This window comes from Pseudomonas sp. DCB_AW (genome assembly GCF_026240895.1).
Taxonomy (GTDB): Bacteria; Pseudomonadota; Gammaproteobacteria; order Pseudomonadales; family Pseudomonadaceae; genus Aquipseudomonas; species Aquipseudomonas kermanshahensis.
Genome location: NZ_JAPFCE010000008.1, coordinates 1 through 115,343, shown reverse-complemented (window position 1 = coordinate 115,343; position 115,343 = coordinate 1). Strand labels below are relative to the sequence as shown.

General features: G+C 62.9%; 89 protein-coding genes and 2 tRNA genes (1 of these 91 running past the window's edge). 51 read left to right on the top strand and 40 right to left on the bottom strand.

All coding sequences use genetic code 11. The annotated features are described in order from the left end of the window. From OO306_RS07965 to OO306_RS07910, 11 genes are all read left to right on the top strand, one after another. On the top strand, positions 1–1,300 hold the final stretch of the coding sequence (locus OO306_RS07965; RefSeq protein WP_323055825.1) for a LuxR C-terminal-related transcriptional regulator. It extends 1,358 nt beyond the left edge of the window; the window shows 1,300 of its 2,658 coding nt (coding positions 1,359–2,658); its start codon lies beyond the left edge, outside the window; the stop codon is at positions 1,298–1,300. Positions 1,301–1,412: 112 nt separating this feature from the next. Next, on the top strand, positions 1,413–3,200 hold the full coding sequence (locus tag OO306_RS07955) for an acyl-CoA dehydrogenase C-terminal domain-containing protein (protein ID WP_265968274.1): 1,788 nt from the start codon (positions 1,413–1,415) through the stop codon (positions 3,198–3,200). A 113-nt stretch (positions 3,201–3,313) separates the two neighbouring features. Further along, complete coding sequence (locus tag OO306_RS07950) at positions 3,314–5,407, top strand: 3-hydroxyacyl-CoA dehydrogenase NAD-binding domain-containing protein (protein WP_265968273.1); 2,094 nt, start codon at positions 3,314–3,316, stop codon at positions 5,405–5,407. A gap of 34 nt (positions 5,408–5,441) precedes the next feature. After that, entirely contained in the window at positions 5,442–6,626 is a 1,185-nt protein-coding gene (locus OO306_RS07945; protein ID WP_265968272.1) for an acetyl-CoA C-acyltransferase, read from the top strand. Between the two features lie 66 nt (positions 6,627–6,692). Further along, positions 6,693–7,466 carry an SDR family NAD(P)-dependent oxidoreductase gene (locus OO306_RS07940; protein WP_265968270.1) on the top strand — a complete coding sequence of 258 codons (774 nt, stop codon included), beginning with the start codon at positions 6,693–6,695 and terminating at the stop codon, positions 7,464–7,466. A gap of 12 nt (positions 7,467–7,478) precedes the next feature. Then, a complete protein-coding gene (gene prpR, locus OO306_RS07935; RefSeq protein ID WP_265968269.1) occupies positions 7,479–9,068 on the top strand; it encodes a propionate catabolism operon regulatory protein PrpR in 1,590 nt (529 codons plus the stop codon). A gap of 83 nt (positions 9,069–9,151) precedes the next feature. After that, positions 9,152–10,657: a PLP-dependent aminotransferase family protein gene (locus tag OO306_RS07930; RefSeq protein WP_265968268.1), complete on the top strand. Its 1,506-nt coding sequence runs from the start codon at positions 9,152–9,154 to the stop codon at positions 10,655–10,657. A gap of 113 nt (positions 10,658–10,770) precedes the next feature. After that, positions 10,771–11,832 (top strand): sugar phosphate isomerase/epimerase, encoded by a 1,062-nt coding sequence (locus tag OO306_RS07925; RefSeq protein ID WP_027596376.1) that lies wholly within the window; start codon positions 10,771–10,773, stop codon positions 11,830–11,832. 33 nt (positions 11,833–11,865) lie between these two features. Then, the gene (locus OO306_RS07920; protein WP_265968265.1) at positions 11,866–13,131 is read left to right on the top strand and encodes an MFS transporter; all 1,266 of its coding nucleotides are present in this window, start codon (positions 11,866–11,868) and stop codon (positions 13,129–13,131) included. A 126-nt stretch (positions 13,132–13,257) separates the two neighbouring features. After that, positions 13,258–15,111 (top strand): ABC transporter ATP-binding protein, encoded by a 1,854-nt coding sequence (locus OO306_RS07915; protein WP_265968264.1) that lies wholly within the window; start codon positions 13,258–13,260, stop codon positions 15,109–15,111. A 119-nt stretch (positions 15,112–15,230) separates the two neighbouring features. Beyond that, on the top strand, positions 15,231–15,695 hold the full coding sequence (locus tag OO306_RS07910; protein WP_050580787.1) for a MarR family winged helix-turn-helix transcriptional regulator: 465 nt from the start codon (positions 15,231–15,233) through the stop codon (positions 15,693–15,695). 18 nt (positions 15,696–15,713) lie between these two features. Here OO306_RS07910 and OO306_RS07905 read toward each other — a convergent pair whose 3' ends face one another. The 16 genes from OO306_RS07905 to OO306_RS07830 all read right to left on the bottom strand — a co-directional run bounded on the left by OO306_RS07905 (position 15,714) and on the right by OO306_RS07830 (position 41,264). Beyond that, positions 15,714–15,980: a DUF3077 domain-containing protein gene (locus OO306_RS07905; RefSeq protein WP_265968263.1), complete on the bottom strand. Its 267-nt coding sequence runs from the start codon at positions 15,978–15,980 to the stop codon at positions 15,714–15,716. A gap of 231 nt (positions 15,981–16,211) precedes the next feature. Beyond that, positions 16,212–16,457, bottom strand: a complete 246-nt coding sequence (locus OO306_RS07900) for a hypothetical protein (RefSeq protein ID WP_099429651.1) — start codon at positions 16,455–16,457, stop codon at positions 16,212–16,214. Between the two features lie 572 nt (positions 16,458–17,029). Continuing rightward, positions 17,030–17,239 carry a cold shock domain-containing protein gene (locus tag OO306_RS07895; RefSeq protein WP_265968261.1) on the bottom strand — a complete coding sequence of 70 codons (210 nt, stop codon included), beginning with the start codon at positions 17,237–17,239 and terminating at the stop codon, positions 17,030–17,032. Between the two features lie 141 nt (positions 17,240–17,380). Next, positions 17,381–26,110, bottom strand: coding sequence for an RHS repeat-associated core domain-containing protein (locus tag OO306_RS07890; RefSeq protein WP_265968260.1), 8,730 nt, complete (start codon positions 26,108–26,110; stop codon positions 17,381–17,383). A gap of 286 nt (positions 26,111–26,396) precedes the next feature. Further along, the gene (locus OO306_RS07885) at positions 26,397–26,666 is read right to left on the bottom strand and encodes a DUF3077 domain-containing protein (protein WP_265968259.1); all 270 of its coding nucleotides are present in this window, start codon (positions 26,664–26,666) and stop codon (positions 26,397–26,399) included. Between the two features lie 231 nt (positions 26,667–26,897). Then, positions 26,898–27,143, bottom strand: a complete 246-nt coding sequence (locus OO306_RS07880; protein WP_265968258.1) for a hypothetical protein — start codon at positions 27,141–27,143, stop codon at positions 26,898–26,900. Between the two features lie 604 nt (positions 27,144–27,747). Next, positions 27,748–29,253, bottom strand: a complete 1,506-nt coding sequence (locus OO306_RS07875; RefSeq protein WP_265968257.1) for a hypothetical protein — start codon at positions 29,251–29,253, stop codon at positions 27,748–27,750. Positions 29,254–29,359: 106 nt separating this feature from the next. Then, complete coding sequence (locus tag OO306_RS07870) at positions 29,360–30,379, bottom strand: hypothetical protein (protein WP_265968256.1); 1,020 nt, start codon at positions 30,377–30,379, stop codon at positions 29,360–29,362. Positions 30,380–30,709: 330 nt separating this feature from the next. Next, positions 30,710–32,458 carry an acyl-CoA dehydrogenase gene (locus OO306_RS07865; RefSeq protein ID WP_265968255.1) on the bottom strand — a complete coding sequence of 583 codons (1,749 nt, stop codon included), beginning with the start codon at positions 32,456–32,458 and terminating at the stop codon, positions 30,710–30,712. A 13-nt stretch (positions 32,459–32,471) separates the two neighbouring features. Further along, positions 32,472–33,719 carry a thiolase family protein gene (locus tag OO306_RS07860; RefSeq protein ID WP_265968254.1) on the bottom strand — a complete coding sequence of 416 codons (1,248 nt, stop codon included), beginning with the start codon at positions 33,717–33,719 and terminating at the stop codon, positions 32,472–32,474. Next, complete coding sequence (locus OO306_RS07855) at positions 33,716–35,575, bottom strand: feruloyl-CoA synthase (protein WP_265968252.1); 1,860 nt, start codon at positions 35,573–35,575, stop codon at positions 33,716–33,718. The genes OO306_RS07860 and OO306_RS07855 overlap by 4 nt, the downstream gene beginning before the upstream one ends. An 80-nt stretch (positions 35,576–35,655) precedes the next feature. Further along, on the bottom strand, positions 35,656–37,104 hold the full coding sequence (locus tag OO306_RS07850; protein ID WP_265968251.1) for an aldehyde dehydrogenase: 1,449 nt from the start codon (positions 37,102–37,104) through the stop codon (positions 35,656–35,658). Positions 37,105–37,151: 47 nt separating this feature from the next. Then, positions 37,152–37,982: a p-hydroxycinnamoyl CoA hydratase/lyase gene (locus tag OO306_RS07845; RefSeq protein WP_033698578.1), complete on the bottom strand. Its 831-nt coding sequence runs from the start codon at positions 37,980–37,982 to the stop codon at positions 37,152–37,154. A gap of 89 nt (positions 37,983–38,071) precedes the next feature. Then, positions 38,072–38,611, bottom strand: a complete 540-nt coding sequence (locus tag OO306_RS07840) for a DUF3237 domain-containing protein (RefSeq protein WP_033694340.1) — start codon at positions 38,609–38,611, stop codon at positions 38,072–38,074. Then, positions 38,608–39,840: a 3-(3-hydroxy-phenyl)propionate transporter MhpT gene (mhpT, locus tag OO306_RS07835; protein ID WP_099429657.1), complete on the bottom strand. Its 1,233-nt coding sequence runs from the start codon at positions 39,838–39,840 to the stop codon at positions 38,608–38,610. Before mhpT ends, OO306_RS07840 begins: the two co-directional genes overlap by 4 nt. Positions 39,841–39,872: 32 nt before the next feature. Then, positions 39,873–41,264 (bottom strand): alginate export family protein, encoded by a 1,392-nt coding sequence (locus OO306_RS07830; protein ID WP_265968250.1) that lies wholly within the window; start codon positions 41,262–41,264, stop codon positions 39,873–39,875. Between the two features lie 283 nt (positions 41,265–41,547). On the opposite strand from OO306_RS07830, the gene OO306_RS07825 reads away from it, so the two are divergent. Both OO306_RS07825 and OO306_RS07820 read left to right on the top strand, forming a co-directional pair. Beyond that, positions 41,548–43,212: an arylsulfatase gene (locus OO306_RS07825; protein ID WP_265968249.1), complete on the top strand. Its 1,665-nt coding sequence runs from the start codon at positions 41,548–41,550 to the stop codon at positions 43,210–43,212. After that, the gene (locus OO306_RS07820) at positions 43,209–44,246 is read left to right on the top strand and encodes a formylglycine-generating enzyme family protein (RefSeq protein WP_265968248.1); all 1,038 of its coding nucleotides are present in this window, start codon (positions 43,209–43,211) and stop codon (positions 44,244–44,246) included. The genes OO306_RS07825 and OO306_RS07820 overlap by 4 nt, the downstream gene beginning before the upstream one ends. 6 nt (positions 44,247–44,252) lie before the next feature. Here the strand turns inward: OO306_RS07820 and OO306_RS07815 are convergent, their stop codons facing one another. Then, positions 44,253–45,734 (bottom strand): PLP-dependent aminotransferase family protein, encoded by a 1,482-nt coding sequence (locus OO306_RS07815; RefSeq protein ID WP_265968247.1) that lies wholly within the window; start codon positions 45,732–45,734, stop codon positions 44,253–44,255. Between the two features lie 91 nt (positions 45,735–45,825). Here OO306_RS07815 and OO306_RS07810 point away from each other — a divergent pair, with 91 nt between their 5' ends. Beyond that, positions 45,826–47,517, top strand: a complete 1,692-nt coding sequence (locus tag OO306_RS07810) for an NAD(P)H dependent flavin oxidoreductase family protein (RefSeq protein WP_265968246.1) — start codon at positions 45,826–45,828, stop codon at positions 47,515–47,517. 41 nt (positions 47,518–47,558) lie between these two features. On the opposite strand, the gene OO306_RS07805 is transcribed toward OO306_RS07810, so the two are convergent. Continuing rightward, entirely contained in the window at positions 47,559–48,320 is a 762-nt protein-coding gene (locus tag OO306_RS07805; protein WP_265968245.1) for a LuxR C-terminal-related transcriptional regulator, read from the bottom strand. A 174-nt stretch (positions 48,321–48,494) separates the two neighbouring features. On the opposite strand from OO306_RS07805, the gene OO306_RS07800 reads away from it, so the two are divergent. From OO306_RS07800 to OO306_RS07785, 4 genes are read left to right on the top strand one after another with little or no spacing between them, the layout of a single operon-like run. Then, the gene (locus OO306_RS07800) at positions 48,495–49,445 is read left to right on the top strand and encodes a PDR/VanB family oxidoreductase (protein ID WP_265968244.1); all 951 of its coding nucleotides are present in this window, start codon (positions 48,495–48,497) and stop codon (positions 49,443–49,445) included. A 31-nt stretch (positions 49,446–49,476) separates the two neighbouring features. Next, a complete protein-coding gene (locus OO306_RS07795; RefSeq protein ID WP_238211427.1) occupies positions 49,477–50,586 on the top strand; it encodes an aromatic ring-hydroxylating dioxygenase subunit alpha in 1,110 nt (369 codons plus the stop codon). Positions 50,587–50,632: 46 nt separating this feature from the next. Continuing rightward, the gene (locus OO306_RS07790; protein WP_265968243.1) at positions 50,633–51,883 is read left to right on the top strand and encodes an OprD family porin; all 1,251 of its coding nucleotides are present in this window, start codon (positions 50,633–50,635) and stop codon (positions 51,881–51,883) included. Positions 51,884–51,915: 32 nt separating this feature from the next. Then, on the top strand, positions 51,916–53,217 hold the full coding sequence (locus OO306_RS07785) for an MFS transporter (protein ID WP_186682436.1): 1,302 nt from the start codon (positions 51,916–51,918) through the stop codon (positions 53,215–53,217). Between the two features lie 57 nt (positions 53,218–53,274). On the opposite strand, the gene OO306_RS07780 is transcribed toward OO306_RS07785, so the two are convergent. Beyond that, the gene (locus OO306_RS07780; protein ID WP_033694339.1) at positions 53,275–53,772 is read right to left on the bottom strand and encodes a RidA family protein; all 498 of its coding nucleotides are present in this window, start codon (positions 53,770–53,772) and stop codon (positions 53,275–53,277) included. A gap of 81 nt (positions 53,773–53,853) precedes the next feature. Then, positions 53,854–55,245, bottom strand: a complete 1,392-nt coding sequence (locus OO306_RS07775) for an FAD-binding oxidoreductase (RefSeq protein WP_202883856.1) — start codon at positions 55,243–55,245, stop codon at positions 53,854–53,856. Positions 55,246–55,638: 393 nt separating this feature from the next. On the opposite strand from OO306_RS07775, the gene OO306_RS07770 reads away from it, so the two are divergent. Beyond that, positions 55,639–55,887, top strand: coding sequence for a CsbD family protein (locus OO306_RS07770; protein ID WP_027596354.1), 249 nt, complete (start codon positions 55,639–55,641; stop codon positions 55,885–55,887). A gap of 254 nt (positions 55,888–56,141) precedes the next feature. Continuing rightward, positions 56,142–56,549: a cytochrome c gene (locus OO306_RS07765; protein ID WP_265968300.1), complete on the top strand. Its 408-nt coding sequence runs from the start codon at positions 56,142–56,144 to the stop codon at positions 56,547–56,549. Positions 56,550–56,573: 24 nt separating this feature from the next. On the opposite strand, the gene OO306_RS07760 is transcribed toward OO306_RS07765, so the two are convergent. From OO306_RS07760 to OO306_RS07720, 9 genes are all read right to left on the bottom strand, one after another. Further along, positions 56,574–57,353 carry a MetQ/NlpA family ABC transporter substrate-binding protein gene (locus OO306_RS07760; RefSeq protein WP_186682440.1) on the bottom strand — a complete coding sequence of 260 codons (780 nt, stop codon included), beginning with the start codon at positions 57,351–57,353 and terminating at the stop codon, positions 56,574–56,576. Next, positions 57,350–58,525: an N-methyl-L-tryptophan oxidase gene (solA, locus tag OO306_RS07755; RefSeq protein ID WP_265968242.1), complete on the bottom strand. Its 1,176-nt coding sequence runs from the start codon at positions 58,523–58,525 to the stop codon at positions 57,350–57,352. Before solA ends, OO306_RS07760 begins: the two co-directional genes overlap by 4 nt. 360 nt (positions 58,526–58,885) lie before the next feature. Next, a complete protein-coding gene (locus OO306_RS07750; RefSeq protein WP_265968240.1) occupies positions 58,886–60,304 on the bottom strand; it encodes an aldehyde dehydrogenase family protein in 1,419 nt (472 codons plus the stop codon). 10 nt (positions 60,305–60,314) lie between these two features. Next, positions 60,315–61,355 carry a homoserine dehydrogenase gene (locus tag OO306_RS07745; protein ID WP_265968238.1) on the bottom strand — a complete coding sequence of 347 codons (1,041 nt, stop codon included), beginning with the start codon at positions 61,353–61,355 and terminating at the stop codon, positions 60,315–60,317. A 201-nt stretch (positions 61,356–61,556) separates the two neighbouring features. Next, on the bottom strand, positions 61,557–61,994 hold the full coding sequence (locus OO306_RS07740; protein ID WP_027596349.1) for an Lrp/AsnC family transcriptional regulator: 438 nt from the start codon (positions 61,992–61,994) through the stop codon (positions 61,557–61,559). Next, the gene (gene thrC / locus OO306_RS07735; protein ID WP_265968237.1) at positions 61,991–63,379 is read right to left on the bottom strand and encodes a threonine synthase; all 1,389 of its coding nucleotides are present in this window, start codon (positions 63,377–63,379) and stop codon (positions 61,991–61,993) included. Before thrC ends, OO306_RS07740 begins: the two co-directional genes overlap by 4 nt. A 15-nt stretch (positions 63,380–63,394) precedes the next feature. Next, entirely contained in the window at positions 63,395–64,285 is an 891-nt protein-coding gene (locus OO306_RS07730; protein WP_027596347.1) for a LysR substrate-binding domain-containing protein, read from the bottom strand. A gap of 49 nt (positions 64,286–64,334) precedes the next feature. After that, a complete protein-coding gene (locus tag OO306_RS07725; RefSeq protein ID WP_027596346.1) occupies positions 64,335–65,774 on the bottom strand; it encodes an amino acid permease in 1,440 nt (479 codons plus the stop codon). 124 nt (positions 65,775–65,898) lie between these two features. Further along, positions 65,899–67,164 (bottom strand): cystathionine gamma-synthase family protein, encoded by a 1,266-nt coding sequence (locus OO306_RS07720; RefSeq protein ID WP_265968236.1) that lies wholly within the window; start codon positions 67,162–67,164, stop codon positions 65,899–65,901. 511 nt (positions 67,165–67,675) lie between these two features. Between OO306_RS07720 and OO306_RS07715 the strand changes: the two genes are divergently transcribed. From OO306_RS07715 to OO306_RS07690, 6 genes are all read left to right on the top strand, one after another. Then, positions 67,676–68,284: a YqiA/YcfP family alpha/beta fold hydrolase gene (locus tag OO306_RS07715; protein WP_265968235.1), complete on the top strand. Its 609-nt coding sequence runs from the start codon at positions 67,676–67,678 to the stop codon at positions 68,282–68,284. 48 nt (positions 68,285–68,332) lie between these two features. Then, on the top strand, positions 68,333–70,237 hold the full coding sequence (gene parE / locus OO306_RS07710) for a DNA topoisomerase IV subunit B (RefSeq protein WP_027592509.1): 1,905 nt from the start codon (positions 68,333–68,335) through the stop codon (positions 70,235–70,237). Continuing rightward, on the top strand, positions 70,234–71,220 hold the full coding sequence (locus tag OO306_RS07705) for an esterase-like activity of phytase family protein (protein ID WP_099430590.1): 987 nt from the start codon (positions 70,234–70,236) through the stop codon (positions 71,218–71,220). The genes parE and OO306_RS07705 overlap by 4 nt, the downstream gene beginning before the upstream one ends. Next, the gene (locus OO306_RS07700) at positions 71,217–71,735 is read left to right on the top strand and encodes a TIGR02281 family clan AA aspartic protease (protein WP_085272298.1); all 519 of its coding nucleotides are present in this window, start codon (positions 71,217–71,219) and stop codon (positions 71,733–71,735) included. The genes OO306_RS07705 and OO306_RS07700 overlap by 4 nt, the downstream gene beginning before the upstream one ends. A gap of 10 nt (positions 71,736–71,745) precedes the next feature. Next, the gene (parC, locus tag OO306_RS07695) at positions 71,746–74,004 is read left to right on the top strand and encodes a DNA topoisomerase IV subunit A (protein WP_027592512.1); all 2,259 of its coding nucleotides are present in this window, start codon (positions 71,746–71,748) and stop codon (positions 74,002–74,004) included. 173 nt (positions 74,005–74,177) lie between these two features. After that, positions 74,178–74,888 carry a membrane integrity-associated transporter subunit PqiC gene (locus OO306_RS07690; protein ID WP_027592513.1) on the top strand — a complete coding sequence of 237 codons (711 nt, stop codon included), beginning with the start codon at positions 74,178–74,180 and terminating at the stop codon, positions 74,886–74,888. Between the two features lie 296 nt (positions 74,889–75,184). Here the strand turns inward: OO306_RS07690 and OO306_RS07685 are convergent, their stop codons facing one another. Then, complete coding sequence (locus OO306_RS07685) at positions 75,185–76,654, bottom strand: AhpA/YtjB family protein (RefSeq protein WP_265968234.1); 1,470 nt, start codon at positions 76,652–76,654, stop codon at positions 75,185–75,187. A gap of 135 nt (positions 76,655–76,789) precedes the next feature. Here OO306_RS07685 and serB point away from each other — a divergent pair, with 135 nt between their 5' ends. Then, entirely contained in the window at positions 76,790–78,004 is a 1,215-nt protein-coding gene (gene serB / locus OO306_RS07680) for a phosphoserine phosphatase SerB (RefSeq protein ID WP_027592515.1), read from the top strand. Between the two features lie 152 nt (positions 78,005–78,156). Here serB and asd read toward each other — a convergent pair whose 3' ends face one another. From asd to OO306_RS07665, 3 genes are read right to left on the bottom strand one after another with little or no spacing between them, the layout of a single operon-like run. Next, positions 78,157–79,020, bottom strand: a complete 864-nt coding sequence (asd, locus tag OO306_RS07675; protein WP_099430587.1) for an archaetidylserine decarboxylase — start codon at positions 79,018–79,020, stop codon at positions 78,157–78,159. A gap of 9 nt (positions 79,021–79,029) precedes the next feature. Continuing rightward, positions 79,030–79,839 carry a rhodanese-like domain-containing protein gene (locus tag OO306_RS07670; protein ID WP_027592517.1) on the bottom strand — a complete coding sequence of 270 codons (810 nt, stop codon included), beginning with the start codon at positions 79,837–79,839 and terminating at the stop codon, positions 79,030–79,032. Between the two features lie 44 nt (positions 79,840–79,883). Further along, positions 79,884–81,419 carry an HDOD domain-containing protein gene (locus OO306_RS07665; protein ID WP_027592518.1) on the bottom strand — a complete coding sequence of 512 codons (1,536 nt, stop codon included), beginning with the start codon at positions 81,417–81,419 and terminating at the stop codon, positions 79,884–79,886. A 131-nt stretch (positions 81,420–81,550) separates the two neighbouring features. On the opposite strand from OO306_RS07665, the gene motA reads away from it, so the two are divergent. Together motA and motB are read left to right on the top strand one after the other, a co-directional pair. After that, positions 81,551–82,402, top strand: a complete 852-nt coding sequence (motA, locus tag OO306_RS07660) for a flagellar motor stator protein MotA (RefSeq protein WP_027592519.1) — start codon at positions 81,551–81,553, stop codon at positions 82,400–82,402. A 3-nt stretch (positions 82,403–82,405) separates the two neighbouring features. After that, a complete protein-coding gene (motB, locus tag OO306_RS07655) occupies positions 82,406–83,434 on the top strand; it encodes a flagellar motor protein MotB (RefSeq protein WP_238215749.1) in 1,029 nt (342 codons plus the stop codon). A 32-nt stretch (positions 83,435–83,466) separates the two neighbouring features. Here the strand turns inward: motB and OO306_RS07650 are convergent, their stop codons facing one another. Together OO306_RS07650 and rsgA are read right to left on the bottom strand one after the other, a co-directional pair. Beyond that, positions 83,467–83,946, bottom strand: a complete 480-nt coding sequence (locus tag OO306_RS07650) for a hypothetical protein (RefSeq protein WP_027592521.1) — start codon at positions 83,944–83,946, stop codon at positions 83,467–83,469. A 122-nt stretch (positions 83,947–84,068) separates the two neighbouring features. Beyond that, complete coding sequence (gene rsgA, locus OO306_RS07645; RefSeq protein WP_265968233.1) at positions 84,069–85,100, bottom strand: small ribosomal subunit biogenesis GTPase RsgA; 1,032 nt, start codon at positions 85,098–85,100, stop codon at positions 84,069–84,071. Between the two features lie 148 nt (positions 85,101–85,248). Here rsgA and orn point away from each other — a divergent pair, with 148 nt between their 5' ends. Both orn and OO306_RS07635 read left to right on the top strand, forming a co-directional pair. Continuing rightward, entirely contained in the window at positions 85,249–85,791 is a 543-nt protein-coding gene (gene orn / locus OO306_RS07640; RefSeq protein ID WP_265968232.1) for an oligoribonuclease, read from the top strand. A 91-nt stretch (positions 85,792–85,882) separates the two neighbouring features. Further along, a complete protein-coding gene (locus OO306_RS07635; protein WP_027592524.1) occupies positions 85,883–86,494 on the top strand; it encodes a trimeric intracellular cation channel family protein in 612 nt (203 codons plus the stop codon). A gap of 124 nt (positions 86,495–86,618) precedes the next feature. On the opposite strand, the gene queG is transcribed toward OO306_RS07635, so the two are convergent. Then, the gene (gene queG, locus OO306_RS07630) at positions 86,619–87,683 is read right to left on the bottom strand and encodes a tRNA epoxyqueuosine(34) reductase QueG (RefSeq protein ID WP_265968231.1); all 1,065 of its coding nucleotides are present in this window, start codon (positions 87,681–87,683) and stop codon (positions 86,619–86,621) included. 64 nt (positions 87,684–87,747) lie between these two features. Here queG and OO306_RS07625 point away from each other — a divergent pair, with 64 nt between their 5' ends. From OO306_RS07625 to OO306_RS07570, 12 genes are all read left to right on the top strand, one after another. Next, positions 87,748–88,608: an NAD(P)H-hydrate dehydratase gene (locus tag OO306_RS07625; protein ID WP_027592526.1), complete on the top strand. Its 861-nt coding sequence runs from the start codon at positions 87,748–87,750 to the stop codon at positions 88,606–88,608. Further along, positions 88,596–89,060, top strand: coding sequence for a tRNA (adenosine(37)-N6)-threonylcarbamoyltransferase complex ATPase subunit type 1 TsaE (gene tsaE, locus OO306_RS07620; RefSeq protein WP_265968230.1), 465 nt, complete (start codon positions 88,596–88,598; stop codon positions 89,058–89,060). The genes OO306_RS07625 and tsaE overlap by 13 nt, the downstream gene beginning before the upstream one ends. Positions 89,061–89,079: 19 nt before the next feature. After that, complete coding sequence (locus OO306_RS07615) at positions 89,080–90,513, top strand: N-acetylmuramoyl-L-alanine amidase (RefSeq protein ID WP_027592528.1); 1,434 nt, start codon at positions 89,080–89,082, stop codon at positions 90,511–90,513. Continuing rightward, entirely contained in the window at positions 90,510–92,408 is a 1,899-nt protein-coding gene (gene mutL / locus OO306_RS07610) for a DNA mismatch repair endonuclease MutL (RefSeq protein ID WP_265968229.1), read from the top strand. The genes OO306_RS07615 and mutL overlap by 4 nt, the downstream gene beginning before the upstream one ends. 1 nt (position 92,409) lies before the next feature. Further along, complete coding sequence (miaA, locus tag OO306_RS07605; RefSeq protein WP_238215759.1) at positions 92,410–93,381, top strand: tRNA (adenosine(37)-N6)-dimethylallyltransferase MiaA; 972 nt, start codon at positions 92,410–92,412, stop codon at positions 93,379–93,381. Between the two features lie 94 nt (positions 93,382–93,475). Next, complete coding sequence (hfq, locus tag OO306_RS07600; protein WP_003258160.1) at positions 93,476–93,736, top strand: RNA chaperone Hfq; 261 nt, start codon at positions 93,476–93,478, stop codon at positions 93,734–93,736. Positions 93,737–93,748: 12 nt separating this feature from the next. Next, positions 93,749–95,050, top strand: coding sequence for a ribosome rescue GTPase HflX (hflX, locus tag OO306_RS07595; protein ID WP_265968228.1), 1,302 nt, complete (start codon positions 93,749–93,751; stop codon positions 95,048–95,050). Between the two features lie 96 nt (positions 95,051–95,146). Further along, entirely contained in the window at positions 95,147–96,328 is a 1,182-nt protein-coding gene (gene hflK, locus OO306_RS07590) for an FtsH protease activity modulator HflK (protein ID WP_085272307.1), read from the top strand. After that, positions 96,328–97,197 carry a protease modulator HflC gene (gene hflC, locus OO306_RS07585; protein WP_265968227.1) on the top strand — a complete coding sequence of 290 codons (870 nt, stop codon included), beginning with the start codon at positions 96,328–96,330 and terminating at the stop codon, positions 97,195–97,197. Before hflK ends, hflC begins: the two co-directional genes overlap by 1 nt. 300 nt (positions 97,198–97,497) lie before the next feature. Continuing rightward, positions 97,498–98,685: an ATP phosphoribosyltransferase regulatory subunit gene (locus tag OO306_RS07580; RefSeq protein WP_027592534.1), complete on the top strand. Its 1,188-nt coding sequence runs from the start codon at positions 97,498–97,500 to the stop codon at positions 98,683–98,685. Positions 98,686–98,741: 56 nt separating this feature from the next. Then, positions 98,742–100,034, top strand: coding sequence for an adenylosuccinate synthase (locus OO306_RS07575; RefSeq protein ID WP_027592535.1), 1,293 nt, complete (start codon positions 98,742–98,744; stop codon positions 100,032–100,034). A gap of 291 nt (positions 100,035–100,325) precedes the next feature. Further along, complete coding sequence (locus OO306_RS07570; protein ID WP_099430578.1) at positions 100,326–102,260, top strand: methyl-accepting chemotaxis protein; 1,935 nt, start codon at positions 100,326–100,328, stop codon at positions 102,258–102,260. A 33-nt stretch (positions 102,261–102,293) separates the two neighbouring features. Here OO306_RS07570 and OO306_RS07565 read toward each other — a convergent pair whose 3' ends face one another. The 4 genes from OO306_RS07565 to OO306_RS07550 all read right to left on the bottom strand — a co-directional run bounded on the left by OO306_RS07565 (position 102,294) and on the right by OO306_RS07550 (position 105,333). Continuing rightward, on the bottom strand, positions 102,294–103,859 hold the full coding sequence (locus tag OO306_RS07565) for an iron ABC transporter permease (protein ID WP_027592537.1): 1,566 nt from the start codon (positions 103,857–103,859) through the stop codon (positions 102,294–102,296). Beyond that, entirely contained in the window at positions 103,859–104,872 is a 1,014-nt protein-coding gene (locus tag OO306_RS07560) for an extracellular solute-binding protein (protein WP_085272310.1), read from the bottom strand. Before OO306_RS07560 ends, OO306_RS07565 begins: the two co-directional genes overlap by 1 nt. 199 nt (positions 104,873–105,071) lie before the next feature. Continuing rightward, positions 105,072–105,158 (bottom strand) — tRNA-Leu (locus tag OO306_RS07555). An 88-nt stretch (positions 105,159–105,246) separates the two neighbouring features. Beyond that, a tRNA-Leu gene (locus OO306_RS07550) sits at positions 105,247–105,333 on the bottom strand. A 275-nt stretch (positions 105,334–105,608) separates the two neighbouring features. On the opposite strand from OO306_RS07550, the gene rnr reads away from it, so the two are divergent. The 8 genes from rnr (at position 105,609) to OO306_RS07510 (ending at position 115,192) form a co-directional block, all read left to right on the top strand. Next, on the top strand, positions 105,609–108,188 hold the full coding sequence (gene rnr, locus OO306_RS07545; protein WP_085272311.1) for a ribonuclease R: 2,580 nt from the start codon (positions 105,609–105,611) through the stop codon (positions 108,186–108,188). Next, positions 108,185–108,931 carry a 23S rRNA (guanosine(2251)-2'-O)-methyltransferase RlmB gene (rlmB, locus tag OO306_RS07540; protein WP_027592540.1) on the top strand — a complete coding sequence of 249 codons (747 nt, stop codon included), beginning with the start codon at positions 108,185–108,187 and terminating at the stop codon, positions 108,929–108,931. Before rnr ends, rlmB begins: the two co-directional genes overlap by 4 nt. A gap of 288 nt (positions 108,932–109,219) precedes the next feature. Then, the gene (rpsF, locus tag OO306_RS07535) at positions 109,220–109,645 is read left to right on the top strand and encodes a 30S ribosomal protein S6 (RefSeq protein WP_003249557.1); all 426 of its coding nucleotides are present in this window, start codon (positions 109,220–109,222) and stop codon (positions 109,643–109,645) included. 28 nt (positions 109,646–109,673) lie between these two features. Next, complete coding sequence (rpsR, locus tag OO306_RS07530; protein WP_003249563.1) at positions 109,674–109,904, top strand: 30S ribosomal protein S18; 231 nt, start codon at positions 109,674–109,676, stop codon at positions 109,902–109,904. Between the two features lie 33 nt (positions 109,905–109,937). Then, complete coding sequence (locus tag OO306_RS07525; RefSeq protein WP_027592541.1) at positions 109,938–110,801, top strand: hypothetical protein; 864 nt, start codon at positions 109,938–109,940, stop codon at positions 110,799–110,801. Positions 110,802–110,821: 20 nt separating this feature from the next. After that, positions 110,822–111,268: a 50S ribosomal protein L9 gene (gene rplI, locus OO306_RS07520; protein ID WP_012316464.1), complete on the top strand. Its 447-nt coding sequence runs from the start codon at positions 110,822–110,824 to the stop codon at positions 111,266–111,268. 113 nt (positions 111,269–111,381) lie between these two features. Further along, positions 111,382–112,779, top strand: a complete 1,398-nt coding sequence (gene dnaB, locus OO306_RS07515) for a replicative DNA helicase (protein ID WP_027592542.1) — start codon at positions 111,382–111,384, stop codon at positions 112,777–112,779. Positions 112,780–112,891: 112 nt separating this feature from the next. Next, positions 112,892–115,192, top strand: coding sequence for a YgiQ family radical SAM protein (locus OO306_RS07510; RefSeq protein WP_265968226.1), 2,301 nt, complete (start codon positions 112,892–112,894; stop codon positions 115,190–115,192). The last annotated feature ends 151 nt before the right edge of the window (positions 115,193–115,343 follow it).

The following is a 115,343-nucleotide window of genomic DNA, read 5'->3' as shown; positions in this document are numbered from 1 at the left end:
GTTCCTGCGTAGCCGCCTGGCCTACCTGGGCGGCAACTTGGCGCACGGCTTGGCCTTGGCTGCGCGTGCATTGCAGCAATTTGGGCAGCATAACGCCGCGCGCTCGGTACTGTATTTCGACCGGGCCAACTGCCTGGCGGCCTTGGGTGAACTGCAACCGGCCCACGCCGAAGCCAGCCGCGCCCTAGTCGAACTGCAAGGCTTCGGGCTGAGCGGCTACACCAACTTGCTGCAACTGCTGCTGGGCCAGATCGAGCTGGCCCAAGGCGCCAGCGAAGCGGCCTGGGAACGCCTGCAAGGCATGGCCGAGCAGCCTGCTGCCGGCAGTTCGGGGCGCTTTTACGAGCTGTTCCGCCACTTGGGCAAAGGTCTGGCCCTGCTGCAAGCCAACCAGCTAAGCCAGGCGCGCCACGCCCTGGCCCAGGCCGAAGTACTGGCGCTAGGCTTCCCGCACAGCGCCGCGCTGCCCTGGGTGTTCCACCACCAGGCCTGCCTGCACTGGGCGCTGGGCGAGACCTCCCAGGCTAAGGCGCGCTGGCAAGAAGTGCGCCGGCTGGCCTTGCAGTTCCGCCTGTTCACCCTGTACCGCCAGGCCGGCGCCTGGCTGGCGCGCCTGGTGCTGCGTGACAACGACACCGACTACCTGCCCGGCTGGCTTGACCAGTGGCACTGGTGCAGCCGCCAGTATGACCAGCAGTTGCTGCCTGAAGAGTGGCTGGCCTATGCCTGGGTGCAGCGCCACCTGGGGCAGCGCGACAAGGCGCGGCAGATCCAGGCGACACTGCACACCCATGCCGAGGCGAACACCAACCGCCGCCTGTTGCTCGACACCCTGTTGCTCGACGCAGCCCTGCACCAGGACCGTGGCGCCCACGACCAGGCCCTGCACAGCCTCGAACAGGCCTTGCAACTGGCGTGTGAATACGGCTTCGGGCAATTGTTGCGATACGAAGGCGAAGCGTGCCTTGAACCCTTGCGCGAGTTGCTGCTGCCACAGGCTCGCGAGCGCCTGGCCCTGGCGGCCCCGCCACCGTCACGCGAGCGCCTCAATGCCCTGTTCCGCCCACTGCTGGCAGGGCGAGACAGCACCGACAACGCGTTGATCGTGCCGCTGTCGCGTCGTGAACTGGAGGTGCTGCAACGCATGGCACGCGGGCAGAGCAACGGGCAGATTGCCGAGGCGATGTTCATCAGCCTGAGCACGGTCAAGACCCACATCAACAACCTGTTCCGCAAACTCGACGTGGCTGACCGCGACAGCGCCTTGTGCTCAGCGCGCGAATTGCAATTGCTGAACTGACCTCCACCCGCACGCCACGCCGATTCCACCCCCGATTCCACCGGGGGGGTGGACGCGGCGCGCGGGGCCTGCCTGCTACAACATGCCGAATCCACCCAGCCAGGAGTCCGGCATGCCCAGCTACACCGCCCCGTTGCGCGATATCACCTTCGTTGCCCAGGAGCTGCTCGACCTGAGCGGCCACTATCAACAACTGTCTGGCTGCGAAGCCCCCGACGCGGACACCTTCGCCGCCATCGTCGAGGAAGGCGCCAAGTTCGCCGAGCAGGAACTGGCACCGCTCAACGCCGTGGGCGACCAGCACGGGTGCCAATGGCAGGATGGCAAGGTCAGTACCCCGCCGGGCTTCGCCGAGGCCTTCAAGCGCTTCGCCGCCAACGGCTGGCTGGGCCTGGACAAAGACCCAGCCTACGGCGGCCAGGGTTTGCCGCCCTCGCTGGGCTTCGTCAACCACGAGATGATCTGCAGCGCCAACCACGCCTGGGGCATGTACGGCAACCTCACCGGCGGCGCTATCAGCACCCTCAGCGAGCATGCCGACGAGGCCCTGCGCCAGCGTTTTCTGCCGCCAATGATCGCCGGCCGCTGGAGCGGCACCATGTGCCTGACCGAGGCCCATTGCGGCTCGGACCTCGGCCTGCTGCGTACCAGCGCTCGGCCCCAGGCCGACGGCAGCTACCGCATCAACGGCAGCAAGATCTTCATCTCGGCCGGTGAGCACGACCTGACAGAAAACATCGTGCACCTGGTGCTGGCGCGCATCGAAGGCGCACCGGCCGGGGTCAAGGGCATTTCGCTGTTTGCCGTGCCAAAGGTCCAGGTCGATGCCGACGGCAGCCTGGGTGCCCCCAACGGCGTCAGCTGCGGGTCTATCGAACACAAGATGGGCATCCACGGCAACGCCACCTGCGTGCTCAACTTCGACGGCGCCACAGGCTACCTGCTGGGCGAAGCCAACCGTGGCCTGAACGCCATGTTCACCTACATCAACGAATCGCGCCTGGCAGTTTCACAGCAGGCTCAGGCCCACGCCGAAGCCTCGTTCCAGGGGGCCTTGGCCTATGCCCGCGACCGCGTGCAGATGCGTGCCACACCGCGCCTGCGCGCCGACCAGCCCGCCGACCCGATCATCGGCCATGCCGATGTCCGGCGCATGCTGCTGACCCAAAAGGCCTATGCCGAAGGCGGTCGCATGCTCGCCTACACCTGCGCCAAGGGCGTCGACCTGCTGCACCACGGCGCCACCCCAGGTGTGCGCCAGGCCGCGGCACGCCGGCTGGCCTTGCTCACGCCAATTGCCAAGGGGTTTTTGACCGAAACCGGCAACGAGGCCGCGCAGTTGGGCATCCAGGTCTTCGGCGGCCACGGTTTCATCCGCGAATGGGGCATGGAGCAGATCGCCCGCGATGTACGCATCACCGCGATTTACGAAGGCACCAACACCATCCAGGGTATCGACCTGCTGACCCGCAAAGTGCTGGCCGATGGCGGTGAGGCCCTGGACGAACTGCTCGGCGAAATCGAAGTATTCATTCAAAAAACCTCGGCCTCGGCCGACCTCGCCCAGGCCTTGCAACAGCGCGTCAGCGCCTGGCGCGACGTCAGCGAATGGCTGCGCGACGCCAGCAGCACCGACGCCAACCTGATCGGCGCCAGCGCCTTCGACTACCTGATGCTCTGCGGCTACACCCTGATCGGCTACCTGTGGCTGCGCGCCGCCTGCGTCGCTGAACAGGCACTGGCGGCCGGCAGCGACGACGTCGCGTTCTACCGGGGCAAGCGCGAGACCGCGCGTTTCTACCTGCAGCGCCTGCTGCCGCGGGCCAGCCTGCACGAGACGCTGATCCGCACGGGCAGTGACAACCTGATGAACATCAGCGACGCCGCCTTCGCCCGCTGACCCTGCCTGGCAGGCTCCGCTGCCGAGTCCCCCAGGGCAGCGGTTTTTTCGGCGGTGGCCAACGCTCCGGGCCGCCGCCTCGTTTTTTTCAGGACACCAACAGGAAGGTTCCCATGCCGCTGATCGACTATCGCCGCGATAACCAACTGGCCTTGATCGGCCTGTGCCACGCCCCCGTCAATGCCCTGGGCCACGACCTGCGCCAGGCACTGCTACAGGCCTGCACCCAGGCCGCCAGCGACCCTGAGGTCAAGGCAGTCATCCTGCATGGGCGCTCACTGCCGTTCAGTGCCGGCGCCGACATCAGCGAGTTCGGCAGCCCACGCACCTGGCAAGCACCCGCCCTGCCCGAATTGCTAGAAACGCTGACCTCCCTTGCCAAGCCACTGATCGCCGCCATCGATGGCGTGGCGCTGGGCGGCGGGCTGGAACTGGCCCTGGCCTGCAGCCATCGCGTTGCCAGCGCCACTGCCCGCCTGGGCCTGCCGGAGGTACGCCTGGGCCTGCTGCCCGGTGCCGGCGGTACCCAGCGCCTGCCACGGCTGATCGGCGTGGCGCCCGCGCTGGAGCTGATGCTCGGCGGCGAACCGATCGATGCCCGCCAAGGCCTGGCACTGGGGCTGGTAGACCGCTTGGTCGAACCCGGCCAGGACCTGCTCGACCAAGCGTGCGCCTTTGCCCACGAGCAGCTCGCCCACCCCGCCCCGCCAAGGGTTACACCCGCGCTCCCAGCCGAGGGCCTGTTCGCCACGCACGAGGCCCAGCTGGCAGCCCGCAAACCCGGCCAACGGGCGCCACTACGGGTACTGGCGGCCGTGCGCGCGGCCTACGAACTGCCGTTGGCCGAAGGCCTGGCCCGCGAACAGGCGCTGTTCCGCGAAGCGCTGCAAGACCCCCAGGCCACTGCACTGCGCCATCTGTTTTTTGCTGAGCGCGAGGCGCTGCGCATTCCCGGTATCGACGCGGCCACCGCGCTGCGCCACATCGCCCAGGTTGCCGTGATCGGCGCCGGTACCATGGGCGCCGGCATCGCCATGAACTTCATCAACGCCGGCCTCCCCGTGCGCTTGCTGGAGCTCAAGCCCGAGGCCCTGGACCGCGGCTTGGCGCAGATCCGCAAACACTACGAAAGCGCCATCAAGCGCGGCAAGCTCACCGCCGAGCAACTCGAACAGCGCATGAGCCTGCTGCAAGGCACCCTCGATTACGCCGACCTGGCTGACGCTGACCTGGTGATCGAAGCAGTGTTCGAAGACCTGTCGATCAAACAGTCGGTGTTCCGCACCCTCGACCGGGTGTGCAAGCCCGGCGCTATCCTGGCCAGCAACACCTCGACCCTGGATGTCGACCGCATCGCCGCCTGCACCCGCCGCCCGCAGGACGTGGTCGGCCTGCACTTCTTCAGCCCGGCCCATGTCATGCGCCTGCTCGAAGTGGTGCGCGGCCGGGCCACGGCGCCAGACGTGCTGGCCACCACGCTGAAAATCGCCAAGCGCATCGGCAAACTGCCGGTGGTGTCTGGCGTGTGTTTCGGCTTCATTGGCAACCGCATGCTCGAACCTTATGCCCGCGAGGCCCACCGCCTGGTCCTCGAAGGCGCCTCGCCGGCCCAGGTGGACAAGGTGCTGACCGACCTCGGCCTGGCCATGGGCGTCTTCGCCATGTACGACCTGGCCGGCATCGACGTCGGTTACCTGGTGCGCCAGGCGCGGCGCAGCGAGATCGCCCACGACCCGAGCTACTTCCGCCTGGCCGACGAACTCTACACGCTGGGCCGCCACGGGCAGAAGAGCGGGCGCGGCTTCTACCGCTACGAGGGCCGCGAACGCATCGAAGACCCCGAGGTGGTGCAGCTAGCGGCGCAACTGGCCGCCAAGCTGGGCATCACCCGGCGCACCATCAGCGACGCGGAAATCCACGACCGCTGCCTGTTCATGCTGATCAACGAAGGCCTGCAATTGCTCGACGAAGGCATCGCCCTGCGCAGTGGTGACATCGACCTGGTGTGGGTCAACGGCTACGGCTTCCCGGGCTGGCGTGGTGGGCCGCTGCATTATGCCCGCGACATCGGCCTGGACACCGTGCTGGCTGGCATCGAGCAACTGCGCGATCGCCTGGGTGCCTACGGCCACCTGTGGTTGCAGCCAGCCCCCTTGCTGCGGCGCCTGGCGAGCAGCACCGGCAAGCTCCGCGCGCAACACCGTTGAGCTGCCCTCTTCTGGCCATCAAGGAACCCCGTTCATGAAAGACGCCGTTATTCTCTCTACCGCCCGCACCCCGATCGGCAAGGCCTTTCGCGGTGCCCTCAACAACCTGCGCTCGCCCAGCCTGGCCGCCCATGCCATCCAGGCGGCCGTTGCACGGGCCGGCATCGCTGCCGACGAAATCGAAGACCTGGTGATGGGCACCGCCATGCCCTCTGGCACCGCAGGCTGGAACCTGGGGCGTATGAGCGCGCTGGCGGCCGGGCTGCCCGTGTCGGTCAGCGGCCAGACCCTCGACCGCCAGTGCGCCTCCGGATTGATGGCGATCGCCACCGCCGCCAAGCAAATCATCGTCGATGGCATGCACGTCACCGTTGGCGCCGGCCACGAAAACATCAGCGCGGTACAAGTGCGCAACCTCGAATGGGCGCTGGGCGAGCAGGACAACGCGGTTATCCAGCAGGTGCCGCACGCCTACATGCCGATGCTGCACACCGCCGAGCACGTCGCCCGGCGCTACGGCATCAGCCGTGACGCGCAAGATGCCTATGCGCTGCAATCGCAGCTGCGCACTGCCGCCGCCCAGCAGGCTGGGTTGTTCGAGGCCGAGATCGTGCCGGTAACCGCGCAGCAAAGGGTCAAGGACAAGCACACCGGCGAAATCAGCTACCGCCAGGTAACCCTGGCGCAGGACGAGGGCAATCGCCCGCAAACCCGCCTGGACGACCTGGCGCGCTTGCAGCCGGTGCTCGACGGTGGCTGCATCACCGCCGGCAACGCCAGCCAGCTGTCCGACGGTGCCAGCGCCTGCGTGCTGATGGACGCGCGCCTGGCCGAGCAGCGCAACCTCAGGCCGCTGGGCCTGTACCGGGGCATCGCCGTGGCCGGCCTGGCGCCGGAAGAGATGGGCATCGGGCCGGTGTACGCCGTGCCGCGCCTGCTCAGGCAGCACGGGCTGAAAGTCGACGATATCGGCCTGTGGGAGCTTAACGAAGCGTTCGCCTGCCAGGTGTTGTATTGCCGCGACACCTTGGGCATCGACCCTGAGCGCCTGAACGTCAACGGCGGCGCCATCGCCATTGGCCACCCCTATGGCATGAGCGGCGCGCGGATGGTCGGGCATGCGCTGCTCGAAGGTAAACGGCGCCGGGTGCGCTATGTGGTGGTGACCATGTGCGTGGGCGGTGGCATGGGGGCGGCGGGCCTGTTTGAAGTGCTGTGAACACAACCGGACCGCAAGGGCTTCCACACCGCCCCTGCCCACTCACTGAATGATGAGGAACGCTCCATGCTAGCAACCCCTTTTTCCCTGGTCGGCAAGACCGTTTTGGTAACCGGCGCTTCCAGCGGCCTGGGTGCCCACTTCGCACGCTTGGCCCAGGCCGCTGGCGCCCGTGTGGTGCTGGCGGCGCGGCGGGTCGAGCGCTTGCAGGCGCTGGTCGAGCAACTTGAAACCCAAGGCGGCGAAGCGTTGGCCGTGGCGCTCGACGTCACTCAACGCGACAGTGTCGAACAGGCCTTCGACCAGGCCGAGGCCCGCTTCGGTGTGGTCGATGTGGTCATCAACAACGCCGGCATCGGCGACCCTGGGCGCTTTCTCGAACTGAGCGGGCAGGACTGGCAGCGCATGCTCTCGACCAACCTCGATGGCGTGTTCCATGTCGCCCAATGCGCTGGCCAGCGCCTGGTCAAGGCCGGCCGCGCCGGGAGCATCGTCAACATCGCCTCGATCCTGGGCCTGCGCGTAGGGGCCGGGCTGAGCCACTACTGCACGGCCAAGGCCGGTGTGGTGCAGTTGACCAAGGCCATGGCGCTGGAGCTGGCCCGCTACCGGATCCGCGTCAATGCCATCGCCCCCGGTTACTTCAAGACCGAGATGAACGAGGCCTACTTCGACAGCGAGACCGGCCAGGGGTACATCAAGGACCACGTGCCGATGCGCCGCCTGGGCCAATTGAGCGAGCTCGACGGCCCCTTGCTGTTGCTGGCCAGTGACGCCGGTGCGTTCATGACTGGCAGCGTCCTCGCCGTGGATGGCGGGCACTTGGTCAACCCGTTGTAACAAGGAGCCTGCATGCCCACCGCCGCTTACCGGCCCCGCGTGGTCGCGCTGGTCACCCACTTGCGCTGCCCTGGAGCACCCAGCCCCATGGCCCGGCTGATCGAGCAGGTCAGCGCCGACTACCGGCAGCAGGCCCATGTCGAGGTGATTGAAACCACCCTCGGCAAGCTGCTGCCGCTGGCGCGCGAGCTGGAGAGGCGCCAGCAGGCTGACGTCATCCTGTGTTCCGGGGCCGCCGCCGACTACTTGCGCCAGCACCTGTCGACCTCGGTGCAGGCCCTGCACCTGGGCGAGCACGACCTGATCCGCGCCCTCGCCCTGGCCCACACGCGCACCCGGCGCGTCGGCGTGCTCAGCTTTGGCCAGCCCCACCCCGGGCTGGCGGCGATGCAAGCGTTGCTCAACCTCAAGGTGCACGAGCACACCTACACCCACCTGGAACAGGCCCGGGCGCAGGTCGCGCAGCTGGTCGCAGACGGTGTCCAGGTCATCATCGGGTCGCCGACGGTGTGCCAGCTGGCCGACGCGGCCGGTGCCCAGGGCGTGCTGGCGCTGGACAGCGACAGCCTGCGCCATGCGTTCGACAACCTGCGCATTCAGCCCCGGCGCAGCCGCAAGCCGCCTGCCGCGCAGCCGTTCATGACGCGCTATCGTTTCGATCAGTTGCTGGGTGATGCCCCGGCGTTCCGCGCGACCGTGCAGCTGGCGCAGCGCTACGCCGCGACCGACGCGACGGTACTGATCACCGGCGAAAGCGGCACGGGCAAGGAGTTGCTCGCACAAAGCCTGCACCACGCCAGCGCCCGCCAGCAGGGGCCGTTCGTGGCGATCAACTGCGCGGCCCTGCCGGAGTCGCTGCTCGAGAGCGAGCTGTTTGGCTTTGAAGACGGCGCGTTCACCGGCTCGCGCAAGGGGGGCAAACCCGGCCTGATCGAGCTGGCGCACGGTGGCACATTGTTCCTCGACGAAGTCGGCGACATGCCCGCGCCGCTGCAAACCCGTTTACTGCGTGTGTTGCAGGAGCGCGAGGTGCTGCGCCTGGGTGGCTGCGCGCCGACACCGGTGGACATACGCGTGATTGCCGCCACCCATTGCGACTTGCCAGCACGCATCGCCAACGGGCAGTTTCGCGCCGACCTGTTCTACCGCCTGAACATCCTGCGCCTTGCCGTGCCGCCCCTGCGCGATCGGCTCCAAGACATCCTGCCCCTGTTCGAGGCGCTGCTCGCACGGCACGGTGCAACACCGCTCGCCACACCGCAGTTGCAACCCCTGCTGCCCCTGCTGCTGCGCCACCGCTGGCCAGGGAACATCCGCGAGCTCGACAACATCGCCGAGCGCGCCGCGCTGTGCGCCCAAGCCTTGGTGGGCGCCGATGGCATCGACCTGGCCACGCTCTTCCCGGAATTTTTCGAGCATGTGCAGCCCCCCGCACAGCCGCTGCCCGCTAGCGACAACCTGCGCAGCCTGGGCAAGGCCGCCGAGGCGGCGCACGCCCGGCGCATGCTCGACACCTGCGACGGCAACATGGACCAGGCTGCGCGTTGCCTGGGTGTCAGCCGCAGCACCCTGTGGCGGCGTTTGCGCGCATCCTGCGGATGACTTATCGCGAGGCGCCCGATACCCTTGGCCTCTGGTGGCCTGACGGTTTCGGGCCCAATCCTTTTTGCGCAGACGAGCATGTCATGAAAACCGCCGCAGGTTTGCTGCTGTCGGCCATCGAGCTGGACCGTGCCAGTGCCATCCCCCTGTACCGCCAGCTGTACCTGCAGATTCGCAAGCAGATACTCAATGGCAGGATCCAAGGTGGCGTGCGCCTGCCCTCGACCCGCACCTTGAGCAACGAGTTGGGGTTGTCGCGGATCACCATTCTCAATGCGTTCGATCAGCTGATTGCCGAAGGCTTCCTGGCCTCGCGCACCGGCGCCGGCACCTATGTCGGCACGGAATGGGAAAGCCGCGGCAGCGAGCCCGAGCAGCCCCAGCCGCCGCCGCGCCTGTCCGACCTGAGCCAGTCGATGCTGTCGCTGCGCAGCGATCATTTTCGCGGCGTCTCGTACACCGACTGGGACCCGGCCACCCCGACCTCGTTCCTGCCCAGCCACAGCACCTACGAAGCCTTCCCCCAGGCGATATGGCGGCGGCTGATGAACCAGCACCTGCTGAAGCCCACCAAGGCGATGCTGGGCTACGGTGAGCTGCAAGGTTTGCAGGCCTTGCGCAGCGCCATTGCCGAGTATGTGTTCGATGCCCGTGGCATCGACTGCGATGCCGGGCAGGTGGTGATCGTGTCTGGTGCCCAGCAAGCGTTCAACTTGCTGGGCATGTTGCTGCTCAACCCCCAAGACAGTGTATGGATGGAAGACCCGGGGCACATCGCCGCGCGCATTGCCTTGCAGGCGCAAGGGGCGCGGGTGACCGCGTTGCGTGTCGATGAACACGGGATCGACGTGGAGCAAGGCCTGCGCGAATGCCCTGAGGCCCGGTTGGTGTTCTGCACCCCCTCGCGCCAGCACCCGTTGGGCGTCACCTTGAGTTACGCGCGGCGCCAGGCCTTGATCGACTGGGCCGCGCAACAACAAAGCTGGGTCATCGAAGACGATTGCGACAGCGAGTTCCGCTACAGTGGCCGCCTGCTGCCCGCCCTGTATGCCCTGGACCAGATGGCCCGGGTGATCTATGTCGGCACCTTCAGCAAAGTGCTGTTTCCGTCACTCCGGCTGGGCTACGTGATCCTGCCGCCGGCGTTGGTCGAACCCTTCTGCACCCTGCGTGCGGTCATGGACCGCAGCCCGCCCACGCTGCTGCAGGCCACCACCGCTGACTTCATGGCGCAAGGCCATTTCATTGGCCACATCCGCCGCATGCGCGCGTTGTACAAGGCACGCCAGCAGGCCTTGATCGCACAGCTCGAACAGCACATGGGCGGCTTCTTCACCCTCACCCCGGCCGATGCGGGCATGCACCTGATCGCCTGGCTGCCCCCTGCGCTCAACGATGCCGACATCGCCCGGCAACTGGCTGAGCACGGCATCCACACCTACCCCTTGAGCGACTACAGCATCCAGCATGCGCAACCGCCTGCGCTGCTGATCGGCTTTGCCGGCACGCCGGAAAACCAGGCCGCAGCACGCGTCCAGGCACTGGCCCAGGCCTTGCGCACACTGGGGTACCTGCCCGCAAACACCTGAGGCCAGGCAAGTGGTCCTATCGATTGGCGGATAATGGATCTATCGAACGTTCCTCACTGGCGCGATAAAGGTTGCGCCGGTAGACCCCGGCGTCTGAACCAGGAACGACGCTAATGAACAATAAGATCCAGGAACGTTTCAACGCCTTGCTGAGCCACAACGTGGTGGAACAGGCGCCAGCCCCCGTGCTGACCCAGGCACTGGCCCAGCGCTTGCTCGAACGCCTCGGGCAACTGCGCCTTTTTGCCCATGCCTACCCGCTGCTGACCAACCTCACCCACGGCCGGGTCACCCCCGCCGACCTGCTCGACTTCGCCTATCGCCACGAGCTGCAAGGCCTGAGCCTGCACGTGCTCGACGGCGAGCAGAACAGCCTGAGCCAGATGACACCCGCCCAGCTTCAGGCATTTGCCGACAAGGCCAAGGCGCTGGGGCTGGACGTGCATGTGGAAATCAGCAGCACGCTGAAAAAAGACGTCGACCAGGTAATCGCCATCGCCAAGGCCCTGGGGGTGCGCAACATCCGCGTCTACTCGCGTTACGAGGGCACACTGTCGCGGGTCATGGACATCATCGAGAGCGACCTGCACTACCTGGCGCAGCAGGCCGACGCCCACGACCTGTACTTTGACTTCGAGCAACACGAAGAGCTCAAGAGCGACGAGATCGCCCAGTTGCTCAAACGCCTCGACCACCCTCGCCTGCATGCCCTGTTCGACTTTGGCAACATGATCAATGCCTGCGAACAGCCCCTGCAGGCCCTGCGCAACCTGGCGCCGCACATCCGCCAAAGCCACCTCAAGGGTGTGCGCATCGTGGCCGAACACAACGGCTTCGGCCATTACGGCGTGCTGCAAGGCAGCGCCGATGACGACCTGCCCAGTGCCCGCATGCTGTTCGAGCTACTGATGCTGGGCGACACCGCCCCGCAGGTGATCGCCTTCATCCTCGAGCAGGAAAACCACTACGTGGCCCCGGCCTTCCGCCAACAGCAAGAAGCGGCCGACCCCTTCATCGCGTATCGGGAAATGAGCGACACCCCCCTGCCGGCCGGCTTCACCCTGGAGCGCATGCTGGCTGACGAACACCGTTGGGCGAACAACCAGGTGGCCTACGTGCGCGGCCTGCTGAACGAGTTTCGCACCCTGGCCGAGCTGACCTTGGCCAACGCTTGAACCTGGCGACCCGACTACCTGCGGAGAACAACAATGACAGCCCAGAACAAAGCCAAATGGCTCCGATTCCTGATCCTCGTCCTTGGCGGCGGTACCGTCTACAAGCTGGCGAACCTCAAGGATGCCTTCTACGTTCCCATGCAGGAATTCATGGGCCTGAGCCACACTGAAATCGGCCTGCTACTCAGCGCCAACGCGATCATCGCCACCGCACTGTTCGTGGTCGGCGGCATGCTCGCCGACCGCTTCGAGACGCGCAGGCTGATCCCCCTAGGCCTAATCGGCACCGGCTGCCTGGGTGTGTACCTGGCCACCTTCCCGCCGTTCAGCAGCTTGCTGATCGTGTTCAGCCTGCTGGCCGTGTGTGCCGACTGCCTGTTCTGGCCATCGCTGCTCAAGGCCATCCGCAACCTGGGTAACGACCAGGAACAAGGGCGCCTGTTCGGCCTGCTCGAAGGCGGGCGCGGCGTGGTCGATACGCTGGTCGCGTTTGCCGCACTGGGGGTGTTCGTGGCCATGGGCTCGGGCGAAAGCGGCCTGAAGTCAGCAATCCTGTTCTACTCGGTCATCGACCTGCTGGCCGGCACGCTCACCTGGTTCCTGCTCAAGGGTGACAGTGCACCGTCGCTGGCCAAGCCGAAAAATGGCCTGGCCAACCTGATGGAGGCGATCAAGGTGCCGGGTATCTGGCTGGTCAGCCTGAACGTGTTCATGGTCTACATCGTCTATTGCGGCCTGACCTACTTCATCCCCTACCTCAAGGAGATGTACGGCTTGCCCGTGGCGCTGGTGGGTGCCTATGGGATCATCAACCAGTACTTCCTGAAGATTCTGGGCGGGCCTGCCGGTGGGTTCATTGCCGACAAGCAGTTCAAGAGCACCAGCCGCTACCTGAAGTGGGCCTTTCTGGCACTGTTGCCGCTGATGGCGGTGATCATGTTGATTCCGAAAAACCCGACCTTCATCTATGCCGGCATGGCCGCCACCCTGTCCTTTGCGTTGATCGTGTTCTCCATGCGCGGCGTGTTCTGGGCGCCGATGGGCGAAGTCGGTATTCCCCAGCACATCACCGGTTCCGCCTTCGGTATCGGCTGCCTGATCGGTTACGCGCCGGGCATGTTTGCCTACGTCATCTACGGTGCGATCCTCGACCACTTCCCCGGCCAGCAGGGGTACAACTGGGTCTTCACTTTGATGAGTATCCTGGCCGTTGCAGGGTTCATGGTGTCCAGCCTGCTGTACCGGGCCGTTAGAAAAAATGCCCTGGCTGCAGGCGGAATGAGTGCGGCGCAAGCGTGAAGCATGAACACCTCGGCCAGCTTCGACGGTGGAGGCTGGCCTAGGGTTCCTTAGGGTTAAGGTTTGCATGTCGGTCTGGCGCCTGACGCCAGCACGGGGTACAACTGGACCTTTTAGGAGGCCACCATGCTCCGTGTGTTTGAACGACGGCTAGACCCCTTCCCACCCGACGAGGCCCCGCCGCCACCGGTGGGCCTGCTGCGTTTTCTGTGGGCCTGCACGCGCGGCGCGCGTGGTTACGTACTGGCGCTGGCGCTGCTCAGCGCCGGTGTGTCGATCTACGAAGCCTGGCTTTTTTCCTTTCTCGGCCAGGTCGTCGACCTGCTCTCGACCTGGCAAACGGGCGGCGCTGAAGCGGCGCAGGAAAGCCGCGTGCTGTGGGGCATTGGCATCGTACTGCTGACCAGCATCGGGCTGGTGGCGCTGCGCACGATGGTGCAGCACCAGGTACTGGCAATCAATTTGCCACTGCGGCTGCGCTGGGACTTCCATCGGCTGATGCTGCGGCAAAGCCTTTCTTTCTTTTCTGACGAGTTTTCCGGCCGTGTCACCACCAAGGTGATGCAGACCGCACTGGCCGTGCGCGAAGTGCTGTTCACCCTGATCGAAATCGCCCCCGGCATTGGCGTGTACTTCATCGCCATCATCGCGCTGGCGGGCGGTTTTGCCTTGAAGCTGATGCTGCCGTTCATTGCCTGGGTTGCGCTGTTTGGGCTGGCCTTGCTGTACTTCGTGCCGCGCCTGGGCAAAGTCGGCCAGGAACAGGCCCATGCGCGCTCATCGATGACCGGGCGCATCTCAGACGCCTACACCAACATCACCACCGTGAAGCTGTTTTCGCATTCCAAACGCGAAGCGCACTTTGCGCGGGCGGCGATGGAGGACTTCAAACAGACCGGTTTTCGCCAGATGCGCCTGGTCAGCCAGTTCGAAATCGTCAATCAGGCATTGGTGGTCGGGTTGATCATCGGCGCTGGCGGCTATGCCCTGTGGCTGTGGCACCAAGGCGAAGTCGGCACCGGTGCGGTGGCAGCGATTACCGCCATGGCCTTGCGCATCAACGGCATGTCGCACTGGATCATGTGGCAGATGACCTCACTGTTCGAGAACATCGGCACCGTGCAGGACGGCATGGCAACCTTGACCCGCGGCCCCAAGGTACAAGATGCGCCGAATGCCGGGGTGTTGGTGACGTCGGGCGGCGCGGTGAGCTTCGACAATGTCAGCTTCAACTACAACGGTGAGCGGCAGGTGCTCGATGGCCTGAGCCTGAACATTCGCGCCGGTGAGAAAGTCGGCCTGGTGGGGCGGTCCGGTGCGGGCAAGTCGACGCTGATCAACCTGCTGCTGCGCTTTTACGACGTGGACCACGGCGCCATTCGCATCGATGGGCAAAACATTGCCCAGGTGACCCAGGACAGCCTGCGCAGCGCCATCGGCATGGTCACGCAAGACACCTCACTGCTGCACCGCTCGATTCGCGACAACATCGCCTACGGCCGCCCCGACGCGAGCGACGCGCAAATCCGCGAGGCCGCCGCCAATGCCCAGGCTGACGGGTTCATCAACCAGCTGAGCGACCGCCAAGGCCACAGCGGCTACGACACGCTGGTGGGTGAGCGCGGCATCAAGCTGTCCGGTGGCCAACGTCAGCGCATTGCCATCGCCCGGGTAATGCTCAAGAACGCCCCGATCCTGCTGCTCGATGAGGCGACCAGCGCACTGGACTCCGAGGTCGAAGTCGCTATCCAGGAAAGCCTCAATGAGATGATGCACGGCAAGACCGTCATCGCCATCGCCCATCGGCTGTCCACAATCGCTGCCATGGACCGGCTGATCGTGATGGATGAAGGGCGGATCATCGAACAAGGCACCCACGCCGAACTGCTGGCCCGCAACGGCACCTATGCACGGCTTTGGCAGCACCAGAGTGGCGGCTTCTTGGGTGAAGACCAAGGCGTAGCGGAGGCCATGGAGTGAGCCTGCGGGGTGGCAGCCGGTTGCGGCTGCCACCTGCCCTGCGCTGTTTGCATCGGGTCAGCATCGGTTATACTTCTTAATCATTTTTTACCCTTACCGTCGCTGACACACGAGATCGCATGAACACATCCCCTGCACTGCAACCGGGCGCCGACAGCAGCGAGGCCACTGCGCCGACCGACCTGAATGATCTGGTTGGCTACGCCTTGCGCCGCGTGCAGATGAAGGTGTTTCAGCACCTTGTCGAGTGCCTGACGCCCTACGACCTGCGGCCTGCACAGTTTTCTGCGTTGGCCATCATCGCGCAAAACCCAGGCCCTACGCAGGCCGAGCTGGCCAAGGCGTTGAACATCGAGCCGCCCCAAGTGGTGCCGCTGCTCAACAAGCTCGAAGAAGCGGGCCTGGCCCTGCGCGTGCGCAGCAAGGCAGACAAGCGCTCTTATGGTCTGTACCTGAGCAAAGCGGGTGAGAAGCTGCTGAAAACGCTGTATGGGGTAGCTGAAGAAAGCGACCGTGCCGCTACGGCCAATCTGGATGATGACGAGCGGCGGCAGTTGCTTGCCCTGCTGCGCAAGGTCTACTAGGCCCTGTACGCCTGCGCCTTAACGCATCCCCAATTCGGCATCATCCATCAGCGCCTTGGCCAAGGCGCTTAGATAATGTGAGGCCCAGATCAGTTGGGGGTTGTCGTCCATTACGCCGGCGATGGTCAGGTCTCGCACAACGCCCATCAGTTCTGAGGCTTGCTCACGGGCGTCTTGGCAAGGGATGCCGGGTTCGATGCAGAACAGCGGCTGGGTCTTTTTTTCGCCCTGGTAGAACTTGGTCTTGCCGACCGTGGTTTTGGTTTTTGTCGTATCCGTGGTCATTGTTCACTCTCTTCGAAGTTTTACAGCCGGGCCTCTTCGCAGTGCAAGCCCACTCCCCCTGCCTCACCCTCCGGTCATGCGCGTTTCAGTGTAGGAGCAGCCTTGTGCTGCGAAGAGGCCGGTGGCAGCCCTGAAGATTCCCGGTTTGGTCACCGGCCTCTTCGCAGCACAAGGCTGCTCCTACACTGGAAGGCGTAAGCCGGGAGGATCAAACAACGCGTTAGCTGTACTTTAGTGCTGAGTCCGTGGCTGATGCGCCGGCATCTGCACCTGGATCAACGCCGATTCAAGCAGCACACGCAGTGCCTCCAGCTCATGCATCGTCGCCATCATCAAGATCGACACGGGTGATTTGGGCTGTAGGAGAATGGCCTGATTTGCCACGGACTGTGCGCACAGGGCGTAGTCCGCTGCCTGGATGAGGGTGTCTTCGAGGGAATGGTGGTTGTGGGGTGGATCGGGGACAAGTTTTAACATGATGATTCTTCCGTTAACGATGCCGCCACCTGCCTGCTGTCAAACAGTAGGGTGGCAGCTGTACGTGGGTTGACAGACCGGCGGAAAAATCGCAAAAGTTCCGGCGCACGCAAGCGTGCCCGCACGTACAGCCGCCATAGAGGCTGACCGCATGCAATTTTTAACCGTTACAGCCTGTCAAAGCTGTGTCGTTGATGTGCAACGACAGGCCGAGACTAGAGCGGTACCCGAGGGGCCGCAACGGAAAAAAGGCGGCAGGAGTATGTTTGGGAAATGCCCTACAAGGAAGGGGGTAAATCTGATTTTCTCTCACAGGTCATCGACGAACCAAGTGGTGCCGCGGCTCAACAAACTTAAAGAAGCACGGCTGGGCCTGCGCGTGCGCAGCAATAGAAACGCCCCTATGGTCCGCACCTGAGCAAGACGGGGGAGAAACTGCTGAAAACGCTGTATGGGGTGGCGTAGGAAAGCGATCGTGCGGCCACGGCCAATCTGGATGAATGCGGCTTTGAACTGAATATAAGGTTACCGCGCTCCATTCTTGCAACGGGGCGCGGTAACGCGTGCCAGGACTACTTGCGCTTCACGTTTGTGGCGTGAGGCTCGTCATCCTTCATCTCGATATCGAACGTGACCTTGTTGCCATCCTCTAGGTCCTTTCCATTTGCCTGCTCGAACGGCAGGTATACCTGTCTACCCAAATGTTTGTAGTCGATGTATGCGTCATTTCTGTCTTCATCGTAATCCACCACTTTGCCTTCCTTTCCGCTTTCTACGATCATGATTTGTATCCTCGATGTCACTGCCTGTGGTTGCTTTTTCCCGCTCCCGAGTGCGGGTGTGGGAAAATCTAATGCGCCGAACACGGTCCCGATATTGGCATTTTCATCAGTTACTCCATGGCCAGGTCTGGGACCCGCTCACTACCAGAACGTCGGCCGGTGCCCTACCGGTGGCAGCCTGTGTTGTTTCACGGCGGCCAAAATCGGAACGGTGACCAGCTGCTTAATTGAATAACTGCCCGAGTTCCTCACACTGGGCGTAGGACGTTGCGCTAACTGTCCTGAATTAGGCTCCAATGCCGCCAGTCGACTCGCCTCCAGGTCAATGCTGGACCCGACTGTTCCTCTCAGGACGTTGCCGTCGAGCATCGTGCCGACAAAGTTGGCTGCGTACGAAACGCCGCGCGACATGCGCACTTGTATGAGGGGCTGGAAATGTCTACTGACCTGCAGTTGTTCGCCAATTTTCCCTAACCAACCCGAATTCGCAAAGTTGGTCATTGAGGAGGAGTCATCAAATCCACCAAGATGGTTTCTGACGCTCCGCCAAATGCCACGCAGACTGCCTATTGGGCGACTAACTCTATCGAGTGCTGCCCCCGTAGGACGACTAAGGCTCCCTAGCACATCATCCGCAACCCGGCTTATCGGACCCGCACCCACCGGTGTCACGCGCCCCGTACGTCCGACGCGCGCCAACCCCTTAACAACCATGTCCTTCATGCTTTTGGCGCCGTTCCACGCGACTTTAAGGCCACTGCCGAGCGCTTTAGCACCCTTCCACAAGAGTTGCAGCCCTTTAAAGCCAAGCTTGAACAGCCCGACGAAACCCAGGGTACTCAACACCCCCGTCGCGACCGAGGCGATACTCAGCGCTCTGGACAATTCAGGATAGGAGTCCTCCGTGAACACCGCTGCCACTTCGAAAGCGAACGAAAGCACGCTCATCACCATGACGAACGCCAGCAAGGGCGCCGCCAGCCCCCCCGTGACAACGGTCAGTACCGCGCCAACCACGGCCACCAACGCTGAAAACAGCAGGCCGCGCCAGCGGCCACCGACTTGCGTCTTCTCAGTGTCTGCCACCGCCTTATCGTAAGTAGCCCGTTGGTGGTCCTGGCCCCAGCGGCTGAGCATGATCGCCCCACTGGGGTCGTGCAGGTTGACCGGGTCCGGGCAGTGGGCATAGTCGTTGAGCCCACCCTCACCGAACGGGCTTAGCCAGTCCGGCTGGGCATAACGGCGCAGCGCTGGGTCATAACTGCGGTAGCCATTACCGGCATGATAGTGCCCAGTGAGTGGGTCGCGGCGCATGCCGTTGTAGCCGTTGACAAGCCCCTCCAGTGCCGTGCCCTCACCAAACGGCAGCAGCGGTGCCAGTTCCAGCGAGCCGTTCTTGACTTGCCCGGCAACGCCCACCTGCGGGTCGTCAATCAGCCAGCGCACCTCGTTTCCATCGTACTGGGCCAGCCCGCTGGACAGGCTGGTGGTTCTGCTGACTTTGTCATCCTTGTCATAGTGGATCTCGCCGATCAATTCATCGCCGTCGTAACGCAGCTCACAGGTGCTCTCGTCGCACTTGAGGTACTGCGCCGCCAAACGCTGACTACCGTCGTACTCGTAGCGGGCTAGGACATTGCCGTCGCTGTCGCAGACCTTGTCGAGCTGGCCGGCGCCGTTGTAGCTGAAGCGGTGTTGCCCGGCGGCATCGGTCAGGTAGCCGTTGGTGTTCCAAGTCAACTCGCGCTTGTCCTGGCCGCGGCTGATCCCCGTCAGCCGGGTCGGATCGCTGGTCGTGCCATAGGCCAGTTCCTCGGTCTGTGTTTTGCCATCGAAGCCGGTGGTGACGCAGCGGGTCAGGTTACTCAGCGCATCCCAGGTAAATTCCTGGGCTTTGACTGCATTGCCCTGAGCGTCCTTCGGGCAATGTTCGGCCGCGAGTGCCTCGCAGTCATATCGCTGCAGACGGTCAAGCATGTCGTAGGTGAAGCGCTCAATGCGTACCTGCCTCCCGTGCTCGTAGCTCGTCTTGCTGGCCAAACGACCGTCGCCACGCCAAGTCAGGCACTGCTTGAAGCACTCGCTGCCGTTGCGCAGGAAACGCCGAGTGACTTCCTGGCCGAAGCTGTCATGCTCGCTGAGCACCTGCCACTGCCCACCGGCCTTGAGCGCCTGGGCCTGGCGCGACTGCAGACGCCCCAGTGCGTCGTAGCGATGCACCACCTCCTCGTGGTCCTGGCAGGTGCGCAGCACCCGGCCCTGCTCGTCGGTGAACACGCGCTGCCAGTGACCGTCGGCGCGCAGCGTGGCCAGCGGCCGGCCACGCAGGCTCAGCCAGCGGTGGCCCTGACGCTTGGCACGCGGTGAGGTTTGCTTGACCCACTGCCGACCGGGCAGGGCCGTGCTCCCTTGGACCTGCGCCCAGCCGACCTCCATCTTGGCGTCACCGACGGGGGAGGCCAAGGTCTGTGTGCCGTCGTGCTCGGTAAAGCTGGAGAGAGCCTGGTCTTTCGCCTTGAAGCTCTGACCCTCGGCACTTCGAAGGGTGGTGAGCAGAGTCTTGTCGGGTAACGTCACGGTATCGTCCGTGATGCTGTACGCGCGGCTGCCTACCGTGCGCGAGGTCAAGGTGCTGGCGTTCTTCACCTTCTGCGTCGCCACCACCTGGCCGTTCACCTTGAGTTCCGTGGCGTGGTTGCTCAGGCCATGGTAACTGTGCTCTACGGTGGAGTTATCGGGCCGGGTGATCCTGGTCACCCGGCCCAGGGCGTCGCGCTCCAGGCTGTACTGACAGGTCTCCTTATCCACGGTGCGCTCATAGCCGATGACATCGCCTGAGTTGTCGAAGCGCTTGAGCACCTGCAGATAGGCTTTGCCTGCACTGTCGGTCACACGCTCGACCTGATCGAAGGTGCCGTCCTTTCGGTAGGTGTAATCGGAGGTGCGTTTAAGCACGCATTGCTCATCGATGCCTTCTTCAACCAGGCGTTGGCTCGACAGGTCCTGCGTCGCATACGGTTCAAACGCGAACGGATCGAACGCCGCGCCTCCTTCGTCGTCAACCTTTTCCTCGCTTTGGGCTTGCAGCAGGCTACGTATACCTGGCCCATCCAGGCCCCCTTGCTCCCTGACCCACGCTTGTGGTCCCACGGCGATCGGCATCGGAGTCATCGCCACCACGGCCTGCCCACCCGGCAAATAGTCCCACTCGCAACTGGCCAGCAACTTCCGCGCTATCGGCCCTTGCAGGCTGTATTGATCCAGCGGCACAAAGTGCTGACTGCCGGCTCTGCGCCACTCATGCCGCCAGACCCGTCGCAAGCCGTCCAGGTAGCTGCGGGCGACGTTGTTGTTTGCATAGGTATGCGTTGCCTGCTTGCCGTCATCCGAATACGTGGTGTCGGTCCGCTCGTCGGGTTTCTGGCCCTTGACCTTGCTCATGTACAGGCCGTTGCTGCCCTTCTTGAGCGCGTAGTATGTCTTTCGGGTCACCCGCTCCAGCGCATCGTACTGCCAGTGCACCTCCTCCCCCTGCTTCACCTGTTCCAGAAGACGCCGGCCATGCCGCGAGCGCACCTCCTTGCTGAACTGTTTGCTACCGGCCTCGGTGGTGCAGGTGATGCGCACCACGATGCCTTCATTGTTCGGGTTGTCCTCAAAGGACTGCAGGTTCTCCAGTTTGAATTGCTTCTCGCCCAGGTGGGTAATCTGGGTGTCCTTGACCGACCATTTATCGACGGTGCTTCCTTCCTTCCTGCTAACCAGCGAGATCTCAGTGCTGCGCTGGCGCCACAGCAGCTTGGCGGGCGAGTTAGCCAACGTCCAAGTGGCTTTGGCGTTGAGCCAGTCGCCTACAAGCGTGCCCTTGACCCCCTCGACTTCCACCACCTCGGCAAGCTCCAGCAAGTCCCTGCTGCCCCGCGTCACCTTGCGATAACCGAACAAGCGCAGGCCTTTGAGATTGCCGAAGAGGTCACACTGGTACTCAGCCATGACAGGGGCAGAGGCATGCTCCGGGATGAAAGGGCACTGCAAAGTCGGCAGCCCTTCGAGCCCCGGCACACTTTTCAGCTCACCGGACAGCCCGCGCTCATCAAATTCCACCGTGAACGGATTGTCCCCTGGCTTGGTGTAGTAACAGCGGTAAAGCGAATCCTCACCAGTCTTGTGCAGGCGCTGCACGTTGCCTGCCATGTCCTCTTCCTGCGTCGCCACCGCCACCGTGCGCCCCAACGCTTCTCGCTCGGAGTGGGGTGCGCTTGCCACCAGCCGAGTGATGCAGGCGGCGATTTTCGGTCGGTGGTGATCGTCGGTTTTACTGAAGAACCATTCGAGCAGTTCGCGCTGCCTTTCGACCAGCTCTGCCCCATCCTTTACCTTAATGTCTTCGCTTCCGGCACCGGCTTCGATGGCATAGAGCAATTTGGCATACTCATCGCCCGCCCCCGTGTAGCGGTAGCCCTTGGTTACCCTTTGTTTGCTGCTTTTCTTTTCGTTTTGCCGGGTAGCGAAGGCCAGCCAATGACCATGCTTCGAGGCAACCGCGCGCAACAGTTCGAAACGCTCTACGTAGCCGCTATGCTTGACGTTACCTTGCACCAGCAAGTGTTGCTCCCTTGCCCCATGCGGGCCGTATTCGTACTCGACGGTAACGATCCTCTGGTCGGTCCGTAGGAAGTCCCCCTCGTAGCGATAGGTCGCCACCTGGTTCTGTTGCCCATCGCCTGGCACCAAGGTGTGTATCGCCACCCGAGGCAGGCCAGGGCGTCCGTTTTTCTGCTCTTCATTCTTTGGTTGCCACGGTTGGTACCTTACGCATTCCACCGAGCCGTCAAGTTCCCGCAGGCCACACAGCACTCGGTCCAGGGTATAGTCGTCGTCATAATCGCAATCGACCTGCTGCAGCACGACGTCCTTGTCCTTGTTTTTCACGACGCGCTTGAGCGTGCGAAGCAGGTAATCCTTGAGCTCCAGCCTGACCTCGTATTTCTCGGAGTTGCTCTGCGGCCAGACCTGCATGTTCACCTTCGCAGCCTTGCCCTGAGGCGTCTCGTACTCGGCCATGAACAGGGCCTCTTCCCCGCTTTTGACCGTCAACAGCAGGAACTGGCCTTTTTCGCGCTTCCACTCCAACGTCAACTTTTCGCCGTAGGGCGATTCGATGCTAGACGGCACCAGCAACACGAACGGCTCCAGGCGTGCGAGTTCGAGTTCGAGATCGGCAATGCGCTTTTTCAGCTCAATAATGGCTTTCTCGCCTTCCCATGCGTTAACCGCTCGGTCGTAATCGAGATCCGCAGCGACGTAGTAGCAACGGGGCACGGCCGCCCATGCGATCCACTGCTGCCACTTATCCGGTAGCACGGGAAAACCCGGCCTGGACTTGTCCCGAATGGCTTTCAACGTTTTCAGTAGCAGGCCATGGAGTTCCTTGTTCGGTTCTTCCTCGTCACTGCCCTTGACTGCAGGTTTTTCCAGAATTTCCTGACGGCCGCTAGGCAGGTCAAGGGTGAACTTACTGTAATCCGCATCGCTGCGTACCACGCATGAGGCCAGCTTGATCGCCTTTTCCGCGCCCAGGTCCTTCCATTGCGCTTCGTTGAACTTGATCTGGGCGCCATCAGCCAGGGTCAGTCGCCGGTCGCGCACGTCCACGCTGGAAAAACGCCAGGCCCAGCCATCGCCAAGCCCCGCCTCATTGGCGCGCAGCGCCGAGTAATGCAAGGTCAGATCGACCGCCGGCCCCTGGCCTTGCAGCCCTTGCAAGCTGGCCACCAGGTAATGGGCGTGGAACAGCCCCGTGCGTGGGTCTACCCCGGCTTCACCGTGGCCGGTGGTGTCAAACAGTTCGGAGCGGCTGGTGTTGCCGTAGTCTTCGCAGAGGTAGCTGATATCCGTCTGCACCTTGAGTGCTTTGGGTGGGGTGAAGGTGACGGGCTTGGGGTCGTGCCAGAATTGGGTGGTTCCCAAGGCGCCGATATGGCCTACGGTCAGGGCTTCTTTGCCGCGCTCGGACTCGGGGCAGTCCAGGTAGAGGTCATACGCCTGGTTGGTCAGCGGGCCTTGCCAGGTGATGGTGTCGCCGGTGACCGATACGGGCCACATCGGAGAGAGTTCCTTACTGGCGACGACAATTGCGTATGCAAGCTTGGCGGCGACGAGTTTGAGGGCGCCTTCGGCGGCGACGAAAGCTGCGTCTCTGTAAAAGCGGTCGTCTTTAGCGGCTCCGGCGGCAGAAACGGAAGCGTGGAAGGCAACATCGGATTTGGCTCTGGCCAGTTCGTAGGTGTAGATATGCGCGGCGTTGGCGATGGCGGTGGTGTAAACGCCGCCGGTTTCTTGAGCACCCTTGATTGCGGCCTTTATAGCGGCATTCAGATTGTCCTCGTAGGCTGCCTGTCCAACAGCCTTCAGGTTGTCGTCATAGACAGCCTCGTAGACAACCTTAAGTACGACAGCTTTCAAGTCGGGGTTCAAGCAGATCTCGTTGCCATAGCCCATGTCCGTGATGCAGTTGTCGGCAAGCTTGGCAGCGGCAGCTAAGGTACTGGTTTCGGCGAACGTAACGGCGACAGGTTTTTTAGCAGCGATAACAGTCTCTACATAGGTAATGTAAGCCTCTCTGAGTTGTTTGGCCGCTGCCTGCCTCGGCACACACGCCATCACTCGGTAGCCTTTGTCGCGTGCCGCTTTATCCAGGCGAAACTCCAGCTCTGCGTCCAGCGAGCTGATGGTCACCCCCGTCATACCCTCACCGGGCTCGATGGTGAACGCCACCGGGTCTGCGGCCTCCTCGTATGGCCATTCATCAGCGTTCAGCAGTTCCCGCCGATAGTCCTCGGTCGCCCATTCGCTGCCATCGCCGACGTTATCCAGTGCGACAAGCAGCTCGGCGTGACGCGACAGCCACAGCTGCCTGCCGTCCTTGACATACAGTTCTGGCCAATGCTGCGTTTCGATAAAGCGGGCCAACGCCTGTAACCAGGCTTGCTCGTTACTGGGCACCGGAACGCAGGCCTGGGGCCTGAACAGTGCGTGGTGCAGCAAGGCTTGGTTACCGGGATGGCGCACGGTCACCAGCACGGCATCTTCCAGCGCCTTGAATGCCGGCGCCAGCAGCGGGCCTTCGACGTCGTAGTCATCGTCCGGCAACCTGGCGAAGATGCGCAACGCGTCGCCGCGCTGTTCGAGCACCGCCGCGGTCGTGTTAACGCGCAGGTAAGGCGCCACTGCCGACGTGGCCAGCGCCTCGGCCCAGGCCTTCAGCCATTTGCCGCTGGCGCGCTGGGAGCTGCTCGGGGCCCATTCGTGGTGGCCGAGCAGACGCTGGGAAAACGTATCATAGACCCAGGCATGCAGCACGCCGCCGTCGGGCACCGCCTTCGTGCCATCGAACATACGGCTGGCCCACCAGTTCACCTCGGTTACTGTCACACACAACTCGGCACACTGCGGCCCCCAGAACGCGTTGTTCACCTCGCCCGGTACCACCGTGCAGCCTGCGCCCTTCACCCCCGCCCGCAGCAGGCGGCTGTCACGGTTGACCTGTTCGCACAAGGCCTTGGCCCAGCCGCTGGCGGCCTTGGCGGTAAACAGGTGCTGCTCGTGCAGGGCCTGAGTCTTGAGGTCGCGCACCTGCAGGCTCAGGGTCTGCCCGCGGGCCAGTGGAAAGTCATCGTGACAGGCCAATACCTGGACCAGGTTGTTGTCGAACGGTGCGGTGCTGAACGCCCGGTAGTCGGCCTGGCACCACAGGCGCGGATCTTCGTGGCTACTGGAAAACGCATTGTTGTCGCTCCAGCCCCCGGCCGTGATGGGCTTGCCGGCCTCGGCGACATACTTGGTAAAGTCCTTGAGCCACTGCTTGGTGCCCAGCTTGCTGGCCTGTGCGGTGTAGTCGACATGGGTCAGCTCGCCGGTGCGGCGGTGCACCAGGCAGGCACTGACGGTTTCGCCCGCAGCCAGGGCGCGGTCTGCCTTGATCGGGCACAGGCTGTACCAGCCACCTTCGGCACTGCCCACCCGCTCCAGGCCGAAGCCCTGCATGTCGGGCATGGTGCCGTCGGTTTGGTTGGTGATCTTGTAGGGCACCGGGAAGGTCTGTTTGGCGTCGATTATCGGAAGCGCCGTCGGGGCCTCGGCTTTTGAAGCGCTTAACGCCTCCATCAGAGGCGCGAGCTTGGCGACGTCCGAAAGTGAGTAGACTGCACGGACGTGCTGCATATTTACCTGAATCGGTGTATCAGACGGTGGGCTTAGAAAATGGTCCACAAAAGAGTATTCCGACGCAAGGTCATTGCGTAGTTCTCCAAACGCGTCATCCATTGAAATGATGAGGCTTTCCACGGACGCTGGATGCGGCTCAACGGCATCCAGGTAGCAGAGCAGACCATAGGTATCTGTGCAGGCGTCTGAACCAAACGTAGTTACAAAATCTTTGACTGATGCAGGATGGAGTTCAATCAGAACTGGTAATGAAGAGGCAGACAAGAGCGCCGGATCGTCAAAGATAATGCGATAAGCGCCAGATGAAAGCATAGCGAACAGCTTACGCTTGAACTGCTGCTCCAATCCTCGATACTTCGGCTCATTCTGACTGTATCGACTTACCTTCTCACGTTCAACACCACTTATGGTATTAATAACATTGAGTCCAACCTCCGAATTATCGTAGTTAAGGATAACGCAACAATCCTGCGCCGCTGATTCCGAGAAATCATCACGGTACAAAACTTCAATGTGCGTATCGTGTGCCGCGATAAACCAGCATTTGTCGCCATTGACGCATATCGGGTCACCTCTTTTAAGGTCTGACCCGTCTATAACACTTTTATTGTAGCCATTAACAAAAATCTCCGAAAAACGAGTCATGCCTCATCCCCTGTGCGTAGTCAGTGTCGAGTTCGATGAGTCGCCCGCCATGAACCGACTGGGTTTCAGGAATCTGAATACACTTACTGATCCTGGGTGACTCGTGGGAACACTGTCCTCCTATTCCGAAAACCCGTCACCTGACAAAAATGCCAGGTGCGGCCTAGGGAAGTCACACTGGGGAGGTCTTAACGGTTCTATTGTTATCGACCGCATTGCCCGGTCGTGATGCGCTGGAAGCCCGCCTATCAGCTGTCGTGACGGCTTAAACGTTCGCCAAGGCCAACTAGCGCGTCATCCCCAATTCGGCATCATCCATCAGCGCCTTGGCCAAGGCGCTTAGATAATGTGAGGCCCAGATCAGCTGGGGGTTGTCGTCCATTACGCCGGCGATGGTCAGGTCTCGCACAACGCCCATCAGTTCTGAGGCTTGCTCACGGGCGTCTTGGCAAGGGATGCCGGGCTCGATGCAGAACAGCGGCTGGGTCTTTTTTTCGCCCTGGTAGAACTTGGTCTTGCCGACCGTGGTTTTGGTTTTTGTCGTATCCGTGGTCATTGTTCACTCTCTTCGAAGTTTTACAGCCGGGCCTCTTCGCAGTGCAAGCCCACTCCCCCTGCCTCACCCTCCGGTCATGCGCGTTTCAGTGTAGGAGCAGCCTTGTGCTGCGAAGAGGCCGGTGGCAGCCCTGAAGATTCCCGGTTTGGTCACCGGCCTCTTCGCAGCACAAGGCTGCTCCTACACTGGAAGGCGTAAGACGCGAGGATCAAACAACGCGTTAGCTGTACTTTAGTGCTGAGTCCGTGGCTGATGCGCTGGCACCTGCACCTGGATCAACGCCGACTCCAGCAGCACACGCAGTGACTCCAGCTCATGCATCGTCGCCATCATCAAGATCGACACGGGTGATTTGGGCTGTAGGAGAATGGCCTGATTTGCCACGGACTGTGCGCACAGGGCGTAGTCCGCTGCCTGGATGAGGGTGTCTTCGAGGGAATGGTGGTTGTGGGGTGGATCGGGGACTATCTTCAACATCCTATGATTCCTTCTAAGTGGCAACCACCCGCCTGCTGTCAAACAGAAGGGTGGCAGCTGTACGTGGGTTGACAGACCGGCGGAATCACGAAGCTCCGGCGCACGCAAGCGTGCCCACACGTACAGCTGCCATAAAGGACGAACCGTATGCATGATTACCGTCGCGGCCTGTCAAAGCCGTGTCGTTGATGTGCAACGACACGCCGAGACTAGAGCGCTGCCTGAACAGCCGCAACGGAAAAAAGGCGGCAGGAGTATGTTTGGGAAATGCCCTACAAGGAAGGGGTTAAATCTGATGATCTCTCTCCGAGTTTTACAGCTGGGCCTCTTCGCAGCGGTCATGCGCGGTCTGGGTAGGAGCAGCCTTGTGCTGCGAAGAGGCCGGTGGCAGCACTGAAGATTCCCGGTTGGGTCACGGGCCTCTTCGCAGCACAAGGCTGCTCCTACACTGGAATGCGTATGCCGCGAGAATCAAACAACTTTGTGGGAGCGGGTTAACCCGCGATGAGGCCAGACCAGGCAACGCAGTAGCTGTGCTTTAGTGCTGGGGCCGCAGCCACCTGTACCGCGCTGTCGCTTGATCACTCGGAGTGGATGTTCAACTTTAGCTCGTCGGCGCCTGCTTCGGCTCATTCACCGGGTCGCCGTTGCAGTACACGTACGGCGAGCCATTTTGAGTAGCAAGCAAACCTGCACCCGCAGGCACCTGATAGCGGTGCAGCTGCCCATCGTACAAACGATCGCCATTGCCCAAGTGGTAAAAGCTCAAAGGGTTAAGCGGTTCGCCTTTAAAACCCAGCCAGGTGGTTGATGCTAAGTCGCGAACACGAAACCCATAGGGCAGGTAGCTGAAATAGACCGGGGCGGTAGATTGGCCGTGCTTGAGGCTGGCGAACACGGTGCCCGCAGCATCACGCAGTTCGAACGTGCAGGTCGTTGAGTCCCACACGTCATCAGTGGCCTCTGTGATTTGCTGCAAAAAGCACGAGGGGCTGTTATTGAGCAGCACCATCCGCCGTTTCGCTGCCTGGCCGGTAAAGTGCTCGCCCAATTGTTGAACGGCGTAGATCGACCCTTCCCGGTAGTGATACACCTCCCGCTGCTCACCTAGCACCACTTCCCTGATCCGCCCCTGAATGTCATAGGCAAACTGGTAATCCGCGCCCTCCCCCCCAGCCTGGCTGCTGTATGACTTGATCTGTCCATTCGCGTGATAGCCGAGCTTGCGATTGCTGCGTTTCAAGGTGCGGCCGCGTTGATCGTTGACTTGCGGGTCGCCGTTCGATGAGATCAGTGCACCTGGGCGGTCTGGGTCATAGCCGTACGTAGAAACACCTGGCCCCTTGCTCGACTTGTGGCTGCGCGACACAACGTTGCCATCGGTGTCGTACGTAAATATCTGCTCGGTATAGGCTTTGTTGCTGCTGCTGACAGGCGCATTCTCGCCCGTGCAGTACCATTTATGCAGACGCTCATCGCTGTCGTACGTGTAATGGTCGCTGCGGTACTCCTTGTCATCGACCTTTAGCACAGACTGCTTCAGCCGCCCATCACTAAGCAACGTTCGCTCAAGGCTCAGCGTAGGAAAGCCGTCGCCACTGAAGGTGCGCGTAGTTTCATTGCCTGACGGGTCATAGGCGTAACTCACCGTGATCAAGGCGCCGCTGCAGACATCCTTGATGGTTTCCTGAGTGAGTTGGCCTTCGTCGTTGTAGGTGCTGGTTGTCTGGCATGCCGAACTGGCTGAACCGACGACGCGGTGATTGGTGTCGTACGTGAACGTTGTGGTAGTACCCGTAATGTCGTCGAAGCTGAGCAACTGGCCGGCCGCCGAGTAGATGTGCAGGGAGGTGGCCGTTTGCTTCGTACCCTTGAAGGTGGGCGCGCAGGCTTCACTGAATTGGCGCTTGGCAAGGTCCAGCGTGCCACTGTAGCCAGCAGCAAGGTAATCTGGCATGTCCTTAGGCTCAGCGTCTTGAAACAGCGTGGTGAGCGGCCCATCGCTGCCAACGGCGAGTGATTGTTGGCTCGCAAACTCCAAGCGCACGTTACCTACTGCACTATTAAAAAGAAGGAAGCGCGGGTTATTTTCTGCAGATTGATTGTCCATATTAAGCTATCACCTTTGGCACAAGAAGGATTTCGCCACCTAAGAAACAGTCACCACCTAAACTTTTTACGAGCAGCTCCACTGCGTTCACAGCGTCAGCACACCGTCAACCCGCTGCAGCACTCAGCACCTCGCTGCAGCGCTGATCATCTACTTGATCTTCCGAATAGTAAGAAAAGGAATTATACGCCGTTAAACCTTCAGCCCTAGGCGCGATGCTTTTGACTGCCGCCCTCAACGTGCCATGTTCATAGGCCATGTTCTTAAGCGCTGGGTACACTTCAGCCAACAGTGGGTTAACCTTTTCGATCCTGTCCTCGAAGGGCTCGAGATTTACCTGGAGTATCATCCTACGCAGAATAGGAACCTTACGCCCCGTCACGCGGTTGAATCGGCACTGATTAAATTGTGCAATGGGCAGCCCAATTGCCCTATCCTTCACATTATAGAAAAAAGCTTCAACGGGAAGCGCTGCGGCTGTTTGAGCCGTCCACGAGGTCACCTTGAAGTCATTAGGCACGGTGGTCTTTTCGGACGCCCGCTCAACGACCGCCAGTGCCGTCATGAACGCCTCCGTTACATTTGGCCCCTTAAGGGAAAATGCGCACCGCTTGTCGTAGGCCTTATCTTCAATGGGCGAATGAGCCTCAAACCAGGCCTTGGCATCTTTAACAATGTCACTCGACACCACACATGGCGCACTGCTGTCTTTCTTGTCCTCATACGCTCCACAACCCTTGTCTGAGCGTTTGTCCGAGGCACCATCAACGGGATAGACGCAGGTTGGCTGTAACTTCAATTGACCCGGTTGTTCTTGACCTGGCGGTGAGACAATATAACCATTGGTGTATGCAAACGCTAACCGTTCAAAGGATATACCGATGCGCACGTAACTAAACGAGGTATCGTGCGTTGCTCCCTTTCGGGCGGGATCCCACGCGTTAAAATGCTTTCCACGCGGATCGCCCACACCTCTTATCAATAAACCGGAGCATTCGTAAGCCGGGCGATTATTCGGACAGGACTCTACATAAGCTTGATAGCGCAATGTAACTTTTTTCTCTATTTCCTTACCGTATCTATTGAGCTCAGGCCATGCCTGTACAGGCCCGATCATCGCCAGCATTATCAACCCTACACAATGTACACGCATCTATTAACCTCCATTTCTCAAGAGATAATGCACTCCACTGTGCGCTTCGCACGCCCTTGAATGACACACTGGATAGTGATGATCGTCTACTGGTAAAAATGATAGGTTGACGCGAATCGACTATGAGCTGCGCTCCTTATAAAGCACCGAGAAACTCGCTCACCCTGCCTCACCCTCCAGTCATGCGGGGTCCTGGTAGGAGCAGCCTTGTGCTGCGAAGAGGCCGGTAGCAGCCCTGAAGATTCCCGGTTTGGTCACGGGCCTCTTCGCAGCACAAGGCTGCTCCTACAATGCGTAAGCCTGTTACAGCTCATCCACAAACGGCAGCGGTAGTTCGGCCATTTGTAGGCACTGCAAACGGTACTCAAAACGCAACCACAGGTGGTCAAAGAAGTACGCCGCCGTTTGGCGTTTGCGCCGGTAGAACGGTTGCTCCTCTTGCATCAACGCCAAGCGTGCCGCCCGGGCCCAGGCATGGCCGAGCAACACCATCGCTAACGCTTTTAGGAAGTCACCCGCTGCCCGGTAGGCATATTCCCTGTCATCATGCCGCACAAGCCCACGCACCCAAGCGCGCAATCCGTCACTGGCTACGTGCAACTGCTGCGCCCAACGCCTGCCTTCGGCGTCACTCGCCAAGTCCGCATCTTCCAGCACGTAGTCGAGCAGCGCTTCCAGCGCCTCGCCACGGTCGCCCAACACCTTGCGCACGAGCAGGTCGTTGGCCTGGATCTCGTTGGTGCCCTCGTAGATCATGGCCACGCGGCTGTCGCGCACGGTCTGCTCAATGCCCGATTCGGTGACGTAGCCGTAACCGCCAAACACCTGCAACGCGTCACTGGCCAGCTGGAACCCTTGCTCGGTGAAAAAGGCTTTGACCACGGGCGTGAGCAAGCCGATGCGGGCCTCCAGGGTGTGACGGGCCGCCCCTTGCGACTGCTCGGCAAGGTCGAGCAGATGGGCACTCCAATAGCCGATGGCGCGCATGCCTTCGGTCAGCGCCCGAGACTGCCACAACACCTGACGCACGGCCGGGTGGAAGGCCACCGGGTCCGCTGCGGCAGCTTGAGCACCTTCAGGGCGCACCACCGCACGCATTTGCACACGCGCCTGTGCATAGGCCATGGCACGCTGCCCGGCGCTTTCGGCGTGGGCCAAGCCCTGCAGCCCAACGTAGGTACGGGCACTGTTCATCATCACGAACAACGCAGCCAAGCCGCAATGGGGCTCGCCGATGAGCCAGCCTTGAGCCTGGTCAAAGCTGAGGCTGCAAGTGGCGCTGGCGTGAATGCCCATCTTGTGTTCGATGCCAGTGCAATGAACGCCGTTGGGCTGGCCGTGCTCAGTCAATTTGGGGACCAGGAACAACGACAGCCCGCGGCTGCCCGCAGGCGCATCGGGCAGCCGGGCCAGCACCAGATGCACGACATTGTCGGTGAGGTCGTGCTCGCCCCCCGAAATGAACACTTTGTTGCCCGTCAGCCGATAAGCCCCCGCTTCATCCAACCGCGCCTGCGTGCGTAGCAGCCCCACATCGCTGCCGGCCTGGGGTTCGGTCAGGCACATGGTGGGCAGGCATTCACCGCTGACGATCTTGCCCAGCCAGGCCTGGCGCAGCTCGGCAGAGCCAAACGTGCGCAGGCACTCGTAGGCGCCATGGGCGATGCCGCTGTACATGGCCCAGCCATGGTTACAGGCGTAGATCACTTCGTGCAGCGCCGCGCCGAGCAGCAGCGGCAGGCCCTGGCCGCCGTGCTCCACTGCGCAGGTCAACCCTGGCCAGCCGCCCTCCACGTAACGCTGGTAGGCCTGGCGGAAACCTTTCGGGGTGGTCACTTTGCCGGCGTGGAAGCTACAGCCTTCGCGGTCGCCACTCATGTTCAACGGCAGCAACTGGTGTTCTGCAAAGCGCGCGCCCTCCTCCAACAGTTGGTGAGCCAACGCGCTGTCGACGCCGGGGAACCGCTCGGATTCAGCCCAGGCCGCCGGCGCTTGCAGCCAGTGATCGATCACGAAACGGATGTCTTGCAGCGGAGCGCGATAGGTAGACACGTGAACCTCCTTTTCAGGTCTTGGCCAGTGGGTTTTCCAACAGCAAGGCCATGCCCTGGCCACCGCCGACGCAGGCCGATACCACGCCATAGCGCTGGCCACTGGCGCGCAATTGCCGCGCAACGCTGATCACCAGGCGCAGGCCGGTTGCGGCCAGCGGGTGGCCAAGGGCGATAGCGCCGCCACAGGTATTAAGCCGTTCCGGCGCGATGCCCAACGATTGCTGCACCGCTACAATCTGCGCGCCCTGGGCTTCGTTGATTTCAAAGCAGGCGATGGCGTCCAGCGCCAGGCCTGCACGCTCCAGCAGCAAACGGATGGCCGGCACCGGGCCCAGCCCCATCACCTCAGGCGCCACGCCCACCACACTGCTGGCCCGCAACCAGGCCATCGGCATGCGCCCAGCCAGCTGGTCTGCCGAACACATCAGCACCGCCGCTGCGCCATCCACCACCGCACAGCTATTGCCCGCGGTTTGCACCCCCTGCGGGTAAATCGGGGGCAGTTGCTGCAAACGCTCGAACGCGGTCGCGCGCGGGTGGCTGTCTTCGGAGACGGCTTCAACGCCACGCGGCAGGCGAATGCCGCGTGGCAGCAAGCCGGGCGCTTCGAACACTTCATTGCCAACACTGACGCACTCGTCGGCAAACCACCCTCGCGCCCGCGCAGCCATGGCCCGCGCGAAGCTCTGGGCCGCCCAGGCGTCTACGGCAGCCCGGGGGATGTGACAGTGCCGGGCGATGTTCTCAGCGGTCTGGATCATGCTGATGCCAACAGCGGGGTCGAACAGGGCTTCCCAGAGAAAGTCCTTGAAGCCGACTTCGCCGCCCAAGCGAAAACCGCCACGGTGGGTGTAGGCCACGATCGGATTGCGCGACATCGACTCGGCCGCCACACACAACACCGTGCCCGCCTCCCCCGCCTGGATTTGCTCACCCGCCTGGCGCAGCAGTTCAAAACCGGTCGCGCAGATGCGTTGCACCATCAGCGCGGGTACTGCCTGGTCGACGCCACAGTACAGCCCGATATGCCGGGGCAGCATGTAGGCGTCGAAGTCAGCCTGGGCCATGGAGCCGGCCAGTACGCTGTCGACGTCGCGCCCCTCCAGCCCAGCGCGCTGCAACACTGCGCGGCCGGCCTTGATGCCCAGGTCGGTCGGCGAGACCAACCCGAATGCACCATTGAGATCGACCCACGGCGTGCGGATACCATCGAGCAACGCGGTCGCCGCAAACGCGCGGAATTGCCCCCGGGCCGTCATGGCGCGTCTACACGTAACGGCCCCTGCCCGGCGTACAAGCTGTCGATCAGGCCCTGGCGCAGTTGCAGGACCGCACGCTGGTTGATCGAGCCTTTGTCGGTGATCTCGCCGCGGTCGATGGACGGCGCTTCGTCGGCCAGGCCCGCGAACTGGATAAAGCTGGCGTTGCCCGTGGCGCCTCGGTTGAGGCTAGCCAACAGGCTCGACAGCCAGTCCCGCACGGCAGGCGATGCCAGCACTTGGGCGTCACTGGCCTGGTCGCCAAGCCCGGCCAACTGCCGGCACTCTGGCAACCGCGGGAAGATCAGCAAGCCCAGGCATTCGCGGTCAGGGCCCAGTACCACGACGTCCAGCACATAAGGGGCACCCTGCAGGATCACCTGGGTGCGCATGGGCCCGACGCTGACGAACACCCCGGAGGACAACTTGAAGTCCTCGGCAATACGCCCGTCGAACATCAGCCCAAGCTGCGGGTTGTCGGGGTCGCACAGGCGCACGGCATCACCGCTGCGGTAGAACCCTTCGTCGTCGAACGCCGCTTCGGTTTGCTGGGATGAGCGCCAGTACCCCGGCATCACATGCGGCCCGCGAAACCTCGCTTCGAGTTTGCCGTCCACCGGCACCAGCTTGACCTCGCAGCCCGGGGCCGGCAGGCCGATGTAGCCGGCGACCGACAGCGGCCCCGTGGTGAACGTGCACGACGGCGAGGTCTCGGTCATGCCCAACCCCGCCATCATGCGGATGCGTTCGCCACAATGGGCCACGGCCACCGCGTCAAGCCGGTCCCAGATGGCCTGTGACAACCCGGCGCCGGCAAAAAAGAACAGCTTCATGCGTTGGAAAAAACGTTCGCACAGGCTGCTGTCCTGCTCCAGCGCCTTGACCAGTTCTTCCCAGCCCTTGGGCACGGTCAGGTACGCCGTGGGGGAAATGTCCTTGAGGTTGTGCAGCGTCTGGGCAAAGCCTTGCGGCGTCGGCTTGCCATCGTCGATATACAGCGTGCCGCCGTTGTACAGCACGATGCCCACATTATGGCTGCCGCCAAAGGTGTGGTTCCACGGCAGCCAGTCGACCAGCACCGGTGGCACTTCGGCGAACTCCGGAAAGGTCTGCAACAGCATCTGCTGGTTGGCGCAGAGCATGCCTTGAGTGGTGACCACAGCCTTGGGCAGCTTGGTGGAGCCGGACGTGAACAGGAACTTGGCCAGGCTGTGTGGGCGCAACGCGGCAAACGCTTGGTCGGCGCAAGGGTGTGCGGCGGTGGCCAGCACCTCGGCGAACGGCGTGCTCGCCCGGCCTGGCAGTTCGCCCTCGCCCAGCACCAGTGTCACCGAGGGCTCGAACACCGCATCAATGGCTCTGCCATAGGCGGCGTCGGCCGCGAACACCAGGCCCGGTTGCAGGGTCTGGACGATATGGCGCAGCTTGCCAAAATCTTGGGACAGCAGTGAATAGGCCGGCGATACCGGGCAATACGGGATGCCGGCATACAGCGCGGCCGAGGCCAGTTGCACATGCTCAAGGTCGTTGCCCGAGAGGATCACCAGCGGGCGTTCGGCGCTCAGGCCTTGATCCAGCAACCAGGTGGCGATGCATCGAACACGCTGCAACATGGCGGCGTAAGTAATGTGCTGCCACTCGCCATCGGCACCACGGCGGGCGACGAACGTTTGCTCGCCACGCTGTTCGGCCCAATGCAGCAAGCGCTCCATCAGCCGTGCCGGGTAAGCAGCAAGGGGTTCCACAGGGTCCAGGTAGAGGATGTCGCCTTGCTGGCGCACCTGTACCTGAGGCTGCCCGATCTTGACGGCGCGCAAGGGCGCACGCTGGGCAACGGAGAGGGTTTCGCAGACCATGAAGGCTACCTCTGCCTTAGTGCGCCCGAGGGCCGAGAGGCCCGCGGGTGCATTCGCTATTGTTGTTGTGAGTGCGTGGGTTAGATCGGGTAGTGCCGGGCGCCTTGCTGCACGGTAACCCAGCGCAGCTGGGTAAAGGCGTCGATCGCCGCCGTGCTGCCGAAGCTGCCGTAACCACTGGCCTTGACCCCGCCAAAAGGCATCTGCGCCTCGTCATGCACGGTCGGGCCATTGATATGGCAGATGCCCGACTCCAGGCGCTGGGCAAGGGCCAGGGCGCGCTGGGTGTCACGGCTGAAAATCGCCGCGCTCAGGCCAAACTCGGAGTCGTTGGCCAGGGCCAGCAGCGCTTCGTCACCGCTGGCGCGCAGCACCACCGCGACGGGGCCGAACGACTCTTCGCGGTACAGCTTCATGTCGGCATTGACCTGGTCGAGCAGCACCGGCTGCATAACGCTGCCCGTGCGCTCACCGCCCGCCACCAGGGTCGCGCCCTTGCTGACAGCGTCATCAACCAGCACCTGTATGCGCTCACCGGCCCCGGCATCGATCAATGAACCCAGCGGCGCATCGGTTTGTGCAGGGTCCGCTGCGCGCAAGCTGCGGACTTTTTCACCGAGCTTGGCGACGAATGCATCGGCCACGGCCTGGTCGACGATCAGCCGCTCGGTGGACATGCAGATCTGGCCCTGGTTGAAGTAGGCGCCAAACGCTGCGGCATCGACCGCGGCATCCAGGTCGGCATCGGCCAGCACCAGGAACGGCGCCTTGCCGCCCAGTTCGAGCACTGCAGGCTTCAAGTGACGCGCCGCCAATTGCCCAACGATGCGCCCTACATGGGTAGACCCGGTGAAATTCACCCGGCGCACCGCTGGGTGCGCGATCAGCCGCTCGACCACCGCCGGCGCATCGTGCGGGGCGTTGCTGATCACGTTGACCACGCCATCCCCCAAACCGGCCGCCTGCAACACCTGGCCGATCAGGCCATGTACCGCCGGGCTGGCTTCGGAGGCCTTGAGTACCACGGTGTTACCGCACGCCAAGGGCATGGCGATGGCGCGTGTGGCCAGAATCACCGGTGCATTCCACGGCGCGATGCCCAGCACCACGCCGCAAGGTTGACGCAGGGCCATGGCAAAGCTGCCGGGCACGTCGGAGGGGATGACGCTGCCCTGGATCTGGGTGGTCATCGACGCTGCTTCACGCAGGATGTTGGCCGCCAGCATCACGTTGAAGCCGTACCAATTGGCCTTCGCCCCCGTTTCCCCGGCCATGGCCAGGAATTCGTCACGCCGGGCGTCCAGCGCATCGGCCGCCTTCAGCAAGCGCGCGCGGCGCTCGCCTGGCCCCAGCGCAGCCCACGCGGGGAACGCCGCCTGGGCCGCTTCGACCGCCGCATCGGCGTCGGCCAGGGTGGCCGCAGCCACCACCGACACCACCTCGCCGCTGACCGGATGGCGACGCTCGAACGTGCCGCCGTCGCTGGCCGCACGGGCCTTACCGCCAATTAACAATGGCACCTCGAACATCGGGCATTCCTCTTTTCTGATTATTCGGGAATGAACGCCAAGATCACTCAGCGCTTGTAGGCTTGCAGGCCAGGCTTGATGCTCTTGTCGTCAAGGAACTGCTTCAAGCCCTGCGCACGCCCGTGCTCGGGGTCACGCAGTTGCGCCTGGTCGAGCTTGGCGTACAGGTAGTCTTCGTTCTGCTCCCAGGTCAACTCGCGGCAGCGCTTGAAGCCGTTTTTGGCGGCGCGCAGCACCACCGGGTTCTTGTCCAGCAGGTCCTGGGCCAGCAGTACCACTTCATCGCGCAGTTGCGCCAACGGCACGCTTTTGTTGACCAGGCCCATTTGCGCGGCTTTCTGCCCGTCGAAGGTCTTGCCGGTCATGATGTAGTACAGCGATTCACGGTGGCCCACGGTGTCGGCCATGGCTTTGCTGACCAGGTTGCCCGGTGGGATGCCCCAGTTGATTTCAGACAGGCCGAAGGTGGCCTCATCGGCGCAGATGGCCAAGTCGCAGGCGACCAGCGGGCTGAAGCCGCCGCCGAAGCACCAGCCGTTGACCATGGCGATGGTTGGCTTGCTGTAGAAGCGCAGCAGCTTCCACTGCCATTCCGAGGCATCGCGGCGGATGCGCTCTTGAAGAATCTCCGGGCCGGCGTCCACCTCGCGGAAGTACTCCTTGAGGTCCATGCCGGCGGTCCAGGCGCTGCCTTCGCCGGTCAATACCAGCACACGGGCGTCGGCGTCCTGCTCGACGGTTTCCAGCACATCGCGCATTTCACGGTTGAGCGTAGGGCTCATGGCATTGCGCTTTTCAGGACGGTTGAAGCTGACCCAGGCGATGCCTTGCTCGACGGTGACTTTCACGGTCTGCCAGCGGTTGTCGTATTGGCCCATCACACACCTCTTGTACTGATTGTTCGTTGTGGTTGGCCGAACATTAGCCCGGCCATTTAGTTAAGTCAATTAACCATTAACAAAATTATCTATTTAACTTCGAAGGCGTCGTAGACGACGGCATTGCCCAGGCGCATGGCACTGCCGACGCCCACCGTGCGGTTGAGCCAGGCGTACTGAGGGGCCGAGGTTTCAAAGTGCATCGTGATGCGGAACTGGTACAGGCTGGGGTCGACATCCTCGCCGGCAGCGACTTTTTTCATCACCTCGGGCGGGCCGAAGCGATAGCCCTCGGTACGCAGGTAGATCAACGCGCCGTCGTCGGTCTGCAGCAGGTAACGGGTGTCTATGATGGCGACGCCCTCGGGGGTAACCACCTGCCAGTCCGCGCCATTGTTGAGGATGGTGCCCTTGAGCCGGGGGCCTTCGAAATGCCCACCCGTGATGGGGATGATTCGCCGTTTGCCTTGTCCGCTGGTGGCGCCCAATTCCCAGATTGGTGCCACCAGGTCAACGCTGAAGCGCGCCAGCGGCTCGAGCTTGAGCGGCGGCGGTTCATAGCTCGCGGCCTGGGCCAGTGCGGCGCAGCTGCTCAAGCACAGGGCGATAAGCCCTTTACGCAGGCTCATGGCGCCACCCCTTGCGAAGCCGCAGCCTCGGTGGGCGGTGCACGCCGCCCCAGCAGCGCCATCGCCGCCACAGCCGCTACCACCAGGCCCGGCGAGGCCGCCAGCAACAAGCCCCCTACCCCGGCGCCAGCGGCGAGAATCTGCCCTGCCGCCAAGGGCCCGGCCATCGACCCCAGCCGGCCCACGGCCACCGACGCGCCCACCCCCGTGGCACGCACGTGTGTCGGGTACAGCGTGGGGGCCAGTGCATACAGCACCAACTGGCCGCCGATGGCGCAATAGCCGGCGGTAAAACCGGCCAACAGGATCAAACCGAAGGTGGTGGACAGGCCCAGCCCCGCCAGGGAGGCGAGCATGCCGGCGTAGGCGATCAACACCGCACGCCCAGCGTGCCCACGGTCCATCATGCGCCCGGTCAGGAATGACCCCGCCGCGCCGCCCAGGTTGAACAGGATTTGCACCGCGCCGGCCTGCGGCCGCGAATAGCCCTGGCCGATCAGCAGCGAGGGCAGCCAGTTCAGCAGCATGTACAGCACGGTCAGGGTGAAGAAGCATGCCAGCCACAGCAACAGCGTGCGGCTCGCCCGGCCGGGGCCGAACAGTTGCGCAGCCAGCCCGTTCTGCGTGCCGCTGGCGGCGGCCTGGGCGCGAAACGCTTGGGACTCCGGCAGCCAGACCATCAGCACAAAGGCAATCGCAATGGGCGCAAAACCGCCCACGTAGAACACCGTGCGCCAGCCCTCGCCCAGGCCCGCCATGCCAATCACCGACGCGATGGCGCCACCCAGCGGCACGCCGCAGTAAGTCAGGCTGACCGCCGTGCTGCGCAGGCGCTCGTGGGCGGCTTCACTGGCCATGGCGATAAGGATCGGCAGCGCCGCGCCCAGCCCCAGCCCGGTCATCAGCCGCGCCACCAGCAGCGATGGGTAGTCCCAGGCATGCGCGGTGGCCAACGAGAACCCCCCGAACAGCAACACGGCCAGGATCAGGATGCGTTTACGCCCCATGCGGTCCGCCAGCCAGCCGCCGACGAAGGCGCCTGGCAACAGGCCGAGCAAGCCGGCACTGAACACCCAACCCAGCATGGCGGGGGTCAAGGCGAATTCCTTGGCCATGTGGGGCGCGGCAATGCCGGTGGCTTGCAGGTCGAGCCCTTCGAGCAGCGCGACGAGAAAACACAGGCCGATCGTCAGTACCGGCCGGTGCGATTGTGCGATTGAACCACTCATGTGCAGCCCTCTTGTTGTTATGCGAATAGGAGTCAGAGCCTGAAGGTCGCACGTACCGACACCAGCGAGGCGTCGTCGCCCCCGGCATCGCGGATGGCGGCGCCGATGTCGTAGTACTTCAGGTCCAGGTCGAGCGTCAGGTTAGGCGTCGCCAACCAGCGGGTATTGACGCGGTAAATGGTGCCCACGTGTCGGCCGGTGTCGCGGGTGTTGGCGAGGATGCTCATGCCGGGCATGTATACGCCGTCATGGGTGTTCTGCTTCCACACCTCGAAGATACCGGGTTCGAAACGCAGGGTGCGCCAGGGTGAAAAGCCAAAGGTCGGGCCAATGACGAGGATGTTGCTCAAGGTGGTCAGGCTGGCCTCGCCGTACACGCCGTTGCGCGGGTACAACGGGTCGAAGGTACCGACTTTGCCATCGCCCAGGTCGCCGTCACCGCTGGCCGCATCCAGGCGCATGGCCAGGCGTGGGGCCCAGGGGTGGTTGAAGGTGTAGCCGGTGTCGCTGGACACCGCCCAGGCACGAATGGAGGCGTTGCCCAAGTGCCCATTTTGGCCGGCCAAGTCCCAACTCCAGTCCAGGGCTTGGTAGCGGCCGAACAGGCGGGTGCCGAACGTGTAGCGCTGTTCATCACCGGTTTCACCCGCCAGGGCGCGGTCGTCGGTTTCCAGGCCAAAGGCGAACAGGTCAATGTTCCAGGCCTGGGTCAACGGCAGGGTGCCGTACAGGCCATAGAACTTGACCCCGTTGTTACTGCCGTCATCCCAGCTGTCCTCGCCGGTCTTCACCGGCCGTACCGCAAAGGCATCGAGCTTGCGCCCGTCCTTGAGGTTGAGGCTGGTGCGCAGGCCGTCGAAGGTCTGGCGGATGTTGGGGGAGTCGCGGTAGGTGACGAACACCTGGTTGCCGAACGCCATCTCCTGGCGGCCGACACGGGCCGTGTAACGCCCGCCGTCAATGTCATGGTTCAGGTCGATAAAGGCCTGGCGCACTTCGTTGCGGCTTTCGTCGTTGGGTGAGTACAGGTCCTTGCCGAACGCGCGGGTGTTCTCGACTTGCACAAAGGCACGCAGCGCATCGTCGAACAGGTGCAGGTCGGCATGGGCTTGCAGGCGCTGCATCAGGTAGGAGTCGTCTTTGATCCCGCGCAGGCCGAAGAAGGGTTTGTCCAGTGAATCGGCGCGATAGCGCGCTTCCGCGCCCAGTTGCAGCCATGCGCTTTCGGACAGGCGATGGTAACGCAGGCCATCGAAAGGATCGCGGGCTTTACCTGGGTCATCCAGAAAGCGGTAATCCTCGACCCAGCGCGGCGCGCCAGGCCGCCCTGGGCGGCTGTCTTCCAGGGGGCTCGCCGCTTGTGAAAGCTGGGCGATTGATAACAGCGCCAGGGACAGACATGCCCCCGTCAGCGGCTTCGTCATCAGAATATCCTTTCTTGTTGTTGTGAAAATGGATAACTCTGTTAACGATTATTTTGTTTAACGATGATGGCGTCAATAGCCGTCAGCGCTTATCGCATACAACGGGGCGCGATCACTGTTCGCTGATCGAACAGTTTTTAAACCCGCTATTTAGGCGGATTGCCTGAATGAACCCGGACAGAAGCGTTTCAGCCAGGGTCGTCGCCGGCCTTCATTACTTGACAAGATAATTAAATAAAAAAATCATGTAGTGCACCCAACCCACAATAATAAAGAGAAAACCATGATCCCCTCCAAGCCCTTGCTCGCTTTCAGCCTGCTGCTGCTCGGCGCCAGCCAAGCGTTCGCCGCGCCAACCGTTAAACAACCCAACATTTTGCTCGTGGTCGCGGATGACCTGGGGTTTTCCGACCTGTCTGCGCTGGGCAGCGAGATTGCGACCCCGCACCTGGACAAGCTGCTGGCCGACGGGCGCCTGATGCTCGACTTCCATGCCTCACCCAGCTGCTCGCCCACCCGCGCCATGCTGATGTCCGGCAACGACCCGCACCTGTCCGGGGTCGGCATGATGGCCGAGTCGCGTGGGCGCCTGCCGGCGGGCAGCGAGGTGCAACCGGGGTATGAAGGGGTGCTGGGCGCCAATGTGGCCACGCTCGCCGAGTTGTTGCGCGATGCCGGTTATCGCACCTACATCGCTGGCAAATGGCACCTGGGCATGACGCCCGCGCAGCAGCCGCAAAACCGCGGCTTCGACCAGGCGTACGTGTTGCTGGAAGGCGGTGCGGCGCACTTCAAGCAAACCAACATGGGCCTGCTGCCCAACTACAGCTGGAGCTTCCGCCACAACGGCGAGCCGGTGGAACTGCCCAACGACTTCTACTCGACCCGCTGGTTCACTGACCGCCTGATCGACGTCATCGACCAGGGCAAGGCAAGCCAAAAGCCCTTCTTCGCGTTCGCCGCCTACACCGCACCGCACTGGCCGCTGCAAGCGCCCGACGCGTACCTGGCGCAGTACCGTGGCCGCTATGACCAAGGCTACGAACAGATCGCGCGCGAGCGGCTGCAGCGCCAGCGCAAGGCCGGGCTGGTGCCTGCGGACTTCCCGATGGAGCCACAACTCGAAGGTGTGCCCAGCTGGGCGTCGCTGACCCCGGAGCAACGGCAACAGTCAGCACGCACCATGGAGGTGTATGCCGCGATGGTGGCAGCACTGGACGCCGAGGTGGGCCGCCTGGTGGACCACCTGCGTGAAACCGGCGAGCTGGACAACACCCTGGTGTTGTTCATGTCTGACAATGGCCCGGAAAACGCCAACCGCGTCGATCCGGAATGGATCAAACGCAATTTCGATAACCGCCTGGACAACTACGGCCGGCCTGATTCGTTCCTGATGATCGGCTCGGCATGGGCCCAGGTCAGCGCCCTGCCCAGCCGCCGCTACAAGATGACCACCTACCAGGGTGGCATCCGCGTACCGGCCTTCGTCCACTACCCGGCCACGATAAAACCCGGGCGCAGCGAAGAACTGGCCAGCGTGCGCGACATCATGCCGACCTTGCTGCAACTGGCCGGTGCTTCACTGCCTGGCATCAAGTACCGCGACCGTGACATCGTGCCACCGCAAGGCACCTCGGCCCTGGCTTACCTTGAAGGCCGGGACACGCAGATCCACCCCCGCGACGAGGCCATGGGCTGGGAAATCAACGGGAACGCCTCACTGCGCAAGGGCAACCTCAAACTGCTGTTCGACACCACCGACGCTGCACCGGCGTGGCGCTTGTTCGATTTGAGCAAGGACCCAGGCGAGCACCATGACCTGGGCGCACAACAGCCCCAGCAAGTGGCCGAACTGCTGCGCGACTGGAAAAGCTACGCCCAGCGCAACAACATCGTTATCACGACCGAGGGCCAGCCTGTTTCCCCCGCGCTGGTCAGCAAGCCATGACACCCCGGCTGCTCGGGGGCGCGGCACTCGCCCTCGGCGTGCTTGCCGCCGCCTATGCGGCATGGCCCGCAGCCCCTGCACCGGCGCTGCTGTGCAGCGGTTACAGCGGTGTACCCGCGCCCCGCGAGGGGCCGTGGCGCGACGGCATGGTGCGGCTGCCCGGTGGCACCTTCAGCTTCGGCTCAAGCCGCTTTTACAGTGAAGAAGGCCCACCGCACCCGGCCAAGGTTTCGGCCTTCTGGATCGACGTGCACCCGGTCACCAATGCCCAGTTCGCCCGCTTCGTGCAGGCCACCGGCTACGTGACCCAGGCTGAACAGGGCATCGACGCGCAAGCGGCCCCTGACCTGCCCGGCACGCTGCGGGTGCCGGGGGGGATGGTGTTCAAACAGGGTGCCGAGGTATTACGGCCGGGCTGGCAGTTCGTTGCCGGGGCGAGCTGGCGCCACCCCCTGGGGCCCGATAGCCATTGGCGTGAGCGGGCAAACCACCCGGTCGTGCAAGTGACCCTGCGCGATGCCCAGGCTTACGCCCAATGGGCCGGCCGCACACTGCCCACCGAGGCCCAGCTGGAATACGCCATGCGCGGTGGCCTGCAGGATGCGGATTTCAGTTGGGGCGCTACCGAGCAGCCCACAGGCAAACCCATGGCCAATACCTGGCAGGGCCAGTTCCCCTATCACAATCAAGCGCTTGATGGTTTCACGGGCACCTCCCCCGTCGGCTGCTTCGTGGCCAATGGCTTTGGCGTGTTCGACGCGGGGGGCAATGTCTGGGAGTTGACCCGCAGCGGCTATCGCCCTGGGCATGATCAGGCCCGCGATGCCACACTCGACCCACAAGGCCCGGCGCTGGACGACAGCTACGACCCTGCCCAACCCGGCACACCAGTGGCGGTGATCAAAGGCGGGTCACACCTGTGCTCGGCGGATGCGTGCATGCGCTATCGGCCTTCGGCACGGCAACCGCAGACGGTGTACCTGGCCACGTCTCATGTCGGGTTTCGGACGGTGCGGCAAGCAGAGGGCGAGTGAAGCTGCCTATAGCGCTGCAGCCTGCGCCAGCCGCTGGGTGGCAAGGCGGATTTCATCCACATCCAACGAGGCAAACCCCAGCCGCAAGGCGTTCTCGCGGTGGCCAAACGGTGAAAACTGGCCGCCGCCACGCACCACCAGGTCCAGCTCCAGCGCGTTGGCCGCTAACTGGTCGACGTCGAGGGTGTCGGCAAACTTCACCCAAAGCGCCAACCCGCCTTCCGGCTCCTGCACCGTTATCTGCTCGCCAAAGGCATCGCGCAGGCCACTCAACAAGGTTTCCCGTCGCCGCCGATACTCCGTGGACACCCGGCGTAGGTGCTTTTTCAGTTCGCCGTCATTGATCAGGTCGGCCAACATCCGTTGCATCACCGCATCGCCCTGCCCCAGGGTCAGCACCGCTGTGCGCTCAAGCACCTCGATCACATTCGGTGGCGCCACGATAAAGCTGCAACGGAAGGTACTGCCCAACGACTTGGACAACGAGCCGATGTAGATCACGTGGCGTTGCGAACGGTCACTGGCCAGCGGCAGATAAGGGCGCCCGGCAAAGTGGTACTCATGGTCGTAGTCTTCTTCGATCACGCAAAAATCATGCAGCCGCGCCAACTCCAGCAGTTGCTGCCGGCGTGCCGCATGCAGGCTGACCGTGGTTGGGAACTGGTGATGAGGGGTGAGGTACATCATGCGCACGTCGTGCACCCGGCACAGCGCGTCGATCTGATCGACCCGGCAGCCTTCCTCGTCCAGGTCAACGGTGACCAACCGCGCGCCCAGCTGGCGGAAAATCTCCCACGCCGGCGGGTAGCTCAGGCGCTCGACCAGCACCACGTCACCCGGCTTGAGCAAAGCGCTGGCCGTGAGGTACAGCGACATCTGCACGCCTTGGGTCAGGCAAATATGCTCGGCCCCCACGTTCAGGCTGCGGTTGTGGCGCAGCATGTCGGCCAATGCACTGCGCAGGTACTGGCTGCTGCTTTCGCAGTCATGGCGCACGGTGTTGGTGGTGAAACTGTTGCGCAAGGCCTTGCGGTAATACCGATGCAGCACGGCCTGGGGCAACAGGCGATGGTCACAGGCGCCGTTATCGAAAAACAGCGCGCCAGGCCGATGTTGCAGCGCCGTCACCTGCTCGCTGTTGGTGAAGTAGGGAACGGCAGGCGCCTCGTGCAGCGCCAGGGCAAATGACGGCGGCGTGCTGTGGGCGGCCAGCGTGCCGGCAGCGAGCCGGGTGCTGACGAAGGTGCCACGGCGTTGCACGCTCTCCAGCCAGCCTTTGGTAACCGCCTCTTCGTAAGCGAGGATCACCGTCTTGCGGTTGACATCAAGCAGTTGCGCCATTTCCCGCGTGCCGGGCAACAGCGTGCCGGGGCGCAGGCGGCCCTCGACGATCGCGGTCACCAGGCCCTCGACGATCTTTCTGTACGAAGCCTGCGGCTGAGCCCCGTCGAGCTTGAGCAGCGGCCGCCATTTGCGAAGCTGGACCATGTGAATTATCCAGAACTGGAGGTTCTTATGGTCCTAGTCTAACGCAACAATCAGGCCTCTCTCGCCCCCAATTCAGCCCTGAGGTGTGTGTATGCAGCAACGCCATGTCATTGAACTGTCGCCCTCGGGCAAACGCTTCGAAGCCGCAGAAGGCTTGCTGCTCGACGCCATGCTCGCCAGCGGCCTGTCGGTGCCCTTCTCGTGCCGCCGCGGGGCCTGCGGGTCGTGCAAGGTCCAGGTGGTGTCGGGCCAGTACCGGGACAAGCAGCGCAGCGCAGACATGCCCGCGCCCTGCTACCCCCTGGCCGCCAACGAGATGCTGCTGTGCCAGAGCCATGCCTGCAGTGACATGCGCCTGGAAATCCCCGGCTGGTCGCTGGACACGCCAACGCTGGCCATCACTGCCCATGTGCTGAGCCAGCGCGCCCTGAGTGTCGACATCAGCGAACTGGTGCTGCAGCCCACCCAGCCTCTCGAAGTGCGCGCCGGCCAATACGTCAGGTTCTGCCTCGACAATGGCGACAGCCGCTGTTTCTCCATCGCCAACCTGCCAGCGCAGGACCAGGGGCGCTTGGTGTTTCATATGCGCAAGGTCAGCGGCGGGCTGTTTACCGAACGCGTGCTGCCCACGCTGCAGGTGGGCGATACATTGAAGTTGGAAGGGCCGGTGGGCGCCTGCACCTGGCAGCACGAAGAACAACGCCCGGTCGTGCTGTTCGCCACCGGCACGGGCTATGCCGGCATCAAGCCGTTGTTGCTGACGGCGCTTGCGGGCCATGCCCCGGTTACGCTGTATTGGGGCGCTTCATCGCTGGCCGACTTCTATGACGGCGCGTTCCTCGACCAGGCAAGCCTTGCCCACCCACACTTTCGCTGGCACCGCGTGCTATCGGCCCAAGCCCGCGTGCAGCAGGTCGCGCTGACCCATGCCCACCGGTGGGCCGATACCCAGGTCTATGCCTGCGGCAACAGCGCGATGATCACCAAGGCCCGCGAACAGTGCCTGGCAGCGGGCGTGCAGGCTCACCGTTTTGTCGCCGAGGCTTTCGTTGCCAGCGGCGCATCGGCGCCGGCGGCTGCGTCGCTGAACACGCTGGACCCGGTGCTGGAAAAAGTCGGCCCACGTTACTCGTTGGACGGCATGCTCGCAGCCCGCGAGCAATCGGTGCGGGCCCTGGCAGCCATCGTCAGCCAACTGAAAGTCGGCATGACCACTGCCGAGGCGTTGCAGATGGCGGCCGAGACGTTGCAGGCGATGGGCGCGTCGCACACCTGGCACCCGACCTATATCCGCTTTGGCGACGACACCGTGCGCACACCCCGCCAAGGCATCGACCCACAGCGCCAACTGCGCGCCAGCGACATCGCCGTGGTCGACCTCGGCCCGGTGTGGGATGGCTACGAAGGCGACTACGGCGACACCTTCGTGTTTGGCGAGCACCCGCTGTATCACGCCTGCGTCAAGGCCCTGCACGACGTGTTCGAAGAAACGCGCCAAGCCTGGTGCGCGGGGCTGACCGGCCGTGAGCTGTACGACTTCGCCGAACGCAGCGCCCTCGCCAAAGGCTGGCAGCTGGAGCGCAACCTGGCCGGGCATCGCATTGCCGACTTCCCACATGCCCTGTTCGGGCAGGACAAACTGGCCGAGTTGGACATCGTGCCGAGTGAGATGGTGTGGGTGCTGGAGATTCAGCTGTGCCACCCCACCGAGCCGGTTGGGGCGTTTTTCGAGGACATTCTGGTTGGCCAAAACAGCCCACTTATCAATGAACAAAGGTCATAAGTACATGCCGATTCAGCTTGCCCGATTAGCCTGACCCAACATCATGAAAACAAGGCAAACAACTGACTGCGAAAGTGAATGCCAAGCCGGTCAAACGCCCGGTTGCGGTAGGTTTTCACCGTGCTCTCCTTGATGCCCAGGTCGGCGGCGATGCCGGCGTGGGTCATGCCCTGAAGCAGGCGGATGCAGATGTTCAACTCTTGCGTTGTCAGGTCGGGGCAGCGCTGGAGCAGCTGCTGCCGAGGGTCCTTGACGGGGTTCAGGGCTTTCAGCGCCAGGTGCCCACGCAAGAGCTGCAACAACGCCGGGCTGAGCGCTTCGCACATCTGCAGTTCACGGTCGTTGAAATAGCCTTGGTCGTGGTGGCGGTAGAGGTTGAACTGCACCGGGCGCGCCTGCTCGTCCAGGTACACACTGGACAACCGTTCGATCATGCCGTTGCGCTGGTAGATCGCCTCGCGGTAGGGCCCGTGGCGGATGTCCTGTGCGACCAGGTGGCCGACTTGCCCAGGGGCCGCCTTCAAGGGTTCGAACAGCGGGTCGTAGCGATGGTAGTGCTCGATGTACGCCTGGCCGCACCGCAGCACCAGGTTGGTGTCCGGGTGGCGGGTGCCGGCCGCCAGTAGCTGCGGCCGCGCGCCGTCCATGCGCAGCACGGAAAAATGCTGGCAAGCCGCCCATTGGCCCAGGCAGTCCAGCAACGCACCGGGAAAATCGGGCGTCCCCAGCGTACGGGTCAAGTCGCTAAATGGGCGTATTTCCGCGGGCACGGTCGATGCCTGTGGGGTGCTGAGACGAATCATGGCGGCACTCGGCTATTTATTGTTTTTGGATCGAGCGAACAGGGCCCGATAAATAGTTAACCTATTAACTATCAGTCTGCCGCCAATCATTGTCCTTGTCCACCTCACGGGTGACAGCCCTGCCAGACGCTCGTCCGTAAGCTGCCCCGACAACGACAATGAGCGCAAACACCCATGGACCTCCACCCCCTCGACCTGCGCGTCACGCGCTACGCAGCCGAAGCCAAGGACGTCGTTCTGATCGAACTGCGCGCCGCCGATGGCCGAGCGCTTCCGCCCTTCAGCGCGGGTGCACACCTGGAAATCCGCGTCGCCGGCGACCTGCCACGCCACTACTCACTGCTCAATGCACCCCATGAACGCGACCGCTACCTGATCGCTGTCGGCCTGGCGCCTGACAGCCGCGGCGGCTCGCGCTTCCTGCATCAGCAACTGCGCCTGGGCGACACCCTCGCCTGCAGCCTGCCCCGCAACCATTTCCCGCTGGACGAGCACCTGCAACGTTACTGCCTGGTAGCAGGCGGCATCGGCATCACCCCGATACTGGCGATGCTGCGTTGGTGCCAGGCGCACGACAAAGACTGGCGGTTGGTGTACTGCGCCCGCAACCGGCAACGCGCCGCGTTCTATGAAACGTTGCGCGAACTGGACCCTGCGCGGGTGCACCTGCACTTCAACGACGAAGCGGGCGGCCATCTGGATACCGCTGGGCTGCTCGACACCCTGCGCGACGACGAGCACCTGTACGCCTGCGGGCCGGCGCCAATGCTCGATGCCCTGCAAGCCGCTGCGGGGCCGCGCGCCGAACGCCTGCACATCGAACGCTTCAACGCCGCGCCGGCCAGCACCGAGGGTGACAGCGGCTTCACCGTGCACATGAGCCGTAGCGACCGCAGCCTCTGGGTCGCGCCCCAGCAAACGATCCTCGAAGCCCTCGAGCACCATGGCATCGAGTTGCCGTTTTCGTGCCGCGCCGGCCTCTGCGGCAGTTGCGAAACCCGCGTCTGCGCAGGCGTGCCAGACCACCGTGACCTGATCCTCTCGGACGCCGACAAGGCCGAAGGCCGCAGCCTGATGATCTGCGTGTCGCGTGCCCTCGGCGACAGCCTGGTGCTGGACCTCTGAACCGCCCCACCCTTCTTGAAGGAGCAAGCCCATGTCACTGCCAAGCAGCAACCTCATCGCGCATGCGCGCAAGGCCAGCGAACCGATGGCCAACCGCGAAACCCCATTCATCTACAACGAGTGGTACGTTGCCGCCTTCGACGATGAAGTCGGCCGGCATTTGTTGGCCCGGCGCCTGCTCGGCCGCCGCGTGGTGATGTACCGCACAGAAGCGGGTGAACCGGTGGCCCTGGAAGACCGCTGCGCGCACCGCTCGTTCCCACTCTCGCGCAGTCACCTGCAAGGCGACACCATCGTCTGTGGCTACCACGGTTTTCGCTACGACGCCGCCGGCGACCTGACCGAAGTGCCGTCCCAGAAAAACTGCCCGCGCGGCATTGGCGTACGCCGCTACCCGCTGGTGCGCCAGGGGCCGCTGCTGTGGATATGGCTGGGCGAGCAAGCCCTCGCCGACCCGGCGCTAATCCCCCATCAGGCGTGGATCGACGACCCGGCCTGGGCCTGCACCTCCGGGTATTTCCATCACCCGGGCAACTACGTCAGCCTGCATGAGAACCTCATGGACCTGACCCACCTGAGCTTCCTGCATGCCAACACTATCGGCACCCCGGACTACGCCAGTGCCCCGTACAAACTGGACCTCAAGGAAGGCCATTACACCCTGATCCGCGAAGTGGTACCGACCACCCTGTCACCGGTCTGGGGCAAGACCACAGGCCTGGAAGGCTGTGCCAGTGCAGCCCGCATTGCCACCTCGGAGTTTCTCTCCCCGGCCCTGCACCGGGTCAGCGTGACCTTCTACGACAGCGCGCAACCGGCCGAGCAACGCCAGCAGTTTCACATTCGTACCGCGCACATCCTGACCCCGGAAACCGCCAACAGCCTGCACTACTTCATCGTCCATGGCCGCGACTTTGCGCAACACGACGAAGCCTTGGGCGACTACATGCACGAGCAGCTGTTCGCCGCCTTCAACGAAGACGTCGAAGGGCTCGGGGCACTGGAAGCCGCGCTCGACGACCGTGACGACCACCACTACGAGATTTCCGTGGCCAGTGACGCGCCGGCGGTCGCCACCCGCATGTACCTTAAGAAACGTGCCGATGCCGAACGCCTGCACACCAGCCGCAAGGTCGGCTGAAGGCAGCGCAAGCCGCCGTCCATAACAACAATAAAAGGGACAACACATGTTCAAGCCTGAACGGGGTATCACCTGCCTGCGCCTGGCCCTGCTGGCAGCACTGGGTTTGCCAATGCATGCCCGCGCCGACTTCGTCGCCGACAGCCAGGGCAGCCTGGAGCTGCGCAACTTCTACCAGAATCGCGATTTTCGCCAGAGCGGTGCCAAGGCCTCGCAAGTCGGCAACTGGTCGCAAGCCTTCATGCTCCGAATGCAGTCGGGTTTCACCGACGGGCCTGTCGGGTTCGGGCTGGATTATCTCGGCCTGCTGGGGGTCAAGCTCGACTCAGGGCGTGGCCGCAGCGGCGACGGCACGCTGCCTTTTGGCTCGCAATCAGGCCGGCCGGTGGACGACTTCAGCCACATGGGGGTTACCGGCAAGCTGCGCGTGGCCAAGACCCGACTCGACGTCGGCATCCTCACCCCGACCTTGCCCGTGGTCTTCCGTGATGACATGCGCCTGATGCCCCAGACGTTCGATGGCGCGCTGCTGCAGTCGCAGGACGTCGAACGGCTGACCCTCACCGCCGGGCAACTCTGGCGCTCACGCACCCGCGAATCGTCAGGCAGCGACCGCATGTACCTGGCCGGGCGCAGCGCCGACTTCGACAGCGGCGCCTTCGATGTACTCGGCGCCAGCTATGACGTGGGCCACGGTTTGATCGCCAGCGTCTTTCGCGGCGAACTGCACGACGTCTACCGGCAAGACTACTACGGCCTGGTGCACACGCTGCCACTGGGGCCAGGGATGTCGCTGCTCACCGACCTGCGCTACTTCGACAGCAACAGCGCCGGCACTGCCAAGGCCGGCAGCGTCGACAACCGCAACTTCAACATGATGAGCACCTTCAGTGTTGGCGCGCACAAGGTTGGCGTGGGCTACCAGCGCATGTACGGCAATGACGCCTTCCCCACCCTGAACGGCTACACCCCGCCGTACACCGCCAACCTGGTCACGATCGGCACCTTCACCAGTGCCGGCGAGGTCTCCTGGCAGGCCCGCTATGACTACAACTTCGTCGCCCTTGGGCTACCCGGGCTGAGCTTCATGACCCGCTACGTGCGGGGCGACGAGATCCGCACCAGCGCTGCCGACGGCCATGAGTGGGAACGCGACACCGACCTCGCCTACGTGATTCAGGCCGGCTACTTCCAGGGCCTGAGCCTGCGTTGGCGCAACGCGGCCTATCGCTCCAGTTACGCCAGCGACATGGACGAGAACCGGCTGATCCTCAGCTACACCCTGAAACTCTGGTGAATCCCCCTACACCTGCCCTTCGAGGTACTTCCATGAGCCAGACCTTCGAGACCCTGCAACACACGCAGAGCACTGCCAGCACCCACCGCCAGGTCAGCTGGCGGATCATGCCGCTGCTGCTGATCAGCTACGTGTTCGCCCACCTGGACCGCATCAACATCGGCTTCGCCAAACTGCAGATGAGCAACGACCTGCAATTCTCCGACACCGTGTACGGCCTGGGGGCCGGGCTGTTCTTCGTCGCCTATGCGATGTTTGGCGTGCCGGCCAATCTGGTGCTCGACAAACTCGGCCCGCGGCGCTGGATCGCCCTGATGATGGTGACCTGGGGGCTGCTCTCCAGTGCCATGCTGCTGATTGAAAGCGCCCAGGGTTTCTATGCCCTGCGTTTCGGCCTCGGGGTGGCCGAAGCCGGTTTCTTTCCGGGCATTCTGGTCTACCTGTACCGCTGGTTCCCGGCTGGGCGCAGGGCGTCGATCACGGCCCTGTTCACCCTGGCGGTGCCCATGGCCGGCGTAGTCGGCGGCCCGGTATCGGGCTGGATCCTCGAACACATGCAAGACACCGCCGGGCTGCGCGGCTGGCAGTGGATGTTCCTGATCGAAGGCCTGCCAGTCGTGGCGCTGGGCCTGGTGATACTGGCGCGGCTCGACGACCGCATCGAAGACGCACGCTGGCTCAGCGACGCGCAGAAGCAGGCGTTGCAGCAAACGCTGGCCGGCGAAGAAGCGCGCAAACAGATCAGTTCCTGGCGCGGCATCTTTGCCAATGGCCAGGTCTGGCTGCTGGTGGCGATCTATTTCGCGGTCATGCTGGCGGTCAACACCCTGGCCTTCTGGATGCCTGCGCTGATCCACGGCTCGGGGATTGCACACGACAGCCAGGTTGGCCTGCTCAGTGCCCTGCCCTATCTGGCGGGCTGCTTCTTCATGATTGCCGTGGGGCGTTCTTCAGACCACCACAAAGAGCGGCGCTGGCACTTGTGCGTGCCGATTCTGATGTGCGCGTTGGGCTTGACCCTGACCGGCCTGCAGCCGCAGTCACCGCTATGGGTCATGGCCGGCCTGGCCATTGCCGGCATGGGCGCCAGCAGCGCACTGCCGATGTTCTGGCAGTTGCCACCCGCTTATCTGGCCGGCCCGATACTGGCGCCGGGGCTGGCGCTGATCAGCTCGCTGGGCAGTGTCGCCGCTTTCGTGGCGCCTTACCTGATCGGCTGGATGCGCGACAACACGCAAAGTGCCAGCCTGGCGCTGTACCTGTTGTCGCTGGTGATCGCCTTGGGGGCGCTGCTGGTGCTGCGTACCTCGGCTGCGGTGGTCAACCCACGCTGAGGCGAGGTACGCAGGCAGGCGTGGCTAGGCCGCGCCAGCCTTCAGCAACTATCCCTCTCAGGGACGAACTGCAGTCACTTCGATCTCAACACGCCAGGCTGGGTGAGCCAAGCCTGCAATCTGGAACGCGGAACGTGCAGGCAGGACTGGCTGCTTGGCGTCTGGGCCGAAGAACTGGGTGTAGCCGGCCATAAAGCCGTCGAAGTCCATCTTGCCGCCGTTCTCCGGGCCGCCTACCAGGAATACCTGCATCTTCACCACATCCTTCAGGCCCAGACCGAGGTCTTTGAGCTGCTTCTGGATGTTCTCGAGCACATTGATGGTTTGTGCTTTGGTATCACCGAAGGATTCCAGCGAATCCTTGGCTGCCTCTGGGTGAATAGCCGACGGAACAGAGCCGCTCAGGTAAACGACGGTCTTGCCTGCGGGTACTTCGACAGCTGCCGAAATGGGGAAACTGCCTGCGCTGTGGCGCACGACATCCTGTGCATGAACGCTCCCGGCACCAGCAATTGTCAGGGCCAATGCAGCAACGGTCTTGAAAGCGACCTTCATGTGTTTCTCCTAGTTGATTACCACGGGTGATGTGCACGCCTCGACGAGGCATGCACGGTCATTCCATTGTCGTAGCGGGGTTTAGAATCGATACAGGCTAAACGGTGTTGGGTCCAGCACTGGGGCTTTGCCCAGCAGCAGGTCGGCCGTCAACTCGGAAGACACCGGGCTTTCTGTCATGCCCCAACCGGTCGCGGTGTTGATGACCAGGCCAGAGTACTCTTTGACGGTCGAGATGATCGGGTTTTCGTCCGGGGCGATCGCCATGGCGCCGCTCCACTGATCGATCAGTTTCGACTCGGCGAAGGCTGGGAATTCGACCTTCAGTTTTGCCAGCGAGGCATTGAGCTCTGGAAGATCAGGGGCCGCCGTCATCAGCCTGTTTTTCTCGAACGGCGACACTTCATCCAGCTTCCAGCTGGTTGGCTGAAGGAACGAATCGATCAACTGCTTGTTGAGCGAGACGTGAACCGGGAAGTCCGGGATGGCCAGCAGTGGCAGGTACTTGTAGCCATACATGAAGGACTCTTTGACCACCGGCGCAACCACGACGCGCGGCGAGGTGGCGTAGGTGCCGTCAGCCTGCTCGCGGAAGTAGATGTTCCCTGGCAACGCAACGTTACCGCCCGGTGCACGAGGTGCCGCGCTGATGATCTGCTGGGACTGGTAGGCAGGCAAGGTCGGTACATCGACGCCCAGGTTCTGCATGAACAGCCTGGACCAGGCACCGCCGGCCACGACGACGCGAGAGGTCTTGATGGCGCCCTTCTCGGTCACCACGTCGGAGATGGCACCTGCTTGGGTTTCCAGCCCACGCGCGGCGCAGTGGGTGTAGATGCGCACGCCCATTTTCTTGGCGTACTCGGCCATAACGTACGAGGCACGCTCGGCGTCCAGGCTGCCCGAGTCTTCCTCGAAGCCTGCGATCTTCCAGCTGGACGAGGCACCGCGCAGGCGCTGCTCAAGTTCAGTGCCTTGAATGATGCGGGTCTTGAAGGGGATGTCGGAGCCGACCTCACGGGTTTTGAGGTCGATCCACTTTCTGACGCCTTCCAGGTCTTCTTCATCGAAAGGCACTTCGACACGGCCTTGAGTGCGGTAGCTGGTGTCAGCACCAACCTTGGCATTCATTTCGCGCCAGCGTTGCTTGGCAAGGTGGTGCAACTGGAAGGTCGCATCCGGCATCTTGTAGGTCATGACCTGGCCATAGAACCGGCAGGACTGCTCGCCAGCAATATCACCTTTCTCAACGATGACGACCGACAGGCCACGCTCGACCAGGTTGATCGCGGTGGTAAGACCGAGAATGCCCGCGCCGATGACGACCACGTCTGCTTGCTTGGGCAGCACACCCTCGGTGCCTTCGACAAAACCGAACCGCGGTTTGCCGGGGATCAACCGACCCTCGCGCGTCAGCATAGGGGTAAGAATCCCCGCACCTGCCGCAGCTGCCACAACGCCGCCGCCAATCAAAAACTTACGCCTGGTCATTCCCATGACACTTTCCTTTCCTAGCATTCAGTATCGGTTACATCAGCCCGAACAACGGGCGCATGCAAGGCCGACAGCCCACCTGGCCAACTATGCGGCCATTGTGTGAGGCTGACGGTTCAAATTGAGGGCGGCTATTCTGGTGATGCTGCACTGCGGGAGGAATCGCTGGGGGCAAATACTTACTTCATGTATTTCGTAACTTTCACACAAAGGACATAAATAGTTGATATGGCGACGTGGCGACTGCGTAAGTGGCGCTGTCCACGCGTTGGCAATTAGCCGGCCACAGCTTCTTTGAACTAATTGGTTAACCCTGCACCCTAAGCCTGAGCAGCAAGACCATTGCCACTCACTAGAAAGGTTCGATCATTTATGAAACGTGAACAGATTGAAGGTGTTGCAGAGCAGGTAACCGGTAAAGCACAAAGCGCGGTGGGTCGGCTGATTGACGACCCTGCCCTGGAAGCTGAGGGTGATGGGCGCCAGGTCGCTGGCCAACTCACTAAAAGCTACGGTGACGCATTGAACAACGTTTCTACTTTTGTGAAAGAGAAGCCCATCGCAGCGCTGGCCATTGGCGCAGCCATCACGTTAGTTCTGAGCCGCCTGTTGCGGCGTTGAGGTTCAAGCGCGTGATGTTCAGCTTCCTGGGTTGATGAAGTATCCACGGCAACTAAGCCCCTAATCAAAAGGCCCGCCATTTCAGCAATGCGCGGGCGCTCTATCGTGGTAACCGGCATTGCCGCAGAATGGGGGTACTGAAACATGACAGCGTCATCGGCTGTAATTGGGGCTGCTGTGCAGCCCATCGCAGCGGCCCCCTAGGCCCTAACTGACTGACACCCAAGGAAGAAAGAATGTCGGACCACTGTGGGATGCTTGCTCAACAAAAATACCAGCTGACATCAAAAAAACTGTTCTTCGTTTTACTAGGGGTTTTCTCGCTCACGCAACTACCCCACGCCTTCGCAGAAAACGCCAATGGTAAAACCCTTTTCCTGCAAAGATGTGCGGTATGCCACGGAGCAGATATCAAGGGAACCGGGGCGTTAGCCACTAAAAGCAACCCTCCCACACCTGACCTTACAACGGCTGCCTTCAAGAAACGCCTGAACGACTACCCAGGCGTTATTGTGGCGTCAGTGATACTTCGGCCAAATGGAAACTTGATTCCAAAGACGCTGCAGGAGAACGGTGTGAAAATCCCGCCGCACGCCTGGAGCGTTCAGGATTTTCGCGATCTGAATCAATACATGACGGGTGTGATTTCAAGAACCCGTTGATCTTGAGCGCACCGGCTAGCGTACTTAAAACGCCGGCACCACATCACCGTGATAGCGATCGAGGATGAACGCCTTCACCTGCGGCGAGTTCAGCAACGCCCCCAGCTTTTGCACCGCAGGGTCGTTGGCCTTGTCCCGGCGCACATACAGGTAGTTGGCATACGGCGACTCAGCACTTTCGATAAACAGCGCATCCTTGTGCGGTACCAGCTTGGCCTCCAGCGCGTAGTTGGCGTTGATCAGCGCCATGTCTACCTGGCCCAGTACGCGCGGCAGCATGGCGGCTTCAAGCTCCTTGAACTTCAGGTGCTTGGGGTTGCTGGTGATGTCGGCGGCGGTTGCCATGATGTTGCTCGGGTCCTTGAGGGTGATCAGCCCCTGCTTGGCGATCAAAAGCAGCGCCCTCCCGGAGTTGGTGGGGTCGTTGGGGATCGCGACGGTGGCGCCGTCCTGCAGCTCGGCGACCGATTTGATCTTGCTGGAATAGGCACCGAACGGTTCGATGTGCACAGCCACGACCGGTACCTGATCGCTGCTCGGGCGGTCTTTCTGGTACGCCTCGTAGTAAGGCTTGCTCTGGAAGTAGTTGGCGTCCAGTCGGCCCTCGTCAACCTGGCGGTCTGGCTGGATGTAGTCAGTGAACACCTTTACCTCGAGCTCCACCCCCTGCTTGGCCAATTCGGGTTTGAGGAACTCGAGGATTTCGGCGTGAGGCACGGGCACCACGGCGATCTTGAGCGTTTCAGCCTGTGCAGTACCGAGGGTGGCCGCCAGCAGGGCAAGCGAAAGTGCAATGCGCTTCACGAGAGTGTTCCTTCGAATCGTTTGAGGGTGAAAGAGGACAGGTCAAGGTCGGTGGAGCCCCGGGTGCACCACTGTGCAAAGGCTTCGCCCAAGGCAGCCGAGTGTTTGAAACCGTGGCCAGAACAGGCCGACACCACCAGGGTGTGCTTGAGCGTGGGGTGTTGGTCGATGATGAAGTGCCTGTCCGGGGTAACGGTGTAAGCGCACACGGCCGACTTGAGGACTTTGTCGGTAACCCCGGCAATACGGCCTTGCACTTGCTGCTCGTACATTGCGCGAGCTTGTTCGGCAGACACACTGCGGTCCAGCAAGTCGGGCTGCGAAGCCGTGTGGTACTGGGCCGTGGCAATTTTCAAGCTGCCCTCGCCGGGCTGCGCAGGGAAGCCGTAGTTGATGTTGTTGTCGCCGCGCCCATGGGTGAGGATGAACGTGGGCGATGCGCCCTCCAGGCCTGCACCCGGCTCAAGCTCAAACCAGAACAGCATTTGCCGGTAGACACTCAGCAACCGGTCGAAGGGCTCACCCAACAACCCGCCCGCCCAGTTACCGGCGCTGAACACCAGCTTGCCGGCCTTGACCGTGCGCAGGTTGGTGGTAACCGTGACGCCGTGCTCATCCGAGCGGATGCCGGTCACCGTTTCGCCGGTGTGCAATGTGGCGCCGTGCTGCGCTGCCAGGCGCAACTGCACCTCGATGCAGCGCTCGGGGCGCACGAAACCGCCACCGGGCTCGAAGTAGCCGATCGCGTCATCGCGCACGTGTGCGAATTGTGGGAAGCGCTGGCGGATTTGCTTGGCATCGAGCACTTCGTGTTCGATGCCATAGGCCTTGGCCAACCCGATGGTGCGCAGGGTGAAGTCGCTTTTATCGTCGGGGTCGAAGTCGGGGCTGGACGTCAGTGCGAGCAGGCCAGACTGTTCGAACAACGACTCGCCGGACAGCGCTTCCAGTTCTCGCCAGAGCTGCTGGGCCCGTTTGACGATGGGCACATACTGCGCGCCCTCGCCTACAGAAAGCCGGGTGATGCGTGTATCGCCGTGGCTTGAGCCAAGGGTATGCGGGGGGTGATAGCGGTCGATACCGACCACATCGACACCCGCCTTGGCCAACTGATACACGGTGGCGGCGCCCATGGCGCCCAGACCGATGACGATGACTTCACAGTGCTCCACGGGCAGCGCTCGCTCAAAAAGGCGCTAGTTGAAAGCAGGCGGGCTCGGGAGACAAAGAATTAAAGGGTATATCGTTATGCCTATGTGTTCTCTGGAAGGCCTGAGCCAGAGCGGGTCCAGACTTTCAGGAGCCGGCTTGCCCCACAGGTAACTGCGCAGGCTCAGACCTTGTGACGACCCTGTGGGAGCGGGCTTGTCCCGCGAATGGGGCTACGCGGTGCATGGCACCGGCTTCGCCGGTGTTCGCGGGGCAAGCCCGCTCCCACGTGCGTCAATTTTTAGACATTGCGCAAGACAGTTGCTCCCATAGGCCTCACCTGAATCAATTGATAGGGGCGGATGGTCTTGACCTTGGTGCCTTCAATCCAAGTGGTTGATGCACACCACCTTGGGCTGGGTCATGTCCTCATAGGCAAACCGCACCCCTTCGCGGCCCAGGCTGCCGTACTTGAAGCCCCCAAACGGCATGGCGTCGAAGCGGTAATCGGAGGAGTCGTTGATCATCACGCCACCGGCCTCGATCCGCCGCGCCAGCTTCAGCGCCGTCGACAGGTCTCGGGTGAATACCCCTGCATGCAGGCTGTATTCCGGGGCATTGGCCAGGGCAACGGCCTGGTCGAGGGTGTCGAACGGCTCCAGGATTACTACGGGGGCGAACACTTCCTGCAGCCAGATACGGCTGTCGTGGCTGACCGTTTCCAGTACCGTAGGTGCGTACAGAGCACCTTGCCGGCGATGACCGCAAAGCAGCGTCGCCCCCTGCCCCAGCGCCTCTTCCACCAGTTGCTCGGTACGGCGGGCCGCCTGCTCGGTAACCATCGGGCCGACATCCGTGTCCGGGCTGGCGGGGTCACCCAGCTGCAAAGCTTTGGATTGCGCGACGAACTGCTCGCGGAAGGCTTCGTACACCGCGCGCTGCACCAGAATCCGTTGCGTGCCGATGCAGTTCTGCCCCGCCGCCCAGAAGGCCCCAGAGACACAGGACTCCACGGTCGGCCCCAGGTCGCAGTCTTCCAGCACCAGTACAGGCGCATTGCCGCCCAGGTCCATGGCGAGCTTTTTGAGCCCTGCGCTGCGGGCGATCGATTCGCCGGTGGCAAAACCGCCGGTGAACGAAATCATGCGCACCTCACGCAACTCGACCAGCGCCTTGCCCAGTTCGACACCACCGGTTGCCGTGGTCACCACGTTTTCGCCAAGCCCGGCCTGCACCAGGCAATCGACCAGTTTCAACGCCGACAACGGCGCCAGCTCAGACGGCTTTAGGATCACCGCATTGCCCCCGGCAATCGCCGGGCCCAGCTTGTGCGCCACCAGGTTCAGCGGATCGTTGTAGGGCGTGATCGCGACAATCAGGCCCAGCGGTTCGCGGCTGAACCAGCCTTGGCGGGCTTCGGACCCTTCATACGCTTCGAACGGCACCACCTCCCCGGCATTGCGCCGGGCTTCTTCGGCGGACAGCTTCAGCGTGTTCACACAGCGCTTCACTTCCTTCTGGGCCTGACGCAGGGTTTTACCGGCTTCGGCCACGATCAAGTTGGCGAACGCAGCCGCATCGGCTTCGACCAACCGCGCCGCTTCTTCAAGAATGCGCGCGCGACGGTGCCGGGGCATCGCTGCACTTTCAAGGCACCCCGCCCGTGCGCGTGCCAGCAAGGCGGGCACGGCCGTGGCGTCCAGATTGGGCACACGCCCCACCAGACGGCCGTCGAAGGGGCTGAACACGTCGATGTGGCTCGGCGCTACAGCGTGAACACTGGCCATGCGAGATACGCTCATAAAGGCTCCGTTACTGACGCGGGGTGGTGTGCAGGGCGATGATGTCGGAGAGCAAGGCATAGGCGGTTTCGATACGCCCTGCGCCCGGCCCGGACACCGTGACCGCCCCCAGCAGCGCGCTATTGAACGACACCGCATTGACCGCGCCGTTGATGCCGGCAAGCGGATGATCGAGCGGCAACAGACGCGCTTCGACACTCGCGGACACCGTGCCGTCAGCACCCTTGCTGGCAGCGCCAATCAGTTTCCAGCACTGCCCCGTGGCCTGCGCCTTGACGATATCCGACGCGCTGATGCCGCTGATGCCCGAGCACATCACGTCGCTGACGTTCAAGCGCGCATCCAGCAACTCGTTGGCCAGGATCACCACCTTCAGGCGCACGTCAAAGCCTTCGACGTCCGCCGTCGGGTCGGCCTCTGCGTACCCCAGTTGCTGCGCCTGGGCCACCGCATCCGCGAACGACATGCCGTCTTTCATGCGGGTAAGGACGTAGTTGGAGGTGCCGTTCAGAATGCCTTCAAAGCCTTGAATCTGCGAACCTGCCAGGGCCTGCTTGGCCAGGCGGATCACCGGGGTGCCGCTCATGACCGCGCCTTCGTATTCGAACGCGACATTGTGGCGGCGCGCCAGCGCCTTCAGTTCGGCGCCGTGCAATGCAATCGGCCCCTTATTGGTGGTCACCACATGGATGCCACTCTCCAGCGCCCAGCGACAGAAGGTGGCCGCCGGCTCGCCATCGACCGGGTTGGTGAAGGTAGCCTCAGCGATGATGTCCGCGCCGGACTGCTTGATGACGGTCTCGTTGAACGCCTCGGCAGTGCCCCCTGCAATCAGGGCGAGCGCGCCCTTTTCGGCGGGCAAGGCTGCCAGCGCGGCAGCGTCCAGGCCATTGCGGTCGACCACCGAACCGAGGAACAGGTCGGTGACGCCGACGATCTTCAGGCTGAAGCCGAGGGTGGCCTGCCAGCTGTCATTATGCGTTGCGATCAACTGGGCCAGGCCTCTGTTGACACCGCCAAAACCGACCAGGGCAATGTTGTATTCAGTCACGAAGGCATTCCTTTTTGCTGTTGTTTGATGGGCCTAGCGTACGAGCCGGTTACGGGCAGTTGAATAGGCCAAAGTGCCGTATTTATTGGGCGTTCTGCCCACACGCGAAATGGCCGCCTGAATTGCGGGGGCTGCTCTGCAGCCCTTTCGCGACACAAGGCCGCTCCTACAGAAAGGGGCACGCGCAGGGGAGAATGGGGGTTAGAAGACAGCGGAGAGAACAAACGAGGTAACGGTGTTTTCAACACCCGGCATGCCGGCGATTTCTTTCCAGACGGCGTGGACCCGTTCCGGGGTCGCCGCAGCAACCCTCAGCATCAAGTCGAACTCGCCACTGAGCACTTCGCACTGGATCACTTCAGGGAGAGTGCGCAATTTGGCCAGCACGTCGTCACCGCGCATGCGGTCGTAGCGATAGACGAAAATCGCCGCGCTGATCAACGATGAAGGGCGGCGGGAATCCCCCAGCCGAACGGTGTAGCCCTGTATCGCGCCATCGCGCTCAAGCCGTTCGATACGCTGGCGCACCGCATTGCGCGAGAGGTTGACCTTGGCCCCGAGTTCGGCATGGGCGATCCGCGCATTGGCAGTCAATTCGGCGAGAATGCGCTCGTCCAGCGGGTCGAGGATGCGTTTCATGCCGGCCTCGACTGCGCTGCCAGCAGGGCCTGGCACAAGCCATCAAGGTCCCCTCTGCACAAGGCTGGCGGCCCGTCCTGCACCACGGGCTGCGGTGCAAGCTCACCCTCCCACACGCCCAACTGCGCCAACAGCGCAGCCGACTTGGCCGGCGCAATCTGGCCCAGGGTCACCATCGGTGCGCCGAGGCTGCGTCGATGCATGCGGCCGGCCAGCGCGCCGACAGCCGTGTGCGGGTCGACCAGCGCTGCGGCTTGCGTGCGCAGCTTGATGACTTCGCGGCGCACCTCGGCCTCATCCACCGCATAAGAGTCGAACAACACCCGCGCCTGAAGCCATTGCGCATTGCCGATGCTTAATTCACCGCAAGCCTCGAACTGCGCCATCAGTGCCGCAACGCTGCTGCCACTGCGCCCGTACAGCTCCCAGATGAAGCGCTCCAGGTTCGAATAGAGCGAGAAGTCCATGGCCGGTGACAATGTGCGCTGACTGGCGTGCGGCGCGTAGCGATTGCGGTGCAGAAACCGGTGGAGGGCATCGTTGCTGTTGGTCGACACGATCACCTGGTTGATCGGCAGGCCCATTTTCTGCGCAATGAAGCCGGCGTAGATCTCTGCGAAACTCGCTGCGGGCACACTGAACCCGACCGGGCGGGTGCCGCCCCCCAGTTGCAGCGCCGCGTGGAAGTAGAACACGATCTGGGCAAGTACCCCGACCCAGTTGGTGGAGTTGAAACACACCGGTATCAACCCTTCCAGCGGCCAGGCACGGAACAGCCGCGCCACCAGGGTCTGGCAGTCATCGAAACTGCCATCGACGGGTATCAGCTGAACACTGGCAGGGTCACCCGCCTGCAAGGCGGCCAGGCGGTCTGCCGGGATCTCGTTGCGGGGGTAGAGAATCGCCAGGCGCACCTTCGGCCTGGAAGCGAAGGCTTGGATGGCGGCAATGCCGGTATCGCCATTGGTGGCACCGACCACCAACGCCGCTTCGTCCGACTGCTCGAGAAAGTGGCTGACCAGCCGCGCCTGAAGCTGTGCGGCAAAGTCCTTCGAGGTGTGGGTAGGGCCATGAAACAGCTGCAGGATCCATTCGTTATGGCCAATCTGCTGCAGCGGCGTGATGGCACGATGGCTGAAGGCCTTGTAGCTGTCGCTGAGCAGCGCCCGCAAGGCTTGATCATCGATGGCATCGCCGACAAAAGGCGCGATCACCCGCCAGACCAGCTCATCGAACGGCAGCCATGACCAACTGGCAATCTCCTCCGGGCTGATCACCGGTAAGTGTGCTGGCACATACAGCCCGCCATCAGCGGCAGGCCCCGACAGCACCACCTCACGGAAGTCCGCCCGTACATCACCGTTGCGGGTACTTACGTAGTGCATGAAAACTCCACAGGGTTACAAAGGCCGGTGCGCGTGTGCCACCAGCCAGGAAGAAAACAGCGCGGCATCGGGCGGCAATGGGCGGCCCTGCTCGCGTACCAGGTAAAACGACTCGCTCGCTTCGATGCGCTGGCTGAACGGCGCGACCAGTTGGCCGTCCCTGAGCAGGTCCTCGACCACCGAGGACCGCGCCAGCGCCACCCCCTGCCCCAGCTCGGCCATGCGGATGGTGGACACCAGGGTGTCGAACTGCAGCCCGCGCGAATAATCGACATCGTCCGCGCCCACCCGCTTGAGCCAATACCCCCAGCCCTCTTCATAGCCCAGCACATGCAGCAGCGGGTGGTGCCTGAGGTCGCGTGGTTCGCGAATGGCCGAGCGCGCCATCAGTGCCGGCGAACACACCGGCACCAACACGTCCCAGGTCAAGCGTTGGGCATGCAGGCCGGGCCATTCGCCATTGCCCCAGCGCACTTCAAGGTCGTCCTCGCCATCGGGCGCCTTGACCCAGAGGTTGCTGATGTAGCGGATATCGATGTGCGGGTGCTGGCGGCTGAAGTCCGGCAGCCGCGGGGCAAGCCAGTACTGCAGAAACGACAGGCTGCCACGCACCTTCACGGGGCCGCGCTTGTGCTGGCCGAAAATCTCGTTGGTGCCCACCGCCAGGCGGCTGATCGCATCCTGCACCACCGGCAAGTACGACTGCCCTTCTTCGGTCAGGCCCAGGCCCCTGGGCAAGCGCTTGAACAAGGCCACGCCCAGGTGGCTTTCGAGTTGCCGAATCTGCTGGCTTACCGCGCCTTGGGTCAGGTGCAGTTCCTCCGCCGCGTGGGTAAAGTTCAAGGCGCGTGCCGACACTTCGAACGACCGCAGCCAGTTGAGCGGCGGCAGGGATTTTTGCTTCATCGACACGACCTCGTTCACAGTTGAATCCGTGCATCATGAACCGGTTTGTTCAGGTCGCGCCAACACCCGCGCCTGCCGATGCCGCAGCCGCCAGGCGCTGTGCACGTTTGTTGCGGGTCACCCAGTAGACGAAGTAGCACCAGGCAATGAACGGGATGCCGAAATACAGGGCAACACGCTGCTCCGGGTCGAAGGCAATGCCGACACACGCCAGCACGCAACAGGCAATCGCGCCCAGCGGCACCCACGGGTAGCCGCGCACCCTGAAGTGCAGGTCTTCGACCCGGCCGCCATTGGCCACATAGTGCCGGCGGAAGGCCATCTGGCTGGCGGCGATGCTCATCCACACCACCACCACCGCCAGGCCGGAAATCGACACCAGCGCCAAGTACACCGTGTCTGGCGCCAGCACGCTGCTGAGCAACGACGCCGCGGCGCCGGCCATGCTCAGCATGATGGCGTTGACCGGCGTGCCGCGTGGCGACAGGCGGGCGAAGCACTTGGGCATATGGCCCTGGTCACTGAGCGTCCACAGCATCCGCGAGGCCGCGTACAACCCGGAGTTGGCGGCCGACAGCAGCGCGGTGAGGATCACGAAGTTCATGATGTCTGCCGAGTACGGAATGCCGATCAGGTCGAAGACCATGACGAACGGGCTTTCGACCAGGCCTGCCTGTTCACGCGGCAGCAAGGTGGCCAGGACGATGATGGTGCCGACGAAGAACAGCGCCAATCGTACTACCGTAGTACGTATTGCCTTGGGCACGCTGTCCTGTGGGTCTTTTGCCTCACCGGCGGCAATGCCGATGAGTTCGGTGCCGGAGAAGGCGAACGACACCGCCAGCAACGTCATTGCGATCGGCAGCAAGCCGGTCGGGAATAAGCCTTCGCGGGTGAAGTTGGACAGCCCGATGCCCTGCACGTGCTGCACATCGAGCAGGCCAAAAATCGCCGCCCCGCCGATGGCGATGAAGGCGATCACCGTCAGCACCTTGACCAGCGACAGCCAGAATTCGGTCTCGGCAAACAGGCGTACCGACACCACGTTGCTGACCAGTACCGTGATCGCGAACAACGCGCTCCAGATCCACACCGGCGTGTCGGGGAACCAGCGCACCATCAGGATACCCGCCGCGGTGAACTCCGAGCCGATCGCCACCGTCCAGGTCAACCAGTACAGCCAGGCCACCGTGTACCCGGTGCCAGGCCCCAAATAGCGGGTTGCATAACTGCTGAACGAGCCAGTTTCGGGCATCTGCACCGCCAGTTCACCCAGGCAGACCATTACCAGGTAGACCATGACCGCGCCGACGATATAGGCGATGACCGCGCCCAAGGGCCCGGCCTGGTTGACCGTGTAGCCTGACGTCAGAAACAGGCCAGTGCCGATCACGCCGCCCAGCGCCAGCATGACGATGTGGCGCGTGTGCATCTCTTTCTTGTACCCGGCCGGGTGGCCCGACGCCGCGTTTGAGTGTTCGGTGGACATAGTTGAGTTCTCATGAAGTGGCTGGCACAGCAGCCGGCAGGTGGCCCTGAGGCCGCCACCGTCGCTGTGTCAGCGGCTGTTATTGTTATGGCTTTCATGAATCATGAAGGGCGTGCCCGACGCCTCAGGTCGACACTTCGACGTGCCGGCCACAGGTGTCGCTGCCCTGCCCCTGCGCGCGTTCGACCTGCACAGCGGCGAACGCCTGGCGCAGGTCTTCCAGCAGGTCGGCGGTATCCTCGATGCCGACCGACACCCGCACCAGGCCTTCTGAGATGCCCAGTGCCTGGCGCTCTTCCAGGGTGTTTTCCACGTGGCTGGTTGTCCGTGCCGGCCCGTAGATGGTTTCCACCGCACCCAGGTTGCCGGCGCGGTGGGCGTAGCGCAGCTTGGGCAGCAACTTGACGACGGTGTCCATCCCGCCTACCAGCACGAAACTGACGATGGCGCCAAAGCCGCGCATCTGCGCACTGGCGATCGCGTGGCCTGGGTGCCCAGGCAACCCGGGGTAGTTGACCGACTCGACCAACGGCTCGCTGCACAGGTACTCAGCCAGAGCCTGGGCGCTGGCCTGCTGCTGGCGCAGGCGCAGTGCCAGGGTCTTGATGCCGCGAATGATCAGGTACGCGGAAAACGGGTCCAGTGAAGCGCCGTTGATTTCGCGGTAGTGACGCACCTGCGCCATCAAGGCTTCGCTGCCGCAGACCACCCCGCCCAGCACATCGCCATGGCCGGAAAGGAACTTGGTCGCACTGTGCACTACCACATCGACGCCCAGCAGCAGCGGGTTCTGGTTCAGCGGCGTGGCGAAGGTGTTGTCGGCAACGACCAAGGCGCCCACACGCTTTGCTGCGGCCACCAAGCGGCGGATGTCGAGGATTTTCAGCGTCGGGTTGCTCGGGGTCTCCAGGTAGACCACATCGCAACCCCGGGCGATTTCACGCTCCATGGCGTCGGTGTCGAGGGTGTCGCACAGCGTCACTTCGACGCCCTGACGGGGGAGGAATTCTTCGAATATCTTGTTGGTGCCGCCGTAGCTGTCGCGGGTCGAGACCACGCGTTTGCCGTTGCACAGGAAGGTATGCAGCACACCGCTGATGGCCGCCATACCGGTGCTGAAGGCCACGGCCGACTCGGCGTGTTCCAGTGCACAGAGTTTGTCCTCGAGGACCGCAACCGTCGGGTTGCTCATGCGGCTGTAGATGAAGCCCGGTTGCTTGCCCAGCGCGATGTCGTACCAGGCGTCGATATCCTGATAGCCATAGGCGGCACTGGCGATGATCGGGGTTTGGGTGGCATTGAAGGGGTGCTTGACTTGTTCCCCTTCCCACACCACCCGCGTCTCGATACCCGGCTGCACGCCGTTAGCGACCTTTGCTTGGTTATTCATGTCATTGTCTCGCATCGATGAAACACGGCGGTGTTTCGACTGGTCTGCGAGGACTATAGAGCGCACCTGCGCCCATGAAAAACGATGCAATTGGGCCCTAAGGGGCGCTTATTTTAATGGCTTACCAAGCCGCCTGCGCCGGGCAAGCCATCCGGGTTTTACGCATTACCCGGTAGGAGCAGCCTTGTGCTGCGAAGAGGCCAGTGATAGCAACGAACATTGTTGTGTTTTCACCGGCCTCTTCGCAGCGCAAGGCTGCTCCTACACAGATTTGGGGCGCAGCGCCACTGCACGTGACCTGCGGTTTGGAAAACGCCGATCTTGGTTCTTGCCACCGGCCTCTTCGCAGCACAAGGCTGCTCCTACACGGAAAGCGCCCCTTGAATGCCCGCAAGTGCCTGAAGAAAGTGTTGCGAAATCCCCCTCACTGCGTCAAAACCCGGCGAACGCGCTACACTGCGCGTCCCTGCGCCCGCAACAAGGGCGCGAAGCCGCAGATTCCGGGGGCAGCATGTCGGGTTCCATCCTCTATATCCATGGCTTCAACAGCTCGCCGCTGTCCAAGAAGGCGCGCCAGCTCGAGGCAGTCATGCAGCAGTTGGGCTTGTCCGACCAATTGCGTGTGCCGGCGTTGCACCATCACCCACGCCGGGCCATCGCCCAATTGCAGGGCGCCATCGCCGAACTGGGTGCGCCCTTGCTGGTCGGCAGTTCGCTCGGCGGCTACTATGCCACCTATCTGGCAGAGCGCCACGGCCTCAAGGCCTTGCTGATCAACCCAGCGGTGGCACCCCACCGGTTGTTCGATGGCTACCTGGGCACCCAGCGCAACCTCTACACCGATGAGGCCTGGGAGCTGACCCACGATCACGTGCAGGCCCTGGCCGAGCTGGAAGTGCCAGCCCCCGAGGATGCCAACCGCTACCAAGTGTGGTTGCAGACCGCTGACGAAACCCTGGATTATCGCCACGCCGAGCGCTATTACCGAGCGTGTGCATTGCGCATCCAGGCCGGCGGCGACCACAGCTTCCAGGGCTTTGTCGAGCGCCTGCCGGCACTGCTGGCCTTTGCCGGGATTGCCCCGGGCGCGTATGCGGCGCTCGACTTTTCCGTGCTCTGAGCTTTGTATCCAGCACTTTTGCATTCACCTGACTGACGACGAGACCCCATGGCCAATCCCAGCGCTAGCGCCTATAACGCAGACGCCATCGAAGTCCTCTCGGGCCTTGATCCGGTCCGCAAGCGACCGGGCATGTACACCGACACCAGCCGACCGAACCACTTGGCCCAGGAAGTCATCGACAACAGTGTCGACGAAGCCCTGGCCGGTCACGCCCGTTCGGTGCAGGTCATCCTTCACGCCGACCACTCGCTGGAAGTCAGCGACGATGGCCGCGGCATGCCGGTGGACATCCACCCCGAAGAAGGCGTGTCCGGTGTCGAGCTGATCCTGACCAAGCTGCACGCCGGCGGCAAGTTCTCCAACAAGAACTACCAGTTCTCCGGTGGCCTGCACGGCGTGGGTATTTCGGTGGTCAACGCCCTGTCGACCCAGGTGCGCGTGCGCGTCAAGCGTGACGGCAACGAGTACCAGATGACTTTCGCCGATGGCTTCAAGGCCAGCGAGCTGGAAGTGGTGGGCTCGGTCGGCAAGCGCAACACCGGCACCAGCGTGTACTTCAGCCCCGACCCGAAGTACTTCGATTCGCCAAAATTCTCCATCAGCCGCCTCAAGCACGTGCTCAAGGCCAAGGCCGTGCTGTGCCCGGGCCTGCTGGTCAGCTTCGAGGACAAAGGCAGCGGCGAGAAGGTCGAGTGGCACTACGAGGATGGCCTGCGTTCCTACCTGGTCGACTCGGTCAGCGAGTACCTGCGCCTGCCCGACGAGCCGTTCTGCGGCAGCCTGGCCGGTAACAAGGAGGCCGTGGACTGGGCCTTGCTGTGGCTGCCTGAAGGCGGCGACAGCGTTCAGGAAAGCTACGTCAACCTGATCCCCACCGCCCAGGGCGGCACCCATGTCAACGGCCTGCGCCAAGGCCTGCTGGATGCCATGCGCGAGTTCTGCGAGTTCCGCAACTTGCTGCCCCGCGGGGTCAAGCTGGCGCCTGAAGACGTCTGGGAACGCATCACTTTCGTGCTGTCGATGAAGATGCAGGAGCCACAGTTCTCCGGGCAGACCAAAGAGCGCCTGTCGTCCCGTGAGGCGGCCGCCTTCGTTTCCGGCGTGGTCAAGGACGCATTCAGCCTGTGGCTCAACGCCCACCCCGAGCTGGGCATGCAACTGGCTGAGCTGGCCATCAGCAACGCCGGCCGTCGTCTCAAGGCCAGCAAGAAGGTCGAACGCAAGCGCATCACCCAAGGCCCGGCGCTGCCGGGCAAACTGGCGGATTGCGCAGGCCAAGACCCGATGCGCGCCGAGCTGTTCCTGGTCGAGGGTGACTCTGCCGGTGGTTCGGCCAAGCAGGCGCGAGACAAAGAGTTCCAGGCGATCCTGCCGCTGCGCGGGAAGATCCTCAACACCTGGGAAGTGGACGGTGGCGAAGTCCTGGCCAGCCAGGAAGTGCACAACATTGCTGTGGCCATCGGCGTCGACCCGGGGGCTGCCGACCTCTCTCAGCTGCGCTACGGCAAAATCTGCATTCTCGCCGACGCCGACTCCGACGGCTTGCACATTGCCACGTTGCTGTGCGCACTGTTCGTGCAGCATTTCCGCCCACTGGTGGAGGCCGGCCATGTCTACGTGGCAATGCCGCCGCTGTACCGCATCGACCTCGGCAAGGAAATTTACTACGCCCTGGACGAAGCCGAGCGCGACGGCATCCTCGATCGCCTCGTAGCCGAGAAGAAGCGCGGCAAGCCGCAAGTCACGCGATTCAAGGGGCTGGGTGAAATGAACCCGCCACAGCTGCGCGAAACCACCATGGACCCGAACACCCGGCGCCTGGTGCAGCTGACGCTGGACGATGTGCAAGCCACCTGCGAGTTGATGGACAAACTGCTGGCCAAGAAGCGCGCTGGCGACCGCAAGAGCTGGCTGGAAACCAAAGGTAACCTTGCCGAGGTCATGGTTTGATTCGGCTGTTTCTCGCCGCTTGCCTTGCCCTGGTTGCCTTGCCGAGTGTGGCGGGCGACTGGCCGCAGTTGAAGATGACTGCCGAATACCCCGTCGAGGGTATGCGCGGCGGCAACTTGTCTGGGTTGGTGCAGTGCCGGGGGGCGTTGTGGGGTGTATCCGACCGTGACGATGACCGGGTCTATCGCTTCGATCAGCAAAACGCGGTGTGGCGTGCGCAACCGCTGACCTTCACCCCGCCGCCCGTACCCGAGAGCGGCTTGCCGTGGGGGCTGAAGTCGCGCAACTGGGCGGCGTCCTATGTGCGCGGTGGCGAGCTGGATTTTGAAGGCATCACCTGTGACCAGGCCGGTAGCCTCTACCTGGTCAGCGAGGCGCATGCCGGCGTGTTGCGCATCCCGCTCAAGGGTGAGCCGGACTGGTTGAAGATCGACCCGGCCATGGTTCGGCAGGCGCGGGCCAGTGGCATGCTGCTTAACTTCAATGCCTTGTTCGAAGGCCTGGCGATCAACCCGGCGGGTGACCGCATCTGGCTGGCCGCCGAGCGCGAGCGCCGGGGGTTGGTGGCGATCGAACGTCAGCAGTCGGTGTGGACCTGCGGGCGCAGTTGCGTGCTGCTGAGCGAGGCTGGCGTCGAGATGCAGCCGCCGCAGATGCCCAACCCCCGGGCGCTGTCGCGTGATTTTGCCGACCTGGCCTGGTTCGAGGGCAAGCTGTACACCCTTGAGCGTAACGCCTACCGCATTTGTCGCCGCGACGCAGACAGCGGCGTGGTCGAGCGTTGCTGGTCGTTCGCCGCCGATGCGTTGGTGGAATCGCGCCGGTACGATCAGCCGTACGGCCTGGCAGAAGCCCTGGTAATCGATGCCAAAGGCGCCTGGATTGGCCTGGACAACAACAATGGCGTGCGCGCCGATGGCGAGGCACGCCCGATCGTCTGGCGCTTTGACGCACCCGCCGGCGGCTGGAGCGCCAAGCCATGAGCCAGGCTCCGGGCAAGCGTGCCGGCAAGCTACTGATGATCGTCGCCTGGGCGGCGGCGTTGTTCCTTGCCACGCGTTACTTTGGCCAATGGGAAGACAGCCAGCGCAACCCTAATGCCCAGGTGCAGTCTTCGCGTGGCGAAGGCTTTATCGAGGTGCGCCTGCTGAGCAATGGCCAGGGGCACTTCGTGGTGGATGGCGCGATCAATGGCCAGGCCGTGCATTTCATGCTCGACACCGGGGCGACCGACGTAGCGATACCCGAGGCCTTGGCCCACACGCTGGCGCTTGCGCGCGGCAGCCCGGTACTGCTCAGCACCGCAAACGGCCGCACCGAAGGCTACCGCACACGGCTGAATACCCTGCAGCTGGGTGATATCCGCCTGCAGGACGTGCGAGCCACCGTGGTGCCAGGCCTGGACGGGCAGACCGTGCTGCTCGGTATGAGCGCCCTGAAACAACTTGAATTTACCCAGCGCGGCGGCACCATGCTGCTGCGCCAGAACCTGAAATGACGAGGCCCGCATGAGCGACTCACTGGAACTCAGCCTCGACGGCGTCGAACGCCGCTCGCTGGCGGACTTCACCGAACAGGCCTACCTCAACTACTCCATGTACGTGATCATGGACCGGGCCCTGCCGCACATCGGCGACGGCCTGAAGCCGGTGCAGCGACGCATCGTCTACGCCATGAGCGAGTTGGGGCTCGATGCCGATGCCAAGCACAAGAAGTCGGCGCGTACCGTCGGCGACGTGCTCGGCAAGTTCCACCCCCACGGCGACTCGGCCTGCTACGAAGCCATGGTGTTGATGGCGCAGCCGTTCAGCTACCGCTACACCCTGGTCGATGGCCAGGGCAACTGGGGTGCGCCGGACGACCCGAAGTCGTTCGCCGCCATGCGTTACACCGAAGCAAGGCTGTCGCGCTACGCCGAAGTGCTGCTCAACGAAGTGGGCCAAGGCACCGTGGACTGGGTGCCGAACTTCGACGGTACCCTGCAGGAGCCTGCGGTATTGCCAGCGCGCCTGCCCAACATCCTGCTCAACGGCACCACCGGTATCGCCGTGGGCATGGCCACCGACGTGCCGCCGCACAACCTGCGTGAAGTGGCCAGTGCCTGCGTCCGTTTGCTCGACGAGCCCAAGGCCACGATCGAGCAGCTGTGCGAGCACATTCAGGGCCCGGACTACCCGACCGAAGCAGAGATCATCACCCCGCGCGCCGAGATCCTGAAGATCTACGAAACCGGCCGCGGCTCGATCCGCATGCGCGCCGTTTATCGTGTCGAAGATGGCGATGTGGTGGTCACCGCACTGCCGCACCAGGTCTCCGGGGCCAAGGTACTGGAGCAGATCGCCGCCCAGATGCAGGCCAAGAAGCTGCCGATGGTGGCCGACCTGCGCGACGAGTCGGACCACGAGAACCCGTGCCGCATCGTCATCATCCCGCGCTCCAACCGGGTGGATGCCGACGAACTGATGCAGCATTTGTTCGCCACCACCGACCTGGAAAGCAGCTACCGGGTCAACGTCAACATCATCGGCCTCGACGGCCGGCCGCAGCTGAAGAACCTGCGCGCCCTGTTGCTGGAGTGGCTGGAGTTCCGTACCACTACCGTCCGTCGCCGGCTGCAACACCGTCTGGACAAGGTTGAGCGTCGCCTGCACCTGCTTGAGGGCTTGTTGACGGCCTTCCTTAACCTGGATGAAGTGATTCACATCATCCGCACCGAGGAGCATCCCAAGCAGGCGTTGATCGACCGCTTCCAACTGACTGAAATCCAGGCCGACTACATCCTCGAGACCCGCCTGCGGCAGCTGGCGCGCCTTGAAGAAATGAAGATTCGCGGCGAGCAGGACGAACTACTCAAAGAGCAGGCCAAGCTGCTGGCCTTGCTCGGCAGCGACGCCAAGCTGCGCAAGCTGGTGCGCACCGAGCTGATCAAGGATGCCGAAACCTATGGCGATGACCGCCGTTCGCCAATCGTCGAGCGTGCCGAGGCCAAGGCGCTGTCGGAAAACGAGCTGATGCCGACCGAACCGGTCACCGTCGTGCTGTCGGAAAAGGGCTGGGTGCGTTGCGCCAAGGGCCACGACATCGATGCCACCGGCCTCTCGTACAAGGCGGGCGATGGCTTCAAGGCCGCCGCTGCCGGGCGCTCCAACCAGTTTGCCGTGCTGATCGACTCCACGGGCCGCAGCTATTCGGTGGCCGCGCATACCCTGCCGTCGGCGCGCGGGCAGGGCGAGCCGCTGACCGGTCGCCTGACACCGCCACCTGGGGCAACCTTCGAGTGTGTGCTGTTGCCTGACGATGACGCCCTGTATGTGGTGGCGTCGGACGCCGGCTACGGGTTCGTGGTCAAGGGTGAAGACCTGCAGGCCAAGAACAAGGCCGGCAAGGGCCTGCTCAGCCTGCCCAACGGGGCAAAAGTGATGACGCCACGCCCGGTGGCCAACCGCGAGCAGGATTGGCTGGCGGCGGTGACCACCGAGGGCCGGCTGCTGGTGTTCAAGGTCAGCGACTTGCCGCAACTGGGTAAAGGCAAGGGCAACAAGATCATCGGCGTGCCCGGTGATCGGGTGGCCAGCCGTGAAGAATTTGTCACCGACCTGGCGGTGATGGCCGAAGGGGCGACCCTTGTATTGCAAGCCGGCAAGCGTACGCTATCTCTGAAAGCGGACGACCTGGAGCACTACAAGGGCGAACGGGGCCGGCGCGGCAGCAAGCTGCCACGCGGCTTCCAGCGTGTCGATGGGTTGCAGGTGGAAGGTCCGGCGTAACCCGGTGAAATGTCTGGAACGGCAATTTCAGCGCCGTTCCAGGCAGAAATGCTGGAGTCGGACAGCTATTTCGCGGATGATATGGCCCCTGCGGTGCCGGCGTAGCCGTGTGCCCGATTGAATCTACATGAGTATCACTGCGGTCTGCCTGTGGCGACCGCCTGGATGGGATGATGAAACTTCTGCGCCTTCCATTTGCGCTGTTGATGACGGGCCTTTTGGGGCTGGGCGGATGCAGCATGCATCAGCCGGTTGCCTTGTACCAGCTCGACAGCGGTGATCCTGGCCAGCCGTCGCAAAGCGCGGGCATGGCCGTGGTGCTCGGCCCGGTTTCGGTTGCCGATTACCTGCAACGCGAGACGTTCCTGCAGCGTCAGGCCGATGGCAGCCTGAGTTCGGCGACCGACGGTCGTTGGGCGGGCAGCCTCTCGTCGGACATTGACCAGTTGCTGGTTCGCCAGCTGGCCTGGCGCCTGGACAGCCAGCGCGTGGTCCTGGCACCGGCAACCGCTGGTTTCAGCCCGGACGTGCAAGTCTTGCTGTCGATTACCCGCCTGGATTCTGGCAAGGACCAGCCGGCGATTCTCGATGCCCAATGGCGTCTGCTCGACCGTCGTGGCCATGTGCGCGACAACCGCATCGTTCACCTCGAGCAGCAGCACGAGGGTAGCGAGGCGTCGCAGGTGCAGGCGCAAGGGCAATTGCTGCAAAAGCTGGCTGAACAATTGAGCACAGCGGTCAAACCGTTGGCCAATCAGCCTGCCATTGCCGAAGAGGCGCCGAAAAAGCCAGCTGCACCGGTGCAGGTGAAGAAGGCGCCGGAGAAATCCAAGATCCCGATGGCTTCGCCGATCCGTACCGATATGGAAGTCTATCGGTTCTGATGGTTCCGCCAGATACGAAAAAGCCCGCACATGTGCGGGCTTTTTCGTATCTGCTACGTGATCGCTGTAGGAGCAGCCTTGCGCTGCGAAGAGGCCAGTCCTGGCAACAGAGATACATTGCCAGCCCCGGCCCCTTCGCAGCACAAGGCTGCTCCTACAACTGGCCTCTTCGCAGCACAAGGCTGCTCCTACAACTGGCCTCTTCGCAGCACAAGGCTGCTCCTACAACTGGCCTCTTCGCAGCACAAGGCTGCTCCTACAACCGGCCTCTTCGCAGCACAAGGCTGCTCCTGCAATCAGGCTCGGCGCTCGTGCATCCGCGCCAGTTGCCGTTCCAGCATCGACGGGTAAGGCTCCATCAGCCGTTCCACGCAGCACGCGCCTTCTGGGCTGGCAATCGGGCGGATCCGCGCGCGCTGACGAATCAGTGCGTCGTCGCTGATCTGACGCTCCACCAGCAACAGGTTGCGGCTGTGCTGCGACAGCGCCAGGGCATCCTGGGCTTTTTCAGCCATCAGCAGGTCGACCAGCTCCAGCCCGTGCAGGTCGTTACCCAGGGCCAGGCCCAGCTGCAGTTGCAGGGTAATGCCGCTGTCCGCGACTTCGATCTGCAAGGCATGGCCCAGTGCACGCAGCAGCTCGCCACAGCAGATCGCATTGGTCAGGTAGTCCTCGCCACAGTCGCGGCTGTGGAACAGCACCAGAGTACTGCCGTCGTTGAGCGTGTGGGTTTCGCCCTCATACAGCGAGGCGGCATGCTCCAGGCAGTCGCGGTAGCGCTCCAGCAACTCGGTCAGGCGCGTGCGCGGCAGGCGGCGCAGTTGCTCTTGCGAGCCGAGCTGCACGGCCAGCACAGCACTGTTTTGCGGCTCGTCAGACTCGAACGGCACCGCCTTCGGCGCGCTGTCCTCGTTGTCGAGCAACCCGGCGAAGGCTTCATCGTCCTCGTCGTCTGCCTGGGCGACAACCTTGGCGCGCGGTGCAGCCTTGGGGGCCGGTGGGGCTTCGTGCAGGTGCTCGAAGGTGTCTTCGTCGTCCTCGTCTTCCGGCTCTGGCTCGGGTTCAGGCGGTGGCGGCGGGGCCAGACGAGTGTGCAACTGGCGGGCGATGTCACCGATCTCGTCCTGACGGTCGGTGGCCGGGGTGTAGGGGTGCGGGTCGCGCAGCCAGACACGCAGCTGCAGCAGCGGCAGGGTGATATGGCGGGCCTGGCGCAGGCTCAGGCTCAGTGCCAGGGCCAGCAGGATGGCGGCGAGAATGCCCATGCTCTGCAGGCTGATCAGCATCGGCTGCTGGAACTGGCCCATGTCCAGGCTGATGCGCAGCTGCCCGGCGGTAACGTCCTGGAAGGTGATCTTGGTCTGGTACAGGCCTTCGGCCTCGCCCAGCAGGCTGTTGCGCGGGCGCTGGCCGGCTTCGGCGAGGATGCGGTTGTCCACGCTGTAGATCGCCGCATGGGCCACCAATGGGTTTTTCACCAGGTTACCCAGCAGCACGTTGAGGCTGAGGATGTCGTTGGACACCAACAGCTCCGTGGCCGACGTGGCCGTCTGCGTGGTCAGGCTCTGGCCGAGCGCATCCGCCTGCTCGTGCATGGCCTGCTTGAACTGCAGGCCCATCACGCAGGCATAGATGACCAGCGCCAGCGCCACCAGGAAAATGTTGGTGAAGGCGATGCGCAGCGCCAGAGGGACGCGACGTTGACTCAGGGCACGATAGATCATCAGGAAGAAGTTGTCTGGCTTGACGGGGGTGGGCCGGTTCACAGAGCTCGGCTCTTAATGGCATAAAAGTGAGGGGCAGTATAGCGACCCCGGTTTTTTCGGCAAAGTATCGTTCGTGCCCGATGGTCACGGAAAATCGGTAGAATGCGCATTTTTCATCGAAGTCGGAGTCCGGTCTTGCGCGAAATCGTCCTGATCAACATCACAGGTGAAGACCGTCCCGGTCTCACCGCGGCCATCACCGGCGTCCTGCTGCAGGGTGGTGTGAACATCCTCGACATCGGCCTGGCGGTCATGCACGGCACCTTGTCGTTCGGCATTCTGGTCGATATCCCGGACAACGAAGTGGCCACCAACCTGCTGCAAAGCGTGCAGGCCAAGGCCCATGAGCTCAATCTGCAGGCACGTTACACGCCGATTTCCGAGGCCGATTACCAGCATTGGGCCGATGGCCACGGTGAGGCGCGTCATATCGTCACCCTGCTCAGCCGCAAGATCACCCCAGAGCAGCTGCAACGGGTCAGCGCGGTCATCAGCCAGTACGGCCTGACCATCGAGCGCATCGAGCGCCTGTCTGCCCGTGTGGGCCTGGATGCCGACACCGAGAAGGGCAAGGCGGCCGTCGAGATTTCCGTGCGCGGCGAGCCGAGCGATGCCCAGGCCTTGCGTGCAGACTTCTTTGCCCTGGCCGAAGCGCTGAGCATCGACATCGCCTTCCAGAAGGACGACCTGTTCCGTCGCAACCGCCGCCTGGCGGTGTTCGACATGGACTCGACGCTGATCGAGGCCGAGGTCATCGACGAACTGGCCAAGGCTGCCGGCGTCGGCGAGCAAGTGGCTGCAATCACCGAGCGGGCCATGCGCGGCGAGCTGGACTTCCGCGCCAGCTTCAAAGAGCGCATGGCGTTGCTCAAGGGCTTGGACGTGGGCGTGCTGGATGAGATCGGTGCCTCGCTGCGCCTGACCGAAGGTGCCGAGAACCTGTTCGCCGAGCTCAAGCGCCTGGGCTACAAGACTGCGATCCTGTCGGGTGGCTTTACGTATTTCGCCCGTCAGGTGCAGGCGCGCCTTGGCATCGATTACGTGTTCGCCAACGAGCTGGAAGTGGTCGACGGCAAGGTGACTGGCGTGGCTGTCGAGCCTATCGTCGATGCGCAGCGCAAGGCTGAGCTGCTGCAGCAGTTGGCCCGCGAAGAGGGCTTGCAACTGGACCAGACCATCGCCGTGGGTGATGGCGCCAATGACCTGCCGATGCTGTCGTTGGCGGGCCTGGGCGTGGCGTTCCGCGCCAAGCCGCTGGTACGTCAATCGGCCAAGCAGGCGATTTCGACCCTGGGGCTGGACGGTGTGCTGTACCTGCTGGGGCTGCGAGACCGCGACGCGCGCGGCTGATTCGAGATTTTGGGGCTGGTTTGCAGCCCTGATCTCTGTAGGAGCAGCCTTGCGCTGCGAAGAGGCCGGTGAAGCGGAGAAGATTTAGCTGTCTTCGCTGGCCTCTTCGCAGCACAAGGCTGCTCCTACAGGGGCATGTGTACCTGCTGGCCTCAGGCTTCGGCAGGCGCTGCCAGTAGCTGCCCCATGCGCACCGCCGAACCGGCACCCAGGCTTTCTGCCCATTTCACCTGCTCTGGCCCGAACAGCACGATGGCGGTTGAACCCAGTTTGAAGCGGCCCAGTTCGGCGCCTTTTTCCAAGTGGATCGGCGCGCGGCTGCCCTCGTCGTAACGGAAGGTCTTCAGCTCACGCTTGGGCGGGGTTACCAAGCCGGCCCAGACCGTCTCGATCGAGGCGACGATCATCGCACCCACCAGCACCACGGCCATCGGCCCACGCTCGGTGTCGAACAGGCACACCACACGCTCGTTACGGGCAAACAGCTCGGGGACGTTTTCTGCAGTGGTCTGGTTCACCGAGAACAGGCGGCCCGGCACATACACCATCTCGCGCAGGGTGCCGGCCAGCGGCATGTGCACACGGTGGTAGTCCTTCGGCGACAGGTAGATGGTGGCAAACTCACCGCCCATGAACGGCGCAGCCATGGCTGGATCGCCGCCCAGCAGCTCTTGCGCGCTGAAGCCGTGGCCCTTGGCCTGGAAGATACGGCCGTGTTCGATCGGGCCAAGCTGGCTGACCGCGCCGTCGGCCGGGCACAGGATGGCACCGGGCGTTTCGTCCAGCGGACGGGCGCCGGGCTTCAGGGCACGGGTGAAGAAGGCGTTGAAGTGTTCGTAAGCGCTCAGGTCTTCGACCAGGGCCTCGGACATGTTCACCTGGTAGCGCTTGGCAAACCAGGCGGTGAAGGCGTTTTTGAACCAGCGTGCACGGCACTCGGCAATGCAGCCGGCCAGCCGCGACAGCAGGTGGTGCGGCAGCAGGTACTGGCTGATGATGAACAAACGGGATTTCATGCAGGTTCCTTAGACTTCTACAGGCGTGTCCGGGTGGTTGCCCCATTCGCTCCACGAGCCGGCGTAGGCCTTGACGCGTGGGTAGCCGAGGGATTTGGCCACCAGGTAGGTGAAACCGGAGCGGCGGTGGGTCTGGCAGTGGGTGATCACTTCCTTGTCGGGGGTGATGCCCAGCTTTTCGAGGACGTCGGCGATGTCCTGGCGGATGCGCAGGTGGTCATTGAGGTCCATGCCGGCGGTCCACTCGAAGTTGATCGCGCCGGGGATATGACCACCTTTGGCCGCCAGAACCTTCTCGCCGCTGTATTCCTGCGGGCCGCGGGCGTCCCAGATGACCAGGTCATCGGCGCCCAGGCGGCTTTGCAGGTATTCGCGGGTGGCGGTTGGTTCGCCATGCACGTGCAAGCGTACGGGCGTGTTGGCCGGCGCCGGTACGTCGGTCACCAGCGTGTCTGCCGGCCAGGCCTGGATACCACCATTGAGGTAGTGGTAAGCCTTGTGGCCGATCACGTCGAGCAACCAGATGAAGCGCCCGGCCCAGCCGCCGCCTTCATCGTCATACACCACGTACACGGCGTCGTCGCGGTGGCCGAGTTCGCTGAACAGTTTTTCCAGATCGCCCAAGGCCGGCAGCAGGCCGGGCGCAGGAGGCTGGCCCAGCTGGGTGCGCTTGCCCTCGACGAAGCGTGCGCCGGGGATATGGCCGCTGACATAGCGGTTGGCGCTGCTCAGGTCGACCAGGATCAGCTGTGGCGAATCCAGGCGCGGCAGCAGGTCTGCGGCTTCGATCACCAGGGGCAGGCCGGAAAAGTCAGTCATCCACGGTCTCCAGTGTGGAAAGAGGGGCGATTGTAGCGCAAGGCTCAGCCCTTGCGGTTGGCAAACACCGACAGCGCGCGCTCGATGCATTGCGCGGTTTTACCAAAGGCTTGCACGCTGATATCAGCCAATGGCCGGCAGCCCTGGTCGGCCACCATCAGCATCAGCACCTGATCGTTTACCGCCAGCGAGCGCAGCAGCACGTGCTCGCTGCGGAACAGGGCGCGCAGCGGGGCGGGCAGCAGGGCCGAGAACTGGCTGTGGTTTTCCGGGGTGATGCGCAACTGTCCGGCCTGGGCCATCAGCTTTTGCAGCAGTTTGTTTTGCGACACCTGCAGGGCCAGGGCTCCGGCCTCTTTGGGCAAGCCGGCGGCCTGTTGCACGCGCAGGTAGTCGCTGGCCTTGTCCAGGCTCAGCAGCAGGATGCGTTGCATGCCGCAGGCCAGCAGGGCTTCGCGGGCCTGGGTGGCCAGGTGCACGGTATTGGTGAACGGGCTGGGCTGGGCCAACAGGTCCTGGCACAGCTTGCGCCAGCGCGCCAGGTCGTCGCTATTGGGCGGTGGTGGGGCCAGCATGTCCGGGTGCGGGCGGCGCTGGTGCCAGGGCCAGATCAGTGCTTCAGCCGGGTGGAACAGGGCATGCCTGGCGTGGCGGCGGGCGCTGGCCGCGGCCTGCTGGTGCACTTGCTGCTGCACGTCTTCCAGCGAGGTTTGCAGGTAGAGCGCAGTCAGCAGTTGCCAACGCAGCAGGTGCGGGTTGTCCCAGCCCACCTGCGCCGCCAGCGCAAGGTTGTTGGCCAGCAGCACGGTGTTGGCCGGCTGGTTGAACCAGCGGCGCAGGCCCGGCTCGGCATCCAGGCGGTGTTGCTGGCTGAGCAGGTCTTCGTCGCGGGCGATGCTCAGCACCTGGGCCAGTTGTTCGCGTTCTTCCAGCAGTAAGCGGTAACCCTGGGTGACCCACTGCGGCAGGCGCCAGTACTCCGCCATGGTCCGGCACAGCGCCATGATGCGCACGCCAAACAGCTCTTCTTCTACCTGGGCGGCGTCCTCGCCCTTGTGGATAACCCGCAGCTCCCAGGTGTCGAGCAGCTTGGGGTAGGCCAGTGCCAGCGGCCACAGGGGTGACAGGAACAGCAGGCTGCCCCAGTGAATTTCCTGCCACAGCCGTGCCAGGCGGCTGGCGAACAGGCCGCTGGCCTGCTGCGAAGCGTGCTGGCTGATCAGCTGGAACTGGCTGAGCACTGGCGGGATGTCTTCGACGGGCACGGAGGGCAGGCGCTTGAGCAACTGCTCGGTGCGGGCCAGGCCCAGCCGGTTAAGGGCGATTTCCAGGCTCTCGGCAGGCTCGGCCTGGCTGGCGTTGGTCGGGTGATTGGCCTCACGCAGCACGGAAAGCACCAATGCCGGGCTGTCCTGCATCAGTTCGGCGATGTCGCGCAGCGAGCGGCGGCTGTCATTGATGGCAGCGATTACCCGGTCGTGACTGTGCTTCGGCACGGGGATGCGGACACTCTCCAGCAGCTTTACCCAAGCCTCTAACGTACGCGGCGGCTGAGCGGGCACCTTGGTTTCAATTGGCATTTTGACATCAGTCCGAACTGGCTTTTCGCTTTGAGTGGCTATAGTCTGGCGCAGTTCTGCCGATAAGTAGAAGAAGAGTTTTAAAGCTCCCAGTCTCATACCCCGACCACGACAGCAAGTGCTTTGAACCTATGGCTAAAATTATCGGCATCATCGTCGTATTCGCGAGCGTGCTCGGCGGATACGTGCTCTCCCACGGCAAGATTGCGGCGCTGATCCAGCCGTTCGAAGTACTGATCATCGGCGGTGCGGCCTTCGGTGCATTCTTGCAGGCCAACCCTGGCCACATGACCATGCACGTCATCAAGAAGTCGATGAAGATGTTCGGCTCGCGCTTCTCCCATGCCTTCTACCTGGAAGTGCTGGGCTTGGTGTACGAGATCCTCAACAAGAGCCGTCGTGAAGGCATGATGGCCATCGAGAGTGATATCGAGGACGCCGCTGCCAGCCCGATCTTCGCCAAGTACCCCACCGTGCTGGCGGATGAGCGCATGACGGCGTTCGTCTGCGACTACTTGCGCATCATGTCCACCGGCAACATGGCCCCGCACGAGCTCGAAGGCTTGTTCGACATGGAGCTGCTGAGCATGAAGGAAGAGCTTGAACACCCCTCCCATGCGGTGACCGGCATTGCCGACGGCATGCCCGGCTTCGGTATCGTTGCGGCGGTACTGGGTATCGTGGTGACCATGGCTTCGCTCGGCGACGGCGACCAGGCGGCTATCGGCATGCACGTCGGTGCGGCGTTGGTCGGTACGTTCTTCGGTATCTTGGCAGCCTATGGCTTCTTCGGCCCCTTGGCCAAGTGCCTGGAGCACGATGCCAAGGAAGAGCTCAACCTTTATGAGTCGATCAAGGCCTCGCTGGTCGCGTCGGCCTCGGGCATGCCGCCGTCCCTGGCTGTGGAATTCGGGCGCAAGGTGCTCTACCCGAAACACCGCCCAAGTTTTGCCGAGCTGGAACAAGCGGTTCGCGGTCGCTGAGTCATGGAAAACAATCAGCCGATCATCATCAAGCGCGTCAAGCGCTTCGGCGGCGGCCATCATGGCGGCGCCTGGAAAATCGCCTTTGCCGACTTCGCCACGGCGATGATGGCGTTTTTCCTGGTGCTGTGGCTGTTATCCACAGCCACCCCCGAGCAGAAAATCGCCATTGCCGGTTACTTCCAGGACCCGATTGGCTTCTCCGAGAGTGGCACGCCCTACGTGATCGACCTGGGCGGCTCGCCCGAGATGGCGCCGGAAAAGACCATCAACCCTGAGGTGAAGACCGAGCCGACTCAGGAGTCCACGGTTCAGCTGAACAAGGACCAGGTCGAGACCATGGCCGAACAGGTCGAGCGCGAGCGCCTTGAGCTGTTGCTGCAGGAGCTGCAGAACAAGGTCGAAGAAAACCCGCAACTGCAGAAGTTCAAGGACCAGATCCTGTTCGAGATCACCCAGGACGGTTTGCGTATCCAGATCATGGATGCCGAGAACCGGCCGATGTTCGACCTCGGCAGTGCGCGTTTGCAGCCGTATTTCGAAGACATCCTGCTGGCCATGGCCGACACCATCAAGGCGGTGCCGAACAAGATCAGCGTCAGCGGCCACACCGATGCCAAGCCGTTCGCCGGCACTGGTGAGTTCGGCAACTGGGAGTTGTCGGCCAACCGTGCCAACGCGGCGCGGCGTGCGTTGGTTGCCGGGGGCTATCCGGATGGGCAAGTGGCCCGGGTGGTGGGTTATGCGTCGTCGTCGTTGTTCGACCGCAAGGACCCGTTCAACCCGGTCAACCGGCGTATCGACATCATCGTGCTGACCAAGAAGGCCCAGCGCGATATCGAAGGTGAGCAGGCCGCGCCCGAAACGCCGCCGGCCCAGCCAGCACCGCCTGCCGGCGCCGCGCCGGGGGCTTCTTCGGCCCCTGCTGTGCCGGGCGCTGAGCAAGCACCGATGCAGCCACGCGAGCTGCGCCAGAAGCTGAACATCTTCGAGGATGGCACGTTGAAGATGGACGAAGCCAAGGAGCAGTAAGTGACTGGGGCCGCTATGCGGCCCCAATGCATTCAAAACCCCCGGCGGATCTTGGCCTTGAGGTCGGCATGAAAGTAGTCGGCATTATCCCGGTCAGCCCCCAATCCTCGCCCTGGCGGCAATGACATGGCCCGCTCGAACGTGCGTTCATCGTGATACGCACGCACGAACAGGTCGATGTGCGGGCGCTCGCGCATGATCGGCCATCTGCCCAGGCACTCAGGCAGTGTGCCTGGCCCTTTGCAATAGAAACTCACCCGGCGGCAGCCCATTGCCGCGGCCCCCAGCAGCCAGGCAGTCCACCATTGTTCACCGACGCTGGCCGGCAACACGCCGACCCAATGGGTGGCATCGCTCATCTGCTGGCAGAAACTGCCATAGAGGTCATCGCGGGTCTGCCCATCGCTGTCGTATTGCACCAGCTGGGTGGGGATGCCTTCGAGCAGCAGGCGCTCATTGAGGATGAACGCGTCGAGCCGCTCTTCGTGGCGGTAGCTGATAAGAACCGGCATGGCGGTTGCCCTCCCTGATAGAAGCCATGACCATCAGCGAAAGCAGGAGAAGGGGCAATAGATGACGCTAAAACCGGAGCGGTCTTACGCGCTCCGGTAATATTTCCTACAAATCAGGCGGGTTAGTAGCTGTCTTCCGGCAGGCTGGCGATGATCGAGCGGTAGCTGTTCATGCGTTGCTGCTTGATCCGGCCTTCTTCCAGTGCCTTGAGCAGCGCACAGCCCGGCTCGCGGTCATGCTTGCAGTCGCGGAAGCGGCAGGTGCCGAACAGGTCGCGGAACTCGATGAACCCCTCTTCCACGTCATCGCGGCTGACATGGCCCAAACCGAATTCGCGAATACCCGGCGAGTCGATCAGGTCGCCGCCGTTGGGGAAGTGGTACAGGCGCGCGGTGGTGGTGGTGTGCGTGCCTTGGCCCGACCATTCGGACAGGTCGCCGACGCGGGTGTCGGCAGCGGGCAGCAGGCTGTTGACCAGCGACGACTTGCCCACGCCCGACTGGCCGACGAACACGCTGATGTGCCCGTCCAGCATCTGCTGCAGGCGTTGCATGCCGTCACCCTGGTGGGCCGAAACCTCCAGCAGCGGGTAGCCGAGGTCGCGGTAGACCTCGAGTAGCGCCTGCAACGCCGGGGCGTTCTCGTCGTTGATCAGGTCGGCCTTGTTCAGCAGCAGCAACGGGCGGATGCCGGCGTGTTCGGCGGCTACCAAGTAGCGGTCGATCAGGTTCGGGTGGGGCTCGGGGGCTGGCGCGAAGACGATCACGATCAGGTCGACGTTGGCCGCCACCGGCTTGAGCTGGCCGTGGTTGTTTGGCCGGCACAGTTCGGTGCTGCGTGGCATCTGCGCGACGATAACGCCGATGCCCTGGTTGCCCGCCCGCCAGACCACGCGGTCGCCGGTGACCAGCGCAGGCAGGTTGGCCCGCAGGTGGCAGCGGAAGATCTGCCCAGCCACGTCGCCGTCCTGGGCTTCGACCTCGACCTGCACGCCAAAGTGCGCGATCACCAGGCCCAGTTGCTCTGGCCCCAGGTCGCCGCCTTCCAGCTCTTGCAGCGTGTGCTGCTCGCGTTTGGCGGCGCGAGCGGCGCGCTCGTTCTGGATTTTTTCGATACGCCAGTTTTGGCGACGATTGAGCTGGCGTTTGGCCATGAAGATTCCGTGCTGGGACAGATTGAAAACGGCAGGCAGTTTAGCACGCCGGGCGCTCGACCATTCTGCTTACCTTTGCACCGCGCGCCGCACATGCGCCCGCCGCACTCGCTAGGCTACTATGACGGCCTATACGAGGAGCCCCTGCATGCAAAACCCACAGAATCTGATCTGGATCGACCTGGAAATGACCGGCCTGGATCCGGACAGCGACGTCATCATCGAGATGGCCACGATTGTCACCGACAGCGATCTGAACACCCTGGCCGAAGGCCCGGTGATCGCCATTCACCACAGTGACGAAGTGCTGGCGCGCATGGACGAATGGAATACCCGTACCCACGGCGGCTCGGGCCTGACCCAGCGCGTGCGCGAGAGCACGGTCAGCATGGCCGAGGCCGAGGCCCAGACCATCGCCTTCCTCGAGCAATGGGTGCCCAAGGGCAAGTCGCCGATCTGCGGCAACAGCATCTGCCAGGACCGCCGGTTCCTGTATCGCCACATGCGCAACCTGGAAAACTACTTCCACTACCGCAACCTCGACGTCTCGACCCTCAAAGAGCTGGCCGCACGCTGGGCGCCGAATGTGCGCGACAGTTTCAAGAAGGGCGGCACCCACCTGGCGCTGGACGATATCCGCGAGTCGATTGCCGAACTGCGCCATTACCGCGAGCACTTCATCAAGGTGTGAAGCGTGAGGGCGCAGATATTGTGTCTGTGCCCTCTTTTGGTGCCCTGGGCAACTGGTTAGACTGCGCGCCTTTCTCGCACGGACTCGCACCATGTTGTTGATGCTCTACCTCATTGCCATCACCGCTGAAGCCATGACCGGCGCGTTGTCTGCCGGCCGCCGCGGCATGGACTGGTTCGGCGTGGTGCTGATTGCCTGCGTCACGGCCCTGGGTGGCGGTTCGGTGCGCGACGTGCTGCTCGGGCATTACCCGCTGACCTGGGTCAAGCACCCTGAGTACCTGGTGCTGACCAGTTGCGCGGCACTGCTGACGATTTTCATCGCCCCCATGATGCGCCGCTTGCGCTCGATGTTCCTGGTGCTAGACGCCCTGGGGTTGGTGGCCTTTACCTTGATCGGTTGCATGACGGCGCTGGAGATGGGGCAGGGCATGCTGGTAGCGTCGATCAGCGGCGTGATCACCGGGGTATTTGGGGGCATCTTGCGCGATATCTTCTGTAACGACATCCCGCTGGTGTTCCGTCGCGAGCTGTATGCCAGTGTGTCGTTCGCGGCGGCGTGGTTCTATCTGGGGTGTGTGCACTTCCAGTTGCCAGCGGAGCAGGCCATGTTGCTGACCTTGTTCGGCGGGTTTCTGCTGCGCTTGCTGGCGATCCGGTTCCACTGGGAAATGCCCAAGTTCCACTACAACGACCAGCAATAGAGCCGCCTTCAGGTGGAACGCGGTCACTGTGGGAGCGGGTTTACCCGCGAAACAGGCACCGCGGTGTAGGGCACCGGCTCCGCCGGTGTTCGCGGGTGAACCCGCTCCCACAGGGATGGCGTGGTTACTGGATACCGTGCCGTTCCAGCGCCCACTCCACATGCTCGCGCACCAGTGCCGAGGCATCCTCGCGCCGTGCCTTCAGGGCCTCGATCACCGGGATCGTCGAAGGCGCATTGCCCAACCCCACGGCCAGGTTACGCAACCAGCGCTCATAACCCGCGCGCCGCAATGGCCCGCCTTCGGTCTTGCGCAGGAAGGTCTTCTCGTCCCACAAGAACATCTCGGCCAGCTCGGCATTTTCCAACCCATGGCGCGGCTGGAAGTCATGCTCCTGCGTGGGCCGGGCAAAGCGGTTCCATGGGCAGACGATCTGGCAGTCGTCGCAACCAAACACCCGGTTGCCCATCATCGAGCGCAACTCGACGGGGATCGCCCCCTTGAGCTCAATGGTCAGGTAGGAAATGCAGCGCCGGGCATCCAGCACATAAGGCCCGACAAAGGCTTTGGTCGGGCAGATGTCCAGGCACGCCTCGCAACGCCCGCAGTGCTCGCTGGTGTGCGCGTCGTCCACCGGCAACGGCAGGTCGACGAACAGCTCGGCCAAAAAGAAGTAGCTGCCGGCCTTGCGGTTGAGCAGCAGGGTGTTCTTGCCGATCCAGCCCAACCCGGCTTGCTCGGCAATCGCCTTTTCCAGCACCGGGGCGCTGTCGACGAAGGCCCGGTAGCCGAACGGGCCGATGGCTTCCTGGATGCGATCGGCCAGGTGCTGCACGCGCTTGCGCACCAGCTTGTGGTAGTCGCGGCCAAGGGCGTAGCGCGATACGTAGGCCTTTTCCGGCTGGGCCAGGCGTTGCGCCATCTGCGTGTCGCCGGGCAAGTAATCCATGCGCAGCGAGACCACCCTTACCGTGCCGGGGATCAACTGGTCGGGGTGTGCGCGTTTGCCATCGTGAGCGGCCAGGTATTCCATCTCGCCCTGATAGCCGGCTTCTAGCCAGCGCTGCAGGTGCTTTTCGTGCTCGCCAAGGTCCACCCCGGCGATGCCGACATGGGCAAAACCGAGTTCTTGGCCCCAGATCTTGATGGATTGGGCCAGGGCGGGGAGGTCAAGTGTGCAAGCGGACATGGATGGGCAGGCAATACGGGCTCAGGTGCGTATAATTCTGCCAGACATTGGAGCCTTTGACCCCATGCCCCAGACCAAACAACCCGCGCATGCCCCGCAATTGCTCAGCAGCGTGACCGTCGCGCACCTGCCGGCGAGGCCTGCGCATGCCCATAAAAGTGACTTCGGCCATGTGCTGGTGGTTGGCGGCGACCTCGGTACGGGCGGTGCGGTGCTACTGAGTGCCGAAGCCGCGCTGCGCTGTGGTGCCGGGTTGGTCAGCGTGGCGACGCGTCCTGAACATGTCGGCGCATGCCTGGCCCGCCTGCCGGAAGCCATGTGCCTGGGCGTGAGTTCGGCCAATCAGCTGATGGGCGTGCTGGAGCGTGCCTCGGTGCTGGTGGTCGGCCCGGGGTTGGGGCAGGCGGCGTGGGGCCGTAGCCTGTTGTCGGCAGTGGCCAATGCTGAGCAACCGCAGGTCTGGGATGCTGATGCCTTGAACCTGCTGGCGCGCACGCCCCTGGCCCTGCCCAGCGGCAGCATCCTCACCCCGCACCCGGGGGAGGCGGCGCGGTTGCTGGGGATTTCCACCGAGGCCGTGCAAGCCGACCGCCCAGGGGCTGCGCGCAAGCTTGCCCGCCGCTATGCCAGCGTCTGCGTGCTGAAGGGTGCCGGTACCCTGGTGGCCGACCCGAGCGGGCAGTTGGCGCGGTGTGACCGTGGGCACCCGGCCATGGCCGGCGCCGGCCTGGGCGATGTGTTGACCGGCGTGCTGGCGGCGCTGCTGGCTCAAGGCTTGGGGGCCTGGGAGGCCGCCTGCTTGGGGGCGTGGCTGCATGCCTGTGCGGGCGAGCGCCTGGGCGTCAAAGGTAGAGGCCTGGCAGCCAGTGATCTGGCGCCGGTCATTCGTGAGTTGTTGGAGGAGCATTCTGCGTGTCTGGCTTAACCCTGTTTCTGGCCGATGAAGCGGCCATGGTCGCGTTTGGTGCGCGGCTTGCCGAAGTGACCGGCGGTCATGGCGTGATTTTTCTCGAAGGTGACCTGGGGGCGGGCAAGACCACGCTCTCACGTGGCCTGATCCGTGGCTTGGGCCATACTGGTGCAGTCAAGAGCCCGACCTTTACCGTGGTCGAACCGTACGAGATTGGTGAGGTGCGTGCGTTCCATTTCGACCTGTATCGCCTGGTCGATCCGGAGGAGCTGGAGTACATGGGCATACGTGACTACTTCGAGGGCGATGCGCTGTGCCTGTTCGAGTGGCCACAAAAGGGTGCGGGCGTTTTGCCAAAGCCTGACCTGACCATTACCATAAGCCCCCAAGCGAGCGGACGCTCGCTGAACCTTTCGCCGCAGGGGGCTCGCGGCGAGGCTTGGTGCGTTGCACTGGGCAAACACTAAAACTGTAAGTGGGGTAGGTATGCGCATACGCGCACTGGTCGCCATCGTTGGGCTGCTGCTGACAACGGTGACCGTTGACGCTCTGGCCGTCACTCAAGTCAAGAGCATGCGCCTGTGGCGCGCGCCGGACAACACGCGGCTGGTCTTCGACCTGTCTGGCCCCGTGCAGCACAGCGTCTTCACCCTCAGCGCGCCAGACCGCCTGGTCATCGACATCAATGGTGCGACCCTGGCCGCGCCGTTGAACGTAGCGACGTCCAACACGCCGATCAGCAGCGTGCGTTCGGCCCAGCGTACGCCTACCGACCTGCGCGTGGTGGTCGACCTGAAAAAGTCGGTCACGCCCAAGAGCTTCACCTTGGCGCCCAATGCCCAGTACGGCAACCGCCTGGTGGTCGACCTGTACGACCAGGAAGCCGACGCCGTCGCTGCCAGTACACCGCCCCCGCCGCCGACGCCCGTGCAAACGCCGGTGACCACGCCTGCGGTGCCGGTGAGCCCGGCCCAGCCGGCCATCAAGCTGCCACCGGTGCCCAGCGGCAAACGTGACATCGTGGTCGCCATCGACGCCGGCCACGGCGGCGAAGACCCGGGCGCTTCCGGCTCGCGCGGCCAGCATGAAAAAGACATCGTCCTGCAGATCGCTCAGGAGCTGCAGCGCCAGATCAACAGCGAGAAAGGCTTCCGCGCCGAGCTGACCCGCACCGGTGACTACTTCATCCCGCTGCGCAAACGCACCGAAATCGCCCGTAAGAAGGGTGCCGACCTGTTCGTCTCGATCCACGCCGACGCCGCGCCGTCCAAGGCCGCCTTCGGTGCCTCGGTCTTTGCATTGTCCGACCGTGGCGCCACGTCCGAGACCGCACGCTGGCTGGCCGACACGGAAAACCGCTCCGACCTGATCGGCGGTGCCGGCAACGTCAGCCTCGACGACAAGGACCGCATGCTCGCGGGCGTGTTGCTCGACCTGTCGATGACCGCCACGCTCAGCTCCAGCCTCAATGTGGGCCAGAAGGTACTGGGCAACATGGGCCGCATCACCTCGCTGCACAAGCAGCGTGTGGAGCAGGCAGGCTTTATGGTGCTCAAGTCGCCGGATATCCCGTCGATCCTCGTTGAAACCGGGTTTATCTCCAACGCCAACGAAGCCGCCAAGCTGGCTACCCGCAGCCATCAGCAGGCCCTGGCCCGCTCGATCCATACCGGCGTGCGCCAGTTCTTCCAGCAAAACCCACCGCCGGGCACTTACATTGCCTGGCTGCGCGACACCGGCAAGATCGCAGCCGGCCCACGTGAACACACCGTGCGCCCGGGTGAGACCTTGGCCATGCTCGCGGTGCGCTATCAGGTCAGCGTGGCCAGCCTGCGCAGCACTAACAGCCTCAAGACCGATGAGCTGAAAGTCGGCCAGCGTCTGGACGTGCCGGCCACTACCCTGGCTTCGCAGCAATGAGTGGTGGTTCACGCATCCAGCTGCTCAGCCCGCGGCTGGCTAACCAGATTGCCGCGGGGGAGGTGGTCGAGCGCCCGGCCTCCGTGGCCAAGGAGTTGCTGGAAAACAGCCTCGACTCTGGTGCCCGGCGCATCGATGTCGAAGTCGAGCAAGGTGGCGTCAAGCTGCTGCGGGTACGCGACGATGGCGGCGGGATTTCTGCCGATGACCTGCCGCTGGCGCTGGCCCGTCACGCCACCAGCAAGATCCGTGAGCTTGAAGACCTCGAAGGCGTACTGAGCCTGGGTTTCCGCGGCGAGGCCCTGGCCTCGATCAGCTCGGTGGCGCGCCTGACCCTGACGTCGCGCACGGCCAACGCCAGCGAAGCCTGGCAAGTCGAGACCGAAGGCCGCGACATGACCCCGCGCGTGCAACCGGCAGCGCACCCGGTGGGTACCTCGGTCGAAGTGCGTGACCTGTTCTTCAATACCCCGGCCCGGCGCAAGTTCCTCAAGGCCGAGAAAACCGAATTCGATCACCTGCAGGAAGTCATCCGTCGCCTGGCCCTGGCCCGCTTCGATGTCGGCTTCCACCTGCGCCATAACGGCAAGAGCATCCTCAGCCTGCATGAGGCCCATGATGAAACCGCCCGTGCGCGGCGCGTAGGCGCCATCTGCGGGCCGGGCTTCATGGAGCAGGCGCTGCCCATCGATGTCGAGCGCAACGGCCTGCGTTTGTGGGGCTGGGTGGGGCTGCCGACCTTCTCACGGAGCCAGGCCGACCTGCAGTACTTCTTCGTCAATGGCCGGGCAGTGCGCGACAAGCTGGTCGCCCACGCTGTGCGCCAGGCGTACCGAGATGTGCTGTTCAATGGCCGGCACCCGACCTTTGTGCTGTTCCTCGAACTCGAGCCCAACGGCGTGGACGTCAACGTGCACCCGACCAAGCACGAAGTGCGCTTCCGTGAAGGGCGTTCGGTGCATGACTTCCTGTATGGCACCTTGCACCGCGCCCTGGCCGACGTGCGCCCCGAGGACCAACTGGCTGCGCCCGCTGCGGCTGCCGACATCGTCCGCCCCAGTGGCCAGCAGGCCGGTGAGTTCGGCCCTCAAGGCGAGATGCGCCTGGCCTCGCCGGTGCTTGAGCAGCCTCGTGCGCCGCAGTTTTCGATTTCCAATGGTGGCAGTGGCTCGGGCTATCAGTCCCAGTACAGCCCGCGTCCGTCGCAGCCGTTGCCGGCGGCTGAGTCGCAGGCGGTGTACCGCGAGTTCTACAAGCCGCTGAGCGATGGCGCGGCTGCACCTTCGTCGCTGCCAGAAAGCCAGGGTGACATTCCACCGCTGGGTTATGCCCTGGCTCAGCTCAAGGGCATCTACATCTTGGCCGAGAATGCTGTCGGCCTGGTGTTGGTGGACATGCACGCCGCGCATGAGCGGATCATGTACGAGCGGCTCAAGGTGGCCATGGCCAGCGAAGGCCTGAGCGGTCAGCCGCTGCTGGTGCCTGAGTCGTTGGCCTTGAGCCAGCGCGAAGCCGACTGCGCCGACGAGCACGCCCAATGGTTCCAGCGCCTGGGCTTCGAGTTGCAACGGCTGGGCCCCGAGACCCTGGCGATCCGGCAGATCCCGGCGTTGCTCAAGCAAGCCGAGGCCAACCGCCTGGTGCAGGATGTGCTCGCCGACCTGATGGAATACGGCACCAGCGACCGCATACAGGCGCACCTCAACGAACTGCTCGGCACCATGGCCTGCCATGGCGCCGTGCGCGCCAACCGGCGCCTGGCCATCCCCGAAATGAACGCACTGCTGCGCGACATGGAAAACACCGAGCGCAGCGGCCAGTGCAACCACGGCCGACCGACCTGGACCCAAATGGGCCTGGACGACCTGGACAAACTTTTCCTGCGCGGTCGATGACATGAGCGGCAAGCCCCCAGCAATATTTCTCATGGGCCCGACGGCGGCCGGCAAGACTGACCTTGCCATCGAGCTGACCAAGGTCCTGCCCTGCGAGTTGATCAGTGTCGACTCGGCGCTGGTCTACCGTGGCATGGACATCGGTACCGCCAAGCCTTCCAAGGAACTGCTGGCAGCGCACCCGCACCGGCTGATCGATATTCTCGACCCGGCCGAAAGCTACTCTGCCGCGCACTTTTGCACCGATGCCTTGCAAGCCATGGCGGAAATCACCGCACGGGGCAAGATCCCGCTGCTGGTGGGTGGCACCATGCTGTATTACAAGGCCTTGATCGATGGCTTGGCTGACATGCCGCCGGCCGACGCCAGCGTGCGTGCCGAACTCGAAGCGCAGGCCCGGGAGCTAGGCTTGGTCGAGCTGCACCGCCAGTTGGCCGAAGTGGACCCTGAGTCGGCGGCGCGCATCCATCCGAATGACCCCCAGCGGCTGATCCGTGCGCTTGAGGTTTACCGGGTGAGCGGCGAGAGCATGACGGCTCATCGCCAGCGTCAATTCGCGGAAAGTCGCGGCGCAGACGCAGGCGCTGGCGGACATTTGCCCTATACTGTCGCGAGTTTGGCGATCGCTCCTACAGATCGTCACATTTTGCATCAGCGAATTGCGTTACGATTTTCGCAGATGTTGGAACAGGGCTTCATCGACGAGGTCCGATCGCTGCGAGCCAGAAGTGACTTGCACGCCGGGTTGCCGTCTATACGGGCAGTGGGGTACAGGCAAGTCTGGGACTACCTCGACGGCAGGCTAAGTGAGAATGAGATGCGAGAACGCGGTATCATTGCCACTCGCCAGCTGGCCAAGCGGCAGTTCACCTGGTTGCGCGGTTGGTCTGACGTGCACTGGCTTGACAGCCTCGCCTGCGACAATCTGTCCCGCACCTTGAAATACCTGGGAAGCGTCTCCATATTGAGCTGAGTCCCTGCTAATTGCCGTCTATTCTTGCGAAGGGGCGGCCTAATTTATCGATTTTCTTGATTTTCTATTATTTATCCTTACAGGAGTGCGGCATATGTCAAAAGGGCATTCGCTACAAGACCCTTACTTGAACACTTTGAGAAAAGAAAAGGTTCCGGTTTCCATCTACCTGGTCAACGGGATCAAGCTGCAGGGCTCGATCGAATCTTTCGACCAGTTCGTTGTGCTGCTGAAGAACACTGTCAGCCAGATGGTCTACAAGCACGCTATTTCGACCGTGGTTCCTGCCCGTCCGGTTCGCCTGCCAAGCCCGTCCGATTCCGAACACGGTGACAGCGAGCCAGGCAACGCCTGATAGGAGCCTGCATTGTTCTTTGAGCGCCACGGTGGTGGTGAACGGGCGTTGCTCGTTCACTTGGAAGGTCAGAACCCTGAGGCGCGCGAAGACCCGCAGGAGTTTCAGGAGTTGGCATTGTCGGCCGGGGCGGACATCGTCTCGCTGGTGACCATTACACGGCATCAGCCTACGGCCAAATACCTGATTGGCAGCGGCAAGGTCGAAGAACTACGCGACCAAGTCAAAGCCGATGAGGTCGATCTGGTGATTTTCAATCACACCCTCACGCCCAGCCAGGAACGCAACCTCGAACGTGTCTTCGAGTGTCGCGTGCTTGATCGCACCGGGCTGATTCTCGATATCTTCGCCCAGCGGGCGCGTACCCATGAAGGCAAGCTGCAGGTCGAACTGGCCCAGCTCGAGCACATGAGCACGCGACTGGTACGCGGCTGGACTCACCTTGAGCGGCAAAAAGGCGGTATCGGCCTGCGTGGCCCGGGTGAAACCCAGCTTGAAACCGACCGCCGCCTGCTGCGGGTACGCCTGCGTCAGATCAAGGCACGCCTTGAGAAGGTGCGCAGCCAGCGCGAGCAGGCCCGTCGCGGCCGGCGCCGCGCCGATATCCCGTCGGTTTCGCTGGTGGGTTACACCAACGCCGGCAAGTCCACCCTGTTCAACGCCCTGACCCAATCCGAGGTCTACGCCGCCGACCAGCTCTTCGCCACCCTCGACCCGACCTTGCGCCGGCTCGAGTTGAACGACCTTGGGCCGATCGTGCTGGCTGACACCGTCGGCTTCATTCGTCACCTGCCGCACAAGCTGGTCGAGGCTTTTCGGGCTACGCTCGAAGAGTCGAGCAACTCTGACCTGCTGCTGCATGTGATCGACGCGCATGAGCCCGACCGCATGGAGCAGATTGAGCAGGTGTTGGCGGTATTGGGCGAGATCGGTGCCGAAGGCTTGCCGATCCTTGAGGTCTATAACAAACTCGACCTGCTCGAAGATGTCGAGCCGCAGATCCAGCGCGATGCCGATGGCAAGCCGGAGCGGGTCTGGGTATCGGCACGCGATGGGCGTGGCCTGGAGCTGGTTGGCCAGGCGATTGCCGAGTTGCTGGGGGATGATCTGTTTGTCGGTACCCTGTGCCTGGAGCAGCGTTTTGCCCGCTTGCGCGCGCAATTCTTTGCCCTGGGTGCCGTGCAGAGTGAAGAGCATGATGAAGAAGGGCGCAGCCTGCTGAGCGTGCGACTGCCCATGGTCGAGTTGAATCGCCTGGTCAGCCGCGAAGGCATGGAGCCGCAAGTGTTTGTCGAGCAACACACTTTGCAATAAATGCTCGACGAGGTCGCCGGGCAGCAGTGACAGGCATTCTGTAGCATTGGACGGCGCGCCGTGGGCGCGTCTTTGCTTTATCAGATGGAGAGCGCTATGGCTTGGAACGAGCCGGGTGGCAACTCGAACAATCAGGATCCCTGGGGCGGTCGCCGTGGTGGCGGCGGCGGTGGTGGCGATAAAAAAGGCCCGCCGGATCTGGACGAGGCCTTCCGCAAACTGCAGGACAGCCTGAACGGCATGTTCGGCAGCGGCAAGAAACGTGGCGGCGGTGACCGCAATGTCGGCAAGGGTGGCGGCTACGGCCTGCTGGGCATCGGCCTGGCGGTGTTGGCTGCCATCTGGCTGTACAGCGCCGTGTACGTGGTCGACGAGCAGGAGCAGGCCGTAGTGCTGCGCTTCGGCAAGTACTATGAGACGGTCGGTCCCGGCCTGAACATCTACTTCCCGCCCATCGATCGCAAGTACATGGAAAACGTCACGCGTGAGCGTGCCTACACCAAGCAGGGGCAGATGCTGACCGAAGACGAGAACATCGTCGAGGTACCGCTGACCGTCCAGTACAAGATCACCAACCTGCAGGACTTCGTGCTCAACGTCGACCAGCCAGAGGTGAGCCTGCAGCATGCGACCGACAGTGCCCTGCGCCATGTGGTGGGTTCCACCTCCATGGATCAGGTGCTGACCGAAGGCCGTGAGCAGATGGCCGTGGATATCCGCGAACGCCTGCAGCGCTTCCTCGACAACTACCGTACCGGTATCACCGTCACCCAGGTCAACGTACAGAGCGCGGCAGCCCCGCGTGAAGTGCAGGAAGCCTTCGACGACGTGATCCGTGCTCGCGAAGATGAACAGCGTGCCCGCAACCAGGCCGAGTCCTACGCCAATGGCGTGGTGCCAGAAGCCCGTGGTCAGGCCCAGCGCATCATCGAGGACGCCAACGGTTACCGCGACGAAGTGATCGCTCGCGCCAAGGGTGAAGCCGACCGCTTCAGCAAGCTGGTGACCGAGTATCACAAGGCGCCGGACATCACTCGTCAGCGTCTGTACCTGGAAACCATGCAAGAGGTCTACAGCAACTCGAGCAAGGTCATGGTGGCCACCAAGGACGGGCAGAGCAACCTGCTCTACCTGCCACTGGACAAGATGGTCGAAGGCAGCCGCAACACGTCCGCACCGGCCAGCGGTGTATCTGCGTCGGCCAACGATGCGGCCGCGCGTGCGGCGCAGGACCTGCAACAGCAACAACAGCCGCCGCGCACTAGGGAGAGCCGCTGATGAGCAATAGATCGCTGATCGCCCTGATCGCCGCTGTGGTGCTGGCCGTCGTGGCCTGGAACTGCTTCTACATCGTGTCGCAGACCGAACGTGCCGTACTGCTGCAATTCGGCCGTGTGGTCCAGGCTGATGTTCAGCCGGGCCTGCATGTGAAGGTTCCTTACGTGAACCAGGTGCGCAAGTTCGACGCCCGCCTGATGACCCTTGATGCGCCCACCCAGCGGTTCCTGACCCTGGAGAAGAAAGCAGTCATGGTCGACGCCTACGCCAAGTGGCGCGTCAAGGATGCCGAGCGCTTCTACACTGCCACTTCCGGCCTCAAGCAGATCGCCGATGAGCGTCTGTCGCGTCGTCTGGAAAGCGGCCTGCGTGACCAGTTCGGTAAGCGTACCCTGCACGAGGTGGTTTCCGGTGAACGTGACGCGCTGATGGCTGACATCACCGCTTCGCTGAACCGCATGGCTAACAAAGAGCTGGGTATCGAGGTTGTCGATGTGCGCGTCAAGGCCATCGACCTGCCGAAGGAAGTCAACCGCAGCGTGTTCGATCGTATGAGCACCGAGCGTGAGCGTGAAGCCCGTGAGCATCGCGCCAAAGGTAACGAGCTGGCCGAAGGTATCCGTGCGGATGCCGATCGTCAGCGCCGTGTACTGCTGGCCGAAGCCTACCGTGAAGCTGAAGAAACCCGCGGTGACGGCGACGCCCAGGCGGCTGCCATCTACGCCAAGGCTTACAGCCAGGACGCTGATTTCTATGCGTTCAACCGTAGCCTGCAGGCGTACCGCGAGAGCTTCTCGAGCAAGAGCGACGTGCTGGTCCTGGACCCGAAGAACGAGTTCTTCCGCTTCCTGGACAAGAGCAAGCCTTGATGCTCTGAGCCCGTTTTCATTGGGGCTACGCCCCGCCTGGCAGCTAAAACACCAGGCGGGGTGCATCCTGAATGAAAAGGGGTGTATGATGAGGCAGCCGGGAAATTTCCCGGCTTTTTTGCGTCTGCAAGGTTGATTGGCAAGCCGCCAGTTGACGGTTTGGTCAGCGCGCAAGGCAATTCGAGGGTATTGGGTACGGTGGCTGCGCTGGGATCAGTGCTGCCCGCTGCTGTGCGCGATACCTGCTTTACTGACGGCTCGCCACAGGCAGGCCGCCCGGACCAGAGGGGAAATGGCGTAATGGCAACGGTAGACCGCTGGCTGCTGCCAGATGGCATCGAGGAAGTACTGCCACCTGAGGCTGCGCGCATCGAGATCGCGCGTCGCCAGGTGTTGGACCTGTTCCAGAGTTGGGGCTACGAACTGGTCGTCACCCCGCATATCGAGTACCTGGAGTCGCTGTTGACCGGCGCCGGCCAGGACCTGGATCAGCGCACCTTCAAGGTGGTCGACCCGCAGTCCGGTCGCCTGATGGGCTTCCGTGCCGACTTCACCCCGCAGGTGGCGCGTATCGACGCCCACACCTTGCGCCGTGAAGGCCCGAGCCGCCTGTGCTATGCCGGCAGCGTGCTGCATGCCCAGCCGCGTGCTCTGTCCACCTCGCGCAGCCCGATCCAGCTCGGTGCCGAGTTGTACGGCGATGCCAGCCCCACCAGCGATGTCGAAGTCATCAGCCTGATGCTCGCCACGCTGCAACTGACGGATGTCGCGGACGTGCACATGGACCTCGGCCATGTCGGCATCTACCGTGGCCTGGCGCGTGCCGCGGGCCTGTCGGGCGCGGTCGAGCAGCAGCTGTTCGACGCCCTGCAGCGCAAGTCGGTCGACGAAGTGCAGGCACTGACCGCCGACCTGCCGAAAGACCTGGGCAACATGCTGCGCGCCCTGGTCGAGCTATGCGGTGGCCGTGAAGTGCTGGCCGAAGCCCGCGTGCGCCTGGGCCGTGCCCCGGCCAGCGTGCTGGCGGCGCTGGACGACCTTTTGGCGATCGCTGATCGCCTGGCGTCGCGCTACCCAGACCTGCCGTTGTACTTCGACCTCGGCGAGCTGCGTGGCTACCACTACCACACCGGTGTGGTGTTCGCCGTGTTCGTGCCGGGCGAAGGTCAATCGATCGCCCAGGGCGGCCGTTATGACGATATCGGCGCTGATTTCGGCCGGGCACGCCCGGCCACTGGTTTCTCCACGGATTTGAAGACCCTGGTCACACTGGGGCGAGCGGAGGTCGTATTGCCAACTGGCGGCATCTGGATGCCCGACAGTGGTGACGCGGCCCTCTGGCAGCAGGTCTGCCAGTTGCGCAGCGAGGGCCAGCGTGTGGTTCAGGCTTTGCCTGGCCAGCCGTTGAGTGCTGCTCTCGAGGCGGATTGTGATCGGCAATTGATTCAGCAAGACGGGCGCTGGCAGGTACTGCCGCTGACCCATTGAGTTTCTGCGTCGGCAAAAGGCCGGCAACCAAGTTTGCGTGAATGAGGACCAATGTAATGGGTAAGAATGTCGTCGTCCTGGGCACCCAATGGGGTGATGAGGGCAAAGGCAAGATCGTCGATCTGCTGACCGAACATGCTGCCGCCGTAGTGCGCTACCAGGGTGGCCACAACGCGGGCCACACCCTGGTGATCAACGGTGAAAAAACCGTTCTGCACCTGATTCCGTCCGGCATCCTGCGTGAAGGCGTTCAGTGCCTGATCGGCAACGGCGTGGTCGTTGCTCCAGATGCCCTGATGCGTGAAATCACCAAGCTGGAAGAGAAGGGCGTACCGGTGCGTGAGCGCCTGCGCATCAGCCCGGCTGCACCGCTGATCCTGTCGTACCACGTGGCCCTGGACCAGGCCCGCGAGAAAGCCCGTGGCGAAGCCAAGATCGGCACCACCGGCCGTGGTATCGGCCCAGCGTACGAAGACAAAGTCGCACGCCGCGGCCTGCGCGTTGGCGACCTGTTCCACCGTGAGCGTTTCGCTGCCAAGCTCGGTGAGCTGCTGGACTACCACAACTTCCAGCTGGTGAACTATTACAAAGAGCCGGCCATCGACTTCCAGCAGACCCTGGACGAGTGCATGGCCTACGCCGAGCAGCTCAAGCCGATGATGCTCGACGTCACCGCCGAGCTGCATAACCTGCGTCGCGCCGGCAAGGACATCATGTTCGAAGGTGCCCAGGGCTCGCTGCTGGACATCGACCACGGTACCTACCCGTACGTCACCAGCTCCAACACCACTGCCGGCGGTATCTCCACCGGTTCCGGCGTTGGCCCGATGTACCTGGACTACATCCTGGGTATCACCAAGGCCTACACCACGCGCGTAGGTTCCGGCCCGTTCCCGACCGAACTGTTCGATGAAACCGGCGCTACCCTGGCCAAGCGTGGCCACGAGTTCGGTTCGACCACCGGCCGTGCCCGTCGTTGCGGCTGGTTCGATGCCGTCATCCTGCGTCGCGCCATCGACGTCAACAGCATCTCGGGCATCTGCCTGACCAAGCTGGACGTACTGGACGGCCTGGAAACCATCAACATCTGCGTTGGCTACAAGAACGAGAACGGTGCTGTCATCGACGCCCCTTCCGACGCCGACAGCTACATCGGCCTGGAGCCGGTGTACGAAGAGATGCCAGGCTGGAGCGAGTCGACCTTGGGTGCCAAGACCCTGGAAGCGCTGCCAGAAGCTGCTCGCGCTTACATCAAGCGCATCGAGGAGCTGGTCGGCGCGCCGATCGACATCATCTCCACCGGCCCGGACCGCAACGAGACCATCGTGCTGCGTCATCCGTTCGCCTGATCCGCTTTTACGGCTGATCTGACGCCGCGGTCCTGAAAGGGGCCGCGGCGTTTTCATTTGTAGGCCTGCACCGGCCTCTTCGCGGGGCAAGCCCGCTCCCACCGGATCTCTACTGCCTTCAGGTTCATTGCCACCCTGTGGGAGCGGGTTTACCCGCGAAGAGGCCGGCACAAGCCAAAACTCTGCTAGACCTTGGCACATATCCCCGCTGTTCCCGGCATAACCCTTGCTGTAAGAAGTTTCTGTGGTGGCCATCAAAATAGTGGCGCCAGAAAACACGAGGGTTACACCGTGTCTGCCATCCTCTCACTGTTACGAAGCCGCCTTTTGCGGCCTGTGTTTGTTGCCCTTGGTATCGCTCTTTTGGTGCAGGTGCTGGTTGCTGTTGCGCTGACCCGAAGCACGGTCACCGCCTTGGAGGCCGACCTGGGCGAGCGCTTGGGCAATGACAGCCGCAAGCTGGCCAGCGAGCTGGAGCAAGCTGGGCAGGACGTGCGTTCGGGGCTCGATAGCCTGTCCAGCAGCACCCGTCAGCGTTTGAGCGCAGGGTTGTCGACACGCCTGCAAAACGAGCAGCAGCAACTGCGCACCACGCTGGAAAAGAACCTCAAGGATTCTGCCAACGACATGGCCGAACTGCTGGCCTCGGTCGCCCCGCGGGCTATCTGGGACAACGATGTGCCGGTGCTCTCTGACTTCGCCCGTCGCGCTCAGCGCAACCCCAACGTGCTGTTCGTGGTCTACGACGACGCCCAGGGCCAGCACCTGACCCGCTACCTCAACCGGCAAAACCCGATCAACCAGGCGTTGATGGAAAAGGGGCAGGGCGAGCGGGCGCTGGACAAGGTGATCGATGCGGCTCGCCGCGACCCGGCGGTGTATTTTGTCGAAGCGTCGATCAACCCCAATGGTGCGGAGATCGGCAAGGTGCTAATGGGGGTTTCCACGGCTGGCGTCGATCAGGAGCTCGCGGCCCTTGACCAGCGCTTCGCCGCCTTGATCGCCAGTGGTGAGCAGCTGGTGGGTGACAGCCTCGGGGCCGCCGCCGCCGACAGCGGCAAGACCCTGCGCGAACGCCTGGAGACTGCCCAGAGCAGTGCCACCGCGATGCAGGCCAATACCGCGCAGACGGTGCGTGAAGCTGCTGCCGAGCTGCGCTGGCGTATTGGCTTGGGCCTGGTGTTGGTGGGCCTTGGCGTGTTGCTGGTAGTCGCGGTGGTGCTTGGTCGACGGGTGCTCAGCAAGCTGCGCCTGTTGATCACCGCCCTGAACGACCTGGCTGCCGGTGAGGGTGACCTGACCAAACGCGTGACCCTCGACAGTCGCGACGAGATTGGTGACATGGCCTCGGCGGTCAACCGTTTCGTCGACAAGTTGCAGCCCATCGTCCGCGAGGCCGGTGAGGTGGCGCAGCGTACGGGTGTCGAGATTGGCGCCATGGCCCAGCGCAATGCCGGTGCTGACGCCGCTGCTGCGCTGCAGCGCGATGAAGTGGCCGCCAGCCTGCGTGACCTGTCGAGCATGGCCGACGAAGCCCAAGCCGAGAGCCATGCCATGCAGTCCGCCTTGCAGCAGGTGGTGGATATTCGCCAGGCTACAGATGAGAACAGCCGGACTTCGACCCAGCTCGCCGGCCTGATCGAAAGCTTGGCAGGGCAGGTGGAGACCGGCTCGCATGTAATCGAACGGCTGGCCAAGCAGAGTGAACAGATCGAGGTGGTGCTGACAGTGATCCACGGCATTGCCGAGCAGACCAACCTGCTGGCATTGAATGCGGCCATCGAGGCGGCGCGTGCTGGCGAGACGGGGCGCGGCTTTGCCGTGGTAGCTGATGAAGTGCGCGCGTTGGCGAGCAAGACGCAAAGCTCGACCGGGGATATCCAGGCGCATATTGCTGCGCTGCAGAAAGGCGCCAAAGAAGCTGTGGCCACCATCAGCCAGGCAGGGCTCAAGGCCAGCGAAGGGTTGTTGGTGTTGCGCGAGAACGAGCGCCGCCAGCAGTCGGTGCAGGCGGCGGTCGAGCAAGTGCATGCGGCGATCGGGCTGGCTACCCGCGCGGCCGAACAGCAGGCGCATGGCGCGCAAGCGGTGCGCGGCCGGGTGGAGACCATCCACGCCCAAGCCGAACGCTCGGCTGAAGTGGTGATGCAGACCACGGCCAGCAGCAAGGTACTGGATGACCTGGCAGCGCAGCTGCGGGCCAGCCTGGGGCAGTTCAGGGCGTAACGCCCCCCTTTTGAGGGGGCGCTCCTACAAAACTCACGCCTTGTTGAGGTACATCCGTGTGGTCAGCAGGTACACCGGCAACCCCGATACCACGATCAGCAGTGCCGCGTAAGGCGCTGCCGCCGCGAACTCGACGTTGGCGGTGTGCGCCCAGACCTCAGTGGCCAGGGTGGTCATGCCGGTCGGGCTCAGCAGCAGTGTTGCCGTCAACTCTTTCATGGCATCGAGGAACACCAGGGCGAAGGCCGCGGCCAGGGCCGGGAAGATGATCGGCAAGGTCACCCGGCAGAACGCTGTGAAGCTGCTCGCGCCCAGGGTGCGGGCAGCCTCTTCGAGCGTCGGCGAAGCCTTGTTCAAGGCGGTGCGTACCGGCGCCTGGGCCAGCGGCAGGAACAGCAGTGCGTAGGCCAGCAGCAACAGGGCAGTGGTCTGGTACATCGCAGGCACGTAGTGCAACGCGAAGAACACCAGCGTCAGCGCGATCACCAGGCCCGGCAGGGCATGCAGCAGGTACGGCAGACGTTCAGCCCAGATCGCCAGGCGGCCCTTGTAGCGCACCACCAGGAAGCTGATCGGCAATGCCAGCAACACACAGAACCCTGCGCCGCCAAGCGACACCGACAACGACGTGAGCAGCGCCTTGGAGATTTCGGCGACCGGGAACGCCGCCGACGAGCCAACACTCAGCCAGTAACCGAGCATGGCCAGCGGAATGCCGCTGCCCAGCACCGCCAGGCCCACGCAGAACAGCTGCGCCAAGGGCGCCCAGCCGCGCAAGCGCACAGGCTGTGCGCGGCGCGCAACGCCTTGGCCGATACGAACGTGGCGGGCTTTGCCTCGCACGCGCAGTTCCAGCCACAACATGATCATGCACAGCGCCAGCAGCACGGCCGAGAGCATGGCCGCGTTGGCGTTGCTGAATTCCAGTTCGAACTGCTGGTAGATCGCCGTGGTGAAGGTTTGCAGGCCGAGGATCGACAGTGCGCCAAATTCCACCAGCATGTGCAGGGCAATCAGCAGCGCGCCGCCCAGCATCGAGGGCCACAGCAACGGCAAGGTCACCTTGATGAACACGCCCCAACGGCTGCACCCCAGCGTACGCGCCGACTCTTCAAGCGAGGTGTCGACGTTGCGCAGGGTGGCTGCCACCGGCAGGAACACCAGCGGATACTTGGACAAGGCCATGACCAGAATGGCCCCGCCGAGGCCTTCGAAGTCCGAGCTCAGCGACACCCAGGTGAAGCTGCTGACGAATGACGGCACCGCAAACGGCAGGCACAGCACCACGCCCCACAGGCGACGCCCCGCCAGGTTGCTGCGTTCGAGCAGCCAGGCCAGGGCCAGGCCGACCACCATGCACACCAGCGTCACCCCGAACATCAGCATCAGGGTGTTGCGCATCAGGCCCCAGACGAATGGGCGCCACAGCAGGTGCAGGGCTTCTCGCCAGCCTGCTTCCCAGGCTTTGAGGGCGACATACGCCAGTGGCAGCAAACTCATTGCCACCAGGAACAGCACAGGCAGCACCACCCAGATCGAGGGGCGCTTGCGGCGCGGCACGAAACGTACCGGCGCCGGCTCGGACAGGGCGGCAGTCATCAGAGCAGACCGACCTCACGTTCAAGTTCCAGGGCTTCTTCGGCATTGCCAAGGTCGGCCGGGGAGATCTTCGGTGGGCGCAGGTCTTCAAAAGGTTTTAGGCCACGGTCAGAAACCATGCCCTTGTGCAGCGGATACTCGGCGGTGGTCTGGGTGATCACACGCTGGCCTTCTTCGCTGGCCATCCAGTTGAGCAGGGCCTGGGCTTCTTTCGGGTGCTTGCTGGCCTTGACCGCGGCGGCGCCGGAGATGGTCACCAGGCCACCGGCATCGCCGTCGGCCAGGTAATACAGCTTGGAGTCCAGCTTGCCGCGCTCACGCTCCAGGGCATACCAGTAGTAGTTGTTCACCAGCACGGCGGCGACTTCGCCTTTTTCCACAGCCTTCAGGGCGACCATGTTGTTGGTGTAGGTCTTGCCGAAAGCCTTCAGGCCGGTCAGCCACTCTTCGGCCGCATCACGCCCGTGCATCTTGAGGATGGCTACAGCCTGTTCCTGGAAGGCGCCGCTGGTCGGCACGAAACCGACACGGCCATCCCATTCAGGGTCGGCGAAGTCCATGACCGATTGCGGCAGGTCTTTCTCGTCGATTTTCTTCGGGTTGAACACTACCACGCGGGTGCGCGCGGTGACGCCCATCCACGTGCCGTTGGCGGCTACGTATTCTTTGGGCAGCATGTTCAAGGTGGCGTCGTCGATTTTCGCCAGTAGGCCCAGCTCACCCAGGTTGTTCAGGGGTGGCGACTCTTCGGTATAGATGATGTCGGCCGGCGAGCGCTCGCCTTCTTCGATGATCTGGCTGGCCAGCTGGTTGCTGCTGCCTTTGCGGATATTGATGTGAATGCCGGTCTTGGCCTCGTAGGCCTTGGCGATGGCCTCGCCGATTTCCTTGTGCTGGCCGTTGTACATGGTCAGTGTGACCGGGGCGTCTGCCATGGCGGCCGGGGCGCCGATCACCAGGCTCAATACAGCGGCGGCCAGGGTGCGCATCAGCGGTTGCGGACGGATCGTCATGCGGGTACTTCCTCGCTTACGGCTACATATTTGGAAACAATGGTAAACGAAATCGTTTCTCAAGTGGCCGTGTGACAAGAAATTCATGGGCAGACCATCGTCGGGCAGCTGAATTTTTTGGCCGGAGGGGAGGGCACAACAGGTGGAGCAAAAAACGCAGGCAAGAAAAAACCCACTAGCAAGCTAGTGGGTTTTTATATGGTGCCCAGGAGAAGACTCGAACTTCCACGACCGTTAAGTCACTGATACCTGAAACCAGCGCGTCTACCAATTCCGCCACCTGGGCAAAGCTTTACATCAGCTGGTGAAGGCGACTATCGTTCGCTTTCACACAGTAGTAATAGATCCTTGGTCATCTATTACTTGATAATACTTGGTGCCCAGGAGAAGACTCGAACTTCCACGACCGTTAAGTCACTGATACCTGAAACCAGCGCGTCTACCAATTCCGCCACCTGGGCACACATTTCGTCGAGGTCACATGATGCTTTACATCGCGTTTCATCTCAACTACAACGTCGTCTGTCCGTCGTTGTGGTGCGCACTATACGGACGGTCCTGAGGGCTGTAAACCCCCTGATCAAAAAAAATTTCAAAATTTTCAACTTGTTGATTCTTCAGCCCTATTACACCTTCCTCGGCTCATCGCCGGGGGGCTGTCCAAGGCTGTCATTTCCGGTTTCAATACGCCTATGCCAGAATTCCTATCTATATACCCCAAGGTGAACCCCTTCTGATGGCCGATTGGCAATCCCTCGATCCCGAGGCCGCTCGCGAAGCGGAAAAATACGACAACCCTATCCCCAGCCGTGAGCTGATCCTCCAGCGTCTTGCCGATCGTGGCGAGCCGGCCGCCCGCGAGGAGCTGGCGGCAGAATTCGGTCTGTACGAGGAAGACCAGATTGAAGCCCTGCGCCGCCGCCTGCGTGCCATGGAGCGCGACGGCCAGCTTATCTATACCCGGCGTGGCACCTATGCCCCGGTAGATAAGCTGGACCTTATCTGTGGCCGCATTTCCGGCCACCGCGACGGTTTTGGCTTCCTCATCCCTGATGACAAGAGCGATGACCTGTTCCTCAGCCCTTCGCAGATGCGCCTGGTATTCGATGGCGACCGCGCCCTGGCGCGTGTATCCGGCACCGACCGCCGTGGCCGCCGTGAAGGTGTATTGGTAGAAGTCATCTCCCGCGCGCATGAAAGCGTGGTCGGGCGTTACTTCGAAGAGGGCGGTATCGGCTACGTGACGCCGGACAACCCGAAGATCCAGCAGGAAGTGCTGGTGACCGCCGGTCGCAATGGCGGCGCCAAGATCGGCCAGTTCGTCGAGATCAAGATCACGCACTGGCCCACCCCGCGCTTCCAGCCGCAAGGCGATGTGATCGAAGTGATCGGCAACTACATGGCGCCGGGCATGGAAATCGACGTTGCCCTGCGCAGCTACGACATTCCGCACGTCTGGCCCGATGACGTGGTCAAGGAAGCGCGCAAGTTCCGCTCCGAAGTGGAAGAGAAGGACAAGGAAAAGCGCATCGACCTGCGCCACCTGCCTTTCGTCACCATCGACGGCGAAGATGCCCGCGACTTCGACGATGCGGTGTATTGCGAGCCGCTGGGCAAGCTGCGCCTGTTCTCCGGTGGCTGGCGCCTGTACGTGGCGATTGCCGACGTTTCCAGCTACGTGCGCCTGGGTTCTGCCCTGGACGTCGAAGCCCAGCAGCGTGGCAACTCGGTGTACTTCCCCGAGCGCGTGGTGCCGATGCTCCCCGAAGAGCTGTCCAACGGCCTGTGCTCGCTGAACCCGCACGTCGATCGCCTGGCCATGGTCTGCGAAATGACCATCAACAAAGCCGGCCAGATGGTCGACTACCAGTTCTACGAAGGCGTGATCCACTCCCATGCTCGCCTGACCTACAACAAGGTCAGCAGCATGCTCGAGCATGCCCGCACCCGTGAAGGGAAGGCGCTGCGCGAGGAGTACAAGGAAGTCCTGCCGGACCTGAAGAGCCTCTACGCGCTCTACAAGGTGCTGCTGGACGCGCGCCACACCCGCGGCGCGATCGACTTCGAGACCCAAGAAACCCGCATCATCTTTGGCGATCAACGCAAGATCGCCGAAATCCGCCCGACCGTGCGCAACGATGCCCACAAGCTGATCGAGGAATGCATGCTGGCGGCCAACGTGGCCACCGCCGAGTTCCTGCAAAAGCACGGCGTGCCAGCCCTGTACCGCGTGCACGATGGCCCGCCGCCGGAGCGCCTGGAAAAACTGCGCGCCTTCCTCGGTGAGCTGGGCTTGTCGCTGCACAAGGGCAAGGACCCGTCGCCGAAGGACTACCAGGCCCTGCTGGCGAGCATTTCCGAGCGCCCAGACTTCCACCTGATCCAGACCGTGATGCTGCGCTCGCTGAGCCAGGCGGTGTACAGCACCGACAACAACGGCCACTTCGGCCTGAATTACGAGGCTTACACCCACTTCACCTCGCCGATCCGTCGTTACCCGGACCTGCTGGTGCACCGTGCCATCCGCAGCATCATCCGTTCCAAGGTGGATACCCCGCACGTCAAACGTGCTGGTGCCATGAGCATTCCCAAGGCGCGCATCTACCCGTACGACGAGAACACCCTCGAGCAGCTCGGCGAGCAGTGCTCGATGACCGAACGCCGTGCCGACGAGGCGACGCGCGATGTGGTCAACTGGCTCAAGTGCGAGTTCATGAAGGACCGCGTGGGCGAGACCTTCCCGGGTGTGATTACCGCGGTGACCGGTTTCGGCTTGTTCGTCGAGCTGACGGACATCTACGTAGAAGGCCTGGTGCACGTCAGTGCGCTGCCGGGCGACTACTACCACTTCGACCCGGTTCATCATCGCCTGTCCGGCGAGCGTACCGGGCGCAGCTTCCGCTTGGGCGACACGATCGAAGTCAAGGTCATGCGCGTTGACCTGGACGAGCGCAAGATCGACTTCGAAGTCTCCGAGAAGACCCTCAGCGGGCCGATCGGTCGCAAGCAGCGTGGCGCCGCAGCGTCCGCAGACGGCAAGCCCGAGCAGCCGCAACCGGCCACCGAGGCGAAAGCCACGCCCAAGCCGCGCAGCCGCAAGAGCGAGGCGTCCGAGGCCTACTTCCCTAAAGATGCCGTGCAGCGCAACGCTGAAGTGCGCAAGAGCCGCGAGATGAAGAAGGCGTTGATGACCGACGCTCGCAGCAGTGCCGGCAGCAAGTCGGAGAAGGGTGGCAAGCCATCCGGCAAGCCGACCAAGCATCGCAAAGGCCCGCCGAAGTCCGGTGCGCCCCGCAAGAGCAAGAGCAAGTCATGAGTCAGCTGGAAAAGATCTACGGCGTACACGCCGTGCAGGCGTTGTTGCAGCACCACCCCAAGCGGGTCAAGCAGGTCTGGCTGTCGGAAGGGCGCAGCGAACCGCGCCTGCAGAAGCTGCTGGAGCTGGCCGCAGAAAACCGCGTAGCGGTCGGCCAGGCCGAACGCCGCGAGCTGGATGCCTGGGTCGAAGGTGTGCACCAGGGTGTGGTCGCCGAGGTCAGCCCGAGCCAGGTGTGGGGTGAGTTGATGCTCGAGGAGTTGCTCGAGCGCACCGAAACGCCACCGCTGATCCTGGTCCTGGACGGCGTCACCGACCCGCACAACCTCGGCGCCTGCCTGCGCACCGCCGATGCCGCCGGCGCAACGGCGGTGGTGGTGCCCAAGGACAAGTCAGCGACCCTGACGCCGGTGGTGCGCAAGGTCGCCTGCGGCGCTGCGGAAGTGATTCCGTTGGTGGCCGTGACCAACCTGGCGCGCACGCTTGAAAAGCTTCAGCAGCGTGGCCTGTGGGTGGTCGGCACGGCCGGTGAGGCCGAGCAGGAAATCTACCAACAGGACCTGACCGGGCCGCTGGTGATGATCATGGGCGCAGAAGGCAAGGGCATGCGCCGTCTGACCCGTGAGCATTGCGATTTCCTGGTCAAGTTGCCGATGGGCGGTAGCGTCAGCAGCCTGAACGTTTCGGTGGCGACCGGCGTTTGCTTGTTCGAGGCAGTGCGCCAGCGTCAAGCCAAGCGCTGAATCATACCTGCGCGGGCCTCTTCGCGGGGCAAGCCCGCTCCCACAGGGTTCGGTGAGATCCCTGTAGGAGCGGGTTTACCCGCGAAGCGGCCAGTGCAGGCTAAAGTGTTTCGGGCTGTTCAAATAATCGCCAATTACCTTGCTTGTCCGCCCCGCCTTCTCTACAATTGCGCCCCTTGCCGAGCTGGCAGGCGCTCATGTGCCTCCCCTCCATGGCAAGACATACAGTGTCATTCACTCCTTGTCTGACCAGCGTTCTGGCAGACTACTAACCCGTAAGGAGCATTCATGCGTCATTACGAAATCATCTTTCTGGTTCACCCGGACCAGAGCGAGCAAGTCGGCGGCATGGTTGAGCGTTACACCAAGCTGATCGAAGAAGATGGTGGCAAAATCCACCGCCTGGAAGACTGGGGCCGTCGTCAACTGGCCTACGCAATCAACAATGTTCACAAGGCTCACTACGTGATGCTGAACGTTGAGTGCACCGGCAAGGCCCTGGCCGAGCTGGAAGACAACTTCCGCTACAACGATGCCGTGATCCGTAACCTGGTCATCCGTCGCGACGAAGCCGTAACCGGTCAGTCCGAGATGCTGAAGGCAGAAGAGAACCGCAGCGAGCGCCGTGAGCGTCGTGAGCGTCCTGAGCATGCTGACTCCGCCGAAGGCGATGACAGCAATGACAGCGACTCCAGCGATAACGCTGACGAGTAATCCACGGACCTTTTGAGGAGCCTATTACATGGCACGTTTCTTCCGTCGTCGTAAATTCTGCCGCTTCACTGCTGAAGACGTGAAAGAGATCGACTTCAAAGATCTCAACACCCTGAAAGCTTACGTATCCGAAACCGGCAAGATCGTTCCAAGCCGTATCACCGGTACCAAAGCTCGTTATCAGCGTCAGCTGGCTACCGCTATCAAGCGCGCCCGCTTCCTGGCCCTGCTGCCCTACACCGACAGCCACGGCCGCTGAGACCGGGTCGTCGACAAGCAGTAAGGGATAAGCATGCGAGCGTTAGCTGATTTCATCATGCGCGGTCGTGTGCAGGCCACCCTGGTGGTGGTCATCAGTGCAGTGTTACCGCTGTTGTTCTGGTTGAGTGCCGCTGCCGGAAGCCTCGTGCTTCTGCGGCGCGGGTTCAAGGATGCTTCAACGGTCATCGCGTTTGGGCTTTTGCCCGCGGTGGCCATCTGGGCCTTTGGCGACCCCAGTACCTTGCTGGTGCTGTTGGGGACGCTGGGGCTGGCCGCCTTGTTGCGTGCCGGGCATTCCTGGAGCCGGGTGTTGATGTTCAGTGTTGTGTTGGGGCTGGTTTACAGCCTCATCCTGGACACGGTGCTGCGTGAAACCTTCGAAGTGTTGGCCAAGGCGCTTGTACAAGCCCTGCCACAAATCGAAGGCAAGCCGGTGATCCCCGGTGAGCTGATCGGCCCTGTGCTGGTCGCTTCAACGGCGGTGATGCTGCAGCTGTTCAGCGTGCTGGCTTTGATGCTGGCGCGTTATTGGCAGGCTGCGTTGTACAACCCTGGAGGCTTCGGTCGCGAGTTTCGCGCCTTGAAGTTGCCGCGGGTAGCCATGCTGGCTTTGGTGGCCATGATGGTGCTGGGTCCGTTCATCGGGCCGCAGTTCATCGTCCTGGCCTCTGCGTCCAGCCTGGTGCTCGTCCTGGCCGGCATCGCCTTGATGCATGGGCTGGTGGCACAGGGCCGATTGGCCGGTTTCTGGCTGGTAGGCATGTACGTGACGCTGCCGCTGATCATGCAGCTGATTTATCCGTTGCTCGTGGTTTTGGCCATTGTCGACAGCCTGATTGATTTTCGCGGTCGCAAGTCCCCTGAGGGGAATGACTCCGCGAACGGTGAAGGTTAAAAGTTAAGAGGTTTTACCAAATGGAACTGATCCTGCTGGAAAAAGTCGCTAACCTGGGCAACCTGGGCGACAAAGTAAAAGTTAAGGCTGGTTACGGCCGTAACTTCCTGCTGCCATTCGGCAAGGCCACCGTTGCCAACGCCGCCAACCTGGCTGCGTTCGAAGAGCGTCGCGCCGAGCTGGAAAAAGCAGCTGCTGACCGTAAATCGTCGGCTGAAAGCCGCGCTGCCCAACTGGCTGAGCTGGAAGTGACCATCACTGCCACCGCTGGCGACGAAGGCAAGCTGTTCGGTTCGATCGGCACCCACGACATCGCTGACGCCCTGACCGCCTCCGGCGTTGAAGTGGCCAAAGCTGAAGTTCGTCTGCCGAACGGCACCATCCGTCAGGTTGGCGAATACGACGTAGCCGTGCACCTGCACAGCGACGTTGAAGCCACCGTACGTGTGGTCGTCGTAGCTGCCTAAGCTGCGCTGACTGGCTGGCCGCACGCGGCCCAGCCGGTTAACATCGGGCACGGTCCTGTCTTTCACAGGCCGTGCCCTTTGTCTTTTTCGTCCCCCAGAATTTATTCGTGGCCATGAACGAGATCACCACCTCCGAACAGCTTGACCTGCAAACCGCATCCCTGAAGGTGCCGCCGCATTCCATCGAGGCCGAACAGGCTGTGCTCGGTGGCCTGATGCTGGACAACAACGCCTGGGAGCGGGTACTGGATCAGGTGTCGGATGGCGATTTCTATCGGCATGACCACCGCCTGATCTTCCGCGCCATCCACAAGCTGGTCGACCTGAACCATCCGTTCGATGTGGTCACGTTGCACGAGCAGTTGGACAAGGAGGGCGTGTCGTCGCAAGTCGGCGGCCTGGCCTACCTGGCGGAGTTGGCCAAGAACACCCCGTCGGTGGCCAACATCAAGGCCTACGCCGCGATCATTCGCGAGCGGGCCACGTTGCGTCAGCTGATCAGCATCAGCACCGACATCGCCGACAACGCGTTCAACCCGCAAGGGCGCAACGCCGAAGAGATCCTCGACGACGCCGAGCGGCAGATCTTCCAGATCGCCGAGGCCCGGCCGAAGACCGGTGGCCCGGTAGGGGTCAACGAGCTGTTGACCAAGGCCATCGACCGGATCGACACGCTGTTCAACTCCGACAGCGATATCACCGGTATCTCCACCGGGTATACCGACCTGGACGAGAAGACCAGTGGCTTGCAGGCAGCCGACCTGATCATCGTCGCCGGCCGTCCATCGATGGGTAAGACCACCTTCGCCATGAACCTGGTGGAAAACGCCGTGCTGCGCAGCGACAAGGCGGTGCTGGTGTTCTCCCTCGAGATGCCAGGCGAATCGCTGATCATGCGTATGCTCTCGTCCCTCGGCCGCATCGACCAGACCAAGGTCCGTTCCGGCCAGCTGGACGACGACGACTGGCCGCGCCTGACCTCGGCGGTCAACCTGCTCAACGACCGCAAGCTGTTCATCGACGATACCGCCGGCATCAGCCCGTCGGAAATGCGTGCGCGCACCCGCCGCCTGGCGCGTGAGCACGGTGAAATTGGCATGATCATGGTCGACTACCTGCAGCTGATGCAGATCCCGGGTTCTGCCGGCGACAACCGGACCAACGAGATTTCCGAGATCTCCCGCTCGCTCAAGGCCCTGGCCAAGGAATTCAACTGCCCGGTCATCGCCCTGTCGCAGCTGAACCGCTCCCTGGAACAGCGGCCGAACAAGCGCCCGGTGAACTCCGACTTGCGTGAATCGGGTGCAATCGAGCAGGACGCCGACGTGATCATGTTCGTCTACCGCGACGAGGTGTATCACCCGGAAACCGAGCACAAGGGCATTGCCGAGATCATCATCGGTAAACAGCGTAACGGCCCCATCGGCTTCATCCGCCTGGCCTTCATCGGCAAGTACACCCGCTTCGAGAACCTCGCGCCGGGTATGTACAACTTCGACGACGACGAATAAACGCAGGGTTTGCGTATTGCAGATGAATCCGACCTCTGCCGTCGGATTTGATCAAAATTTGTGCTATATTCCGCGCCCGCGATTTCCCTGAACACCAGAACCGGTCACTGACATGCAAGCAGCCAAACCACTCTACGACTATCCCAAGTACTGGGCCGAATGCTTCGGGCCAGCACCGTTCCTGCCCATGAGCAGGGAGGAGATGGATCAGCTCGGCTGGGATTCCTGCGACATCATCATCGTGACCGGGGACGCCTACGTCGACCACGCGTCGTTCGGCATGGCCATCATCGGCCGTCTGCTGGAGGCCCAGGGCTTCCGCGTGGGCATCATCGCCCAGCCAAACTGGCAGTCCAAAGACGACTTCATGAAGCTGGGCGAGCCGAACCTGTTCTTCGGCGTCGCGGCCGGCAACATGGATTCGATGATCAACCGCTACACCGCGGACAAGAAGATCCGTTCCGACGACGCCTACACCCCAGGCGGCATGGCCGGCAAGCGCCCGGACCGCGCCAGCCTGGTGTACAGCCAGCGTTGCAAGGAAGCCTACAAGCACGTGCCGATCGTGCTCGGTGGCATCGAGGCCTCGCTGCGCCGCATCGCCCATTATGACTACTGGCAGGACAAGGTCCGCCATTCGATCCTGATCGACGCCAGCGCCGACATCCTGCTGTACGGCAACGCCGAGCGGGCCATTGTCGAAGTCGCCCAGCGCCTGTCCCAGGGTGAGAGCATCGAACACATCACCGACGTGCGCGGCACCGCGTTCGTGCGCCGTGACACGCCGCAGGGCTGGTTCGAGATCGACTCCACCCGCATCGACCGCCCTGGCCGCGTCGACAAGATCATCAACCCCTACGTCAACACCCAAGACACCCAGGCGTGTGCCATCGAGCAAGCCAAAGGTGACGTGGAAGACCCGAACGAAGCCAAAGTGGTGCAGATTCTCGACAGCCCGGGCATGACCCGCGACAAGTCGGTGATCCGCCTGCCGTCGTTCGAGAAGGTGCGTAACGACCCGGTGCTGTATGCCCACGCCAACCGCGTGCTGCACCTGGAAACCAACCCAGGCAACGCCCGCGCCCTGGTGCAGAAGCACGGCGAAGTGGACGTGTGGTTCAACCCGCCACCCATCCCCATGACCACCGAAGAAATGGACTACGTGTTCGGCATGCCTTACGCACGTATTCCGCACCCGGCCTATGGCAAAGAGCGCATCCCGGCGTACGAGATGATCCGCTTCTCGGTGAACATCATGCGTGGCTGCTTCGGTGGCTGCACCTTCTGCTCGATCACCGAGCACGAAGGGCGGATCATCCAGAACCGCTCCCACGAATCGATCCTGCACGAGATCGAGGAGATGCGTGACAAGGTGCCGGGCTTCACCGGCGTGGTTTCCGACCTTGGCGGCCCGACCGCCAACATGTACCGCATCGCCTGCAAGAGCCACGAGATCGAGAAGCACTGCCGCAAGCCGTCGTGCGTGTTCCCGGGTATCTGTGAAAACCTCAACACCGACCACAGCTCGTTGATCGAGCTGTACCGCAAGGCGCGTGCCTTGCCGGGTGTGAAGAAGATCCTGATCGCCTCGGGCCTGCGTTATGACCTGGCGGTCGAGTCGCCGGAGTACGTCAAGGAGCTGGTCACCCACCACGTTGGCGGCTACCTGAAGATTGCCCCGGAGCACACCGAGCGTGGCCCGCTGGACAAGATGATGAAGCCGGGCATCGGCACCTATGACCGCTTCAAGCGCATGTTCGAGAAGTTCTCGAAAGAGGCGGGCAAGGAGCAGTACCTGATCCCGTACTTCATCGCCGCGCACCCGGGCACCACCGACGAAGACATGATGAACCTGGCCCTGTGGCTCAAGGGCAACGGCTTCCGCGCTGACCAGGTGCAGGCCTTCTACCCGTCGCCCATGGCGTCGGCCACGGCCATGTACCACTCGGGCAAGAACCCGCTGCGCAAGGTGACCTACAAGAGCGAAGGCGTAGAGATCGTCAAGAGCGAGGAGCAGCGCCGTCTGCACAAGGCGTTTTTGCGTTATCACGATCCGAAGGGCTGGCCGATGCTGCGTGAGGCGCTGGAGCGCATGGGCCGTACCGATTTGATCGGGCCAGGCAAGCACCAGCTGATTCCGTTGCACCAGCCGCAGTCCGACAGCTACCAGAGCGCCCGCCGCAAGAACTCGACGCCGGCTGGCAGCCACAAGGTGGCCAAGGAGCAGAAGATCCTGACCCAGCACACCGGCCTGCCACCGCGTGGCAGCGATGGCAGCAAGCCGTGGGACAAGCGTGAGAAGGCCAAGGCCGAGGCATTTGCCCGCAACCAGCAGGCGGCCAAAGAGCGCAAGGAAGCGGCCAAGGGTGGCGGCAAGGGTAAGAAGCCGCGTCAGCCCGTTATTCCGCGCTGAGGCTTGAAGGGGGCCGCTTTGCGGCCCATCGCAGGCAAGCCAGCTTGTGTCTTCAAGGCCAATTAAACTCAAAAGGGTGAGAGCAGTGGATGGCAGACTGATAGCCAGCGGTGCCTAAAGCACGAGTAGGAGCCTAGTCACCATCCACCTC

Coding starts and splice junctions, on each gene's coding strand:
- OO306_RS07955 (WP_265968274.1), top strand. CDS start 1,413: ATGCCCAGCTACACCGCCCCGTTGCGCGATATCACCTTCGTTGCCCAG.
- OO306_RS07950 (WP_265968273.1), top strand. CDS start 3,314: ATGCCGCTGATCGACTATCGCCGCGATAACCAACTGGCCTTGATCGGC.
- OO306_RS07945 (WP_265968272.1), top strand. CDS start 5,442: ATGAAAGACGCCGTTATTCTCTCTACCGCCCGCACCCCGATCGGCAAG.
- OO306_RS07940 (WP_265968270.1), top strand. CDS start 6,693: ATGCTAGCAACCCCTTTTTCCCTGGTCGGCAAGACCGTTTTGGTAACC.
- prpR (WP_265968269.1), top strand. CDS start 7,479: ATGCCCACCGCCGCTTACCGGCCCCGCGTGGTCGCGCTGGTCACCCAC.
- OO306_RS07930 (WP_265968268.1), top strand. CDS start 9,152: ATGAAAACCGCCGCAGGTTTGCTGCTGTCGGCCATCGAGCTGGACCGT.
- OO306_RS07925 (WP_027596376.1), top strand. CDS start 10,771: ATGAACAATAAGATCCAGGAACGTTTCAACGCCTTGCTGAGCCACAAC.
- OO306_RS07920 (WP_265968265.1), top strand. CDS start 11,866: ATGACAGCCCAGAACAAAGCCAAATGGCTCCGATTCCTGATCCTCGTC.
- OO306_RS07915 (WP_265968264.1), top strand. CDS start 13,258: ATGCTCCGTGTGTTTGAACGACGGCTAGACCCCTTCCCACCCGACGAG.
- OO306_RS07910 (WP_050580787.1), top strand. CDS start 15,231: ATGAACACATCCCCTGCACTGCAACCGGGCGCCGACAGCAGCGAGGCC.
- OO306_RS07905 (WP_265968263.1), bottom strand. CDS start 15,980: ATGACCACGGATACGACAAAAACCAAAACCACGGTCGGCAAGACCAAG.
- OO306_RS07900 (WP_099429651.1), bottom strand. CDS start 16,457: ATGTTAAAACTTGTCCCCGATCCACCCCACAACCACCATTCCCTCGAA.
- OO306_RS07895 (WP_265968261.1), bottom strand. CDS start 17,239: ATGATCGTAGAAAGCGGAAAGGAAGGCAAAGTGGTGGATTACGATGAA.
- OO306_RS07890 (WP_265968260.1), bottom strand. CDS start 26,110: ATGACTCGTTTTTCGGAGATTTTTGTTAATGGCTACAATAAAAGTGTT.
- OO306_RS07885 (WP_265968259.1), bottom strand. CDS start 26,666: ATGACCACGGATACGACAAAAACCAAAACCACGGTCGGCAAGACCAAG.
- OO306_RS07880 (WP_265968258.1), bottom strand. CDS start 27,143: ATGTTGAAGATAGTCCCCGATCCACCCCACAACCACCATTCCCTCGAA.
- OO306_RS07875 (WP_265968257.1), bottom strand. CDS start 29,253: ATGGACAATCAATCTGCAGAAAATAACCCGCGCTTCCTTCTTTTTAAT.
- OO306_RS07870 (WP_265968256.1), bottom strand. CDS start 30,379: ATGCTGGCGATGATCGGGCCTGTACAGGCATGGCCTGAGCTCAATAGA.
- OO306_RS07860 (WP_265968254.1), bottom strand. CDS start 33,719: ATGACGGCCCGGGGGCAATTCCGCGCGTTTGCGGCGACCGCGTTGCTC.
- OO306_RS07855 (WP_265968252.1), bottom strand. CDS start 35,575: ATGGTCTGCGAAACCCTCTCCGTTGCCCAGCGTGCGCCCTTGCGCGCC.
- OO306_RS07850 (WP_265968251.1), bottom strand. CDS start 37,104: ATGTTCGAGGTGCCATTGTTAATTGGCGGTAAGGCCCGTGCGGCCAGC.
- OO306_RS07845 (WP_033698578.1), bottom strand. CDS start 37,982: ATGGGCCAATACGACAACCGCTGGCAGACCGTGAAAGTCACCGTCGAG.
- OO306_RS07840 (WP_033694340.1), bottom strand. CDS start 38,611: ATGAGCCTGCGTAAAGGGCTTATCGCCCTGTGCTTGAGCAGCTGCGCC.
- mhpT (WP_099429657.1), bottom strand. CDS start 39,840: ATGAGTGGTTCAATCGCACAATCGCACCGGCCGGTACTGACGATCGGC.
- OO306_RS07830 (WP_265968250.1), bottom strand. CDS start 41,264: ATGACGAAGCCGCTGACGGGGGCATGTCTGTCCCTGGCGCTGTTATCA.
- OO306_RS07825 (WP_265968249.1), top strand. CDS start 41,548: ATGATCCCCTCCAAGCCCTTGCTCGCTTTCAGCCTGCTGCTGCTCGGC.
- OO306_RS07820 (WP_265968248.1), top strand. CDS start 43,209: ATGACACCCCGGCTGCTCGGGGGCGCGGCACTCGCCCTCGGCGTGCTT.
- OO306_RS07815 (WP_265968247.1), bottom strand. CDS start 45,734: ATGGTCCAGCTTCGCAAATGGCGGCCGCTGCTCAAGCTCGACGGGGCT.
- OO306_RS07810 (WP_265968246.1), top strand. CDS start 45,826: ATGCAGCAACGCCATGTCATTGAACTGTCGCCCTCGGGCAAACGCTTC.
- OO306_RS07805 (WP_265968245.1), bottom strand. CDS start 48,320: ATGATTCGTCTCAGCACCCCACAGGCATCGACCGTGCCCGCGGAAATA.
- OO306_RS07800 (WP_265968244.1), top strand. CDS start 48,495: ATGGACCTCCACCCCCTCGACCTGCGCGTCACGCGCTACGCAGCCGAA.
- OO306_RS07795 (WP_238211427.1), top strand. CDS start 49,477: ATGTCACTGCCAAGCAGCAACCTCATCGCGCATGCGCGCAAGGCCAGC.
- OO306_RS07790 (WP_265968243.1), top strand. CDS start 50,633: ATGTTCAAGCCTGAACGGGGTATCACCTGCCTGCGCCTGGCCCTGCTG.
- OO306_RS07785 (WP_186682436.1), top strand. CDS start 51,916: ATGAGCCAGACCTTCGAGACCCTGCAACACACGCAGAGCACTGCCAGC.
- OO306_RS07780 (WP_033694339.1), bottom strand. CDS start 53,772: ATGAAGGTCGCTTTCAAGACCGTTGCTGCATTGGCCCTGACAATTGCT.
- OO306_RS07770 (WP_027596354.1), top strand. CDS start 55,639: ATGAAACGTGAACAGATTGAAGGTGTTGCAGAGCAGGTAACCGGTAAA.
- OO306_RS07765 (WP_265968300.1), top strand. CDS start 56,142: ATGCTTGCTCAACAAAAATACCAGCTGACATCAAAAAAACTGTTCTTC.
- OO306_RS07750 (WP_265968240.1), bottom strand. CDS start 60,304: ATGAGCGTATCTCGCATGGCCAGTGTTCACGCTGTAGCGCCGAGCCAC.
- OO306_RS07740 (WP_027596349.1), bottom strand. CDS start 61,994: ATGAAACGCATCCTCGACCCGCTGGACGAGCGCATTCTCGCCGAATTG.
- thrC (WP_265968237.1), bottom strand. CDS start 63,379: ATGCACTACGTAAGTACCCGCAACGGTGATGTACGGGCGGACTTCCGT.
- OO306_RS07730 (WP_027596347.1), bottom strand. CDS start 64,285: ATGAAGCAAAAATCCCTGCCGCCGCTCAACTGGCTGCGGTCGTTCGAA.
- OO306_RS07725 (WP_027596346.1), bottom strand. CDS start 65,774: ATGTCCACCGAACACTCAAACGCGGCGTCGGGCCACCCGGCCGGGTAC.
- OO306_RS07720 (WP_265968236.1), bottom strand. CDS start 67,164: ATGAATAACCAAGCAAAGGTCGCTAACGGCGTGCAGCCGGGTATCGAG.
- OO306_RS07715 (WP_265968235.1), top strand. CDS start 67,676: ATGTCGGGTTCCATCCTCTATATCCATGGCTTCAACAGCTCGCCGCTG.
- parE (WP_027592509.1), top strand. CDS start 68,333: ATGGCCAATCCCAGCGCTAGCGCCTATAACGCAGACGCCATCGAAGTC.
- OO306_RS07700 (WP_085272298.1), top strand. CDS start 71,217: ATGAGCCAGGCTCCGGGCAAGCGTGCCGGCAAGCTACTGATGATCGTC.
- parC (WP_027592512.1), top strand. CDS start 71,746: ATGAGCGACTCACTGGAACTCAGCCTCGACGGCGTCGAACGCCGCTCG.
- OO306_RS07690 (WP_027592513.1), top strand. CDS start 74,178: ATGAAACTTCTGCGCCTTCCATTTGCGCTGTTGATGACGGGCCTTTTG.
- asd (WP_099430587.1), bottom strand. CDS start 79,020: ATGAAATCCCGTTTGTTCATCATCAGCCAGTACCTGCTGCCGCACCAC.
- OO306_RS07670 (WP_027592517.1), bottom strand. CDS start 79,839: ATGACTGACTTTTCCGGCCTGCCCCTGGTGATCGAAGCCGCAGACCTG.
- OO306_RS07665 (WP_027592518.1), bottom strand. CDS start 81,419: ATGCCAATTGAAACCAAGGTGCCCGCTCAGCCGCCGCGTACGTTAGAG.
- motA (WP_027592519.1), top strand. CDS start 81,551: ATGGCTAAAATTATCGGCATCATCGTCGTATTCGCGAGCGTGCTCGGC.
- motB (WP_238215749.1), top strand. CDS start 82,406: ATGGAAAACAATCAGCCGATCATCATCAAGCGCGTCAAGCGCTTCGGC.
- OO306_RS07650 (WP_027592521.1), bottom strand. CDS start 83,946: ATGCCGGTTCTTATCAGCTACCGCCACGAAGAGCGGCTCGACGCGTTC.
- rsgA (WP_265968233.1), bottom strand. CDS start 85,100: ATGGCCAAACGCCAGCTCAATCGTCGCCAAAACTGGCGTATCGAAAAA.
- orn (WP_265968232.1), top strand. CDS start 85,249: ATGCAAAACCCACAGAATCTGATCTGGATCGACCTGGAAATGACCGGC.
- OO306_RS07635 (WP_027592524.1), top strand. CDS start 85,883: ATGTTGTTGATGCTCTACCTCATTGCCATCACCGCTGAAGCCATGACC.
- queG (WP_265968231.1), bottom strand. CDS start 87,683: ATGTCCGCTTGCACACTTGACCTCCCCGCCCTGGCCCAATCCATCAAG.
- OO306_RS07625 (WP_027592526.1), top strand. CDS start 87,748: ATGCCCCAGACCAAACAACCCGCGCATGCCCCGCAATTGCTCAGCAGC.
- OO306_RS07615 (WP_027592528.1), top strand. CDS start 89,080: ATGCGCATACGCGCACTGGTCGCCATCGTTGGGCTGCTGCTGACAACG.
- mutL (WP_265968229.1), top strand. CDS start 90,510: ATGAGTGGTGGTTCACGCATCCAGCTGCTCAGCCCGCGGCTGGCTAAC.
- miaA (WP_238215759.1), top strand. CDS start 92,410: ATGAGCGGCAAGCCCCCAGCAATATTTCTCATGGGCCCGACGGCGGCC.
- hfq (WP_003258160.1), top strand. CDS start 93,476: ATGTCAAAAGGGCATTCGCTACAAGACCCTTACTTGAACACTTTGAGA.
- hflK (WP_085272307.1), top strand. CDS start 95,147: ATGGCTTGGAACGAGCCGGGTGGCAACTCGAACAATCAGGATCCCTGG.
- hflC (WP_265968227.1), top strand. CDS start 96,328: ATGAGCAATAGATCGCTGATCGCCCTGATCGCCGCTGTGGTGCTGGCC.
- OO306_RS07580 (WP_027592534.1), top strand. CDS start 97,498: ATGGCAACGGTAGACCGCTGGCTGCTGCCAGATGGCATCGAGGAAGTA.
- OO306_RS07575 (WP_027592535.1), top strand. CDS start 98,742: ATGGGTAAGAATGTCGTCGTCCTGGGCACCCAATGGGGTGATGAGGGC.
- OO306_RS07565 (WP_027592537.1), bottom strand. CDS start 103,859: ATGACTGCCGCCCTGTCCGAGCCGGCGCCGGTACGTTTCGTGCCGCGC.
- OO306_RS07560 (WP_085272310.1), bottom strand. CDS start 104,872: ATGACGATCCGTCCGCAACCGCTGATGCGCACCCTGGCCGCCGCTGTA.
- rnr (WP_085272311.1), top strand. CDS start 105,609: ATGGCCGATTGGCAATCCCTCGATCCCGAGGCCGCTCGCGAAGCGGAA.
- rlmB (WP_027592540.1), top strand. CDS start 108,185: ATGAGTCAGCTGGAAAAGATCTACGGCGTACACGCCGTGCAGGCGTTG.
- rpsF (WP_003249557.1), top strand. CDS start 109,220: ATGCGTCATTACGAAATCATCTTTCTGGTTCACCCGGACCAGAGCGAG.
- rpsR (WP_003249563.1), top strand. CDS start 109,674: ATGGCACGTTTCTTCCGTCGTCGTAAATTCTGCCGCTTCACTGCTGAA.
- OO306_RS07525 (WP_027592541.1), top strand. CDS start 109,938: ATGCGAGCGTTAGCTGATTTCATCATGCGCGGTCGTGTGCAGGCCACC.
- rplI (WP_012316464.1), top strand. CDS start 110,822: ATGGAACTGATCCTGCTGGAAAAAGTCGCTAACCTGGGCAACCTGGGC.
- dnaB (WP_027592542.1), top strand. CDS start 111,382: ATGAACGAGATCACCACCTCCGAACAGCTTGACCTGCAAACCGCATCC.
- OO306_RS07510 (WP_265968226.1), top strand. CDS start 112,892: ATGCAAGCAGCCAAACCACTCTACGACTATCCCAAGTACTGGGCCGAA.